The following is a 113,681-nucleotide window of genomic DNA, read 5'->3' as shown; positions in this document are numbered from 1 at the left end:
GAAATTCCCGCTCGTGAACGCGTCGATCGACGGTAACGACATCGTCTATCACGGCTACTTCGATATCGGTATCGCGGTCGGGTCGCCGCGCGGTCTGGTGGTGCCGATCCTGCGCAATGCAGATCAGCTGAGCCTCGCCGAAATCGAGAAGAAGATTGCCGAATTCGGCCAGAAGGCCAAGGACGGCAAGCTGTCGATCGAAGAAATGACCGGCGGTACGTTCTCGATCTCGAACGGCGGCGTGTTCGGCTCGATGCTGTCGACGCCGATCATCAACCCGCCGCAATCCGCCATTCTGGGCGTGCACGCCACCAAGGAACGCGCTGTGGTCGAAAACGGCCAGATCGTGATCCGTCCGATGAACTATCTGGCGCTGTCGTACGACCACCGGATCATCGACGGTCGCGAAGCGGTGCTGTCGCTGGTCGCGATGAAGGACGCGCTGGAAGACCCGGCTCGCCTGCTGCTCGACCTGTAATCGCCGGCTTGTAATCACCACAGTCGTCGCGATATAAGCAACACGCCTCCAGCATTCCGCAGTACTGGAACGACGCGCGCCACGAAGCGTGGCCGCGCGCCGTTCTGCCATCAAAAGGATTGTCATGTCCAAAGAATTTGACGTTGTCGTGATCGGCGCAGGCCCCGGCGGCTATGTCGCCGCAATCCGCGCTGCCCAGCTCGGCAAGTCGGTTGCATGTATCGAAAAATGGAAGAACCCGGCCGGCGCGCTGAAGCTCGGCGGCACGTGTCTGAACGTCGGTTGCATTCCGTCGAAGGCGCTGCTCGCGTCGTCGGAAGAATTTGAAAACGCGCAGCACCACCTCGCCGATCACGGTATCAACGTGTCGGACGTGAATCTCGACATCACGAAGATGCTGTCCCGCAAGGAAGGCATCGTCGAGAAGATGACCAAGGGCATCGAGTTCCTGTTCCGCAAGAACAAGATCACGTGGCTCAAGGGTCATGGCAAGTTCACCGGCAAGACGGACGCCGGTGTGCAGATCGAAGTGAGCGGCGAAGGCGAAACCGAAATCGTCACGGCGAAGAACGTGATCATCGCGACGGGCTCGAAGGCGCGTCACCTGCCGAACGTGCCGGTCGACAACAAGATCGTGTCCGACAACGAAGGCGCACTGAGCTTCGACACCGTGCCGAAGAAGCTCGCCGTGATCGGCGCAGGTGTGATCGGCCTGGAACTCGGCTCGGTGTGGCGCCGTCTGGGCTCGGAAGTGACCGTGCTCGAAGCGCTGCCGGAATTCCTCGGCGCAGCGGATCAGGCGCTGGCTAAGGAAGCCGCCAAGCAGTTCAAGAAGCAAGGTCTGGACATCCACGTCGGCGTGAAGGTCGGCGAAGTGACGACGACCGACAAGAGCGTCACGCTGAACTACACGGACAAGGACGGCAACGCGCAAACGCTCGAAGCCGACCGTCTGATCGTGTCGATCGGCCGCGTGCCGAACACCGACAACCTCGGCCTCGAAGCGATCGGCCTGAAGGCCAACGAGCGCGGCTTCATCGACGTCGACGACCACTGCGCGACGGCCGCGCCGAACGTGTACGCGATCGGCGACGTGGTGCGTGGCCCGATGCTCGCGCACAAGGCTGAAGACGAAGGCGTGCTGGTTGCCGAAATCATCGACGGTCAGAAGCCGCATATCGACTACAACTGCATTCCGTGGGTGATCTACACCGAACCGGAAATCGCGTGGGTCGGCAAGACGGAGCAGCAACTGAAGGACGAAGGCCGCGAAGTCAAGACGGGCCAGTTCCCGTTCATGGCGAACGGCCGCGCGCTGGGGATCAACAAGGCGGATGGTTTCGTCAAGATGATCGCCGACGCGAAGACCGACGAACTGCTCGGCGTGCACATCATCTCGGCGAACGCATCGGACCTGATCGCGGAAGCCGTGGTGGCGATGGAATTCAAGGCAGCGTCGGAAGACATCGGCCGCATTTGCCATCCGCACCCGTCGTTGTCTGAAGTCATGCGCGAAGCGGCTCTCGCCGTCGACAAGCGCGCGCTGAACATGTAACCAGCGCACGCCTGACTGATCGCAGCACTCCAGCATCACCACGAAGGCGGGCGGGTTCACTCCCTCCCGCCTTTCTTTTTGCAGCAACACAATGAACGTCACCGAATACTACGAAAAAGAACTGCAGACGCGGGGTTATCAATCGGACCCGGCGCAACGCGCGGCGGTCGACCGTCTGCAGCGGTGCTATGAAGAGTGGGTCGAATACAAATCGCGCCGCTCGAACGCGTTCAAGAAACTGATCATCCACCCGGATCTGCCTCGCGGCGTGTACATGTGGGGCGGCGTAGGGCGGGGCAAGAGCTTCCTGATGGACAGCTTCTACATGATCGTGCCGGTGCAGCGCAAAACGCGGCTGCACTTCCACGAGTTCATGCGCGAAGTGCATCGCGAACTGGAAGAACTGAAAGGCCAGGCCGATCCGCTCGACGAACTCGCGCGCCGTATCGCGAAGCGCTACCGGCTGATCTGTTTCGACGAATTCCACGTGTCGGATATCGCCGACGCGATGATCCTGTATCGCCTGCTCGACAAGATGTTCGAGAACGGCGTGCAGTTCGTGATGACGTCCAACTACGATCCGGACACGCTGTATCCGGACGGCCTGCATCGCGACCGCATGCTGCCGGCAATCGAACTGATCAAGGCAAAGCTCGACGTGATCAACGTCGATGCCGGCATCGACTACCGGCAGCGCACGCTGGCCCAGGTCGAGGTGTATCACACGCCGCTCGGCGCGGCGGCGGACAAGGCCTTGCGCGACGCGTATTCGCGCCTTGCCGCGGTCCCCGACGAAAGCCCGCTGCTGCACATCGAAAAGCGGGAGCTGAAGGCGTTGCGCCGCGCTGACGGTGTCGTGTGGTTCGATTTCGCGACCCTGTGCGGCGGTCCGCGCTCGCAGAACGACTACCTGGAACTGGCGAGCCGGTTTCACGCGGTGATTCTGTCCGGCGTACCGCAGATGTCGGTGCGCATGGCTTCGGAAGCGCGCCGCTTCACGTGGCTGATCGACGTCTTCTACGACCACAAGGTCAAGCTGCTGATGTCCGCGGCGGTGCCGCCCGAGCAACTGTACGTCGGCGGCCCGATGGCCAACGAGTTCACGCGCACGGTGTCGCGCATCGTCGAAATGCAGTCGAAGGAATATCTCGACGCGCCGCGGCGCATCGTCGATACGTCGCTGACCTGAGGGCTCGCGTCATCCTCGCGGTGGCGGTTTTGCGATAGATCACGGTCCGCTCGCCAAATGGGCGGTGTCCGAAGACGTATTTTCAAGATTCGGATTGGTCTTATATTCCGCCCACGGGCGACTGGATATCTTCTTTGTCGTGGTTCTGACAAAGGAGAAACCATGAATCCGTACCGTGATATCAATGACGAAGAATGGCAACGCGTTGCACTGTTGCTTCCTGAACTGTGTCCGCGCTCCGAACTGCGCGGCCGTCCACTTGCCAATACGCGCTCAGTGCTCAACGGCGTGCTGTGGGTGATGTATAGCGGCGCGACCTGGTCGGCCATGCCGCGCAAATACCCGTCGTATCAAACCTGCCATCGCCGCTTCAAGGCATGGTACGAATCCGGCGTGCTCAAGCGCGTGATGGATCAGCTGTTCGGCGCCGCAAGCGAAGAACTGTGCAGCAGGATGGAAGCACGTATGCGTACGCACGTGAGCACCGAGGAGAAGAGCGTGCAGGCAGATGCGGCTCCGGTTGTGGCACCCGCGGTGTACAACCCTGCGTCCGCCAAGCCGGTACCGGCTTCGCCGTTCGCGTTTACGTCGCCCTTCAAGCACGCTGCATGACGACGTGAACGAATCAGATCAAGCAAAAAAACGGCCGCGCGATGGTGATCGTCGGCCGGTCCTTCTGATGCGGTCCTGACAGCAGTAACGGCATGCTGCCGACCTACCCCAGCACCTCAGGCATTCATACCTGAACTACGCGCGGATTATTGCTGACGAACCCATGTCTGCGAGCGGCCAAGCAGCGATACGCCGATATAGCCGCGCACCACCAGCTTGTTCCCACCGTCTTCCAGGTGCATCTTGCACTTGTAGACCTTGCCGTTTTCCGGGTCGAGAATCTGCCCGTGAACCCAGCCGTCGCCGTCCTTTTTCATATCGTTGATGATCGTCATGCCGAGAATCAATTGATCCTTGCGCGCGTCGGTACATTCCGTGCAGCGGCGATCCGGTTGGTCGTTCGCGGCCAATCCCTTGATCACCTTACCGTTAAGCGAGCCTGTGCTGTCCTGGGTGATCTGAACGAGCGCCTTGGGCTGGCCGGTATGATCGTCGATGGTTTGCCAGGTGCCGACCGCGCTGTCGGCCTGCGCCATCGCGGTGACGGCGCTGGCGAGCAGCACGCCGGCAACGGCGGCATGTTTGGCTGTGCGGAGCACGATTGCGCGAGCGCGTTGAGTGAATTGCGTCATGTCTTCCTCCTTGATAAAAATCCGCACGATCATGGTCGCGCGGCGTTATTGGCATCTCGGGCCCTGCTGGGCCCTGTTGGGCGATAAGCCGCCGTGATGCCTCGTGTTGCCTCTCAGGTCCTGCTTCAGCTGCATCGGTCGAACACCGTCAGCGCAGAATACGTGAAAGTGCGCGTGCCGTTTGATAGTGGAACCTCTAATCAGAACGCGGCGCTTTCCGTCGTCAGTTCAGTTGATACGAGAACGTCGCGTTGATGCGCGGGCTGCGCGACGCGCTTTCCACGGGCGCGTCGCCGACCGGTTTCGCGACCGACAAATCCAGGCTGTAGTACTTCGCATCCGAGATCCGGAAGCCGAACGCAATCGACGACAGCCTCGACGGCGAAGGCGTGCCCGCATGCAGATATACCCGCGCCATGTCGAACGATAGGTACGGGGTGAAAGTGCGCAGGTACGTGAAGCCGGGCGTGAACGCGCGGTTGACTTCGAACATCGCGCCCCAGCCCGAATCCCCCGACGCTTCGCCCGGTTGATAGCCCTGCGCAAAGCGCTGCGCGCCGAACGAGATCTGTTCCGAGGTGGGCAGCGATACGCCGCTGTACTGACCGGTCAGCGAGACGGCGGTGCCGATCTTCAGCGGCCACTCGTTGGTCTGCGAGAAAGTTGCGCCGGTCCGCACGAAGTTGATCGACGCCGGATTGGTGACGGGCCCGCCGGGAACGTTCGAGTCGCCGGATTTCGACGCACCCAGGATATCGAATGCCTTCGCCACATTGAAACTCGCGCGGCGCACCTGGGTCGGCTGCACGCTGGTGTAGTCGGCCTGCAATTGCAGCACGCGAATTTGCGAACGCAAGCCGATCTGCGCGCCGGTGTTATGGTTGTTGTAGCGATCTTCGTCGTGCGATGCGTAGACCGTGGCCGTGCCGATCACGCTTTGCGTGTTGCTCAACAGAATCGGATAGGCGAACGAGCCGCTGACCTTGTCGTTGATGACCGTGCGTTCGATGTAAGAGGGCAGGCCGGGATTGTCGACCGGATTGCCGCGATAGTGCGACGCGTCGATCTTCGCGATCAGCCCGTTGCTGCCGATCGGCACCGCGCCGTGCGCGGCGAGATAGGTCACGTTGTCCCGACCCTTCGGCAGCAACGCGGACACGCTCAATTGTTCGCCGAGCGCGGTCAGGCCGTTCTCGGTCGCGGTCAGCAGGCCTTGCACGCCGGGATGGTTGAAGTCGATGCCGGTGCTGACGTCGAACGGCTTACGATCCACGTTCAGTTCGAGCGTGGTGGCGCCGTCGGTGTTTTGCGGCGGCGGCACGTTGGCCGCGACCTTCACGCCGGGCAGCAGGCCCAGCACATTGATGTAACGCTCGAAGGTGGCGCGCCGCAATGGCCGGTCGGCAGTGATGTGGTCGGCGATCGCGCGGATCTTGTCTTCGACCGCTCCCGCCTTGCCCGTTATCTTGACAGCGGATACGTAACCTTCGACCACCGTCACGCGCACGACGCCGTCTTCGAAAGTTTGCGCCGGGATGAACGCGAACGAGAGCGCGTAGCCTCGGTCCTGATACAGCTTGGTGACGCCGTTAGCCACCTGGATCAGATCGCCGATGGTGGTGTCTTTGCCGACGAGAGGCGTGAAGCGTTGCGCGACTTCATCGAACGGAATGGACTTCACGCCTTCGACCTGCACGCGCGAAGGCGTTATATGACGGGCGAGCAGTTCCTGAAGCTGCGGCGCTTGCGGCGCGACCTGCAGGGTGACGTTCGGCCCTTTATCGGGCGCCTTGATTTGTGGCAGTGAATCCATTGGATTGCCGCCGACTGCGGAACCACCCGGGCGCGACTGCGCTTGCGCCTCCATCTGTAATGCGCTTGCCGCAATGGCTGCGAGCACGAAGGTCCATTTGCTGCCGTACCCGAGTTTCATCGGATTTTCCTCGTATGCCGTTCTTGTCGTGCGAGCGTGCCGCCTGGCCGGGCTGGTCGCGATCGCTTATGGATGGCGCGATGCATACTGCCTTGCTTGCATGGATTACGTCACGTGCTCCGTTGGGCTTGAGCATCGGCTGCGAAACCGCGGAGCACGTGGTGAAGCGGACTGCGTATGCGCGCTGCGTAATGAGACCGGTGATGCGGGAACGGCTTATGCGCGCAACGTAGACAAACGACTTATGCGGACTACTTATGGCTCACCGGCAGTAAGCCGCCGAGCAGCGTCGTGACGCCGTTCGTCGAGCCACTTGAACCGCTTGAGCTGCTCGTCGAACCTGCAGCCGAGCTGAGCGTGCCGGTCAACTGGCCGACTAGCGCGGTCACGGGCGCGAGTAACTGGCCGCCCGCGCCGCTGCCGGACGTACTGCTGGTGACGCCGGAAAGCGCACCCGTCAGCGACGACAACGGACTCGTCGAGCTACCCGTCGTGCCTCCCAACGCTGAGGTCAGCGAACTCAACGGCGTGCCGTTCAGCGCCGACGTCAAGCCCGACAGCGGGGTTGCGCCAAGCAGCGTCGACAGCGAGCCGAGCGGATTGTTGCCGAGCCCGAGACTCGCCAGTGTGCTTTGCATCGGGCCGAGCGGGCTGCTGTTGGCAGGCGGCCCATTGGCGACATTCACTGTCGTGCTGCCGACGAGACTCGTAATCAGGCCGGGAATCGGCATCGCGCCGTTCGGTCCGTTCGGATTGACGAGACCGCCCGCGTTCGTCACGGTGTTGCCGAGCGAACCGACCAGCGTGCCGAGGTCGGCGCCGACCGGGTTCTGCGTCGCAGCGCCGACTTGCGAGCCAGCCGAACTCAACGCGCCGCCGACTTGTGCAAGCACGCCGCCGAGCGGCGCGCCGAGGCCGGTCTGCGTGCCGACGGCTTGCGTCACGAGTCCGGCGGTCGTCACGATCGGCGTGATCGCGGTGCTGATCGGTTGGGTGACCTGTTGCACGGGCGCGGAGCCCAGCACGTTGCCAAGCGTCGCGCCGCCGGCGTTCAAGGCACCCGCGGTGGTCGATAGCGCGCCCGCAAGCGGCGTGGTGAGCGGCGACAGCGGCGCGAGATTGCCGGTGCCCAAACCGCCTACGGCGGTGCTCAGACCTTGCACGACGCCGCTCGTCGAGCTGACCACCGAGCCGAGTCCGGCGACCGTGGAGCCGACCGGGTTGGAGGTGGAGCCGATCTGGCCGACGCCGCTGCTTACCGCGTCGGCCAGCGAGTTCAGCGTGCCGCCGGTGCTCGACACTGCGTTGCCGAGACCTTGCGTGACTTGCGGACTGAGGCCTGGGATGGTCTGCGCGGCGATCGTACTGCCGAGGTCGTTGGTGGTCTGCGCGGCGACGCTGCCGAGGCCGCTGGTGCCCGACGTCGTGGTCGTGGGCGGGGCGCCGCTGGTCGAACCCCCGCCGCCGGCGCTACTGCTGCCGGATGCGCTCGGTGGCGCGGTGACGCCGTCGCCGCCACACGCGGCGAGCAACCCGGCGACCGCAACGGCGATCAACGGCGCGCGCAACGACGATACCGTCGCGCATGCTGCATGGAGAATAAAAAAACGTTGGGTGGACATGTGTGCTCCTCAGTGTCTTCTCGGTGTCGTGTGCGGTTGTCTCCGCGCGCCGGTGCAACGGGTGACTGAGCGGCGCGGTTCAGTCACGCAGAGCCGGGACGCGGCTGGCGGGCCGCACTCCGCCTCGTGCTTGCTACGATCGCTTCGATGGTTTCGCTTACTTCTTCCCGAGGCCGCCGAGCAGTCCGCCGACAAGCGACGTCACCGGTGCCAACAGGTTGCTCGTCGAGCCTTTGCCGGCGCTGGCCGACAGCGACACACCGGCGCCCGAACTGGTCGAGGCGGTGCTCGTGGTGGAGGTGGCCGTCGGTGTTGCAGCCGCCGTGGTGGTCGCGCCGCCGAGCGCGCCGGTGACGGTCGAAACGAGACCGGTGACCGGCGCGAGCGGGCTGCTGCTGCCGCCGGTTGCGCTGCTCAGACCGCTCGTCACGCTCGAGAGCAGGCCGGTGACAGGTGCCAACGGGCTACCGCTGCCGCCCGATGCGCCGCCGACGGCGCCGGTCGCGCTGCCGAGCGCGCCGGTGACGGTCGAAACGAGGCCGGTGACAGGCGCCAACGGACCGCTGCTGGACGTACCGCCGCTCAGACCGCCGAGCGCGCCGGTGAGCGGCGCGAGCGGGCCGCTGCTGGTGCCGCCGGTCAAGCCGCCCAGTGCGGCGGCGAGCGGGGCGAGCGGGTTGCCGCCCGTGCCGCCGGTCAGCAGACCGCCGACCGATGAAACGATCGTGCCCGTATCGGAGACGGTATGGCCGAGCCCGGCCGTGGCCGGGTTGCCGCCCGTTGCGCTCAACAGGGCGCCGGCCTTGCCGAGTCCGCCGCCGACCGTCGTGAGCAGGTTGTTGACCGGCGCGCCGATGCCGGTGACGGTGCCGACGGTCTGCGTGGTCGCCGCCACCATCGACGTGATCGGCGTGATGCCGGTGCTGAGGGTTTGCGTGACTTGCTGGACCGGGCCCGTCGAGAGCGCGGTGGTGAGCGTACTGCCGCCGTTGGTGAGCGCGCCGCCGATCGTGCTGACGACGCCGCCAAGCGGCGTGGTGATCGCTGCGAGCGGCGCGAGCGGGCCGCTGCCGAGACTCGTCACGAGGCCGCCGGCATCCGTCACTGCGCCGCCAACATGACCGACCACGCCGCCCACGCTCGAGACCGTGGTGCCGACCGCATTGCCGCCGGTGCCGAGTTGGCCGAGGCCTTGCGACACGCCGTTGCCGAGCGTCGAGACCGCCGCGCCGACTTCCTGCACGATGCCGCCCGCGGATTGGGTAGTTTGCGTGCTCACGCCCGGGAGAGTTTGCGAGCCGATCACGGTGCCGATGCCCGAGACCGTCGAGCCGACATCGCTGACTACGCCGCTGGTGTTGCCCACAACCGTGCCAAGCGCGTTCGCGACCGCAGTCGAGCCGGTTCCTGTTCCTGTTCCTGTTCCAGTGCCTGAGCCGCTGTCCGAACCGGTGCTGCCGGTGCTGCTGCCGGTGCTGGTGCCGGTGCTGGTGCCGGAGCCGCCCGAGCCCATCGAGCCGCTGCCGCTGGCAGTGGTGGAGAGAGCACCGCCGGCGCCGCTACCGCTACCGTTGCTGCCGGTGCCGGAACTCAGGCTTCCGGAGCCTCCGCAAGCACCAAGAGAAAGCATCGCGGCTACGCTGGCCGCAATCAGGGTTGCGCGTATCGTGTTGTTGCTCGTTTGAATGTTCATGTCGCCCTCGTATCGCATCTGTTGTTGGATACCGCTGCGTGACTACCTCTGCACGAGGCGTGCCATTTCTGCAGATCAATCCACAAGATTTGCTTGCGACAAGGCGTCAAGCCAAATGCAGTATGGCTTTGCGGGTAGTAGATGGAGTTTTTGCCAAACCAGATACGCGCCGCAAAATCGATGCGCGGAGCATAGGCGAGGAGCCGCGTAACGTAACGAGCCGCAGGCGCCGTTACGGTGAGCGGCGTAACGCAAGACAGGCGAAGGGACGAAATGCGCTTGAAACGTTCGGTTCAAACAAATAATTAGTGTATCGAATCTAACCTATGGTTAGTCCTATGTGCTGCAACGCACGAACTGCCGCTAACCTGAGTGACGACGCAAAATGCACATAGTAAGCGCTTCAAGGCAGCGGACAATTGCTTAAATAAGATTGATAAGCTATAAAACCCGGAAGCATCACGGATTGACGAGGGAGGTGCGCAATCGAACAGACAGCCACGAGGTATCCGTTTTATTGAACCGGCTGCGAGGCGAGGGGCTGCTGCGGCGCAACAAGAAGGACCAGAAAATGAGAGACCACTGGTTCGCGACGCTGAGGGCACCGGTTATCCGACGCAGCACGAATACAAGCGAAATAGATGAAGTCCGAGGGTTAAAATGAAAAAGTTCACCAAACGCTTTCTAAGAGATAACAAGGGCGTTACGGCCATCGAGTATGGTCTGATTGCGGGGTTAGTTGTGCTTGTCATCGCAACGTCGGTTACCAGCATCGGTACCAACCTGAATACAGTGCTGGGTGACTTGGCAGCTTTGATAAAGGCGCCTGCAGCAAGCTAGTAAAAAGCATTCTGCAAACGCCACGGAACGGCCGGCGTTCTTCCGTTCGCTCGCTTCGTGGTTTTTAAAGCATTGCCAGAACGATTAATGTGAATTGCACGGCAATTCACATGGCGTTGCTTTGCCTGTCGAGTGCGAAATGAATGTTTCCGTCGGTATTTTGTTATTTATTGCCTGGGCTGCGGTAGTCGCTATATGCGACTGCCGTAGCAGGCGTATTCCTAATTCAGTTGTCGTTGCCGGTCTGGCGGCGGCATTGGGCTGCGCGCTGGTTCAATGCGGCCCGTTCGGTATGTCGTTGGGACAGGCGGCAGGCGGTGCGCTGATCGGCCTCGCCGCGTTGTTGCCGTTCTTCGCACTCGGCGCAATGGGCGCGGCCGACGTCAAGGTATTCGCGGTGCTGGGCGCATGGTGCGGCATGCACGCGCTGCTCGGCCTGTGGATGGCCGCCAGTCTCGCCGCCGGCGTGCATGCGCTCTGGCTGTTGATCGTCACGCGCACGCGGCTTGCGGGCCTCGGCCGTCATGGCGGCCCGACTTTCGAAGTGGCCGGCAAAGCCTCCACGCCGTACGCCGCATGCCTCACGGTAGCGGCAAGCGCATGGCTCGTGCTGCAAGGCTCGGCCGGGGCGCTGCGATGAAATCGCTAACGACGAAACCTGCGCGCTCGCCGCTCAAGCGCGCCTGTGCGCGCCGGTTGCGCACGCAGCGTGGCGCCACGGCCGTTGAATTCGTGCTGGTGTTTCCGCTGTTTTTCACGATTCTGTACGCGATCGTCACCTTCAGTCTGGTCATGGTGGCGCAGCAGAATCTGACGCTTGCGGCTGAAGAAGGCGCGCGCGCCGCGCTGAACTGGCAGAGCAACACCTCGCTGCAAAGCGCGCTCGACAATCGTGCCCAGGCTGCCTGCACGGCGGCGAAAGCGATGGTCGCGTCACTGGTGCAGACCACGCAGTGTGCGTCTTCCTCCACCAACTGCGGCCCGGGCAACGCGATGAAGTGCGTGAACGTCGCGCTGACCTACGACTACAAAACCAATCCGCTGGTGCCGACATTGCCGCTTATGAGCTACACGATTCCGGACACCCTGTCGAGCAGCGCCACCGTACAACTCAACCCGGAAAACATTCAGTGACGCACGCGCCGGCCCTCAGCTTTTCCGTCCATCGACTCGCGCACGAACGCTCGTACGGCACGGCATCGTTCAACCGACGCAGCGAGTCATCATGCCGAATCTGACCAAAATTCTTGCCGGTGTGCTGATCGCCGTCGCGCTACTGCTGGGCCTGTTCGCGTGGACGCTGTCACGCCGCCCGGCGCCGGTGGCCGTCACGCCCGCGATGCACGCGAGCTTCCCGGTCGTGGTCGCGACCCATACGTTGCCGGCAGGCAAGGCGATCACCGCGGATGCGCTGCGCGTGCAGTCGCTGCCGATCAATCCGAACGGCGCGTTCACCGATCCTTCGCAGCTCGTCGGCCGTGTGCCGAACGCGGAGATCGGCGCCGAGTCGCCGGTGCTGGAAGCGCAGCTGTCGTCGGGGCTCGCCGAGCGCGTCGAGCCGGGCGAGCGCGCGCTGGCCGTGCGAGTCGACGAAGGCAACGCGGTCGGCAACCGGTTGCGGCCAGGCAATTTCGTCGACGTGTTCTTCACGCTCAAGCGTGACGGCAGCGCCGCCGGCGGCGGCGCGGAAATCGATCGTACCCAGGCGCGTCTGTTGATGTCGAAAGTGCGCGTGCTCGCATTCGGCAACGCGACTACCGGCGGCGACAGCGCGGGCGATCCGAATGGCATGGTGCGCACCGCGGTACTGGCGGTGCCGGTCGCCGATGTGGACCGGCTGACGCTGGCCGAAAGCGCGGGCCGCCTGATCTTCGCGCTGCGCAATCCAAAGGATCCCGAAGTAGCCGATCAGAGCGTCTTGCCGGTCTACCCGGGCGTGTTGAAGACGGCCGCCCACACCGGTTCGGCTGAGCCGCTTCAGGATTCGACCCGCGCCGCGGCCGGCGTGGCGCTCGACGCCTTGTCGGGCAGCGGCAATCCGGCGAGTGCCGGCGTGCGGCTGCCGCCGTTGCCGCACATGCAGCCTACGCGCGTAGCAGGCAATACGACCAGTACAAAGAGCAGTATCGAAGTGATACGGGGTGGGCGCGCCGAAACGGTCGCCCGATAAGCGGTTTCAGGGAGCGGGCGGCCGGACGCGTCCATAACTACATGACAAAACGGATTCTTGTATTCGGGAAGGCGGTGTGGCTTGGGATGGTTTTGCTGGGCGTATCGGCAGGGACTGACGCCGCCGGTCCATCACAGCGGACGCAGCAAGGGCAGTCGCTTCAAGCGGCCCAGGCGGCCCAGGCGATGCCTTCGCAGACCATCGTACTGACGGTGGGCGCCCAGCAACCGCTGGCGACCGGCCATACGTTGCAGCGTGTCGCGATCGGCGATCCGTCGGTGGCCGACGTGCTGATCGTCAAAGGCGAGAAGCGCGGTGGTGTACTGCTGGTCGGCAAGGCGGCGGGCACCACCAATCTGATGCTGTGGGAGCGCGATCGCGAGGCGCCGCTCACCTACACCGTCAACGTGACTACCGCGGCGGCGGCGTCGCTGCTCGGCGCCGATACGCCGAGCGTCAAGGTGCTCGGCGGCACGGCGGTGGTGTCCGGCTCGACGGCGACGATGGAGTCGCATCAGCGCGCCGTGGTCGCGGCGGAAGGCTCGCTCGGCAAGGACGGCTCGGTGTTCGACACCTCGACGGTGGCAAGCCGCGCGGTGGTGCAAGTCGATGTGCGGGTGGTCGAGTTCAGCCGCTCGGTGCTCAAGGAGGTCGGCTTCAACTTCTTCAAGCAGAACAACGGGTTTACGTTCGGCTCGTTTGCGCCGTCGGCGCTGAGCTCGGTGTCGGCGACCGCGGGTCAGGCGCCGCAAATGACGGGCACCACGCCGATTTCGTCGGCGTTCAATCTGGTGTTCAACTCCGCCACGCATGGGCTGTTCGCGAACCTGAGCTTGTTGGAGAGCAACAACCTCGCGCGTGTGCTGGCCGAACCGACGCTGGTGGCGTTATCCGGCCAGAGCGCCAGCTTCCTCGCGGGTGGCGAGGTGCCGATTCCGGTCCCGCAAGCGCTCGGTTCGACCTCGATCGAATTCAAGCCTTACGGCGTTGGCCTCACGCTGACGCCGACCGTGTTGAGCCCGCAGCGCATTGCATTGAAAGTGGCGCCGGAAGCGAGCCAGCTGGATTTCGCCAATGCCGTGACGATCAGCGGCGTATCGGTGCCCGCGTTCACCACGCGGCGTGCGGACACCACCGTCGAACTCGGCGACGGCGAGAGTTTCGTGATCGGCGGCCTGATCGACCGCGAGACCGCGTCGAATGTCGCGAAGGTGCCGTTGCTCGGCGATCTGCCGATCATCGGCACGTTCTTCAAGCAATTGAACTACCAGCAAAACGAGAAGGAACTGGTGATCATCGTGACGCCGCATCTGGTGTCGCCGCTCGCGAAGGGTGCGACCTTGCCGTCGACGCCGGGCGAGCAGTCCGAACAGCGCAACGGGCCGGTGTGGCGCTCGCTGCTCGGTGGCGTGGCGGCGCGCGATGCGGCGCCGGGGTTTTCGAAATGAAGCCGGCGGGCGTCGGGGCGACGCGCCGGATGAGTGGAGTGAGCCGGAGCGCGTGCGAACCGCGTGCGCGCTCCGGCAAGCAGTACGACGCGGGGGCTTCACAGCCGATGCCGCAAAAGGATGTCCAACATGAACGCGAGAACGCATTCATTGACTGAACGGGCTGTTACCGATTGCTTCGTGTTCGCGTCGCTAGCCGCAGAACATGTGCATTGGCTCGCCGATACCCTGGTAGGCGCCGGTGCGGTCGATGCGGCCACGCTCGATCCTTCGATGCTCACGCAACGCATCGCGACGCTGAACCCGTCGCTGGTGTTCGTCGACTTTTCCGGCGGCCGTGGTGCGGCGGCGAGTGCGGCATCGAGCGCGGTCCGCGCCGCCTACCCGAGCATGCAGATCGTCGCGCTCGGCTCGCTGGCCGAGCCTGAAAGCGCGCTGGCCGCATTGCGCGCCGGCGTGCGCGATTTCATCGATTTGTCGGCGCCCGCCGAAGACGCCTTGCGCATCACGCGTCAGGTGCTCGACAACCTGGTCGAACCGGTCAGCCGCCATGGCCACGTCACCGCGCTGCTGGGCGCGCGCGTCGGCATGGGCGTGAGCACGCTGGCGGCGAATCTGTCGGTGATGCTGCAACGGCGCGACGTCGCGCAAGGGCGGCAAGCGGCATTGCTCGATCTCGGCTTGCCGGCCGGAGACGGCTCGCTCCTGCTGAACACGCGCAGTGAATTTAATTTCGTCGAAGCCGTGCGCAATCTGCGCCGCTTCGATCAGACCTTCGTGCATACGGCGCTGTCGCACCACACCAGCGGCCTCGCGCTCACCACGCTGCCGCCCAATCTCGCCGACATGCGCGAGGTCTCGTATGCGTCGTCGATCGGTTTGCTGAACCGGCTGCGCGCGTTCTTCGATCAGCAGATCGTCGATCTCGGCGGCTTCACCAACAGCGAATTCATCGCCCACGTCGTGCAGGCCGCCGACGAAACCTGGCTGCTGTGCGATCAGGGCGTGGCCTCGATCGTGTCGGCGGTCGGCGTGCTCGACGCGTTGCGCGAAGAGGGCGTGGATACCGGCAATGTGCGGTTGATCGTCAACAAGTTCGACGCCGACCTCGGTCTGGCCGCCGCGCAGATCGCACAGCGTCTGGACATTCAACTGCTGACGACGCTGCCGGAGCGGCGCATCGCGCTCGGCCAGGCCGTCAACCAGGGACATCTGCTGGCCGACGCCGCGACGCGCGATCCCTACGTGCGCGCGCTCGAACCATTGATCGAACGGCTCGGCGGCGGCGCCTGCAAGCCGGCGCAAGCACGCGGCAAGTCCGCGCTCGGCGCGCTCAAGCGCTTCATTCCAACCACTCACAAGCGGTCATAGACGATGGCAAAAGAGATCGAATTTGCCGACGACGCGCCGTCGTTCGCGCATAGCCAGCAGTTCCAGGACATCAAGAACGCGGCGCACGAACATCTGCTCACGCGTATCGAGGAACTTGGCTCCGAGTTCGGCCGCTGGTCGCGTAACGCGATCAACCAGTTCGTCGATCTGGAGATGGACAGCTTTGTGCGGCTGCGCCGGATTCCGATCAACGAAAGCGAAGTGCGCCTGATCGCCGAGGCGCTGACCAAAGAGCTGGCAGGTTTCGGCCCGATCGAGGATCTGCTCGGCGATCCGGCTGTCGAAGACATTCTGATCAACGGCTACAACGACGTGTACGTGTCGCGTCACGGCATCCTGACCAGGATTCAGGTGCGCTTCGCCGACAACGCGCATCTGCTGCGCATCGTGCGGCGGATTCTCGCGCCGATCGGGCGGCGCCTGGACGAATCGAATCCGATGGTCGATGCGCGTCTGCCGAACGGCGGGCGCGTGAACGTGGTGATCGAACCGCTATCGATCGACGGCCCGATTGTGTCGATCCGCAAATTCCGCAAAGATCCGCTGCGTCCTGACGATCTGCTCGGCAACGGCACCTACAGCCCGGAAATCGGCGCGCTGCTCGAAGCGGCGGTCGCCGCGCGCTGCAACGTGCTGGTGTCGGGCGGCACGAGTTCGGGCAAGACTTCGCTGCTGAACGCGCTGGCGTTTCATATCCCCGAGCCGGAGCGGGTCGTGACGATCGAGGACACGGCCGAACTGTCGCTGAACCACCCGCATGTGGTGCGGCTCGAAAGCCGCCCGGGCGGCTTCGACGGCGCGGGTGTCGTGACGATTCGCGATCTGTTGCGTAACACGTTGCGGATGCGCCCGGATCGCATCATCGTCGGCGAAGTGCGCGGCGGCGAGGTGCTCGAAATGCTGCAGGCGATGAACACCGGCCACGACGGCTCGATGGGCACCGTGCACGCCAGCTCGCCGCGCGAATGTCTGTACCGGCTTGAAATGCTCGCGGGCTTCGCGGGCTTTCAGGGCACCGAGTCGAGCCTGCGCCGCCAGATCGCCAATGCGATCGACTTCATCGTGCAGATCGGGCGGCTCTCGAATGGGCGCCGGCGGATTCTGTCGATCACCGAAGTGACGGGGCTGTCGGACAACATCATTGCGACCCAGGAGTTGTACCGCTACGAGCCGGTCGTGACCGCGGAGGGTGACGAACTGGACAACTGGGTGTCGCTCGGCATTCATCCGCACTCGCCGAAACTGGTGCGCTTCCGCCAGGCGCTCGGTGGCGGCGAGCAGGGCAATGGGTTCGGCAATGCCGGCTTTGGTGGGGGTGGATTTGGCGGCGGCAGCGGTGGTGGCTTCGGTGGAGGCTTCAATGTCTAGCGTGGTGCTGGTCTGCGCGGCGCTCGCACTGCTGTGCGCAGCGGGTGCGATGCTGCTATGGCAACGTAGCGCGCACCGCAAAGACCAGGTGAGCGCAGAGCGTTTTATCGATAGCCGCATGGCGTCGGCGATGCCGGGGGCCGCCGGGGCGGGCGGCATCGCGAGCGGTGCCGGCGGGCTCCGCGTCGCGCCGGCGCGCGCGGCTGCCACGCCTGCCGCGATCGCGCCACAAGCGCCGCCGGCCGATGCAGGCTGGCTCACGCACTGGCGCTACCAGGCATCTCGCGCGCGCTTCATGCTGCAACACGCGATGGCTCGCGCGGGCATCGTCAACGCCAAGGGGTCCGCCGCGATCGCCTGTGCAATCGTGTTGCTGCTGTGCGGTTGGGCCGCGAGCGTAGGCGGCGTGCTCGCCGCCGGTGCGACGCTGACTGCGTGCGCCATGTTCCTCTATTTTCTGCTGACGGTACGCATCAACAAACGCCGTCAGCTGATCGTGCGGCAGTTGCCGCTGTTTCTCGACGGCATCGTGCGTTTGATTACGCTCGGCAACAGCGTGCCGGCCGCGTTTCAGGCGGCGTTGCAAACCACCGAGGCACCGCTGCGCGAATGTCTCGATCATGTCTCGCGGATGCTGCGCACAGGCGTCGAAATCGATCGCGCGCTGTATCAGGTCGCGGTGATCTATGGGGCGCGCGAACTCGAACTGGTCGGCGCCGTGCTGCGCCTGTCGGTCAAATACGGCGGCCGTGCCGACGTGATGCTCGACCGGATGTCGTCGTTCATGCGCGATCTCGAACAGGCCGAGCGCGAACTCGAGGCGATGTCGGCGGAAACTCGGCTGTCGTCGTGGGTGCTCGCGATGCTGCCGATCGGCATCGGCGGTTTTCTGATTATTTCGAATCCTAAGTACTTCGCGACGATGTGGTTCGATCCGGCGGGGCGGCAACTCGTGTATCTGGCGTTCGGTTTGCAGGTGCTTGGCGCCTATCTGCTGTACCGCCTCACGAACCTGAGGGAATGACGATGCAAGCCCCTCAACTCGTCGCACTCGCGCTCGCATTGGTGGCGCTCGCGCTGCTGCTGATCGCCGGGCTGGTGTTGGCGCGCATCGCCGCCGTGCGGCGCAGCGAACGCACGCTCAGGCATGCCCTCGACGAACGCGCGCTGCAAAGTGCGGCGCTGGCCGCCGCGGCTGCACGTGGTGCCGATGGCGCTCCGGGTGTGACGAAAGCGCTCGCGCACAACCCGCGGGACAAGGGTTTCAAAGGCCTGCTCGAGCGCTTCGCGCACACGGGGATTCGCTGGCTCGACACGCCGCTCGGGCGCCAGATCGTCGCTGAAGAAGACCGTCGGCTGCTGGAGCAGTGCGGCTTCGTGGACACGCGCACGCGCGGGCTGTTTCTGGTGGCGCGGATATTGGGCGCGCTGGTGCTGCCGGTGCTGGCAGGGACCCTGGCGCGCGAATATGTGGATGGCCTGCACTACGTGATGCTGGTGATTATCGCGATCGCGGTGGGCTTCATGGTGCCGAAGATCGTCCTCAGGCGCCGCGCCGCCAGGCGCCGCCGCGGCGTGGTCGACGAATTGCCGTTGCTGGTCGATCTGCTGCGCTTGCTGCAAGGCGTCGGCTTGTCGCTCGATCAGAGTTTGCAGGTGATGGTCAGCGATTTCCGCAGCGTGTTGCCGGTGCTGTCGAGCGAGCTGGAAATCGCACAGCGCCAGTTCGCTGCGGGCCGCACCCGCGAGCAATCGCTGAACCGTCTGGCGTCGAGTTACGACAACGAGGATTTACGCGCGGTGGTGCGCCTTCTGGTGCAGGTCGACCGGCACGGCGGCGCCGTGCAGGAACCGCTCAAGCAGTTCGGCGACCGCCTGCGCGAAACGCGCCGGGCGATGCTGCGCGAGCGCATCGGCCGTCTCACGGTGAAGATGACCGGCGTGATGATCGTTACGCTGTTGCCCGCACTGATGATCGTCACGGCCGGCCCGGGGGTGCTGGCTGTTTCGCATGCGCTGCGCTCGATGCATCACTAAGGATTCCTGCAATGGCTCGCTCTCTATCGTTCGATTCTCTGGCGCGTACCGCCTATCACGCCGCGCGCTGCGCCGCGGTGCTGGCCGCATTGGCTCTGCTCGGCGCGTGCGCGTCGAAAGACCTCGTGGGCTACGGCGTCGGTCCGCAGGCCGAGCGCGCGGCGCTGGCCCAGCAGGCCAATCGCGATCCCGCGCCGGACACGCCCGGCATGTACCTCGGGCTGATCGACAAGATGCAGTCGGAAGGGCTGTATTTCGCGTCGCTCGCGCATATCGACGCCTACGAAAAGCAGTATGGCGTTAGCCCCGATACGAATCTGCTGCGCGCCGACGCGCTGCGCATGACCGATCAGCCGGCCGCCGCCGCGACCGCGTACAGCCAATTGCTGAAGACACCATTGGCCGCGCGCGGTTACCGCGGGCTCGGTTTGATCGCCGGCGCGGCGGGCGATTTTGCGGGCGCCGCCCAGGAACTGCAACAGGCCGTGCAACTCGCGCCGACCGATGCGGTGAGCTTGTCGGATCTCGGCTATGCGCGGCTGCGCAACGGCGACGTGAACGGCGCGCGGGTGCCGTTGATGAAGGCCGCGGAGCTCGATCAAAACAATCCGAAGATCGTCAGCAACGTTGCGCTCTATCTGCTCGCCAACGGCGACCAGGCGCAGGCGCTGGCGGTGATGAATCAGCAGAAACTGGCACCGGATGTGCGCGCCGCGATTCGCGGCGATGCGGCGAAGGTGGCCGCGGCGGGGCGTGCGCAAGCACACAGTCTGCAAGCGCAACCGCAACAACAGGTCGGGCAGGCAACTGCGGGCGTGGGCACGGTCGCGAGCGCGCAAGGCGTCGAACCGGCCCCGCGCTTGCTGCAACGCTTTGCGCAGTGACCGGTGGCGTAATCAGGGGGACGGATATGAAAAACAGATCAACGAAGCAGGGCTGGATAGTCGCGATGCTGGGCGTCGGCGTGGTGATGGGTGTGGCCACTGGGGCCGCCTTCGCGCAGACTGGCGAGCCGGCTCAGCCCGCTCAGCCGCCGGTGCGGGCAAGCGAGGTGGGGCACTCGACGCGTGCGTGGCTCGACCTGCAAAGCAGCAACGCGCAGGCCGCGCCCGCGCTGCCGATGCTCGGCGCCGAAGCAGGGCTGGCTTACCGGCGCTATATGGAATCGTTCAAGAGCAAGATTCCCGATCTGTATGGCTCGGCGCTGAATAACGGGAGCGGCAGCGGCGGCAATGGCGGGGGCGGCGGCATGCCGGGTGGGCTCGGCGCTGGCGGCGGTGGTGCTTACTGACATGCACAGGCCCGAATCATTCGTTGCCATGGCCGCTCGCTGTCGGCGCCCGCTTTCCGGGCGGCGCAGCAGCGCGGCGATGCTCGCCGCGCGCCGTCAGCATGGCGCGGTCGCGGTGCTGGCGGCGATCTGGCTGAGCATTGCGATTGCGGCGTTAGGCGCACTGGACGTGGGCAATGTGTATTTCGTGCGGCGGCAGTTGCAGCGCACGGCGGATCTGGCGGCGATCGCGGGCGTGCAGGTCATCAGCAGCTCGGGCGGTTGCGCGACGGCGACGACGGCCGTGCAACAGAATGCAGCCGCTAACGGTTTCTCGGCCGACGGCACCACCACGACGCTCAACACGACCTGCGGACGCTGGGACACGAGCTCCAATACCTACTTCGGTACGAGCGGCAACCCGCTCAATGCGGTACAGGTGCAGGTAACGCAGGTCGTGCCTTATTTCTTTCTCGGGCCGAACCGTAATGTGACGGCGACTGCGACCGCGCTGGCGTCCAACATCGACGCGTTCTCCCTTGGTACCGGTATTGCGACGATCAACACGCAGCAGTCGGCGCTGCTGAACGCGATTCTAGGCGGATTGCTGAACACGAACGTGTCGCTCAGTGTGGGCGACACGCAGAGCCTCGCCACGGCGCATATCAAGCTCGAAGATTTGATGGTGGCGCTGGGTGCATCGACGATGCAAGGGCTGCTCGCGACCACGGTGAGTTATCAGACGCTGACGATCGCGATGGCCAACGCATTGCAAACCGGCGGTGACACGATTAACGCGGCGATTTTGAGAACGCTGGCAGTGGCGGTGCCTGGAGGCCAGAACATCACGGTGGGTGACGGCGGAACCTCCGCGCCTGGCCTGCTGGCCCTCGGGTTGGCCAATCCCAATGCCGCTGCGGCCGCAACGATCAACGCATTCGATGCATTGCTGGTCGCCGCGCAGATCGCACAGCGCAGTCCCGACGGCACGGCGAGCAAGGCGCCGGTGATCAATGTGGCGGCCGGATTGAGCGGCGTAGCCAGCATTTCGCTGCAGATCATCAATCCACCGGTGCTGGCGGCGGGTGAGGGCGGCACGTATATGCTCAACGGTGTATCTACACCGCGCACGATGGCGCGCACGGCGGTGATTAACGCAAATGTCGGTCTGTCGCCCTTGCCGTTGTTCAACTCGCTTACCTTGGGCATACCGAATGTGCTTTCAGTGTCGGTCTCTGCGTTGAGTACGCCGCTCGTGGTGTCGTTGGCGGTCGCGCCAGGCACGGCGACGTTAAGCTCGGTCGATTGTGAAAGCACCAAAGCGGCCACCAACGCCACGATTCAGGTTGCGCCGGGAATTGCATCTGCCTGCCTTGGCGCAAACTCGTCCTGTGGCGGATCGATCAATGTCGCATCGATCTCGACGACGATAGCCGGGGCCAACGTGCAGGTGGCCAATGTAGTACTGAACGGCATCGGGCCGTTGCAGCTCGCGCCCGGCACGACGACACCACTGGTTTTCGACGGTTCGTCCGGCAGCTTCGACGCGACCAGGAGCGCCAATTCCAACGCGATCGGCGGCGACGCCTCCGTATTGACCACGCAATTGCTCGCGGCCTTGCCTGGCGCATTGGACGTCTCGCTTCTTAATAAGCTAGTCGATCTGTCCGCTCTCCTTTCACCCATTCTTACCGGCGTAGCGAACGCCTTGACGCCTTTGCTCCAACCCGTCTTCTCCTTGCTCGATACAGTTCTCGTCCCAACGCTCTCGCTGTTGGGCGTGCAGGTCGGCACCGCCACCGTCCACAATATGTCGCTGACATGCGGCGTCTCGCAACTGGTCAACTAGCGTAACCAAGATGAGAACCACCACCAAAATCGAGGAACTCGATATCTACGTCTGGGAAGGCAAGGCCGACATCGTCGACCGGGTTGCGCGCTGCATGGCGAGCTTCGACGTCGAAGTGATCCGCGCGGACGATATCGCGATCTCGCCTGAACGGACCGCCCTGCGGCCGTCGCTGGCCATCATCAGCGTCTCGGTGATCGACAGCGGCGCGCTGATTCTGCGCGACTGGCAGGCCGCACACGGCATCCCGGTGGTGTGGGTCGGCGCCGCGCCGCGCGACCACGATCCGGCGATGTATCCGTCCGAGTATTCGCACATCTTGCCGCTCGACTTCACCTGCGCGGAGTTGCGCGGGATGGTCATGAAGCTGGTGCTGCAATTGCGCGCGCATGGCGCCAAGACGCACGAGTCGGACGCGATGATCGCCAACTCGGAGTGCATGCAGGCATTGCTGCACGAAGTCGACACCTTCGCCGACTGCGACACGAGCGTGCTGGTGCACGGCGAAACCGGCGTCGGCAAGGAGCGCATCGCGCAACTGCTGCACGAAAAACACAGCCGCTACGGTCAGGGCCCGTTCGTCGCGGTGAACTGCGGTGCGATTCCGGACGGCCTGTTCGAATCGCTGTTCTTCGGCCACTCGAAAGGCTCGTTCACCGGCGCGGTGGTCGCGCATAAGGGTTACTTCGAGCAGGCTGACGGCGGCACGCTGTTCCTCGACGAAATCGGCGATCTGCCGCTTTACCAGCAGGTCAAGCTACTGCGCGTGCTGGAAGACAGCGCGGTCACGCGAATCGGCTCGGCCACGCCGGTGAAGCTCGACTTCCGGCTGGTGGCGGCGACCAACAAGCATCTTCCGCAACGGGTCAAGGACGGCGCCTTCCGCGCCGATCTTTACTACCGGCTTGCGGTGATCGAGCTGAAGATCCCGTCGCTGGAAGAGCGGGGCGCGGTCGACAAGATTGCGATCTTCAAGGCGTTCATCGCGCAGATTGTCGGCGCGGAGCGGCTTGCTGCTTTGCCGGACCTGCCGTACTGGCTTGCCGACGCGGTGGCCGACACCTATTTCCCTGGCAATGTGCGTGAGCTGCGCAATCTCGCCGAGCGCATCGGCGTGACCGTGCGGCAGATCGGCGCGTGGGATGCGGCGCGTTTGCAGCGGCTGCTGGCGCTTGCGCGCACCAGCCAGCCGGTGCCGGCCGAGAGCGCCGCGGAGGTGCTGGTGGACCGCAGCAAATGGGACATGGCCGAGCGCAACCGCGTGCTCGCCGCGCTCGACGCAAACGGTTGGCGCCGGCAGGATACGGCGCTCTATCTCGGCATCAGCCGCAAGGTGTTGTGGGAGAAGATGCGCAAGTACCAAATTTTTGACGAAGAGCCCGAAACACGCGAAAGTGAGTAATAATGACACGGTTGTACTAAAACAAAAACTGTTTAAGCAGGAATTACATGGACCGAAAGTCGAAACTACGACAGATTGCCTTGGCCGCATTCGTCGCGTTGGGGGCCGTGCAGGGTGTGAATGCGCAGGCGCTGCCGGATAGCGGCACGAGCGCTGGCGTTGTTTCCCAGCCGGGCGCGACGACGGCGTTGCCGGCTACTTCGCAAGCGCAGGCTGGCGTGCTGACGCCGGACGAAGCGAAGCAATCTGCCGCGGGGAATGTGGCGGAATTGCAGCAGATGATCCACGGGTCGGATCTGAGCGAATTGCGCACGACGTACAACGGCAGCTACGGCGCGAGCTTGCTGTTTTATGGCAAGGAGATGACGTACTACGTCGCGTTGTTCCAGCAAAAGAATTTCTGGCGCGTCATCAAGACGCAGGACGCGACGCGTGCCGACATGATCTACAAGGATTTTGTGCGCCAGACGTTGCAGCTATCCGACGTCGAGATTCGCCGCACGCAACTGGAAGCGCAAAAAGCGTTCACGGAACGGATGATTGCGTTGTCGCAGGACCGCGCGAACCGCCTGCAGGCTGACCTGGATGTGGCGCGTCAACAGCAGAACATTGTCGCGAGCCAGCAGCAGCAAACCCGCGCCGAGGCAACGGCGCTGGCGCAGCAGAAGGTCGCAGCGCAGGACCAGTTGCGCGCGGCACAGCGGCAGGTACGTGAGTTGCAGCGTCAACTGGAAACAGGCTTGCCGTCGCACTGAAGCGTGCAACCGGACAGGAAGGGGCAGGGGCGGGGGACCGCCCGGCCCGCAACAAAGGTGACGCCCTCGCCAGCAGCCTGATCCGCCGATCCCGCGGCACAAAAAATCCCCACTGATTTCCAAGCAGACCCGATCGCAATGCACGGGCGGCCATCAGCCACGCCCGCGGTTTCCCAGATGAACGCAACCGCGCCGCCCGCAGTGCGGGAAGAGGACTGACTCGCGGTCGGTATTAGACGTACCGCCACGGCGCGCGCAGCGCCGCCGGAAGAATGACTGCCTTGTCGCTGGTGCGGAGTGTGCGATAACACTGATTCCAGACGCTCCACTACCGTGACTGCGCGAGGGACCCGCTTAGCATTAGACAGTATGACTCCCGTGAGGCAAGGGCTGGCCTGCCGTGAGGAATCAAACGCGGGTTAGCATTGCTACCAGAGCCGCACGGTGCGGACGGGCCGCACCCGGCGAATTCCGGCACGGAGGCCAGCATGGAACACGATAGCACGCTGTACGTCGGTTGCGACGTTCACAAGGATTCGATCACGGTTGCCTATGCACTCGATGCGGGCGAGGTTGAACTGCTCGGCAAGACCGGTACGAGGCAGGCCGATATCGATCGCCTGTGCAAGCGCCTGCAGTCAAAGGCGCCACGCATCCGGTTCGTCTACGAGGCAGGCCCGTGCGGCTACGGGCTTTACCGTCAACTCGTGAACAAGGGTTTCGACTGCATGGTGTGCGCGCCATCGCTGATTCCCAAAAAACCAGGCGAGCGGGTCAAGACCGATCGGCGTGATGCCGTGAAGCTCGTGCGCTCACTGCGCGCTGGCGACCTGTCAGCCGTGTACGTGCCCGGCGTGGACGACGAAGCGTTCCGCGATCTGGCGCGTACCTGGGTCAGCGCCAAAGATGATCTGAAGCGTGCACGGCAACGGCTGAAGGCTTTCCTGCTCTCGCATGGGGTGCGCTATACAGGCCGTGCCGACTGGGGACCGGCGCACCAGCGCTGGCTGGGCGCGCATGCATTCGACAGTGCATGGCAGCAGCTGGCGTTCGAGGAACATCGGCGCACCATCGAGGACCGCCTCGCTCAATGCGCGCGACTGGAGGCCGCGTTGCGCGAAGCGGTCCCCAACTGGCGCTTCTATCCGGCCGTGCTGGGCCTGCAGACCATGCGCGGCGTGCAGTTCACCACGGCCGTGGGCATGCTCGCGGAGCTGGGTGACCTGTCGCGTTTTGCCCATCCGCGCCAGCTGATGGCCTGGCTGGGCGTGACGCCCTCGGAACACTCGTCAGGCGAGAAGCGCCGGCAGGGCAGTATCACGAAGAACGGCAACAGCTACGCGAGAAAGCTGCTCGTCGAAGCGGCCTGGAGCTACCGGCATACGGCCCGTGTCAGTCCCGACATCCAGCGCCGCCACGAAGGTATCCCCAAGCCGATCGTGGATCGCGCCTGGGACGCACAGGTGCGGCTGTGCCGACGCTATCGCAAGCTCATCGCGCGCGGCAAGCAGAAGAACATCGCGGTGGTCGCGGTTGCCCGCGAACTGGCAGGTTTTATCTGGGACGTCAGCCGGCTCGCGATGTCGCTGGCCGTACCGCACGAGGTGCGCCTGGCATGATGCAACATCCAGCCCCGTTGCCCCAACCTGACACTGGAGGAGTTTCCTGAAGGCGGCGTAGCCCGGCACACGAGTAACCCGCGACACCGCTACGCAACGGATTGCATCCGACTTGCGGCTTTAGATTGCGGCAGGCTCATTGGGCGGACCTCTGTAATGCGGTACCCAACCCGCGGATATCAGCGTGATCCACCGTCGAGATGTACTGCTACGTCGCCCTCAGGAAATTCAGGTAAATATGAATTTGAGAAACCGAAAAACCGATCCCGATTGACACCGGGAGTCATATCAGCGGTGTAAAGCCGCTTTCTTTTGCCTACTTTTCTTTGCGGCAGGCGCCCCGAAGGAAGTCCACTTGGTGGGCAAAGAAAAGTAGGTGCCGCCCCGCACAGGGGCAACGCCAATAAACCAATAATAAATCAAGGAAAGGCCAACGCCGAAAAAGCACAGTCAAACGGCGCCGCATCGGCAAAAAACCATCGCTCTAGTGCCGCTTCTTCCCGCTCTCCGGCGAATGATGTGGATCAGTAAGATCAACAGCAATCGGATCACTAGCAGGAAAACTCTCATCAAGGGCCTCATCGAGGCGACTCTCAGCGGACTGAGCGGGCGGCTTCGCTTCTTTGACCTTGGCTTTGACATCGGCTGCATGCGGCTTCGGCTTAGACATGACGTGCTCCACTTCGAAAGTGTAGAGAAAGTACCGATAGTCCAGCATAGCGCAAAGCCAAACCCACCGACGACTGGCCGAACGGGGAAGAGAACATTTCCTCAACACCGGTAAGCATTTCCTTCAAAAGAAAACACCCAGCCAACGCAGTTAAAGAACGCAACTAAAGAACGCAACTAAAGAACGTAGTTAAAGCGCCCTTAAAACCCCGCAGCCCTACCTCGTCTTCGAGTGTGTCGCCAAACAAAAAAGAAAAAGCAAAAGGCGACGCCAATCAAAATCGCATGCCGCCCAACGGCATCTCCAGAACGGGTAGCGCAAAAAAACAAGGCAGCGCAACAATATGGAACCCAAGACTCCTGCACAGACGCAGCGCGTCAACGCATCACACGTAGTGGAAGCGGAATTGGAACATCTGGATTGGGCAACACGGCAACCGGCGCTGCGCATGCTGGACGCAGGCTACTGGCGGCGCCGCGTGCTGGCGGTCAAATGCAGATTCGAACTGACGCAGCTGCAGATCATGCGGCTGGAGAAGATTCTGCAGCGGCTCGGCTGTCCGTCGGAGTAGCCGGCCGCTGCGTGAGCAGCTTATTCGTTACCGCCGGCGGCGCCACCATTGCCGCCGTTGCCACCATTACCGCCACCATGGTTGCCGCCTTCGCCGCCGCCCGTGCCGAACAGGCGCCGGCGACGCGTCACGACCACCGGTCCGTCCGACGTGCTGCCGCGCTCGGACGATGCCGGGCGGTCCGAAGACGGCTGCGCGCCGTACGACTCGCGCGGTTCACGCGGTTCGCGGGGCTCACGATGATCGCGCGGCTCACGCGAGCCGTGCGGGCCGCGCGTGGTGTGCTCGCCGTGCGAAGGCCGTCCGGCGCGCGGCGCCGGACGCGTGCCGGTGTCGAGCTGGATCGTCGAGATCGCGCGCTTGTAGATGCCTTGCAGGCCGACAGGCGTGCGCAGCATCACCAGATACTGATCGAACGACTCGATGCACCCCGTCAGGCGAATGCCGTTGACAAGGTAGATCTCCACGCGCTTTCGTTCTTTGCGCGCTGCGTTCATGAAGTCGTTTTGCGGATGCGATTCTGCGGAAGCCATGGACAATTCAGGTTAGAAAGACGGTTGTTCGCCGCGATTCTACCCTGTGTGGGGGCGGAACGCGTCGGCGGGCGAACTGGGTCCACTATAACGGCTTGCGCGCACATAAGCATCTGATAACTATTGACTGTAACGTTGAGTTACGAATCTGCGGATGAATGGCGGTTTTCGCGGCGGCGGTGGCGCGTCGCCGCCGCGGATGGCGGAAAAAGATGGCGCTTCGCGCCGAAACGCACGGAATAAACCGGCGTCCGCTTGCGTTAAATCAGCATGGCAGCGCTGCATATCGCACGCGGCCGACCTGGTCCCGGCCCGGACGCGCCAGCCGCCGGATGCGCCGGCCGAAACGTAGTCAGGAGAGACACCATGAAAGCAACCCGCATTCTTTCCACCGTCTTCGTGCTGTTCGCACTGGCGTTGGGCTCGCTCGCGACGAGCGGCTGCACGTCGGCGACCGATAGCAGCGCGTCGAGCCCCAGCGGCAGTGGCGGTGGCGGTGGCGGCGGCGGTTACTGAGCGTTAAGCGCGCCGGGTGAATTTCGAAGCGGAAGTGATTTCGTGGCTCCCGCAGTTGCGCCGCTATGCGCGCGCACTGACGGGCGACCGCGCTTGGGCCGACGATCTGGTACAGGATACGGCGGAGCGCGCGCTTGCGCGCTGGGCGGCGTTCCGGCCGAACAGCAACCTGCGCGCGTGGTTGCTGACGATTCTGCGGCATCTGTACATCGATCAGCTGCGCGGACGCCGCGAGATCGCCGTCGACGACGAAAGCGCGCCGTGGCGCAATCTCGAAGCGCCGCACGGCGAAGTCGACGGTCTGGTGCTGCGCGATCTGCAACGCGCGCTGTATTGTCTGCCGGTCGAGCAACGGGAAGTGCTGCTGCTCGTCTGCGTGGAGGAGTTGACGTACCAGGAGGCGTCGAGCGCGCTTGGCGTGCCGATCGGTACGGTGATGTCGCGGCTGTCGCGCGCGCGTGAACACATGCGCGTGCTGCTTACCGAAGGTCCGGCGCGCAAAAACCCGCCGCTGAAAGTAGTGAGAAATCCGTGATGAGCAACGACGACTACGATTCCGGCTTGCCCGAGGGGCTCGATTTGCGAGCGCTGTCTGCGTTTGTCGACGGCGAGTTGCCGCACGCGCAGCGCGCCGCGATCGAGGCGCAGCTAGAGCAGCATCCGCAGGCCGCCGCACAGGTGGCCGCGTGGCGCGCGCAGAAGACGGCGTTGCAGGCGCTGTGCGGCGCGCCGGCGCGCGAGGAGCCCGCTGTCATCGTGGTGCGCCAGTTCACGCCGTGGTGGCGGCGCGCCGGCCTTGCGGCGTGCTGGCTCGCGGCCGGCGCCGGTCTCGCGCTGGCGTTGGGGCCGCTCGCGCCGCGTCTGACGGACGGTGCGTGGGGTGGGTGGAGTGGTTTCGGCGCTGCTCCGGCCAGCTTCGCCCAACGCGCGGACATCGCCTATGCGGTTTATACGCCCGAGCGGCGTCATCCGGTCGAAGTCGCGGCGAGCGAGGAAGAGCATCTGATCAGTTGGCTGTCCAAACGGCTGAACCGGCCGTTGTCGGTGCCGTCATTGCAGGAATATGGCTATTCGCTGGTGGGAGGTCGTCTGTTGCCGGGTGAAGCGGGACCGGCCGCGCAGTTCATGTACGAAAACCAGAATGGCGCGCGCCTCACGCTGTACGTCACCGGCATTTCGCGCGACGAAACCGCGTTCCGCCTGTTCCGCGACGGTAACCGGCGCACTTTCTACTGGGTCAGCGACCGCATGGGCTATGCGTTGTCCGGGCCGATCTCCGAAGGCAAGCTGCGCTCCATCGCCGTCGAAGTGTGCAGTGCCCTCGGCGGTAAGCCGGAATCGTGGCAGTAACGCCGTCAGTGCGGTAAGCGGTTAGCGATGAACGCCGGCCCGCTTGCTCGCGTTGCAACACTCGGTAACAGAAAAGCCCGCGCGCTCGCGGGCCGGCGGCGGAATAGCGCCGCGCGGCGCTTCGTTTACTCGCTGCAGGACCGTGCCGTCGCGGCGGCGTATAGGTACACGCAGGTACACGCAGGTAAGCGCAGGTAAGCGCAGGTAAGCGCGCACGGCGCGGTCTCGAGCGAGGCAAACCGACGGGGTCTTCACGGTGTCGACACGCCCCCTGGCGAGTCGCAACGCCGGCGCATCGAGGCAACGAAATCATGCTTACTTTCCATCAATTCGGCACGGGGCTATGCTCCGGCATATGTTGCCTGTGTCTGAGTACCGGTTGTGCGGCGCAGTACGATGCGAATGCCCCGTTGAACGACACGCCGCCGTGCCGTATCGTCGCGGGTCAGGCGGAAATCGACGGCGTCATGCAGCAGATTACCGGCCGCGCATGCCTGCAGCCGGACGGCACCTGGCAGATCGTCGAAGGCGACGGCACCGCGCTGGCATCGTACCCGGCGCCGGTCTATTACTACGACCCATGGTATTGGGGGCCGCCGGTGGTGTTCGGAGGCGGCGTGTCGTTCGTCTTTGTCGACCGATTTCACCATCATCATCATATGGATCATGTGCATATGGATGGCCACGGCGACTGGCACGGCGGCCACGGCGGTTGGCACGGCGGCCACGGCGATTGGCACGGCGGCGGACATGGCAGCACCGTGCCGATGCAGGGAGCGGGCGGCATGTCGCACGGCGGCGGTGGGATGCATCGTTAGCTTGCCGCGGCTCACACATCGCGCCGCAAAGGAGACGCTTTGACACGCAGCTTGCCGCCGAAAGTTTCAGCCGCCCAGTTCGATCGCGCGCTCGCCAGCTGGCGCTCGATCGTCGGCGAGGCGCAGGTGGTGAGCTCGGCAGCCGGGCTCGCGGCGTATCTCGATCCGTTCGCGCCCGGCGAGCGCGAAGCGTTCTCCGCGTCCGCCGCGGTACTGCCCGCATCGGTCGACGAGATTCGCGCGGTACTGCGCATTGCCAATCAATATCGTATTCCGTTGTGGACGGTCTCGACCGGCCGCAACTTTGCGTACGGCGGCGCCGCGCCGCGTCTGCCGGGCTCGGTGGTGCTCGATCTGCAACGGATGAACCGGATCATCGAAGTGAACGAGACGCTCGCCTATGCGCTGGTCGAGCCGGGCGTCAGTTACTTCGATCTGTATGCGCATCTGCGCGACAAAGGCTACAAGCTATGGGTCGATCCACCCGCGGCGGGTTGGGGCAGCGTGGTCGGCAATACGCTCGAGCGAGGCTTCGGCTATACCGCGTATGGCGATCACGCGGCGTCCCAATGCGGCATGGAAGTGGTGCTCGCCAATGGCGACGTGCTGCGCACGGGGATGGGCGGCATCGAAATCGGCACGGCGTGGCAGCTGTATCAGCCGGGCTACGGGCCGTCGTTCGACGCGATGTTCATGCAGTCGAACTACGGCATCGTCACCAAGCTGGGCGTCTGGCTGATGCCTGCGCCGCCCGCGTATCTGCTCGGTGAGATCCAGTTTCGTCACGAGCAGGATCTCGAAGCGATCGTGGACATCTTGCGGCCGCTGCGGCTCGATGAAACGATCCGCAACAACGCGGTGATCGAAGGCGGTCTGCGCCGCGCCGCGGGTTTGTCGGCGCGTGCGCAGTGGTACGACGGCACAGGCGCGATGCCCGAGAGCGCGGTGGCGGCGATGCTCGACAAGCTGAACGTCGGCCGCTGGAACCTGCATTTCGCGCTGTACGGCACGCCGGAATTGATCGACGCGCGCTATGCGATCGTGCAGCGCGCGTTCTCCCGCGTCCCGCAGGCAAGACTCTCGGCCGTACGCTATGCAGGCGATGCGCAGCCCACCGCGGGCGGCGACCGCAACCAGGCCGGCATCCCCGCGATGAGCGCGTTCCGCATGCTCGACTGGCGCGGCGGCGCGGGCGCGCACGTGGACTTCGCGCCGGTCTGTCCGGCGACCGGACGCGACGCGCTGCGCCAATACACGATGGTGAAGGCGCGCGCCGCGGAATACGGCTTCGATTACTACGGCGGCTTTACGGCGGGCGTGCGTCATTTGCATCATATCTTCGCGGCGATCTTCGACCGTAACGACGCGAATCAGGTCGAGCAGGCCGGCGAGTTAGTGCGCTCGCTGATGAGCGATGCGCGCGCGGCCGGTTACGGCGAATATCGCGCGCATCTCGCGTATATGGATTTCGCCGCGGCGCAGTACAGTTTCAACGACGGCGCATTGCTGCGGCTCTCGGAAACGATCAAGGACGCGCTCGACCCGAACGGCATTCTTGCGCCGGGCAAGCAGGGCATCTGGCCGGCGGCGTGGCGCGACCGGCGCGGTTATACCTGACACGCGCGATGCGATGGCGTAACGAAGCAATGGACCGACGCACTTTCATGATGGCAGGCGCATGGTTTTCGACCGCGGCGGGCGGCGCGTGGCCGTGGCTTGCGCATGCCGCTGCTCGCCGCAATACGTTGGCGGTGGTCGACTCCACACTCGCGTCCGGCCCTGCGTTCGCGGACTACGTCGCACAATTGAACCTGCCCGCATTCGAAACGGGCGACGATATCGGCTTGCTCTGGTACACGACGCTTGCGCCGCGCCTGTCACGAACCCAGGCCTCGCTGATCGGTCTCACGCGCGCATCCGATTACTTCGTGCTCGAGCAGCTTGCAACCCGCACCGGACGCATGGTTGAGCACAGTCACGAGCAGGGCGCGGGACGCGTTGCGCATGTCGCCTTCGTGCTTGCACCGCGCCTCGCTCGCTAGAACTTGTACCCCTTGTTCTTCGGATCGAAGGTAACGTCGTCGAAAGTCTTCGGCGTGATGGTTTCGAAGACGATTTTCTCGAAGAGCTTGCCGTTGTTATCGTAAGACTCGACCGTGCGGAAATACGGGTGCCGCAGATCGAGCCCGAGCGTTTCCTTCTTCGCATAGAACTGCGGCTGGCCGGTGGGCGATTCGAAGGTGAAGGCAACCACGCGCACACCGTCGATCGTTTTCACGTCCACCTGGTTGGAGCGCGGCAGGCCGGCCTCGATGTATTTCCCGCCTTCGGCGAGGTACTGGCCGGCAATGAACTCGGTGCCGAGGTCGCGCACCTGATGGTTCGATTGCGCACGCGCCAGTATGCCGGTGGTCGACGTCCACAGCGGCATCACGTTCAGCATGCCGCCGAGGTGGCCATACATTTCGTCGCTCCGTTTGGACTCGTCATAGATGATTTCCTGGCCGGCGTGTGCACCGTCGGGCAGCCACTTCGCGTAGATTCGCAGCGGGTCGTGCGCGATGCGCACCAGCATGTGATCGGCCTTGTCGGGCCACTGGCCGTGAATGCGTTCCATACGCGACATCGTGAACTCGTAAGACGGATAGCCGTTCGGTCCTTCCTTGATGTAGCGCGGCAACGCAAGCGGATCGAGCGACTTGAATAGCGCGACCAGTTGCGCGTCGTCGAGCTTTTCCATCGCGCGGCTTTGTTGCGCGGCGCGCAGCCACTTGACCTGCTGGTCCAGCGTGAGTTTGCCGACCTGTGCCGAAGGCGTGGCCGGCGCTTTGATCGCGTTGGCGGTATCGAGCGCGGGTGGCGTGTCGTCGTTCTGCGCGAACGCGGGCATGGCCACGGCGCCCGCCACGAGTGCACTTATCACTGACACACGTAAAGATGCGGCACGTAATGACGCGCCCAGCGAAACCCCCAGCGAAGCATGCGGCACGGTGACGTCCGACGACAAACGGGCGAGGCGCATGAAGGCCGGCGAGCGGCGCGAACAGGCGGACGTGCTGTGCTTCATGAATCTCTCCGAAGGGGTAGCCTGGGGTGGCGCGGGCGCGCCTTGCCCATCAGGCAGGCTTTTGCTTCGCGAGTTCCTCGTCGCGCAGCGCGCGGCGCAGGATTTTGCCGACATTGGTTTGCGGCAGTTCGTCGCGGAACTCGACGAGTTTCGGCACCTTGTAGCCGGTCAGGTTCTTGCGGCAGTGGGCAATCACCTGTTCTTCGGTCAGCGATGCATTGCGCTTGACGATGAACACCTTCACACGTTCGCCGTGCACCGCGTCGGGCACGCCGATTGCGGCGACTTCGCGCACATCGGGATGCATCGCGATCACGTCTTCGATTTCGTTCGGGTAGACGTTGAAGCCCGACACCAGGATCATGTCCTTCTTGCGGTCGATCAGGCGGATGAAGCCGCGCGAATCCATCACGCCGATGTCGCCGGTGGCGAGCCAGCCATCGGCATCGATCGCTTTGGCGGTTTCCTCGGGACGATTCCAGTAGCCTTTCATCACCTGCGGACCCTGCACGCACAGTTCGCCCGCTTCGCCGATGTTCGCCCACGTGCCGTCGTCTTTCCTGAAACGCACTTGCGTGGACGGCGCGGGCAAACCGATCGAGCCTTCGAAATCGCGCAGATTGGTGAGATCCACCGGATTCATCGACACGATCGGCGAGCACTCGGTCAGCCCATAACCTTCGATGATCGGCTTGCCGGTGACCGCCTTGAAGCGATCGGCAACCGACTTCTGCGTGGCCATGCCGCCGGCCATCGCGAGCTTGAGGTTCGAGAAGTCGCGCTTGCAGAATTCTTCGTTTTCGAGGAACGCGTTGTAGAGCGTATTCACCGCCGTCATGCCGGTAAATTTCTCGTGACGGATGATCATCATCACGCGCTTCATGTCGCGCGGATTCGCGATCAGGATGTTGCGCCCGCCGAGTCCCATGAAGATCAGCGCGTTCACGGTCAGCGAATAGATGTGATAGAGCGGCAGCGGCGTGAGCACTGTTTCGATGTCGCCGCTCAATTGCCCTTCGGACCACGCCTTCGCCTGCAACAGGTTGGCAATGATGTTCCTGTGCGTGAGCATCGCGCCTTTGGCGACGCCGGTGGTGCCGCCGGTGTATTGCAGGAACGCGATGTCGTTGTGGGTGGGGCGAACCGGCGTCAACGGCCGCGTGTAGCCGATCGCGAGCGCTTCGAGCAGCGGCACGGCGTTCGGCAGGTTGTACTGCGGCACCATTTTCTTCACATGGCGCAGCATGAAATTGAGGAAACGCCCCTTCAGATTCAGGCCGTCGGCGAGCAGGTCGCCCAGACCCGTGACGATGACGTTCTGCACCCTGGTGCCGGGCAGCGCATCTTCGACGGTCTTCGCGAAGTTCTCGAACACGATGATGGTTTGCGCGCCGCTGTCCTTCAATTGATGCGCGAGTTCGCGCACGGTGTAGAGCGGATTGACGTTGACCACCACGGCGCCGGCTTTCAGCACGCCGAACAGCGACACCGGATACTGAAACGTGTTCGGCAGCATGATCGCGACGCGCTCACCCGGCTTCACGCCGATGCTTTGCAGATACGCGGCGAACGCCGTCGCCTTGCGGCCGAGTTCGCCATACGTCAGATTCGCGCCGACGCTCACGTATGCAACACGTTCGCGGAACTGCGCGATGCATTCGTCGAAGAACTGCACGACCGACTCGTATTTCTGGACGTCGATTTCATGCGGCACGTCCGCCGGATACGACGCGTACCAGATGCCGTCGGTGTTCGGCGAGTGATTCGCCGCACCGGATGAAGCTGCGGGTCCGGCAGCGGACGAGAGCGGGTCGTGCGTGGGTTGGGTCATCGGTCGTCTCCTGAAGCAGTGGCTTCGTATGCTTGTGTGCCGGTCTTGCGGCCGGTCATTGACGCAGTGATCAAAGCGGTCATTGAGTTGCTCATTGAATCGGTCAGTACGACGCTCGTGCGCTTCAACGTTCCAGAATCGCCACCACGCCCTGGCCGCCCGCCGCGCAGATCGAAATCAGCCCGCGCGCGGTGCCGGCCGGTTTGTCGAGTTGCGCGAGCATTTTCGCGAGGCCGGCGACGATCCGCCCGCCGGTTGCCGCAAACGGATGACCGGTGGCGAGCGAACTGCCGTTCACGTTCAACTTTGCCCGATCGATCGCCCCGAGCGGGCCCGGCAAACCGAGTTGCATGCGGCAATACTCGTCATCCTGCCACGCCGCGAGCGTGCACAGCACTTGTGCTGCGAATGCTTCGTGAATTTCGTACAGATCGAAGTCCTGCAAGCTCAGGCCGGCGCGCGCCAGCATGCGCGGCACCGCGTAGGCGGGCGCCATCAGCAGGCCTTCTTGCTTGTCGAAATAGTCGACCGCGGCGGTTTCGGACCAGCTCAAATACGCGAGTACGGGCAGGCCATGTCTGGCCGCCCAGTCTTCGCTCGCGAGCAGCACGGCGGACGCGCCGTCGGTCAGCGGGGTCGAGTTGCCGGCCGTCAGCGTGCCGGCGTCGCGATCGAAGACCGGCTTCAGGCCGGAGAGTTTTTCGAGCGTCAGGTCGGCGCGCAGATTGTTGTCGCGCGCGAGGCCGCGGTACGGCGTCATCAGATCGTTGACGAAGCCGCGCGCGTACGCCTCGGTGAGCCTGCGGTGGCTCTCATAGGCGAGCACGTCCTGCGCTTCGCGCGAGATGTTCCAGCGCTTGGCCATCAGCTCGCAATGTTCGCCCATCGAGAGCCCCGTGCGCGGCTCGCCATTGCGCGGCAGCAGCGGCTTGAAAAACATCGCGGGGCGCAGCTTGGTCAGCGCGCCGACGCGTTGCCCCGTGCTCTTGCCGCGATTCGCTTCGAGCAGGATTTTGCGCATCCGTTCGTTGACGCCGATCGGCGCGTCGGAAGTCGTATCGACGCCGCCCGCGATCCCCACGTCGATCTGCCCGAGCGCGATCTTGTTGGCGACGAGGATCGCCGCCTCGAGACCGGTGCCGCAAGCCTGTTGCACGTCGTAGGCGGGCGTTTCCTTCGCGAGCGTGGTGGACAGCACCGATTCGCGCGTCAGATTGAAGTCGCGCGAATGCTTGATGACGGCGCCGGCGGCCACTTCGCCGAGCCGTTGGCCGTGCAGATCGTAGCGGTCGATCAGGCCTTGCAGCGTGAAAGTCAGCATGTCCTGATTCGACGCGGTCGCGTAGGCGGTGTTCGAGCGGGCAAACGGAATCCGGTTGCCGCCGATGATGGCGACGCGACGCACGGCGGGCAGCGGGTTGGACATGCTCGGCTCCTTTGGGTCGTTCTCTGGTTATTGAACGGTGCGAATGACGACTATTTCGGGTCGGTGTTCGGATCTACCTTCACTACACAACGAATTTCATGCCGCTGTCATTCCATGCTGTTACGAAGCAATGACACGAAACAGCGCGCACCTCATTGCAGCATCCACTGCATGCGGCCGCGCAAATGCGGTTTCTCTCCGGCGATATCGCGCACTTCCAGTTCGCGCTCGATCAGCGAAGGCGACGCGCTCCAGAACGACACCTCGCCAGGCAGCAGCATCGGCACTTTGAATTCCGCGCTGAGCGTGGCTTCGGCAAGCGGTTTCGGCGGTTGCAGCGCGGCGGCGGCGCGGGCCAGCGTCCACATGCCGTGTGCAATGGCGCGTGGAAAACCGAATGCTTTTGCGGACAGTGCGGTCATGTGAATCGGGTTGTAGTCGCCGGACACGCGGGCGTAGTCGCGGCCCAGTTGCGGCGGCAATTGCCAGCGGGACAGACGTCGCAACGCAGCGTGCTCGAGTTCGAGCGCGCCAAGAGGATCGCCGCTTGCCGGCACGCCGCGCTTCAGATAGACGCTGTCGCCGTCCCACACGGCTTCGCCGCGCCGGTACAGACGCGAATGCAGCACGAACGCCTGGCCCTTGTCGTGACGCAGCAGCGCGCCGAACTCGACCTCGACGCGCAGCACGTCGTTATGCGCTATCGGCCGCCGCAGCCGCACATGATTGGCCAGATGCACGAGCCCGAGCGCCGGCCACGGAAACGCCGGGTCGGTCAGCATCAGCAGATGCAGCGGGAAGGCGAGCAGATGCGGAAAAGTGAGCGGCACGCCGTGCTCGGGAATGAAACCGCACACCCGTGCGTAATGCCCGATCGCCGCCGCATCGAGCGGCGCGGCGGGGCGCACCAGGCGCAGCGCCGGCAGATGCGTAGCGCGTGCGCGTTTGACGAGACCGGACAACGCGCGCGCATACAGCTTCGCCGGCGCGGGCAGTTGCTCGATGACGACGGTTTTGGGTCGGACTGCATTCGCTGCGTGACCGCCACTAAACGGCTCGCCCATGGTCACGCTCCAATCAGACTTTGCCCGCACACGCGCACGATCTGGCCGGTCACACCTGCCGATCCTGGATGCGCGAGCCACGCGATGGTCTGCGCGACGTCGACCGGCAGGCCGCCCTGGCTCATCGAATTCATGCGGCGGCCGGCTTCGCGAATCGTCAGCGGAATCTTCGCGGTCATTTGCGTTTCGATGAAGCCCGGCGCAACCGCGTTGATCGTGATGCCGCGCTCGCGCAGATGCGGCGCCATGCTTTGCACGCGGCCGATCACACCGGCTTTCGAGGTCGCGTAATTGGTCTGCCCGAGATTGCCCGCGATGCCGCTGATCGACGACACGCCAACGATGCGTCCGCCGTCGCGCAGGATGCCGGCCGCGAGCAGCGCATCGTCGATACGTTCCTGCGCGGACAGGTTGATGTCGATCACGCTGTGCCACGCGGCGTCGGCCATTTTGGCGATGGTTTTGTCCCTGGTGATGCCGGCGTTGTGCACGACGATATCGACGCCTTGCTCATCGAGCGCCGCGGCGATCTGCGCGGGCGCTTCGGGCGCGGCGATGTCGAAGGCGAGGGCGGTGCCGTTCAGTTGCCGCATCGTCGATTCGAGCGCGTCGCGCGCCGCTGGAATGTCGATGCCGATCACATGCGCGCCTTCGGCGGCCAGCACGCCCGCAATGGCCGCGCCGATGCCGCGCGCCGCACCTGTGACGACCGCGCGGCGGCCGGCGAGCGGCTGCTTCCAGGCGAACGCCGGCACTGCATCGCCGCCGGCGCCGATGCGCACCACCTGGCCCGACACGTACGCCGAACGCGGCGACAAAAAGAACCGCAGCGTCGCTTCAATGCCGTTCTCGGCGCCTTGCTCGACATACACGAGATTCGCGGTAATGCCGCGCCGCGCTTCCTTGCCGAGAGCGCGCGTCAAGCCTTCGAGCGCGCGCTGCGCGGTCCACTGGCGCGGGCTCGCGCAGGCTTCCGGCGGCCGGCCGAGCACCACGATGCGGCCGCACTTGCCGAGCGAGCGCAACGTATCGTGAAAGAACCCGTGCAGCGGGTCGAGCTGGCTGCTGTCTTCGATACCGCTCGCGTCGAACAGCAGTGCGTTGAGCTTGCCGTGCGAGCCGGATTCGGCCGGCTCGAAGCGCCCCGTCATCAGGCCATGGCGATTCGCGAGCGGCACCCACAGTCCCGCGCTTTCGTGGGCGACGCTGGTCATACCGATACTGGCCACGAGGTTGGCGAGCGCGTCGAGCAGATGCGGCTCGTGGCCCGCGCCGATCGCCACCAGGCCGTCGAACTCGGGCTGGTCCGCGCGATAGCGGCGCAGCACTTCGGGCTTCGGCAAGCCGAGCGAGCGCGCGAGGCGCGCGCCGAACGCCGAGTTGACGAAGTTCAGATAAGAGTCGTTCATAGGGTCCGTTGCTCCGCTGGCTTCATCGGATGTGCGTCAGTGTGCATGCGTTGCGCGTAGCCGTGTGTTTTTTCTGGGCGCTCAGACCACAAGCTGCAGCGTTTTTTCGAACGCCTCCTTGCGCTTTTGCAATCCGGCCAGCATGTCGAAGTCGGCTGCGAAATCATCGACCTTCACGACTTCCGCGCCATAGCGCGCGTAGTCATCGAGAACGCGGCGGTCGTCGGCATCGATCAGGCCTTTCTGCTGCGCGGCGCTGGTCCACGCGGCCAGTTGCGGCAGGCTTTGCGGCATCGGCGGAAGCAGGCCCTGGTTGACCGCGTCGCGCAGTTTCTGGTCGATCTCGGTGAAGCGCGGGTTCAACTGGAACACCAGTTCGCCGTAGCCGAGCGCATCGACATCCGGATGCGGCACATACGAGTCCGACACGAGACGATCGCGCGCCGCGCCCGGCGTTTGCATCAACTCGGCAATCCCGGTGCCGAGCTGGTCGGACGGTTCGCGATACGGCAGGCCGAACGGAAATGCGAGCACACGCACGAGGCGCGCGGCGAAGCGGTTCGGATAATTGGCGAGCACGCCGTCGATGGCCTGCTGCGCCTGGTACAGCGAATCTTCGACGCCCCAGCGCACCAGCGGCAGATCTTCGTCCTGACGGCCTTCGTCCTCGAAACGCTTGAGCGTGGCCGAGATCAGATAAAGCTGCGACAGCACGTCGCCAAGACGCCCGGAAATGCGTTCGCGCCGTTTCAGATCGCCGCCGAGCACGAACATCGATACGTCGGCGAGCAAGGCAAAGACCGTCGAGATGCGGGTCGCCGCGCGGTAGTACGGGAGCAGCGGCGCATGCGCCGTGCGCGGCTTGGCGATGCACGCGCCGCCGGTCACGCCGTAGACGAAACTGCGCACCACGTTAGAGAGCGTGAAGCTCGCATGACCGAAGAACGCCGCATCGAAATCGCGCAGTGCTTTGGTGCGATCGGTTTCACGCGTCGCGGCCATTTCCTTGAGCACATACGGATGGCAGCGAATCGCGCCCTGGCCGAAGATGATCAGGCCGCGCGTCAGAATGTTCGCGCCTTCCACCGTGATGGAGATCGGCACCTGCTGATAGGCGCGCGCGAGGAAGTTCGACGGCCCCATGCAGATGCCCTTGCCGGCGGCGATATCCATGCCGTCGTTGATGACCATGCGGGCGCGTTCGGTGATGTGATACTTCGCGATCGCCGAAATCACCGACGGCTTTTCGCCGAGGTCCACCGCATGCGCGGACAATCTGCGTGCGGCATCCATCACATAAAGGTTGCCGCCCATGCGGCCGAGCGCTTCCTGCACGCCTTCGAATTTGCCGACGGCGGTGCGGAACTGGCGGCGTATCGCGGCGTACGCGCCGGTGCCGCGCACGGCGATCTTCGCCATGCCGACATTCGACGACGGCAGCGAAATCGCCCGGCCCGCCGCGAGGCATTCCATCAACATGCGCCAGCCGTTGCCGACTTGCGCGCGGCCGCCGATCACCCAGTCGAGTGGAATGAAGACGTCCTTGCCCGAGTTCGGACCGTTCTGGAACACCGCATTGAGCGGCCAGTGACGGCGGCCGATGTTCACGCCCGGATGGTCGGTCGGAATCAGCGCGCAGGTAATGCCGGGTTCTTCGTTGGCGCCGAGCAGATGATCGGGGTCCAGCGCGCGGAACGCGAGGCCGAGCACGGTCGCGATCGGGCCGAGTGTGATGTAGCGCTTGTCCCACGTGACGCGAAAGCCCAGTGTCTCGCAGCCTTCAAAAGTGCCTTTGCAGACGATGCCGAGGTCCGGAATCGCCGCCGCGTCGGAACCGGCGTAAGGGCTCGTCAACGCGAAGCAGGGGATGTCGTCGCCACACGCGAGGCGCGGCAGATAATGGTTTTTTTGCTCTTCGGTGCCGTAGTGCATCAGCAATTCGGCGGGCCCGAGCGAGTTCGGCACCATCACCGAAACGGCGGCGGCCGAACAGCGTGTCGCGAGCTTCATGATGACCTGCGAATGAGCGTACGCGGAGAACTGTTTGCCGCCGTATTGCTTCGGGATGATCATGCCGAGGAAGCCGTGCTCCTTGACGTACTGCCAGGTTTGCGGCGACAGGTCTTGCCACACCATGGTGGTTTCCCAATCGTTGGCGAGATCGCACAGATGCTGGCATTCCACCTCGAGAAACGATTGTTCTTCGGCGGTGAGGGTGGCCGGCCCGTAGCCGAGCAGCGTGTCCCAGTGCGGGCGGCCCGAAAACAGTTCGGCGTCCCACCAGACCGTGCCGGCTTCGATCGCGTCGCGCTCGGTCGGCGACATCTCCGGCAGGATCTTGCGGAAGATATCGAGCACCGGTTTCGTGAGCCACGTGCGGCGCAGCGGCTTGAGCGCCAGCAGCAGTGCGGGAAGGACGAACAGGACGGCCAGAACCGTTGTCGCCACCGGGCCCGCCGCACTGCTGACATGCGCCGCTGCCACCCACACGATCATCAAGGCAAGCCACCATAAAGCGCGTGCCTGAACATAGACGAGCGCAAGCGCGGCGATGACGAGCACAAGGATGAACCACGGCATGACGTTTCCTCCTGTTTCGATGGTGCGTGCGAACGCATCCACGGGGCGCGGACGGCTCGCGTTCTGTTGTCGATCTTCTACTGGCGGTTTTTGCGTCCGCCGCGTGTCGGGGGCGCTTTCTAGTCGCGTTTGCGTTGTGTCTATTGTTCGACAGCGCGGCGGCGCTTAGGTGCGGGACCTGGAGGCGCTGCTCAGGTAGGCGCCATTCATGATGTTCCGGTGCGTGCTTCGATGCCTGGTTAGACGTGTACCTGGATGTGTATTCGTATTCGAGCGCGGCTGCCGTAGCGTCGGCTCGCTTTGCCGCATAGCGCGAGTTCGTGTCCAGCTTGCGGCCGGGCCGCCCGGTGGCGGCGCTTAAGCCGTGCCATGCAACGCGTGCTGAAATGCGCTCGCGTCGACACTGCCGCCGCGATGTTCGCCGTCCGATGCGGGCGAGGCCGCCGCCGATCCGCTCGAAGCCGGCTGCGTGGCGGTCACCGCCGGGTTGGCGCATTCCGTCTGGCCTTGCTCGCCGCCATCGGTGGCGTCGCCCAGCACGGCGGCGAACGTGGCCAGTTGTGTGCCATCGGGCAGAGGCGCTTTGAGCGCGGCCACCATCAGCGAAGCGAGACGCGCGATCAGTTGCAGATCGTTCATCGACTTGCCCTGTGAGAACTCGGAAATCAGGCTGTCGGTATCGGTGCCGGCCAGTACGCCGGACAGCGCGCCGATTGCGAAGTGCAAACGCCAGCCGAGTTCTTCACGCGGCAGATGCGGCAGCGCGCGCTGGAACGCATCGAAAAAGCGCATGGCCACCGACTCGTAATGCGCGTTCAGAAAGTCGCGAATGAACGATGACGGATCGGTATAAGCGCGCCCGAGCAGCCGCAGGAACGCCTTGCCGCCCACATGCGGATCGCGCGACAGCCGCAGCGCCGGAATGAACATCGCGCCGAGCACGTGCTCGCAGGTCAAACGCGCGCCGAGCATGTCGTCGAAGCGGTCGAGCAATTTGAGCCGTTCCTGATTGAGCTGGTCGAGCCGGCGCGACAGCATCGAGTGAATCAGCGATTCCTTGCTGCCGAAGTGATAGTTGACCGCCGCGAGATTCACTTCGGCACGCGAAGTAATCTGGCGCAGCGACATGGCCTCATAGCCGCATTCGATGAACAGCGTTTCAGCGGCGTCGAGGATGCGGGACTTCGTGTCGCCGGCATGCCGGCCTGTTGTGCGAACTGCCATGTTGCGTCTCCCAGTTGCCGGGCATCCGGCCGCAAACAAGCGATTCAAATGAGTATTTGAAACAGCTGTTTTTTTCAGGATAAGAAGAATAGGGTTGGCGATCAAGGGTTCAGTGTCGATTAACTCCTCTAGAAGACCTGACGAGGGTCGGGCTGCAAACACGCGCGATACGTCGAAGCGCGCGGAAATAAAAAAGGCCGTTCCGATTGAAATCGGAACGGCCTCGTATGGCTTGTTACTTGTGTTTGGCCCTGCGTTTGTTCTGCGTTTGTTTTTTTGCTGCGTGGTGGTTCGAGCCGCCTTTGTGCCTATTGTGCCCGATAACGGGCCGGCGAAATAGCTGTTTAGTTCGAACGCTTAAAGCTACGCTACAACCTCTTTCGCCGATTGCGTCATATCGATGCCGCGGCGTTCGCGGCTGAACGGAATCAGCGCGGCGATCACCACCACCACGATGCCGATCACGACGGCCATCACCAGTGCGTAGTTGTTGCCGTGCGCTTCGGCGGCGCTCGCCTGCAGTGGACCGTTGACGGACGCGATCAGGTTGCCGAGCTGATACACGAGGCCGGGGAAGGTCGCGCGAATTTCATCGGGCGAGATTTCGTTCAGGTGCACCGGAATCACACCCCATGCACCCTGCACCGAAATCTGCATCAGGAAGGCGCCGGCCGCGAGCAGCAAAGGCGTGCTCGAGAATGCCCACAGCGGCAGCACCGGTAGCGCGATCAGCGCGGCGATGAAGATGGCGCGCTTACGGCCGATCTTCTCCGACAGCGAGCCGAAGAACAGACCGCCGCAGATCGCGCCGACGTTCAGCGTGATCGTGATCCACGACACCGTATGCGCATCGAACTGGTGTTGAACGCGCAGGAAGGTCGGATACAGATCCTGCGAGCCGTGCGAGAAGAAGTTGAACGCTGTCATCAGGACGATCGCGTACAGCGACAGTCCGACATGCTGCTTCAACGTGGCGACGAGACCCAGATGCGCTTTCTTTTCGAGCGTTTTGAACGCCGGCGACTCCGGCACGTGCGCACGGATGTACAGCACGAGCAACGCGGGCAGCACGCCGACGAAGAACATGCCGCGCCAGCCGATGTACTGATAGAAGATGCCGAACACGACCGACGCGAGCAGATAGCCGCTCGGATAACCGGCCTGCAACAGACCCGATACGAAACCGCGCGACTTCGGCGGCACGGTTTCCATCGTCAGCGCGCCGCCGACGCCCCATTCGCCACCCATCGCAATGCCGAACAGGGCGCGCAGCACGAGCAGGGTGGTCAGATTCGGCGAAAAGCCGGACAGCAATTCCAGCAACGAGAAGCACGCGATGTTGACCATCAGCGTTGGACGGCGGCCGAATTTGTCGGCGAGCCAGCCGAAAATCAATGCGCCGAGCGGACGCATCATCAGGGTAAGCATAATGCCGAAGGCAACCGCCGGGATATTCGTATTGAACTCCGCCGCGATATCTTTCAATACGAATACCATCAGAAAGAAATCGAATGCGTCGAGTGTCCAGCCCAGATAGGCGGCGATCGTGACGTTTCTCTGTTCCCGAGTCCAGCTCATTGATTGTTCTCCTGAGTCTCCGATAACCCTCGTTTGACTACGGGCGGCTGCGCAGTCCTGTATGCCCCGTAGCTTGGATTTCGAGCGAGTGTACGCCGAGTGTTAAGCGCTTGCATGAATGAACCGGCGTTTATCCGTATTAATACCTGGCGTGAATTGCGTCACGAATCTTGATGCATGCAAGATGTCGGGCGAATGTAATTATTGTATTGATTGCGTTTGTTGAGGTGTTCGCTATTTGTAATATGTATTCCGGATTAGCGCGGAGTAATCCAGTCACTTTGGCGACTAAGTCGCGCGTATGCGATAGAGGTGCCAGTCGTGGGATTCCGGTTGGCGGTGCCTCGCGCAGGCGGATATAACAGCGGCGTTCGCTAAGGTTTTTGCTTCGCGGTCAATACTTCTGACCACTGGCCGCGTGCTTCATGGACGCTCGAGGCGCAACAGCGCATCGGCGAGATCGTCGAGCGACAGCGGCTTGGTGAGATGGCAGTCAAATACGCCAGCGCCCGCCGCGAGGCGACTGGCGCCTTCGGTATAACCGGTCAATGCCACCAGCTTCGTCTGGCAGCACTGCGCGCGCAGGCGAAGCAATTGTGCAAGCTCGAGGCCGTCCATGCCGGGCATTGTGATATCGATCAGGGCAACGTCCGGCGTACATGACTCCACGATCCGAAGCGCGTCGGGTCCGCTTTCTGCCCGTTTCACCTCGTGCCCGTCGAGTTCCAGCAACGTACCCAGCGCCTCCGTCGCGTCCGCGTTGTCATCTACGAGGAGGATGCGCATCGGCGCCATCGTGCGCCTCGGGGTCATGCTGGCCTTGCCCGTGTTTTCGCAGACAATCGGGAGTCGCAGGCTGACTTCCGTCCCTTGGCCTTCACCCGCGCTTGCAATCGTGACGGTGCCGTTGTGTGCCGCCACCAGATGCTTCACGACCGCGAGACCAATGCCGAGTCCACCTTCAGCAAGCCGGCGTGCCGACGCCGACTGGGCAAACATGTCAAAGACGTGCGGCAGGAGCGACGCCGAAATGCCCGCACCATTGTCCTTGACCTTGATGATCGCGGTATCGCGCGACGAATCGTCTATCGGGGCAGTGCCGAGGTCCGGCGCCTCTACCAGCAACGTGATGTCGCCGCCGGGAGGCGTGTATTTCGCCGCATTCGACAGCAGATTCGACACAACCTGCGTGAGACGGGCGGGGTCCGCGTGAACGGTAACCGAATACGGTGGAACAGTGATGTGCAGCCGGTGCCGGTCATTGTTGACGTCGGCCTTCAGCGCCGTCACCGCGTCCGCCACGATGTCCTGGAGCAACCCATACGAGGGACGCACGGAAAGTTTGCCGTGCCTTATCCGGGACGCGTCGAGCAGGTCGCTGACGAGCCGTTTGAGTATCCGCATTTGCCTGTCGGCGATGCCCAACGCGGACAGTACGGCGGGATTGTCCGTCGCGAGCCGTCGCGCGGCCCTCAGCGCGCTGTCGATAGGGGCAATCGGATTGCGCAGTTCATGGCTCAGGGTCGCAATGAAGTCGTCCTTGCGTGCTTCGGCTAGCGCAAGCGCGTTCCTTGCCGCCTCCGCTTCGGCCGCGCGGGCTTCCGCTTCAGCTTTCGCGCGTGTGATGGTGAGCGCCGCGCAGGTGAAGTTCGCGAGGCGGGTCAGGATCCTGAGGTCCTCGGAGTCAAAAAGATGCGCGTTGTCGTGAGACATCACCCACACGGTGCCCCATGGTTCCGGTTCGCCTGGAATCGGGACGTCCAGTTCTTCGATAATTTCGGGGACAACGTGTTCCAGACAGGCATAGTGGCGTTGGGGAAACGAGAACAGTTGCCCCGCAGCCAGTTTGAGCGCAATGCCGCTCGGGCTGTCTTCATTGGGAGTTGTGGTGCCTACGGCGGCAACGCACTGACCCGAAACGGCGACCCATCTGAAAACAGGAGCGCCGCCGGTGCCGGGTTCCAGCAAGCCGATGCCCGCGCTGCCGGCCTCGCATAGATCGAGTGCCATGTCCGAGAGCGTCTGCAGCATGGCGCCATCCGAGGAGGTCAGCGCCTGCGCCAGACGATGCATCGACTCGCTTTCAGCAGCGAAGTCGGGCGGTCGATGCGCTCGCGTGCCAAGCGCTGGGGTGACCAGGGTGCCCGCGCGCCGCGCGCGGTCCGCCGCGGATTGCGCAGACGGTCCGGCCATATGGCCTCCAAGGCGAAATTTGTATTGGGATGCACGCGCAAGGGACGCCGTGCAGACTGAATTGTAGTCCTCGCGACACGAAGAGTTGGCCATGCTGCCACGCGCGATGCCGGAATGCCTGTCGGGTACGCTTATTGCGCCATCGGCTTGCTGCCCTTTTGACTTGAACGCGCGGTACCTGAATTGCCGACGGTACTTCTAGTTGATGACGATCCGAATATTCTGCGCCCCCTGCGACTACTGGTGGAGCGTGAGGGATATCGCGTGCTGACGGCGCAGAATGGCGAGGCGGCACAGGCCGTCGCCGTGATCGAGAACCCCAGTCTGATTGTGACCGACTGGATGATGCCGCACGTCGATGGCGTTGAACTGTGCCGGCGGTTGAAGGGTGACAGTGCGACGGCCGGCATTCCGGTGATCATGCTGTCGGCCGCGCTGCCGCCTCATTCGCAGGAGCCGCTATGGGACGTGCTCCTGTTGAAGCCTGCCCCGATAGCACGACTGATAGGGGCGATTCATAAGCTTCTCGACGGGTCTCTCCCGGACGCACCATGATGCACGCGTGCGTGGTGAACAGTCAGGTATGCGGAACAACAGATCGTTCGCTGTGCCGCGATGGATACCGCCAAAACCGCCGGAACCACCAGATGCAACGTGTTTCGGGACTGTGATTCGGGTCCTGTGCGGTTTCTGCAGAGGAATAGGCGAGGCGGCGTGCGGCGGTCAGATTTCTTGTGGAAGAGGCGACACGCACGCCGCAAATTTTTACACTGCATTGCAATTTGTGCACGGCACGATTCGCCGTCCAGTCAGTTATCCCCCGCGTACATAGTGGTCAGAGACCACGCGTCGTCGATGAATCCAGGCGATCGCCAGTTCGATTGCCTGATCCATCGCCTCCTGAGCCTGTCCGAAATCGCCATCGACCCCGACCGTACGTTCTTCTCCGTCCCGATCGACAATGGTCGCGGCGCCGGCAAATCGTCCACCCTTCGATACGGTCACAACCGGGTGGATGAGGCAACCGCCATATTCAATAGCGTTCCCATGTTGCATCGTGACCTCCTTCCACGGTACGCATTCATTCCCGAACCAGAAGCAGCACGCGCGCCACCCGCGTTTCGACTGGAAAAAGTCCGCGCTTCCAGCAACTCGGCGCGCGCTTCTGATCGTAGCGCTTATCACGTTCAACGACACGCTTTGCCTTGCAGGAGGCGTGCGCTCCGGGACCCCGCGCGCACAAGACCCGAGCGACGCCAGGGTTATACATATCGGCCTACACTGAATAGGAGTCGCCACTGATTCGCGGCACGACCGCCAGCTAAAAACGATAAGAACCTGCGGGGTCGACGGCGGCACTTCCCGTGCGGACGAGAGGCGAAACCGGCATCGGCCGGCCAGTTCGCCATCCGCAATAAGTGCGGGCGTAATCCGGACTGATCGGGTCCTGGTTGTGAAGGAGGGATTCCAGATGCTGCGCATGACCAAACTGGCGGATTACGGCACGGTGATCATGACCGCAATGGCGCGCGATCCCGACGCCGTCCATAGCGCGAGCAGTATCGCGGCGGCGACGGGCATCGCGATGCCCACCGTGTCAAAGGTGCTGAAGGTGTTGACGCGGGGTGGCGTGGTGGTGTCGCTGCGCGGTGTGAACGGCGGTTATCTGCTGCCGCGGCCGCCGCAGCGGATCACGCTGGCCCAGGTGATCGCCGCTGTCGACGGGCCCATCGGCATGACCGAATGCAGCACGCTGCCCGGCCTCTGTATTCAGGAGGCGGCGTGTGCGGCGCGTGCCAACTGGCTGAAGGTCAACCGCCTGATCTACGAGGCGTTGCAGCAGGTCACGATGGCAGATATGGCGGGGCCGACCTTGCGCATCGTGGATATCAGCGCGATTCGCGCGCGCAGCATCCCCAGCCAACGCGCGCGTGCGGCACCCGCGGCGCGCAAGACGATTGATGGAGCGACTAATGGGACGATTGACGGAGGTCACGCATGAGCGCATCCACAAACAGCTTCGACGAACTGATCGGTCGCGAATACCAGCATGGTTTCGTCACCGAACTGATGGCCGACGCGTTGCCGTGCGGATTGAGCGAGGACGTGATCCGGCTCATCTCCACGAAGAAAAACGAGCCGGCGTTCATGCTCGAATGGCGGCTGACAGCCTATCGGCACTGGCTCACCATGACCGAGCCGCGTTGGGCGACGATCCAGCATCCGCCGATCGACTATCAGCGCATCGTTTACTATTCCGCGCCGATGACGCAGAAGAACGGTCCGAAGAGCCTCGATGAGGTCGATCCGGCGCTGCTGCGTACTTACGAGAAACTGGGCGTGCCGCTGGCCGAACGCGAACTTCTGGCGGGCGTGGCGGTGGATGCCGTATTCGACAGCGTCTCGGTGGCCACCACGTTCCGCGAAAAGCTCGCGGAACTCGGCATCGTGTTCTGTTCGTTCTCGGATGCCGTGCAGCATCACCCCGAGCTGGTGCGGAAGTATCTCGGCTCGGTCGTGCCGTACACCGACAATTTCTTCGCCACGCTGAATTCCGCCGTGTTCAGCGACGGCTCGTTCTGCTACATCCCGCCGGGCGTGCGCTGCCCGATGGAACTGTCGACCTACTTCCGCATCAACGCGCAAAACACCGGCCAGTTCGAGCGCACGCTGATCATCGCGGATCAAGGCGCGTACGTGAGCTATCTGGAAGGCTGTACGGCGCCGATGCGCGACGAAAATCAGCTGCATGCGGCTGTCGTCGAGCTGATCGCGCTGGAAGGCGCACAGATTCGCTATTCGACCGTGCAGAACTGGTATCCGGGCGATGCGTCGGGCAAGGGCGGCATCTACAACTTCGTGACCAAGCGTGGCGACTGCCGCGAGGCGAATTCGAAGATTTCCTGGACTCAGGTGGAAACCGGCTCGGCGATCACATGGAAGTACCCGAGTGTGATTCTGCGAGGCGATAACTCGATCGGCGAATTCCACTCGGTCGCGCTGACCAATCACTATCAACAGGCCGACACCGGCACGAAGATGATTCACCTCGGCCGCAATACGCGCAGCACGATCCTGTCGAAGGGCATTTCGGCGGGCCGCGGCAAGAACGCGTATCGCGGGCTCGTGAAGATCGGCCGCGCGGCGGAGGGCGCACGCAATTACACGCAGTGCGATTCGCTGTTGCTCGGTGCGCGGTGCAGCGCCCATACGTTTCCGTATATCGAAGTCAGAAACCCGACCGCGAAAGTCGAGCATGAAGCATCGACATCGCGCATCGGCGAAGACCAGATGTTCTATTGCCGGCAGCGGGGCTTGTCTCCTGAAGATGCGGTGTCGATGATCGTCAACGGCTTCTGCAAGGAAGTTTTCAAGGAACTGCCGATGGAATTCGCAGTCGAGGCGCAGAAGCTGCTTGGCGTCAGTCTGGAAGGCAGTGTGGGCTAATTCTTACCTATTTATCCACGGCGATTCGTGAGGTAGACGAACCATGCTTGAAATCAGCAACCTGCAGGTCGAAGTCAACGGTAAGCAGATTCTGCACGGCATCGATCTGAGCGTGAAGGCCGGCGAGGTGCACGCGATCATGGGGCCGAACGGCTCCGGCAAGAGCACGCTCGCTCACGTGCTGGCGGGGCGCGAGGACCTGGTCGTCACGGGCGGCACGGTCTCGTACCTTGAGCATGATCTGCTGGCGCTCGCTCCCGAAGAACGCGCGCGCGAGGGACTCTTTCTCGCGTTCCAGTATCCCGTCGAGATACCCGGTGTGAGCAACATTTATCTGCTGAAAGCCGCTTTGAACGCGCAGCGCCGGCATCGTGGCGAGCCCGAACTCGACGCGATGGAGTTTCTGCAACTGGTCAAGGCCAGAATGAAACTGATGCAGATGGACGAGACGCTGTTGTATCGCGCGGTCAACGAAGGATTCTCCGGCGGAGAGAAGAAGCGCAACGAGATATTGCAGATGGTGGTGCTGGAACCCCGGCTCGCGATTCTCGACGAAACGGATTCCGGACTCGATATCGACGCCTTGCAGATCGTCGCGCGCGGCGTCAACAGCATGCGCGCGCCCGAACGGGCGATCGTGCTGGTCACGCACTATCAACGGCTGCTGGATTACGTCGTGCCGGACCGCGTGCACGTGCTGGCGAACGGCCGCATCGTGAAGTCGGGCTCGCGTGAACTGGCCGTCGAGTTGGAGCGCAAGGGCTATGGCTGGATCGAGAATGAGACGGTGCATCCGGCCTTTGGAGCAAGTGCGGGGCTTTGATGAAAGACAAGTCGATCGACCCTTTCCACCACGCTTTCAGACACGTCGCCAGAACCTTGCCCGGCGCGGAGTTGCCGTGGCTGCGTGCCGCTCGCCGCGGCGCCTTCGAGCAGTTCGACGTGCTCGGCTTGCCGAGCACACGTCAGGAGGACTGGAAATACACGGACGTGTCGGCGATCGGCAGGCATGACTGGCATTTCGCGCCACAGCGGACCGGCAGCACCGGCCATATCGACGACAGCGAGATGCGTCGTATCGTCGATGAACTCGTGCTGGACCCGGCGGGCCATCGGCTGGTATTCGTCAATGGTCACTACGTGCCGCGGCGGTCGAAACTGAATGGCTTGCCGCATGGCGTATTCGTGGGTTCGCTCGCGCGGGCGTTGCGAGAAATGCCGCAACGGCTTGAAGCGGCGATCGCGTCAAAGACCTATGCCGACGGTTTTGCGGCGTTGAATACGGCGTTCATGGCGGACGGCTTTGCCGTCGTGCTGCCGCCAGGCGAAGTTATCGATCAGCCGTTGCACATGCTGTTCCTGAGCGACGAGCCCGGTCTGGCCGTGCAGCCTTTCAATGTCGTGCTGGCGGGCGCACGCTCGGGCTGCACGATCGTCGAGCACTTCGTCGGATTAGGCGACGACGCGTATTGGACCAATGCGGTCACTCGCATCGTCGAGGACGAACAGGCGGATGTGCAGCACTACCGGTTGCAGCAGGAAGGCCCCAGGGCTTTTCATATCGCGTCGGTCGTCGTCGCCCAGCAACGCGCCAGCTGTTTCGCATCGCATGCGTTCGCGTTCGGCGGCGCGCTGTCGCGCACGGGCATCGGCACCGCTCTGAACGCCGCCAACGCGCAAGCCACGCTGAACGGTCTCTATTTCGTCGGCGGCCGGCAGCACGTCGATCATCACACCCGCATCGACCACGCCGACGTGCACGGCACGAGCCGCGAGTATTACCGCGGCGTGCTCGACGGCGCCGCGCACGGCGTCTTCAACGGGCGCGTCATCGTGCATCCCGATGCGCAGCAAACCGACGCCCATCAGGCGAATCACAACCTGCTGCTGTCGCGCGACGCTGAAATCGACACGAAGCCACAGCTCGAGATCTATGCCGACGACGTGAAATGCACGCACGGCGCGACCGTCGGTCAACTGGACGAAGATCAGTTGTTCTATCTGCGTGCGCGCGGCGTCGACGAGCGCATGGCGCGGGCGCTGCTGACCTATGCATTTGCGCGTGATGTTGTCGAACGTGTGCGCATCGATTCGCTGCGCGGCCGGCTCGAAAACGTGCTGCTCGCGCGTACCCCGGAAGGGGCGCGCATCAGGGAGTTGCTATGAAGCCGATTGAATCCATGCCGACGCCGGATCCCCGCAACGTCGCGCACTGGCGAGCTGATTTTCCGATTCTGGGCGAGCGCGTGCATGGCCGGCCGCTGGTCTATCTCGACAACGGCGCCACGACGCAAAAGCCCGCGGAGGTTATCTACGCGGAAAACGCCTTTTACCGTCATGGCAACGCCAACGTGCACCGCGGCGTGCATCTGCTGTCGCTGCGCGCGACCGATGCATTTGAGGCGGCACGGGCGAAAATTGCACGCTTCATCAATGCAGAGCGCCCGGAGGAGATCGTGTTCGTGCGCGGCGCGACCGAGGCGATCAATCTGGTCGCCCAGAGCTACGCGCGGCCGCGGCTCGAGTCAGGCGACGAAATCCTGATCAGCGCGATGGAACATCATTCGAACATCGTGCCGTGGCAGATCGTCTGCGAGCAAACGGGCGCGGTGCTGAAAGTCGTGCCGATCGACGATACGGGCGCACTCGTTGTCGATGCGTACGAAAGCCTGCTGAGCGAGCGTACGCGGCTGGTCGCGATCACGCATCTGGCCAATGCGCTCGGCAGTATCAATCCGGTCGAGCACATCGTTGCCGCGGCGCACGCGAAGGGCGTGCCGGTGTTGCTGGACGGCGCACAGGCGATCTCGCATCTGCCCGTCGACGTGGGCGCGCTCGACTGCGATTTTTACGCGTTTTCCGGACACAAGGTGTACGGGCCGACGGGAATCGGCGTGCTGTACGCCAAGGCCGCGCTGCTCGAGGCGATGCCGCCATGGCAGGGCGGCGGCGACATGATCCGCTCGGTGACGTTCGAGAAGACGGAATACAACGCGATTCCGTGGAAGTTCGAGGCGGGCACGCCGAACATTGCCGGCGCGATTGCGCTCGGCGCGGCGCTCGATTATGTCGACGGGATCGGTATGGAAGTCATCGCCGCGCACGAGGCCAGCGTGCTCGCTTATGCGACGCACGCACTGCAGGCTATACCGGGCTTGACGCTAATCGGTACCGCGCGCGATAAAGCGAGCATTCTGTCGTTCGTGCTCGACGGCGTGCATGCGCACGATGTCGGCACGATTCTCGATCGTCACGGCGTCGCCGTGCGTGCGGGCCACCACTGCGCGATGCCGGTGATGCAGCGCTTCGGCGTACCGGCGACCGTGCGTGCGTCGTTAGGCCTTTACAACACGCGCGACGATATCGATGCGCTGATCGAGGGACTCGGCCATGTCGGGGAGGTATTCGGACGATGAGCGATCTGAGCGAACTCTACCAGGAGGTCATCTTCGATCACTACCGGCGGCCGCGCAATCACGGCGTGCTGGCCGGCGCGAACCGCAAGGCGGAGGGCTACAACCCGTTGTGCGGCGACAAGGTGACGCTGTATCTGAAGATCGAGGACGGTATCGTCAAGGACGTGAGCTTCGAGGGCTCGGGATGTGCGATTGCCACCGCGTCGGCATCGCTGATGACCGATGCGCTGAAAGGCAAAACGGAAGCTGAGGCGCAAGCGCTGTTCGGGCGCTTTCGCGAGATGGTGACGGCATCCGGTCTGGTACCGGTGGGCGCGCCGGATCTGGGTAAGCTCGCCGCGCTGTCCGGCGTGCGTGAATTTCCCGCGCGGGTGAAATGCGCGACGCTGGCGTGGCATACGCTGCATGCCGCGCTGCAAGGCGAGGATCGCCCCGTGTCAACAGAGTGAGGCAGACGATGAGCACATTCGACTGGCTGAAGCGCGTCGAGGCCGCACAACCCGGCAGTGACGCAACGACAGAACGTATGGAAGAACGCGTGATCGACGCGTTGCGCACGGTGTACGACCCGGAGATTCCGGTCAACATCTTCGACCTGGGCCTGGTCTACGGGCTCGATGTCGACGCTCACGCGGGGCGCGTCGACATCCGCATGACGCTCACCGCGCCCGGCTGCCCGGTCGCGCAGACTTTCCCGGCGACGGTGGAGGAGGCGGTGCTCTATGTGAGCGGCGTGAACGAGGCGCATGTCGAACTGGTGTGGGATCCGCCGTGGTCGCGCGACCGGATGTCCGATGCCGCGCGCCTGCAACTGGGGATGCTCTGACGTGTCGGACTGGGTCGAAGTCGCCGCCATCGAGGATCTGCCGCCCGGTACGCACCGCACGGTCGACGTGGACGGCGCACAGGTTGCCGTGTTCAATCTCGACGGCGTCTGCTATGCGATTGAAGACGTCTGCACGCACGACGGCGGCATCCTTACGGGCGGCGAGGTGAACGGCGACGTGGTCGTCTGTCCGCGTCACGGGGCCAGCTTTTGCATCAGGACGGGGAAGGTTCTGGGGCCGCCGGCCTATGAGGACGTCGCGACGTTTCCGGTTCGCGTCGAGGGCGGGCTCATTCAGGTGCGGGACGCGCGGTGGGATTGATAGTCGATGACGGCTATGCACGATCCCCGCGCGGGTGCACGGCAAACGCCGCATTCACGACGACCACGCAACCACCACGCAACCACCACGGAAAGGAGAACGACATGCATGCAATGGTGTTCGACGGAACCGCTGCAGTACTGCATGACATGCAGGTGTCCGATCCGCAACCGTCGGCCGGTCAACTGCTGATCGACATCCATGCATGCGGGGTGTGCCGCACGGACCTGCATGTGGTCGACCGCGAACTGGCGCATCCGAAACAGCCCCTCATTCCGGGGCACGAAATCGTGGGAACCGTTGCCGCACTGGGCGAGGGCGTGTCCGGCTTCCAGCTCGGCGATCGCGTCGGCGTACCGTGGACAGGCCGCACCTGCGGCCACTGCCGCTATTGCCTCGGCGGCCGCGAGAACCTGTGCGACGAAGCGGGCTTCACGGGCTACACGATCGACGGCGGCTACGCGGAGCGTACCGTCGCCGACAGCCGCTACTGCTTTCATTTGCCCGAGCGCTATTCCGACGTCGAGGCGGCGCCGTTGCTGTGCGCCGGGCTCATCGGCTATCGCACGCTCAGCATGGCGGGCGACGCGCAACGGATCGGCATTTACGGATTCGGCGCGGCCGCGCATATTGTGGCGCAAGTGGCGCGCCACCAAAGGCGCTCGGTCTACGCATTCACGCGCCACGGCGATGCGCGCGCCCAGCAGCTTGCGCTGCGCCTCGGCGCCCGCTGGGCCGGCGGCAGCGACGAGAGCGCACCCGACGAACTCGATGCCGCGCTGATCTTCGCATCCGCCGGCGCGCTCGTGCCGGCGGCGCTGAAGGCGGTGGCCAAGGGCGGCACCGTCGTATGCGGGGGGATCCACATGAGCGATATCCCGTCGTTTCCGTATGATTTTTTGTGGGGTGAACGGCGCATCTGCTCGGTGGCCAACCTCACGCGCGCCGACGGGCACGCTTTCATGCAACTCGCCGGCGAGATTCCGCTCGACATCGAAACCAGCCGCTATGCACTCGCCGACGCGAATCGCGCGCTGAGCGACCTGCGTGACGGAAGAGTCACGGGCGCGGCCGTGCTGTGCATGGGGTGATGGCAGCGGTTGCGCGTTTCATCGCGGAGCGGCGCTCCGTGGACGAGATTGATTACCTGGCAAAGAGACCGAATGAACGAGCCGACCATACGGACTATTGGCTTCTGAAAAAACCTGCACCGTTTATGGGTCACAAGCTCGTCATGATCGATGAAGCGTATGTGCGCCGTTCAAACCCCGCTCGGGTCTTGTGACAATACCGTCATTGGCTCAGTGCTCATCGACGTTGCGGCGCGACCCGGCGGCCAATGCGCAATATGGAAACCGGGTTGCTTTGGAGCGCTGCGCCGTTCCCTAAGTCCAGGCTCCAGGCGTTTCACTCAATGGAGAAACCTTCCTGTAGCAGCACCGAAGTGTTCCGATCCGTGCTCACAAGCGGTGCTCAATGCGAGGAATAGGTCAACCGGATTGGGCGCCCCAGGTTCGCCATTTCTTATGCTGGCGACAATCGCGGCGCGGCAGGTACGCGTTTGGCGCCGGACAGTACGTGATCTTCAAAGGCCCGATGAAAGACAACAAGGGCGGCAACGCGATACCCGCGGGCGCGAGCTACGCGCAGACGGACATTACGCTCGGGAGCATGAACTATCTGGAGGTCGGCCTCAGAAGGGGCCGGAAGTGCGCAAGATCACACTGTCGATGCTTGCTGCCGCGCGCAATGCGAAGCTTCCGTTCGTGAGCTAGCGCGAGTGCTGCGCACCGGCGAGTCCTCGTCAACATCTACTGTGCGCACCGGATTGCGGCGCAAATTGCACCGTTTGCAAGCGTGCGCGCGCCGTAACTGTTCTTTCCGCCATGCCTTCGGGCGCCAGATACAAGCCACCATTCTGTCCGTTTTTGGTGATCCAAACCAAAACGGCCACTAACTGTCGATGTCGAGGCCAAGTATTCCCATAACGCGGCCATCAGGGAAAATGCGGCCCGGAAGTCGCTAAAAGTCATCCGATGACAATCTGCGCTCCGATACGACGGGTGCCAAGGATGACTGCCATGCGACTCAGGAAAATCCCCACGACGGTAGTAACCGGCTTTCTCGGCGCCGGCAAGACAACGCTCGTCAACCACGTCCTCGATTCCACGCGACCGATGCAAATCGGCATCGTCGTGAACGAGTTCGGCGAGGTCGGTATCGACGGCCAGTTGATTGTCGCCGATGAAGAAGCCGTCATCGAGATCAACAACGGCTGTGTTTGCTGCACGGTCCGCACGGATCTTGTCGCGAGCGTGCGCAATCTGCTCGCGCGTTTCGGCGACCGGCTGGAACGATTGATCGTCGAAACGTCAGGGCTCGCCGATCCCGCGCCCGTGTTGCAGACGTTTCTCGCGGACCCTGACGTGCGCGAGCACATCGAGCTCGAGGCGGTCGTAGCCGTCGTCGATGCGTTGCACGCGGACGCTCAATTGGGCGACGACATCGCGCGCGAGCAGGTGGTGTTCGCCGACCGTATCGTCGTCAACAAGACAGACGTCGCTGCGCCCGCAGCGGTGAGCGCGCTGGTCGAACGCATCCGCCAGCTCAATCCGACAGCACAGATCGAGTTCACGCATCACTCGGCCGTCGACGTGAATGCATTGCTCGGCGTGCGCAGTTTCTCGCTCGACAACCTCCTTGCAGTCGAACCCGATCTGCTCGACGAATCGGGCCACGACCATGAACACGACAACACCATCGCTTCATGTGCGTTCGTCGTGCCGGGAGCTATCGACGCGCACCGTTTCAATCAATGGGTCAACCAGCTCGTGCAGGCACATGGGCAGCAACTCCTTCGCATGAAGGGCGTGCTCAACATGCACGACGAAGAGCGGCGACTTCATTTTCACAGCGTGCACATGCTGCTCGACGCGAAGTTCGGAAGGGCATGGACGCGTAACGAGCCGCGCGAGAACCGCTTCGTGATGATCGGCAGAAACATCGATGCCGAGCGGATGCGAGACGGCTTCTTGAGCTGCATGCATTGAATCTTTCATCAACTCTTACCTGAAGGAGCGCGCAAATGAAAAAGCCTGAGGCCTACACACTGAGCATTGGTGTTCTCGCCGTCGCCGACACGTGGCTCACGGGAACGGTGTTTCCCGTTCCCGTGTGGGTGACGTTCATCGCGTGGGCGTCGTTCTTCGTACTGGGCGGCGGACGCGCCGGCTTCGTCAAGAGCATCGCATCGAATCTGACCGGGCTCGTGATCGCGTCGCTGACGCTGCTATGCATTTCAACGACGAGCGGCAGCGCGCTTGCCGTTGCCGTCCTCGTCGGCATTGGCAGCGCGGCGATGGTGCAGGCGTCGAAGATCAAATTGCTCGACGTACTGCCCGCCATCGTCTGGGGCTTTGCATCGACGGTCGGTACGACGGTGGCCACGGGCAAGGCGATTACCACAACCGGCATCGCCAATCCCGCGCTGGTTGCGGCCGCGGCGCTCGTGACGGGCGCGGTCTTCGGCTTCGTGTCGGAAGTGGTCGGCGAAGCGCTCGCGTTCAAGCGCGAGCACCGTCTCGGCTAAATCCAACTTTTCCACTTCGCGGAGCGAATGGTGAAACTACAGCATTATCTTGGCGGCATCGAGAATCTGGGCCCCGTCAGCACCGAGACGCGTGTCTTCGTTGAACCCTGGGAGAAGCGCATCTTCGGCATCCATACCGTGATGATGGCCGAGAGCGCGCATCTCGCGAATGCGCTTCATCGCTATCCTGTCGACGAGCTGCCGAGCGCATTCAAAAACGACTGGACGTGGGCATCGCTGCGCACGGGCGCGGAAGACATGCAGCCGTTCGAGTACGTCAAGTACCGGTACTACGAGAAGTGGCTGGGTGGCATCGCGCAATTCTTTGTCGATCAGGGCTATATCACCGCAGAAGAACTCGCGGACAAGACCACGCATTATCGGTTCAATCCTGACGCCGCGCTGCCTGACAAACCTGGTGCGGAGCTCGCCGCACAGATCGACGCTTACCTGCAAAACGGAGATTCGGCCTATCACGCGCTCGAAGGCGCTGCGCGCTTTGCCAAAGGCGAAACGGTGAGAATCGCAGACCCTGCGGCCGTCGATCACACGCGTTTGCCCGGTTATCTGCGCAACAAGACAGGCGTGGTCGATCTCGTCTATCCGGGCGCGTTCTCGTACTTCGTTTCGACGGGCGAGGACCGCATCGGTCAGCCGATGCCGGTCTACAGGATCGCGTTCGATGCCGCCGACATCTGGGGCGCAGGCAAGAGCGAAGCGAACACGACCATCTACGCCGACCTGTACGAAGCCTACGTGCAGCCGGCCAACTAACCTCAAAACGAGACCAGCATGTCCCAACTTTTCGAATATCCCGACGACCGTGAAGCTTCGAGCGCCGCCAAGGTGCGCGCGCTCGAAGCATTGCTGATCGAAAAGGGCGTCATCGGCAGCGATTCCGTCGATGCCGTACTCAAGCACTTCGAGACGATGGCGGGCCCGTTCAACGGCGCGAAGATCGTTGCGCGCGCATGGGTCGATCCGGAGTACAGGACGCGGCTAGTCGAAGACACGCCGAAAGCGATCGCCGAACTGTCGCTTCCGCTCGGCATGGCCGGCGCGGAAGGAGAACACATGGCGGCCGTCGCGAATGATGCGACCGTCCATAATCTGATCATTTGCACGCTGTGCTCGTGCTATCCGTGGCCCGTGCTCGGACTGCCGCCGTACTGGTACAAGGATCCTGTGTTCCGCGCGCGGGGTGTGCGCGAGCCGCGTGCCGTGCTGGCGGAGTTCGGCGTGACTGTGCCACCGACGAAAGAAGTGAAGGTCTGGGACAGCAGTGCGCAGATCCGCTGGTTCGTCGTGCCTGAGCGGCCTGCGAATACGGAGCACATGAGCGAGGAAGAACTCGCCGCGCTCGTCACACCTGAATCGATGATGGGCGTTGCGCTCGTCGCAGCACCCGCTGCCTGAGGGGAAGGCCATGTTCACGCGCTTCGAGGAATACGCGGCGGCGTCGATGCTCGGTTCCCCCGATTCGCCGCCCCGTCTGGAGGGCAAGCTGTTTTTCACCAACTGCTGGGAGCGCGATGTGTTTGGTCTCGCGCTGTCGCTGTCGAAAGCCGGCTGCTTCGAATGGGAAGAGTTTCGCCGGAGCCTGATTGCGTCGATTGCGCGGTGGGAAGCGATCGACTGCGAGAACCAGCCGCGCTGGGACTACTACGAGCGCTTTCTCGAGGCGCTGTTGAACGTGGTCGAAGCGCACGGCGTCCTGTCGCGCGACGAACTCGCGAAGGTCATCACGGCGCGGCGCGTGACCTCCGATGCCTGAGCCATTCACCGTATAGCTACAACCATTTACGAGGTTTCTCATGAACGAAGCTGTTCTTCAACCTGTCGACACGCTCTCGCCGATTCCTTTGCGCGAGCTTCTGCCGTGGATCGTCTTCGGTGGTGTTCTGATGCTGCTGATCCTGTATTTCGTTGGCGCGGAGGAGGGTGCGACATCCATCGTGCCCGGCATGTACGTGCACGAGTTCGTCCACGATGGCCGGCATCTGCTCGGCTTTCCGTGTCACTGACGAGAACACGATCATGGTCGGCAAGCTGTTGATGCGCGGGATGCTCGCGGGCATCGTTGCGGGGCTGTTCGCGTTCGGGTTCGCCAAGGTGGCCGGCGAACCGCAGGTCGAGCGTGCGATTGCCTTCGAGGAACATGCGCACGCCGCCGCAGGCGAGGCGCCTGAACCGGAACTGGTCAGGCGCGAAACGCAAGCCGGGCTCGGGTTGTTGACGGGTGTGGTCGCCTATGGCGCGGCGTTCGGCGGACTCTTCGCGCTGACCTTCGCGTATGCATGGGGACGTGCGGGCAAGCTCGGCGCACGGCCGCTTGCCGCGTGGCTCGCCGTTGCCGCGTTTGTCACGCTCGTCGTGGTGCCGAATCTCAAGTATCCGGCGAATCCGCCTTCGGTCGGCGATCCGGACACCATTGGCTATCGCACAGGTCTGTTCTTTCTGACGATCGCCATCTCCGTCACCGTGATGGTGTTGTCGCTCAACGCGCGCAACTTCGCGGCAAAGCGCCTCGGCGAATCGAATGGATTGCTCGTTGGTCTGCTTGCGTTCGTCTTTTTGCTGGTCGTCGTGCTTGCGGCGTTGCCTGACATCGACGAGGTGCCTGTGGGTTTTCCAGCTGCGTTGCTCTGGAAATTTCGCGTGGCCGCGATCGGCATGCAGGCGATCCTATGGACGACCATAGGCGCGCTGTTTGGCGTGCTGGCCGAGCGCGGCGAACTGGTGGGCAGGCACATGCGCGGCGCGCCACCGGCCGCGTCTGCGACGACGCGCGCTTTTTGATCTGCCTGTGCGGCGCGTGCATCGGCGTAATAGACTCGGCGTAATAGACTAATCGTTCGGGCGTCGGCAGGGTGCGGGCGCCCGCTTTTCAGCGGATCCGGATGCTCGCGATGAAACGCATCAACGTTGGGATGCTCGTCTTCCCTGGCTTCCAGTTGCTCGACATCGCCGGGCCAAAAGACGCGTTTGCCGAAGTCAAGATACTGAGCAACGGCGAGTGTGAATATGAAATGCTGACCGTGGGAACGACGCGCGGCAACGTGCAATCGTCCAGCGGGCTCAGTACGATACCGGATCGCACGATCTTCGATGTATGCCCCGAGTTCGACACGATCATCGTGCCCGGCGGGCTTGGCATCTTCGACGCGTTCGACGACCCGGCGCTCAGCGGCTGGCTGAAGAACCAGTACAAGCACTGCCGCCGCGTCTGCGCGATCTGCAATGGCGTTTTTGCGCTGGGCTCGGCGGGCCTTCTCGACAACAGGGTCGTGACGACGCACTGGATGGACGTGCCGCGTCTCGCTGCCACCTTTCCGAAGGCGAAGATCGAGGCGGACCATATCTTCGTGCGAGACGGCAACGTCTATACGACGGCGGGCGTCACGGCGGGCATCGATTTGTCGCTGGCGATGATCGAAGACGACTTCGGCCGCCAGATGGCGCTCGATGTCGCAAAGTATCTGATCGTCTATCTACGGCGCGCGGGGGGGCAGTCGCAGTTCAGTCCACTGCTGGAGACGCAGGCCTCACCAGGTTCGCAATCTATCGCGCTGCAGCAATTCATGCTCGACAATCTGCATATCGACCATACCGTGACATCGCTTGCGGAACGGGTCCACATGAGCGCGCGCAACCTGTCGCGTACATTCGCAAAAGAATGCGGCATCACGCCGATGACGTTTCTTATCAACGCTCGAATAGATGCCGCGAGACGCTTTCTTGAATCAACGGACCTGTCGCTGCGCGAGATTGCCACTCGCTGTGGATTTGAAGATACGGAAGGATTTCGCAGAACGTTCAGTCGCCGTCTGCAGATTAACCCGGCAGAGTACCGTGGCCGATTCAAATCGAAGTCGGTCGGTTCAAGCAAGCCCCGGCGATGAAAGCGTTTCGACCGGCAGGTCTGTACCAAACGCCGGTGTGTCCTGGCAACTGGCTCCGGTGCAAATCGGAGGGGCCGGTAGGTTACGCTCGGGTTTTGACGAGCGCGAGCAGGCTATGAGTAAGCTGACAGACATCGACAGGCTGTTCTAAGGCCGCCACTTCGACCGCGAAGTCGTCGTCCTGTGTGTGCGTTGGTATCTGCGTTACAAGCGCAGCCTTCGAGACCTCGTTGAAATAATGGCCGAACTCGAGTGCGCGCGCGCTTGTCGATGCGGGGTTACGTGCGTATCTGCCCGCGGTGGACGCCACGTTTGCTGTGTAAAAATCGTCGCGGCGATCGCGTGCGGCGTACCGCGCCGGCGCTGCATCGGTGCGGCGTTCATACCGCTTATCGGCAGTCGCGCAAGCGGACGGCAGCGTTGGATTGCGGGATCTCAGCGGCCGTCAGGGTCGGCGAAAGGATCGCCGAAAGGATTGCCGACCTCCTTAGGGTCGTCGCCCGACAGGTTGTATTCGGCGCGTACCGCCGTGAGCACGGCCGCGATGTCCCGCTCGTAGCCGATCGCGCCGCCGAAGTGCTTGATGTTCCAGTTGCAGCCCGATGCGTCGGGCTCCTGTTTTTGCGGACGAGGCACGCTTATCTTCACGCCGTCCTCGACGATCTCGTGAATGCGGTGGATGCGCCGGCTGACCTCCTGCTGCAGCCGGGACGCATTGAGTGTCTTGCGTAACATGGCAGCTTCCTGAATAGCGATCGCCCTCGCACGTCACGGCAGAAGCCACGGGCGCGACGCCGTTGCGAGGTTCCGGCCGGGGCCGGCGGAAAGGGACGAGGGTCGACGCGCACTGTTCATCGCCCGTCTGTCGACTGCACCCCGAATTGCGTCGCGGCCAGGATCATCCCGGCCGGTCGATCAGACTAAAGCATATCCGCAGTTTGCGCTGACGTGTACCCGCCAGCCGATCGATGAGAAATGCGTCAAACGAATTGCCATTCGAACGCATCGCCACGCCGTTCGATACCGGTGCGTTGTTCCTCGGCTGCCGCGACGATCTCGTTCATCATGCTCAGCTCGCTCATGCTCGCCGCGGTTTCCTCGAGCGATGCCGCCTGCTCTTCCGTTCGCGACGACAGGTCCATCGTTCCCGTGGCGATCTCGCGCGTCGCCGACGCAATGGCTTCGCAGCTGCCGCGCACCGCCCGCACTGTCGCCGCGAGTTGCGTCTGCATCGTATCGAGGCCGCGCAGCAGACGTCCCATTTCATCGGCGCGACGGATCTCGATGCGCCGGCTCAGATCGCCCGCCGCGATGGCCGAGATATGGCCGAGTGCGTCGCCCAGCGGCGTCATGATCGCGCGGCGCAGCGCGATCCAGCTGAACAGTGCCGCAAGCGTGCCGATCGCGATCATCGTCGTCGAAACGGTGAAGAACACGTGGAAGAACGCTTCGGCTTCGTCGTAACTGCGCTTCGCGTTTGCATACAACGTGCGCTTCACCTGCTCGTTCGCCGCGCTCATGACTGATCATCGCCAACCTGACGCCGGAGAAACGCACAGTGCGGCTGAATCTCGGCGGCGGAAACCTCGTCGGTGAAATGAGTATCGCGACGCTCGACGAATCGTCGGCCGGGAAGGCGCGTACCGGGCATGTGCCGGCGGACCGCATATGCGCTGAGCGCGAAACCTTCGTCCTCAATCCATTTGCCTGCGTCCAGATCGCTTCCGGGCTGACGCCTTTAGGGCGGCATTTCCCGTCATAAGAAGAGCGGCGCCCGTCTTGAGCGGCCGTCGACACCACCGCGAAAACGCGTGGTGACGAAACGGTCAATACCCGTCTTTTTGCTAGTGAAACGTGCTTGGTGAATACCCCAGTGTCTAAACTTTATGCAATATGGTCTACTCATCATACCAGTTCATCATATGAGTGATGTGCAATGAGAGACGGCCTGCCTGGAGGATATGAGATGCAAACCGTACCTGTGGATCCCATCGAACGATCGGCCATACGCAAGGTGTCGATCCGGCTGGTGCCGTTCGTGGCGTTGATGTTCTTCATCAATTTTCTCGACCGCACGGCGATCTCGTTCGCCGGTCCGAACGGCATGACGAAGGATCTCGGCTTGAGCGCCGCACAGTTCGGGCTGGCAGCCGGCGTGTTTTTCATCGGCTACATCGTGCTGGAAATCCCGAGCAATCTCGCTTTGCACAAGTTCGGCGCGCGTCGCTGGCTGGCGCGGATCATGGTGTCGTGGGGCATCGTCGCACTGCTGTTCACGTGGGTCAGCAGCATCCCCGGCCTGTACACGTTGCGTTTCCTGCTCGGCGTCACCGAGGCGGGATTTTTCCCGGGCGCGATCCTGTTCCTCAGCATGTGGGTGCCGTCGCGGTATCGCAGCCATATCCTTGCGCTCTTCTATCTGGCGCAGCCGCTGACGATCGTGATCGGCGCGCCCGTCGCCGCCTTGCTGATCGAAGCGCACGGCGTGTTCGGACTCGCGGGCTGGCGTGTGATGTTCTTCGGTGTCGCTGTGCCGGCCATCGTGATCGGCATCGTGTCGTGGTTCTATCTGGCTGATCGTCCGTCACAGGCGCGTTGGCTGACACTCGCCGAGCAAACCTGGCTGACGGCCGAACTCGACGCGGAGGAACGCACCCGCGCCGACGCTTGCGCACCGCATTCGATGCATGCGCTTGCCGCGCTCAGGAGCGGCCGCGTCTGGATGTTCGCGCTGATGTATTTCGGCCTGATCTACGGCCTCTATGCATTGGCATTTTTCCTTCCGACGATCATCGGCGGCTTCGAAGGCCAGTTCGGCACGCACTTCAACGTGTTCCAGAAGGGCTTGATTACGGCGATTCCGTATCTGCCAGCCGCGCTCGCGCTGTTTCTCTGGAGCCGCAACGCGACGAAGCACGGTGTGCGTGCCTGGCATATCGGCGTGCCGGCGCTGATCGGCGCGGCGAGCATCCCGGTCGCGCTGTACATGCAATCGCCTGCGGCCACCGTCGCCGTCATCACGGTCACGGCTTGCGCGATCTTTTCCGCGCTGCCGAACTTCTGGGCGCTGCCCGCACGTTTCCTCTCCGGCGCCGCTGCCGCTGCCGGCATCGCGCTGATCAACACCATCGGCAATCTCGCCGGCTTCGTCGCGCCGTATCTCACCGGCGCCGTCAAGGACGCCACGGGCTCCTATCATGCGCCCATGTTTGTCGTCGGCGCACTGATGCTGGTCAGTGCGGGACTCGCTTTCGCGTTCTGCAGCAGCGCACGGCTGCCGAAACCCGGCGACGGCGTTGCGCCCGTCGCGCTCGAGCCGCAATCGCATTCGGGCTAGTCGTCACGTATTTCAATGAATCCATGCAAGGAGGTCGCACCATGAAAGAGAAGATCGCACTGTTCGGCGCCGGCGGAAAAATGGGCTTTCGCCTCACCAGCAACCTGTTGAAGTCCGACTACCGGGTCGCCCATGTCGAAGTGAGCGAAGCAGGGCAGAAGCGCCTCAAAGAAGAATTGAACGTCGAGTGTGTATCGACCGACGCGGCGCTCGACGGCGCGCAGGTGGTGATTCTCGCCGTGCCTGACACGCTGATCGGCAAGCTCAGTCATGAGATCGCGCCCAGGCTGCCGGCGGGCACGATGGTGATGACGCTCGACGCCGCCGCGCCGTTTGCGGGTCATCTGCCCAAGCGCGACGACCTGACGTATTTCGTCGCGCACCCGTGTCATCCGCTGATCTTCAACGACGAATCCGATCCCAGGGCGCGCCGCGATTTCTTTGGCGGCGCTTATGCGAAACAGTCGATCACCAGCGCGCTGATGCAAGGTCCGGAAGCAGCGTTCGATCTGGGTGAAGATGTGGCGAAGGTGATCTACGCGCCGATTCTTCGCTCGTATCGTCTGAGCGTCGACCAGATGGCGTTGCTCGAACCCGGGCTGTCGGAAACGATCTGCGCGACGCTTCTGTATGTGATGCGCGAAGCGATGGACGAGACCGTGAAACGAGGTGTGCCCAAAGAAGCGGCGCGCGATTTTCTGCTCGGCCACATGAACATCCTGAGCGCGGTGATCTTCAACGAAATCCCCGGCGCGTTCTCCGATGCATGCAACAAGGCGATCGAATTCGGCAAGCCACGCCTGATGCGCGACGACTGGAAGAATGTGTTCGATCGTGCGGAGATCGCCGAGAGCATTCGCCGGATTACGTGAGCGCCGGAGCACCGCGCTTTCATGCTGATTTCTGAATGGGAACTTATATCGTGAGCGAACGTATCCACGCCACTTACTGGCTCGAAACGGGCGACGATCCACAACGCGCCGCGGACGTGATTGCCGGCGAGCAGTCGAGCGGCACCTTCGTCGCGCTGCCCAACGAGACGCCGGAACTGAAGGCTCGCTCGGGCGCGCGTGTCGAGCGCCTCACCGTGCTGGAGACGGCCGGCGCGCCGAGCCTGCCCGGCGGAATCGCGTCGGACACCTACACGCGCTGCGCGCTCGAACTGTCGTGGCCGATCGAGAACATCGGTCCGTCCTTGCCGAATCTGATGTCCACGATTGCGGGCAATCTGTTCGAGTTGCGACAGGTATCGGGGCTTCGCCTGACCGGGCTCGAATTGCCGCCGTCGTTCGCGGCGGCCTACCCGGGGCCGGCGTTCGGTATCGAAGGCACACGGCGGTTGAGCGGCGTGACCCACGGGCCGTTGATCGGCACGATCATCAAACCGAGTGTCGGCCTGTCGGCCGCGGAGACTGCGCAGCAGGTACGTGAACTCGTCGCGGGTGGCATCGACTTCATCAAGGACGACGAGCTGCAGGCGGATGGTCCGCATTGTCCGTTCGACGAGCGTGTGCGGGCGGTGATGCGCGTGGTCAACCAGGAGGCGGATCGCACTGGCAAGAAGGCCATGGTCGCGTTCAATCTGACGGGCGACCTGGATCAGATGCGTCGTCGCCACGATCTCGTGCTGGCCGAGGGCGGGACGTGCGTGATGGCGGTGCTGAACTCAGTCGGCCTCGTCGGCCTGCACGAATTGCGTCGCCACGCGCAATTGCCGATTCACGCGCATCGCGCCGGCTGGGGGGCTCTGTCGCGCTGCCCGGAGCTCGGCTGGGACTACGCACCGTGGCAAATGATCTGGCGTCTTGCCGGTGCCGACCATCTGCATGTGAACGGGCTGCGCAACAAGTTCAGCGAAGCCGATGACAGCGTGATCGCCGCCGCGCGGGCGGTACTCGCGCCGGTGATGCCCGAAGCGCCGATGCCGGCGATGCCGGTATTCAGTTCGGGGCAGACCGGGTTGCAGGCGGCGCAGACGTATGCGGCGATCGGCTGTGCCGACCTGATTCACACAGCCGGTGGCGGCATTTTCGGTCACCCGGGCGGCGTGGCGGCAGGCGTCGAGGCGTTGCGCGAGGCATGGGTCGCGGCCATCGAAGGTGTGCCGCTGAAGCAGCACGCCGCGCGGCATCCCGCGCTGCGCGCCGCCCTGGAGTTCTGGAAATGAACGCGACGAGCGAGGCAACGTGGCCCGATGGGCTGCTGCTCGCCTATTACGGCGATGACTTCACGGGATCGACGGACGCGATGGAAGCCATGGCGGCCGCCGGCGTACCGACGGTGCTCTGTCTGCAAAAGCCCACGCGCGAGTTGCTGGCGCGTTTTCCAGAGGTTCGATGCGTGGGCATGGCCGGCTCTTCGCGTGGACGTTCGAGCGCCTGGATGGACGACGAACTGCCGGAAGCATTCGCAAGCCTTGCCGCGCTCGGCGCGCCGATCCTGCAATACAAGGTTTGCTCGACTTTCGATTCGTCCCCGGAGGTCGGGTCGATCGGTCGCGCCATCGACATCGGCGTGAAGCATATGCCGGGAAGCTGGTCGCCGATGCTGGTCGGCGCGCCGCGCCTGAAGCGTTATCAGATGTTCGGCAACCTGTTCGCCGCGGTCGATGGTGTCGGCTACAGACTCGACCGGCATCCGACGATGTCACGGCATCCCGTCACGCCGATGAGCGAGGCCGATCTTCGCCTGCATCTCGCGAGGCAGACAGCGCGCCGCATCGAACTGATCGACATGATCCAGCTTCGCGGCAGCGATGTGGACGTTCGGGTCCGTGCACTGAGTGCAACTGAGACGCCGGTTGCGCTAATCGACGTGCTCGACGAAGAGACGCTGGCGGCGGCGGGCCGTCTGGTCTGGGAGCAGCGTGGTGAGGGGGTTTTTACGGCGTCGTCATCGGGCCTGCAATACGCGCTTGCGGCTTACTGGCGGGCGAGCGGCCTGTTACCGCCGGCGCCGTCGCTACCGGTCGCCGGCCCCGTGCAGGCGATTGCTGCAGTAAGCGGCAGTTGTTCGCCGGTGACGGGCGCGCAGATCGGCTGGGCGCGCGCTCACGGTTTTCACACGGAACGCCTGGATTTGCGCAGGGCGTTCGACCCGCGCGACGGCGATGCGGAGATTGAACGCGTCGTGACGGCGGCCGGACAGGCGTTGACTCGCGGGGGCAGCACGATCGTGCATAGCGCCGAAGGGCCGGACGATCCGGCGGTAACCGGCTTCGACGCCGTCGCGTCGTCAGCAGGGCTTACGCGCCACGACGCAGCGCGCAAGGTCGGGCGCGCATTGGCGGAGGTGATGCGGCGGCTGCTCGATCGCTTTGATTTACCGCGCGTAGTGGTCGCGGGTGGCGACAGCTCGGGCGAAGTGGCGAGCACACTCGCTATCGATGCGCTGAGCGTCGTGGCAGGGCTTGCGCCAGGCGCCCCTCTGTGTCGCGCATGGTCCGCCGAGCCGCGGCGCGATGGTCTGCAAGTCGTGCTGAAAGGCGGCCAACTGGGCGATGCGGCATTCTTCGGCGCAGTCAGGGAAGGGCGGGTGTCGGCGGCGTGACGGATGGATGCGGCGTGGATACGCGTCGAAACAGCGAGCGGTTGCGGTGCGGCCAGCGGTCTTGCCGTGTCACGGTCACCGCAAGCCTCGTACGCTTCCATCTGTTGGGTAGTCCGTGGTAAGGTCATTACACCACTTGGTTTTACGCGGACATGTCATGGCTGAGATCATTCAGCGCCGAAAGCTATATCAGGAAGTTGTCGACCGACTCATGGAGCGTATCCGTTCGGGCGAAATTGCGCCTGGCGCCCAGCTTCCATCGGAGCGGGAGTTGATGGAAATTTACGGAGTAGGCAGGCCGGCTATCCGCGAAGCGCTGCAAACGCTGGAGCGCTCCGGCATCGTCGAGATCGTCCATGGTGAGCGGGCGAGGGTCGTCGTTCCTACAGCAGACCGGCTGATCGCGCAGATCGCCGGCGGCGCGATGCATCTGCTGCGCAGTCATCCCGACATGCTGGTCCACCTGAAAGAGGCGCGCGTCTTTCTCGAGATGGGTACTGCGCGTATGGCGGCGGAGCGGGCAACCGAGGAAGACGTCGCCCGGCTGCAACTCAGTGTCGCCCGGCATCGCGCTTCAATGGTCAATCTCGAGGAGTTTATCGAACGGGACATGGCGTTTCATCGCGAGATCGCGCTGATAAGCGGCAATCCAATTTTCCCGTCGATTGTCGAATCGCTGTTTCGCTGGGCGGGAGAGTACTACCGGCCGCTAGTGCGCGCGCCGGGCGCCGAAGAATTAACGTTGTCGGAGCATCAGCGAATCGTCGACGCGATCGCGAAACATGATGGCGACGGCGCGGCTGAAGCGATGCGTGCGCATTTGAATCGCGCAAACGAGTTGTATCGAACTCTCAGCCGCACGTAGCCAAGTCTATCGTTGGCCTGCCTGTTATGAGAGGAAGAGGCCGGCTCAGGAAAGGGGCCTCTGTTCCAGATTACAGCGCCGCGGATAATCGACACTCTTTCCACTTCTGGTTCGACTGTCCGCTAGTGCTCCGCGAGCGGACGATTGTGTGGTCAAGTTCATTGAAGAGCGAGCCCTCAAGAAGATGTGTGTGCGGCCATCACCGGATTGTCCGTCTGTGTGCGCCACGCAAGAAGCAGATCGGCCGTCACCTCGTCGAGACCTACTAACGGTTTGAATACGACATCCGAGAGCCCGACCCGCTCGGCCGATTGCGGCACGAGCCCAACGCCCAGTCCCGCACCGACCAATGCAAGAATTGAATACGTCTGCGTGAGATGCTGCGTGTGCGCGACGGTCACGCCCATTCCATGCGATACCCTGGTGATCAGACCGTAGAAATACACGCCCTCGACGGGCGGATAGGTAATGAAGTTCTCGCCGGTCAGATCCTGCTGCACGAGCGTGTCGCGTGCGACCAGGGGATGCGCGCCGGCACCGCCGCGCATACCGATCGGCGCAACCAGGTCTGAAGTGACGCCGGTACTGGCCTCGCGGGTAATGGGCGACTTGTAGGCATCGATAGCACGAACGAGCGGAGCGATGTCCGCCGGCTTGGTGATCGCCGGTATATGGCCTTTCTTGTGGCGTGGCACCACGCCGCGGAGTGTCAAGGCGGCGCCATCCTCGCGCAGTCCGTTCTGGACGGCGTACGTCACAATGCCGCCGACATACTGCCGTGCTTTGGTCACGAGGTTGGGCGCGTGGGAGGCGATCGCTTCGAGTACGGGCTTGACCTCTGGCGTGGCAAGCGTTGAGATGGGCTTGTTGCGGAGCGCGGGAGTCAGATATTCGCGTACAACGAACTCCGCCTTGCGGTAGGTTTCGTCTGCCCATTCCTTGCGTTTGAAGTCGAGCCAGCGCTGGGCCACGAGATGGAAGGCGCCTTCGGCGGCGCGTTTGCGGGCGATGGACCCAGCCCGGCGATGTTCGACCGGATCGATGCCTTCGCGTACAAGATTGCGCGCGGCAGTGGCCGACCGTCGCGCATCAACGAGCCGTGATATCGGGGTAGGGGCCGAGGCTGAGGAAGTTCTCCTTGCCCGTGCCCGGGCGGCGATAGCGGAAACAGCCAGGTTTTGCTTCCGTCCGGCCAGATGCGCAAGGCCAGCCCATTCCCATCCGCGAGAAGCTGGATCGACGTTACAGTGATGATTGTTTCAGGCTACGGTTCCCCAGCGCCCGGACGTGGCGCGGGAATGTCAGGGGTGTTCAGATTTGGCTGACGTTCATAAAGTATGAACAAGTTAAAAAGTTGAACGTCTCGCGCCGGTCGTTCATAATGCTGCATGTTCACGATTTCTGAACAACTGAAAATTATGAACGACGACGATCCGTACGGCCTTCCGGACTTTGATCGCCCGACCGAAGCCTTGCTTGGTCAGCTCATCAGCGCCGCAACTCGGCGCAGCCGCGTTCCATTGAGTGTTATCGACTTTCGTCCGGCTGGACGAGGCGATGGTTTGGCCGACGAGGGAAAGCTGACGCTCGATGTGAACGGCACGGTCCAGCAATACACGCTTGCAGCCCGAGGCCGGATAAGGTCGCGGGCAGAAGTGGGAGCCCTCGTGGTGAAGAACCGCACCGCGACCTTTCCAGTCCTGTTGGCCACTGCCTATTTGACACTCGCGTTAGCGGACGAGTGCGTCGAGCACGACCTGCAGTTCATCGATATGGCCGGCAATCTGTACGTGCATGCGCCTGGCCAGTACATGCTTGTAACCGGCAGGCCGGCTGATCCCGAGATCAGGCGTCTGGCATCGAGAGCGGGGAAGCCCGCCATCTCCGCGAGCGCCTCTGCGCTCAGGATGACTTTTGTATTGTTATCTGCTCCAGAGTTGCTTAACCGTCCATACCGGGAAATTGCGGTAGCGGCGGGTGTGGCGCTTGGCACCGTTGGCAGTGTGCTGGACGACCTGCGTGAGCGCGGCTTGCTGGCGGGCATAGACGACCGGCGATTGCTCGACCCTGCAGCGCTCAGGGAAGAGTGGGCGATCAACTATCCGCTTCGCCTGCTGCCGAAGCTCAACGTGCAAAGGTTCGCAGTAGGCGATCCATCATGGTGGCAGCATGCCGAGCTTCCCGCAGGGCAGGCGTGGTGGGGCGGCGAGGTCGCTGCTGCAAAGCTGACCGGGCAGCTTCGGCCGGCCGCGCAAACGCTCTATGTCGAACCCACGGCAAGACCGGCTGTGACAATGGCACTCGCGAAGCGTCACCGCTTGCGTGCCGATCCCGCCGGCACGCTGGAAGTCATCGATGCCTTCTGGCATCTCGACGAGGCACGGGCGGAAAGAGCGACGGCGCCACCTTTGCTCGTGTACGCAGATTTGCAGCGTACGAGGGAGCCCCGTAATGCGGAGGCCGCAGTGTTGATTCGCAACCAGATGGAGCAGGCGGATGACGCCAGTCCATCTTAAGACGCCGCTGCCGGAAGGAAAGCAGGTTCTGCTGACCGTCATGGATCGCGTGGCGCGGCTGACGAACCTGCGGTACTTCGTTGTCGGTGCGACGGCGCGCGACATCCTGATGTATCACCTCCACGGATTCCCTCTCAACCGCGCCAGTCCCGACATTGATTTCGCCATGGCCATCGAGGACTGGACAGTGTTTGAGGCGCTCAGGGCAGCGCTTCTTCAGGAGCCGGGTTTCCGGCCGGACGCGAAAGTCTTGCATCGGCTTCACTATGCGCCAGCCGTCGGAGATGGCTTTCCGGTTGATCTGGTTCCGTTCGGCGGCGTCGAGATCTCTCCCGCGCAAGTGGCGTGGCCGCCGGACATGGCAATTGTGATGAACGTGGCGGGCTACGCTGAAGCGCTGGATAGTGCGGTGGCCGTGTGCATCGCGGATCACTGCGAGATCCCCGTTGCCTCGATACCCGGTCTCGTGATGACGAAATTGATCGCGTGGCTGGACCGTGGGCAGTCCAATCCGAAAGACGCGGTGGACTTCCGGTATCTGCTGGAAAACTATGCTGCTGCAGGCAATGTCGACAGGCTGTATGGGGAAGAGTTGCCATTGCTGGCTGCGTGCGAGTATGTGTTCGAGCGCGCCGGTCCGAGATTGCTGGGTTTGGATATTGCGTCTATCGCTTCCGCGGAAAGCAAGCAGCAGATCGTCGGCATTCTGGCTGATCCCGAACTGCATGATCGGCTGGTGATGCATATGCTGCGGGGCGAGTCTCACTACGGCGACGCGGTAGGGGAGATTGAGAACCGGCTTGCTGAATTCAGGATTGGACTGATGGATTGGCCCGGGCCGTAATTTCCTGACTGTACCCGAGGGAGAATCGTTGCAACGGGGTGGAAGCGCTATGTCGCGACGGACGGGCATATGCCAGCCTGCGCTTCGTAGTCTGGTGCCGGGAGTAACTCCACTTAACTGAACTTCGGGCGACCCTGGTTGCCCGCCTGCGTGAGATGCACCATTGAGTTTTGGGTAGGTGGCAGAAGCCGCGAGTAGTGCGCTGTTTTGGTGACGGGTTCAAGCTCATGTGTCCGCGAAGTACAGTTTTCGCACTAGCGCGTGTTTCGACGTGCGGGTGTCGACAGATGGTGCTTTCGCATTGCGACATCTGCAATGTTTCGCCGGCGGTCTCAATTTCGGGAACAATCGAAAAAGTATCGCGACGGAAATTCAATTGTTCGTTTGGCTGAATTTCAAATGCCGGGATTCATGCGTAGCAAACCCGATTTTGATGCTTCTATCATTTCGTTTGTCGAACTAACATCGGACCCCTTTCCACCGATGATATCCAACACGACAAGGGGTAACGATGAAAAGAGTCGCTCTCGCCAGCGCCGCAGGCCTGTTTGCAGTTGCACCGCTCGCCGCTCAGGCACAAAGCACGGTCACGTTGTACGGGCTCGTGGACGCGGGCATTGCCTACACGAACAACCAGAAGGGGGCGAGCAACTTCCAGCAGACGAGCGGCAAGCTCAGCGGCAGCCGATGGGGTCTCAAAGGCAGCGAGGACCTGGGTGACGGATTGAAGGCTGTTTTTACCATTGAGGGCGGTTTCCGTCCCAACGACGGCACGCTGGGCCAGGGCGGCCGCGAGTTCGGGCGGCAGGCGTTCGTCGGCATCCAGAAAACGGGCATCGGCACGCTGACGTTCGGGCGCCAGTACGAGCCGCTCGCCGATCTGGCAGCACAGTACGCTGGTTCCGGTTTCTGGTCGCCGTCTACACATGTTGGCGATAACGACAATCTGAACCAGACTTTCCGCGTGAATAACGCCGTGAAGTTCCGCAGCGATACGATCGCTGGATTTACTGTGGACGGCCTGTACGCGTTCAGCAATCAGGCGAACGGCGGCAGCGGAACAGGGTTCGGTAACAACCGCGCGTGGGGCATATCGGCGAACTACGTGAACGGACCGCTGTCCGTCGGCGGCGGCTACGTCGTGTTGAATCATCCGGATACGACGTCGAACACGAGCGGTGCGGTCGGCGGCGCATCGACGACGTCAGGCGACGACTACAGCGGGGCGTTTTTCTACGGGTTGAACGGCGGCGTGCTGCGTCAGCAGATCGCCGTGGCAGGCACCAATTACGCATTTGGCCGCGCGACGGTCGGTTTCGCGTGGAGCCACACGCAGCTCGACTACAACGACGGTTCGTCGCGCAAGTTCAACAACTACGACCTGAATGCGCGCTACCTGTTCACATCCGCGCTGACGTTGATCGGCGTCTACACTTATACGGACGGCCGCGCGACCAATCTGCCGGGAACCAATAGCGCGAATCTGAAGCCGCGTTGGCATCAGTTCACGCTGGGTGTCGACTATGCACTGTCGAAGCGCACCGATCTGTATCTGTCCGGGGTGTATCAGCTTGCCGCAGGCGATGCGTCGACGCGGGTCGGCTCGGGTTACCGCACGATCGCGGCGATTGCCGATGCCGGCACCGCCTCGTCTACGAATCGTCAGGTGGCGGTGTTTTCAGGCCTGCGCGTGAAGTTCTGATCGGACAGATCGCGGTAGATATCCGGAACAAGAATCTTGCTTAGCCAGACGAGCGGCGTACCCAGCGTATTGATGGAGTGGCGAAATGGCTGGTAGCCACGGCGCTCGTATACGTTCCTCAGCCAGGGATGCTCGACCGCCGTCGCAAGATAGGCGGCGGGCGCCTTGATCTGCGAGCGCAGGAATTCGGTTTCGACGTGATCCAGCAGTGCGCTGCCCACGCCCTGCCGCTTGTAGCGTTCAGAAACGGCAAACCAGTGGATGAAGGGATACGGCGGCGCATGTTTGTCGTGAGACAGCCACGGAAATCGTACCGTCAGTGTGGCGACGATCTCCGTCTCCGCATGGGGCGAATGCGTGCGTTCCAGCACGAATGTCGACTCGCGCAGAATCTTTTCGCGGACCTGTTCGAACGGCGTGCGAGTGATCGTGAAGTGAATACCCTGTTGCGCGAGCGGCGCATGCGACTGTTGAAGCAGACGATAAAGTGCCGGTGCATCGTCGGCGGTGGCTACGCGGACTGAGTCTTTCATCGTTGATTGGCTGGAATCGTTTCAGTCGCGCGTTGCTTCAGCGGCGTACGACGCTTCGCCGCGCAGGAGCCCGCGTGCCAGCAAACGCACTGAGGTGAGACGCTGCGCGGCGTCCGTCACCGGATTGTCGACAATGAATTCGTCGACGCCATGGCGGTGTTGCAGTTCGCCGAGCGCGTCATGGACAGCGTCGGGTGTGCCATGCACGATGTGCGTTTCACGCTCTTCGATGCGATGGGCGCCACCGCCCGCCTGACGAACGAACGCTTCGGCCTGGGCAATGCTGCCCACTGTCACCGGCTGTTGATCCCCGACCTGCACACGAAAGCGCTGGGTGTTCGATGCGAGCCGTGCTGCTTCGGCAGCGGTTTCCGCTGCGATCACGGCGATGGCCAACAATGGCTTGCGCCCGTTCGACGCCACGCGATAGCGCTCGAAAGCGCGCTCGATCTCGTCCGGCGCGCCGTTGATGTGAGCGGCATAGACGAAGTCCCAGCCAAGCCGGGCCGCGAGCGCCGCGCTATCGATGCTTGCTCCGAGCAGGAACGGACGCGCGGGTGACGACGGCAGCGGCGTCGCCCGCAGAACGGAACTGAACTGTTCCTCGTCGTCGACAGCGCCGTGTTCGCGATTCTCGGCGAGATCACGGACGAGATAGCGGTCCAGTTCGAATGCGAGCGACGCGAAATCCGGTTTGTGCGCATGGTCGTGCGTCGATTGCAGCGCGCGCGTCGAAAGCGGCAACCCACCAGGCGCCTTCCCGATGCCGAGATCAACACGCCCGGGTGCAAGCGAGGCCAGAAGATTGAAATTTTCCGCGACCTTGTACGGACTGTAATGCTGCAGCATCACGCCGCCCGAACCGATACGTATGCGACTTGTGCGTGCAAGGATATAAGCGATCAGGATTTCAGGCGAAGGGCAGGCTAGCTGACTCGTGTTGTGGTGCTCAGCCAGCCAATAGCGCCGGTATCCCCACGCTTCGGCGTGACGCGCCAGGTCGACACTGCGCGTCAGTGCCTGGGTCGGTGTCTCGCCCTGTGCGATAGGGCTCTTGTCCAGCAGGCTTAAGGCGTAGGTGGTCATTGGAATTTCTGGAAGTACAACATGTGTCGGGCTCGCGCGGCCTGGTGAGCCGATATCTGATTAGTATGGCGATAGTATTTCTCCGCGAACGGCACGGTCAAACAATCAAGAAGAATAAGTAAAGGCAAAAAGATTTGTTCAACGCGGCCACGCGAACAGATGTTTAGTGGAGCCAACGTCGATACACTCGGGAGCCATACCCGGTAACGCTATTTTTCGTGCGAGTCACGTAAAACGGAAGACTCTTCGACTTTTCGGTTCGGTTATCGGCAACTCCGTTCGTCTTTGGAAAACAATCTCATGCATGATCGAATGAACCCGCCTGTTCGCGGACAGTGCGCGGCAATGAGCGGTACAGGCAACGAGACGTTGCATCCTGGCGTAATGAGGTGCGGCTGATGCGCGCCGTGAAACGAAGGAGACTGAAGACGCTCGTCGGTGCGGGCGGTGTGCTGTTCGCAAACGAAGACACCGACCGGCGGCGCGGGGCGAAACGGGCGGCCGATCTGGCTCGCAAGGCGGAGGCCGCGAAGATTACGGGGCTCTTCACAGCCGATCTTCTCCAGGCTGATCCCGAAGGATTGTCGGGCGGCGCCGGCAGCCAGGAGCCGATCGTGGCGCTGGCGGGCCTGAGTCAGGTGACCGCGGATATCGGGCTCGTTGCGACCATCTCGACGACGTACCACCATCCGTACAATATCGCGCGCATGATCGGAACGCTGGATCATCTGAGTGGCGGGCGTGCCGCATGGAATGCGGTGACGTCGTCCGTCGGCGAGGAGAACTTCGGGGACTCCGCGCTACCCGATCCTGCAAGACGTTATGCGCGCGCCACCGAATTTATCGAAGTCGTGAATGCGCTGTTCGATGCGAACGACACGACGGCGGCCCGGCGCACCGGGAACGGCACGGTCGCCGTCGATCCTCGCAAGCTGAAGCGCATCGACTATCTCGGCGAGCATTTCCAGGTACAAGGGCCGCTCAACGTTCCGCCGCCGCCGCAGCGCCGGCCTGTGCAATTTCAGGCCGGCCAGTCGAAGGAGGGCGTCACGCTCGGTGCGCGCTATGCTGAAGTCGTCTACACCTCGCAACCCACGCTGGCCGACGCGGACGCGTTCGTCACCGGGTTGCGTCGTCAGGCTATCGAACTGGGCCGCGTGGACGGCGGCCCGTTGATCATGAACTCTTTTCACTCGGTGATTGGTGAGTCGGATAGGGACGTCGCGCGCCGTTTGCGCGAGAAGCACGAGCGCATCGATTTCCGCCAGGGGCACCTGAAGCTCTCAGACATGCTCGGAGGTGAACTCGACCTGAGCGATTTGCCTCTCGATGAGCCGCTGCCGGGCCATCTGCTTCCGGACGTCGGGAACGTCAATCGGCGGCGCGGTCGCGTGGAGATTTTTCGCCGATACGCGTTGCAAGGCATGACGCTTCGAGAATTGATCATCCAGGCGCAGGAGACGGGACACTGGTTCGTAGCCGGGACACCCGAGCGCCTCGCGGATGCGATCGAGGAACGTTACCGCGCCGGCCTGCTGGACGTCGTCTCGCTGCACGGACTCGGGCAGCCGGATCAGGAAGATCTGCTTCTGAATGGCCTGCTGCCGGAACTGCGCAAGCGCAATCTGCTCGACACGGATTACGTAGGCGGCGACTTCCGGTCCAACCTCGAGTTGCCCGCACTGCCATAGGATCTGCCCCATGCGCCTGAATCCGATCGTCAGCGAAATCGACTTCGATGCGCCTGGCCGGCACACCGGTTATCTGCGTCTTCCGCACTCAGTGCATCGTTCCGCATACGGCTGGCTGCCACTACCCGTTGTCTCGATACGAAATGGAAGCGGGCCTGTCGTGCTGGTGATGGCAGGCAATCACGGCGACGAATTCGAAGGGCAAATTCTCGCCTCGCAACTCACGCGCGAGATTGATCCCGCCCATGTAACAGGGCAAATCATCGTGCTGCCGGCTGCCAATGCACCCGCAGTGGAACAGGGGTTACGGACGTCTCCGATAGACGATGGCAACCTCAATCGCGCGTTTCCTGGCGACCCGCGAGGGTCGCCCACGCAGATCATCGCGCACTACATCGAGCACGAACTGCTCGCGCGTGCCGACTACCTGATCGATCTGCACTCGGGCGGCAGTTCGCTGCTTTATCACGGCAACAACATGCTTGCGATCGAGCCTCACGATGAAGCCGAGAAGGCGCGGCTGGTCGATTTACTGAATGCATTCGGCTTGCCGAACGCATTCATTCATCGCGAGAATCCTGTACATGCGGCGGCAGCGGCGCGTCGTCAAGGCGCGGTATCCATCACGACTGAACTGGGCGGTGCGGGAACGGTCAACCCCGCGTTGATTCGTGAGGCGCGACAAGGGTTGCTGCATTTTCTCGGCCACGTCGGCGCGCTGCATGGGCCGCTCGTGCCGGCATTGCCACCTGCGAGCACGCGTTTCAGACGAGTCGGTGGCCCGCGCCACTACGTCTATGCCTACGACAGCGGCGTTTATGAGCCGCTTGTCGAACTGGGCGAACGCGTGAGTCATGGACAACCCGCTGCGCGAATTCATTTTCCCGATGCGCCATGGCGCGAACCTGTGATCCGCCATTTCGACAGTGACGGAGAAGTGGTCTGCAAACGCGTTCCCGCGCTGGTCCGAAGAGGCGATTGCCTGTTTCATCTTGCCGAAGATGACGCGGCGTTCGCCGGGGCGCCTGTGCGGTGATGATGTCCCATTGAAGAATACGACGCGCCGATAACGTAAAAAGATGCGCGAGCAGTCGAACAGATAACGAAAAACGTTCGCCACGGCGGCACCATATTCATATACCAATTGCTTGTTTAGTCGCCGAACGATTGCGCGCTATCGTATGTACTCCAGAAGACAAGCCGGTAAGCCGGTCGATCATCATGAGTTTTAGTGTTGTCGATTCCACTCCGCTCGATCCGCTCGCCGGACCTTTGCTGAGCGCATTACAGCGTGAGTACGCCACACGCTATGCATCGTTTCACAAGGATAACGGCGAGTCGGCGGCGCGGGAAATCGCGCGGTACCCGGCACAGGCATTTGCGCCGCCGGAGGGCGCATTCATTCTGCTGATGCGGGACGGCGAGGCGATCGGGGGCGGCGCGTTCAAGCGCTACGACGCACGCACCGCCGAACTCAAGCGTGTCTGGACGCGCGACGATGTGCGCCGGCAGGGTCTCGCACGCCGCGTCGTGCATGAACTCGAACAGCGCGCGCTCGCTCAGGGCTACACCCGCGTTTATCTGACGACAGGCTTCCGGCAACCCGAAGCGTGGGCGTTGTACACGAATGCCGGCTACGCCAGCCTGTTCGACACGTCGTTGCCGCCCGAGGTGCATGTTCATTTGCGCTACGGAAAGGATCTCCTCGATCCGGGCCGGATCGATACCCTCGACGATCTTCGCGCGAAAGAATCCGACCTCGCAACCCGATAACCCCCTGCAATTCCCATAGAGAAAATGACAATGAGACTGCGCGCGCATCTTGCATCGTTTGTATTGGCGAGTGTGACTGGCTTGACGGCCGGCATTGCTCCAGCCCTCGCGGCGGCGCCGGGCTTCGATCTGAGTCCGGCGCAACAGAGCCGGATTCGCGGCACGCAGGACCCGGCGGCCATCAAGGCCATACCTTCGAACTTCGCCTTCGTCGGTAAGAATGCATTGACGGTGGGCATCGTCGTTGCTCACCCGCCGATCAGCACCTACGCGAACGATGCGAAGACGGTAGTCGGATTCGACCCGGATCTCGCGCAACTGATTGCGGACAGTCTTGGCAAGCAACTCGACCTCGTGATTCTCGCGTGGCCGGACTGGCCGCTGGCGCTCGCGTCGGGCAAGGTCGACGTGGTGATTTCCAACGTCACGGTGACGGAAGAGCGCAAGGCGAAGTTCGACTTCTCGACCTACCGGCAGGATCAACTCGGCTTCTATGTGAGAACTGACAGCCCGATCAGGCAAATCACGGAGCCGAAGGACGTTGCGGGTCTGCGGGTCATCACCGACGCCGGAACCAATCAGGAAAAGATCCTGCTGGAGTGGGACCGGCAGAACGTCGCGCATGGACTCAAGCCCGTTTCCGTGCAGTACTACGACGACGATGCGGTGAAGTCCGTCGCGCTGCAGTCGGGACGCGCGGACGCAATTTTCAGCGTCAACGCGGTGCTTGCCTACGATGCAGCGAGGCAAGGCAAGACGCGCCAGGTCGGCACGTTGAGCGGCGGCTGGCCGCGCACGGCGGAGGTTGCAGTGACGTCCCGCAAGGGCAGCGGTCTTGCCGACGCGTTCACCGTCGCGCTGAACGACATCATCCAGAACGGACAGTATCGTTCGGTGCTCGCGCGCTGGCATCTCGAGTCTGAGGCGATCGGGAAGGCGGTGACCAATCCGCCGGGTTTACCGAAGTCGTGACGTACCGAGCGGTTTTCTCGCGAGCGCAAACGCATCACCCGCTTCAATCTTTTTCTTCCTGTCTGACGAACGACATCATGAGCAACAAGCACATCCCATTCGGCATCATGCTGCAAGGTGCCGGCAGCCACATGAATGCCTGGAAGCACCCAGCGGGCCCCGTAAATGCCAGCGTCAATCTGGATTTCATGATCAGGACGGCGCAAAAAGCCGAAGCCAACGGCATTGCGTTTGCATTCGTCGCGGACGGGCTCTACATCAATGAGAAATCGATTCCGCACTTCCTGAACCGCTTCGAGCCTATTTCGATCCTGTCGGCGCTCGCTACCGTTACTTCGAAGATCGGTCTGGCGGGCACGGTTTCAACGTCGTATAGCGACCCGTTCACAGTGGCACGTCAGTTCGCGTCGCTCGATCTGATCAGCGGCGGCCGCGCCGGTTGGAACGTGGTCACGACGCCACTCGAAGGCACCGCGAGGAATTACGGGGGATCGCATCCGGAACACGCGTTGCGTTATGAAATCGCGGACGAGTACCTGAGCGTCACACAAGGGCTGTGGGACAGTTGGGATGACGATGCATTCGTGCGCGACCGCGAGCGTGGGGTGTTTTTCGATCGCGACAAGCTGCATGTGCTGAATCACGAGGGCAAGTTCTTTCAGGTAGCGGGGCCGCTCAACATCCAGCGTTCGCCGCAAGGGCAGCCTGTGATATTCCAGGCCGGTTCGTCGGATGCGGGCATCGAATTGGCGGGTAAATACGCCGATGCGGTGTTCACGCATTCGGTATCGGTCGAAGAGACGCGGGTGTTCGCGCAGCGTGTCAAGGACAGCGCCGAGGCGCATGGGCGCAGCCGCGATGATGTGAAGATCTTCCCCGGTATCGGCCCGATTGTCGGTGCCACGCATGAAGAAGCCGAAGCCAGGTACCGGGTAATTCGCGATCTGCTCAATATCGATGAAGCGCTCGCCTATCTGGGCCGCTTTTTCGATCATCACGACTTTACGCAATACCCGCTCGACGCACCATTTCCCGAACTCGGCGATCTCGGCAGAAACAGCTTTCGCTCGACGACCGACCGCATCAAGGCCAATGCGCGTAACAAAGGGCAAACCTTGCGCGAGGTAGCGCTTGAAGTCGCCACGCCGAAGACGCATTTCCTCGGAACGGCGGAACATGTGGTCGATGAACTCGTTGGCTGGATAGACGCAGGTGCCGCCGACGGATTCATTCTCGGCTTTGCGGTGCAGGCCCAGGGTCTCGATGATTTTGTCCACTACGTGATTCCTGAGCTGCAGCGGCGCGGCCGCTACGAGACAACGCTCGCGGGTGCGACGCTGCGTGACCATCTTGGTTTGCCGCGTAAGGAAAGCCGCCATGCGCTCGCCGAGCCTGCATAAACAGACACGAAACAGACACGGTGCGAACGATGAACGAAACCATTGAAGTCGCCGTACAGGCGTCGGGCTCCGGGCAAGAAGAATTGCGACGGGATCGAAGCCGATGTCGCGTCGTGCCTGCGAAGCATCGCGCGCGCACGGCCGGCGCGGTCGTCGCGGCGATCCTGATCGCGCTCGTGCTCGACTCCGTGCTTGCCAATCCGCGCTGGGGCTGGGGCGTTTTTGCCGAATGGTTTCTGTCGGAACCGGTGCTGTCGGGGCTGGGACGGACACTGCTGCTGACGGCGCTGGGCGCGTCGATTGGTTTCGCGCTCGGTATGCTTATCGCGCTGGCCAGAGTCTCGCGTTCCCCGCTCCTGGCAGGCAGCGCGTGGGTTTTCGTGTGGTTGTTCCGCTCGACTCCGCTCATCGTGTTGCTGCTGATCCTGAACAACCTCGGCTATCTGTACGAAACCATCAGTATCGGCATTCCCTTTACTGGCATCACGTTTGCAAACTGGCCGACCATCGAGGTCATCAGTCCTTTCTGCGCGGCCGTTCTCGGTCTGACGCTCAATCACGCCGCTTTTTCGGCGGAAGTGATTCGAGGCGGCATTCTTTCCGTCGATCAGGGGCAGCTCGAAGCGGCCGCCGCGTTGGGACTGCCGCGGCTTCGCCAGGCGCGGCGCATCGTGCTGCCGCAGGCAATGCGGGCCATCGTGCCGACCGCGTTCAACGATCTCATCACACTGGCGAAGGGTTCCGCAATGGTCTACGTGCTGGCCATGCCCGAACTGTTCTATACGGTGCAGATCATCTATCGGCGCAATCTTGAAGTCATCCCGCTGCTGATGGTGGCGACCGTGTGGTATCTGATCATTCTCACTGTGCTTTCAGCGATCCAGGTCTACGTCGAACGTCATTTCTCGCGTGGGGCAACGCGCAGCACGACGCCGTCCCTATCCGATGATTTCGTCAAAGCGCTGCCAGGGTTCGTGCGACGTCGGCTCTGGCGTCGGGATGAAATCGCATCGTCCGGCGATTCTCGATTCGCCGCCGCGCCGGCCGGGCCGACGGTCGCCAGCGATGCGAATCTGTGGACCGGTCAGCGCAAAGGCGGCGAGGTCGTCATTCAGAACGTGTCGAAGAGTTTCGGCACACTGAAGGTGCTCGAGAACATCTCGCTCACCATGAGCCCCGGCAGTGTGACGGTGATCCTCGGTCAATCCGGCTCCGGCAAGTCGACGTTGTTGCGCACGATCAATCACCTCGAACGGGTCGACGACGGCTTTATCGACATCGACGGTGAGCTGATCGGATACCGCCGCGAAGGCATGACGCTGTACGAGCTGAAGGAGAGGGATGTGCTACGGCGTCGCGTGGATGTCGGCATGGTCTTTCAGAACTTCAATCTCTTCCCGCATCTGAACGTGTTGCAAAACATCGTCGAGGCGCCGGTCGCGCTTGGCCGGTTGCCACGCAAGGAAGCAGAGCAACTCGCGCATGGTCTGCTAGCGCGCGTCGGGTTGGAGAATAAGGCGGATGCGTGGCCGCGGCAATTGTCGGGCGGCCAGCAGCAGCGGGTCGCCATTGCTCGCGCATTGGCGTTGAGGCCGAAAGTGCTGCTGTTCGACGAACCGACATCCGCTCTCGATCCCGAACTAGTGAACGAAGTGCTCGACGTCATCAAGGAGCTTGCGCGCTCCGGCACCACGATGGTGATCGTCACGCACGAGATCGGCTTTGCGCGGGAAGTGGCCGACACCATCGTGTTCATGGATCGTGGCCGGGTGATCGAAGTCGGGCCGCCGGCGAACGTGCTGAACGCGCCACAACATTCCCGCACGCGCGAATTTCTGTCCCGCGTGCTTTGACGACTCCATCTCCGTAACACGATGATCAACAGGCGTACATTCATTATGACCGGCCTCACGGCCGGGCTCGCGACGATCGGTGGTGGCGCTCATGCCGCGCAGACCGGCGTCGATCTCAGTCCGCAGCAGCCCGGGCGTATTCGTACCGGCAAGAACGAGCAGGCGATTGCGGCGATCGTAAATCGCTACCGGTTCGTCAGGGAAGGATTCCTGACGGTCGCTATCGCGCCGCATGGCCCGCCCACCGCAACCTATGCGACGGATGCGCGAACCGTCGTCGGTTCGGATGCGGACTATGCGCAGCTGATTGCCGACGCGTTGGGGCTCAAGCTCGACATCGTACCTATTGCATGGGCCGACTGGCCATTGGGGTTGAGTTCGGGGAAATACGACGCGGTCATCTCGAACGTCGGCGTAACGGAACAGCGCAAGGAGAAGTTCGACTTCACCACGTACCGTCAGGGTTTGCATGGTTTCTATGTGCGAACCGCCAGCCCGATACGCGGCATCGCGGAGCCGAAAGACATTGCGGGCCTGCGCGTGATCACCGGTTCGGGGACGATTCAGGAAAAGATCATCCTCGAATGGAACCGGCAGAACGTCGCGAAAGGTCTTAGACCTGTGGAGATCCAGTATTTCGACGACGACGCGGCAAGCCGCGTTGCGCTGCTCTCCGGTCGAGCGGACGTCGAGTTCAATCCTAACGCGCCGCTTGCCTACGACGCCGCGCGAACCGGTGCGATTCGCCAGGTGGGCACCGTGGATGCGGGCTGGCCCGCAAGAGCTGACGTTGCAGTTGCAACACGCAAAGGCAGCGGACTCGTCGACGGACTGACACTCGCGACCAATGGTGTGATCGCCAACGGCACTTACGCACGCTCGCTCGCGCGCTGGGGGATACAGGCCGAGGCGTTGAGCCGTTCCGAAAGCAATCCGCCGGGATTGCCAAAATTCTGAACCAGTTGCAATGAACTTCCGTTCCGTCCATGCGGCGCCCGCTGGCGCGTTCGTGATCACTAGATCAGCAAGCCCACGTTCTAGCGTCGCGTCAATCCATTATGTCGTCGTGCCGCGCTGAGGGTTCTCGACAGCAACTCGCGAATGTATGACGTTGACCCTTCGCCGAAAAGCTTCTTGCTGATCTGGGCCCATACCTGCCTTGAGCGCGTCGAGGTAGTCGGCGTACCACTGGATCATCGCTCGACGCTGCCTTAAATATTTTGCGTGGTTATAGTCGCCCGCGGTGCCTTCCTCAAGATGGGATAGCTGCGTTTCGACGTGGTCCTTCTGCCAGCCGTGTTCACGAAGGAGGGTGCTTGCAGTGTGACGGGTACCGTGGCCGACCATGCGCCCCTTGTAGCCTATCTTCAAGAAAACGAGATTGATCGTGTTTTCGCTGATGACTTCATGCTTCATGCCGATTCCAGGGAAAAGGTGCCGATGGCGGCCGGTCAGCTTCTCAAGCTCCCGGAGCGCCTTGACCAGTTGCGACGGAAGCGGGGTGACGTGGCTGCGCCTCATCTTGATTTTTTCTGCGGAGATCGTCCACAGCGGGCCGTCGAGATCGACCTCGGTCCATTCGGCGTATCGGACCATGCCCGGATGGCTCGCCGTCCAGATCGTCAGCCAGGCACCGACGTAGGCGATGAGGCGGCTCGTGGATTTGTCGAGCGCGCGCAGGAAATCGGGCAGTTCCGCTTCAAGGAGGTGGGGATATGGCTTGGCCTTGGGCGCCGCGCTTTTCGAAGCGCTCCTGGACGCGGGCGCAGTCTGCGCGCGTGATGTTCGTCAGCCTGCTCGAACCGAGCTCGGGCAGGATGTCCTTGTCCAGATACGTCCGGATCTTGTCCAGCGTCGAGGCTGAACGGCCCGCATCCTGTTTGCCCTTGTGCCAGAGTTCGGCTGCTGCCCGGAACGTGCCGTCGTCGCTGCTTTCAGCCTGTTGCCGGTCAACCCGCCGTTTCACGCGTGGATCGACTCCGTCGGCGACAGGTGCGCGATAAGACGCTGCCTGCAGCCTTGCCTTCTGGAGCGTAACGTCGGGATAGCGTCCCAGCGAGATGCGGGGTTGCTTGCCGTGCAGGCGGTAGCGGAAGTGCCAGAATTTGCCGCCTTTTGGCGTGACCCAAGGACAAGACTGTCGCCGTCGGCGACGCCGTAGGGCTTCGACCGCGGGCGGGCCGCTTCCACTTCACGAACGGTGAAGGGCATGGTGAGTACATTGTTTGATTTCGAACTTTCAATGTACTCAAAAACGTACTCATTCGACGTCGGCTTATCGTGGGACGCGAGCGCCTTTTAGGCGTCCCCAAAAACAAAAAGCCCGCAAAGCGGGCTTTTCATTAACATCAGATCCAGAAGCTGATCTGGATCTATTTTTCTGGTGCCCAGGAGAGGACTCGAACCTCCACGATGTTGCCACCGCTAGGACCTGAACCTAGTGCGTCTACCAATTCCGCCACCTGGGCACGTCTTCAAGCTAGACCGCTATTTTAACGGGATGATGCAGCGTGTCAATCCCCGCTTGCAAACATCGTTTCATCAAACCGCTCAGCCGTCCGTACAGCGAAGCAAACTCGCCAACCACCAACGACCCTCCTGCAAACCCGTGATCCGATCGTTATTAAGCGAACACCATCACAAGCCTTCACACAAAAAGTAAAGCCGCCCGTAGGCGGCTTTACTTTTGAATCTGGTGCCCAAGAGAGGACTCGAACCTCCACAGTGTTGCCACCGCTAGGACCTGAACCTAGTGCGTCTACCAATTTCGCCACCTGGGCAGGTGATGAACAGCAAAGAACGCCATTATAGCGACAGATTCAGGCCTGTCAAGCGTTTCTCGGAACTTGCTTAAACAGCGCGGCGGCCAGGCCGCACGCGCCTCACAGCGACTATTGACGGGCCGCGTGGCGCGCAAGACGGGTGTTAGAATGCCTCGCAGTAGTTCGTTGGCACGGTGCACACGCCCGTCGGACTCAGACTTGAACGAGCCGGACCCGAGCAGTCATTCCAGTGCAATCGCAAGTGCAACTTAAGCGCATCTCAAACGCTTCTTAAGCCGAGCCACATCGCCGACCGACGTCCATGCAACGAGAAAAAATCATCGACAAGCCCTTGAGCAAATTTCCGTATCCGATTCCAAGCCGCGAAGAAATCCTGGGCGTCCTGCGCACGAGTGAAGCGCCGCTTGCCGCGAACGACATCGCCGAAGCCTTGTCGATCAAGCGCCAGGAGCGCGAAGGATTTTTCAAGCGCCTCGGCGCCATGGAGCGCGACGGCCAGATCCGGCTCGATCAGCGCAATCTCTATCAGCTGACCCATCCGTCGAACTTCGTCGCCGGCCGTGTGCAAGGCCATCGCGACGGCTACGGTTTTCTCGTGCGCGATGACGGTCAGGACGATCTGTTCCTGCCGACCGGCGAGATGCAAAAGGTCATGCACAACGATCGCGTGCTTGCGCGCATCGTCGGCTATGACCGCCGCGGGCGTCCGGAAGGGCATATCGTCGAAGTCACCGATCGCGCCAACAAGCGCGTGATCGGGCGGCTGCTCAACGAGAATGGCGCGCTGATCGTCGCGCCCGAAGACAAGCGCATCGGTCACGACATTCTGATCACGCAGAACACCAAGAAGGCCAAGGTCGGCCAGGTGGTGGTGGTCGAGCTCACCGATTTCCCGAGCCGTCATTCGCAGCCGCTCGGCCGCGTGGTGGAAGTGCTGGGCGATATCGACGACCCGGGCATGGAAATCGAAATCGCGGTGCGCAAGTACGGTGTGCCGCACGAATTCAGCCAGGCCGCGCTCGACGAAGCCGCCAAGCTCCCCGACGAAGTCCGCCCTGTCGACGCGCGTCATCGCATCGATCTGCGCGACGTGCCGCTTGTCACGATCGACGGCGAAGACGCGCGCGACTTCGACGACGCCGTCTATTGCGAGCCGGTTCAGGTCGGTCGCGGCGAAGGCTTCCGCCTGATCGTCGCGATTGCCGACGTGTCGCATTACGTGCACCCGAAGAGCGGGCTCGACGCCGACGCGATCGAACGCAGCACCTCGGTGTATTTCCCGCGCCGCGTGATTCCGATGCTGCCGGAGAAACTGTCGAACGGGCTGTGCTCGCTCAATCCGCAAGTCGACCGTTGCGTGCTGGTGTGCGACATGATCATCACCGCGCGCGGCGAGGTGAAGGCGTATCAGTTCTATCCGGGCGTGATGCACTCGGTGGCGCGGCTGACCTACACGGAAGTGGCCGCGGTGTTGAAGAACACCAAGGGCCCTGAAGCCGCGCGCCGCGCGGCGTTGCTGCCGCAGCTGCAGAATCTGTACGGCGTGTACAAGTCGCTGTTCGCCGCGCGCCAGAAGCGCGGGGCGATCGATTTCGATACCACGGAAACGTACATCGTCTGCAATGCGCAGGGCAAGATCGAGCAGATCGTGCCGCGCACCCGCAACGACGCGCACAAGCTGATCGAGGAATGCATGCTGGCCGCGAACGTCTGCGCCGCCGACTTCCTCAAGCGCCACAAGCATCCGGGTCTGTACCGCGTGCATGCCGGGCCGACTGCCGAGAAGCTCGAAAACCTGCGCACTTTCCTGCGCGGCATGGGCCTTTCGCTCGGCGGCGGCGACACGCCGCACGCGAGCGATTACGCCGCGCTGATGGCGCAAATCCGCGAACGGCCCGACGCGCAGATGATGCAGACCATGCTGCTGCGGTCGATGCAGCAAGCCGTCTATAGCCCGGACAACATCGGCCACTTCGGTCTCGCGTACGAGGCGTATGCGCACTTCACGAGCCCGATTCGTCGCTATCCCGACTTGCTGACGCACCGCGCGATCTACGCGATCCTGCAAGGCCGCAAATATCAGCCGGAAGCGCCGCACGGCGTCGATTTGAATACGGCGCTGTCGCCGCGTGCCCGCGCGATGCAGCAGGCCGACGACGAGAAGCGCGGCCGCACGCGATCGAACAACGTTGCGATCTGGGAAGAGCTCGGTCTGCATTGCTCGGCCAACGAGCGGCGCGCGGACGAAGCCTCGCGCGATGTCGAAGCGTGGCTCAAGTGCTATTTCATGCGCGACAAGCTCGGCGAAGAGTATGGCGGCATGGTGAGCGGCGTGACGTCGTTCGGCATTTTCGTGCAGCTCGACGCGCTGTTCATCGAAGGCCTTGTGCACGTCACCGAACTGGGCTCGGACTACTTCCAGTACGACGAGATCAAGAACGAACTGCGCGGCGAGCGCACCGGTATTCGTTATCGCCTGTCGGATCGCGTGCGGGTGCAGGTGAGCCGCGTCGATCTCGATGCGCGCAAGATCGACTTCCGTCTCGTGCGCGACACGCCGATCAAGTCGCCGACGAGTCGTCCGGCGCCGGCCGACAAGGTCTCCGGCGAAAACGGCGGCGCGCGCGTGCGTTCGTTGCCGCCGGTCGAAGCTGGGGCGGGTGGCGCGGCAGGCGCGGGTGGGCGGCGCAAGAAGGCCGCGCCGGCACAAACCGCGGCCGTCAAGGAAGCGCGCGCAGCGCGCGGCGCGGCGAAGAAGCATGGCGCGCCGGCCAAATCGGCGTCGAAGCCGGCACGCAAGAAGCGCTGAAGTCGCATGGTGGTCGAACCGCGCGCATCGGGTACGTCGTCACGTACCGGTTGCGCGCGGTCTGCATTTCGTCTTACCCAGGTCGTACTCAGATCGTATTCAAGTCGCACCCAGGCTCGTATTCATCACAGCAGCGCGCGTTGAAGGCGCGCTCAATCAAAGGTTTTTCAGTCATGTCACGTCTCAAGGTTCTATACGGTTTCCACGCAGTGACCGCGCGTATGCGGCACGACGCGTCGACGGTCGAAGAGGTTTATTACGACGCGACGCGCAAAGACCGTCGCATGACCGAATTCCTGCATGCGGCGAAGGACGCCGGCGTGCGTCTGATCGCCGCCGACGAAACGCGTCTGTGGGGCCTCTCGCATACCGAGCGGCACCAGGGCGTGGTCGCGCGCGCGGGCGACATGCCGCTCGCGCAGAACCTTGCCGAACTGCTCGACGGCATCAACGGTTCGCCGCTGATCCTCGTGCTGGACGGCGTGACCGATCCGCATAATCTCGGCGCCTGCCTGCGCGTCGCCGACGCTGCCGGCGCGCACGCGGTGATCGCGCCGCGCGATCGCGCGGTGGGTTTGAACGCGACGGCTGCCAAGGTGGCGAGCGGCGCAGCCGATACCGTCCCGTACATCACGGTGACGAATCTGGCGCGCGCGTTGCGCGAATTGAAGGATGCGGGCGTCTGGGTGGTCGGCACGGCCGGCGAGGCGACCAGCAGCCTGTATGAGACGGAACTCGACGGTCCGGTCGCGCTGGTGATGGGCGCCGAAGGCGAGGGCATGCGGCGCCTCACGCGCGATACCTGCGACGTCGTCATGCAGATTCCGATGGCCGGTACGGTCGAAAGCCTGAACGTCTCGGTGGCGAGCGGCGTGTGTCTGTTCGAAGCGGTGCGTCAGCGGTCGGTGAAGAAGTAAGCTTAAGGGGCGTCGAACCGGCTTCGGCGCAAAGCCGCAGGCTCGACGTCCCAGCTTCGATCACCGTCCAGCACAAGGCTGCCCAGCCACCTCGCCGCGCGGTGCCTCAAACCCCGTCCGAACAGCGTTCCCCCGCACGATCCGCGCTGGCGCAAACCCCGTCCTTTTAGACTTGTTTCCACGCTCTTTCCCGCGCATCTACCCCATCAATCCGGCGTTCGCATGCGACTCCGGTAAACTTGTCGTTTTCACTGCTCGCCAGCATTTCCTATGACCCAAGACGAACTCAAGCAACTGGTCGGCCAGGCCGCCGCCGACTACGTGAACGCCAACGTGCCCGAAGGCGCGGTGATCGGCGTCGGCACCGGCTCCACCGCGAACTGTTTCATCGACGCGCTGGCTGTCGACAAGGCCCGTTATCGCGGCGCGGTGTCGAGCTCGCTCGCCACCACCGCGCGCCTGCAATCGCACGGCTTCAAGGTGTTCGACCTGAACGAAATCGATTCGCTGCCGGTGTACGTGGACGGTGCCGACGAGATCGATCACAGCGGCGCGATGATCAAGGGCGGCGGCGGGGCGCTGACGCGCGAGAAAATCGTCGCGTCCGTGTCGGACGTGTTCGTCTGCATCGCCGATGCAAGCAAACGCGTCGACGTGCTCGGCAACTTCCCGCTGCCGATCGAAGTCGTGCCGATGGCGCGCACCGCGATCGGCCGCCGCGTCACGGCGCTCGGCGGCGTGCCGGTGGTACGCGTGACGAAAGAAGGCGTGCCGTTCATCACCGACAACGGCAACGAGATCCTCGACGTCAAAGGTCTACGGATCAGCGACCCGCGCACGCTGGAAATGCACATCAATGCATGGCCGGGCGTGGTGACGGTGGGTCTGTTTGCCGGCCGCGGCGCGGATTTGTGCCTGCTCGGCACCGATACCGGCGTCGAGACCATCGAGTACAGCAAGGGCTAACCAGGTCTAAGCCAGGTCTTTTAGCAGCCGCGCGCGAGTTTGTTTCAGCGCGCGGCTTGCGCGATGGCCTGCGTCATCCGTTGCAAATACTGATCCACCGAAAACGCGTTTTGCGCATCGGCGAGCGCCTGCGCCGCGAGGCGCTGCGCGAGTGCCGGCTCGGCGCGCAACGCTTCGATCGCCTCGGCTAACGCGGCCACGTCGCCGGGTTTCACCAGCCAGCCGTTCTGACGATGCCGCACGATCTCGGTCACGCCGCCGGCGGCCGCGGCGATCACCGGCCGCGCCGCCGCCATGCCTTCGACGATCACCCGGCCGAACGGCTCGGGTTCGGTCGAGGTGTGCAAAATGACGTCCATCGCTTTCATCCATGCGGGCACGTCGTCCTGAAAGCCTGCGAAGTGCACGCGATCCGCAATGCCCAATTGTTCGGCCTGCTGATGGAGACGCTGCGCGTACGCGTCCTCGCCGAATAGCGGCGCGCCGACCAGCACCAGATGCACGCCGGGCAGCCGCGCCAGCGCGTCGAGCGCAATGTGCTGACCTTTCCATGGCGCGAGGCGGCCGAATAAACCCGCGACCCATGCATCCTCAGGCAAGCCCAGACGCTCGCGCAGCGCGGCCGTATTCGCGCCGTCGACGCGGCTGAATGCGCCCGCATCGATGCCGTTGTAGATGACAGGCACCGTATCGGGCGCGACGCCCGTCAGCGCCGCCAGCGACTGCGCCGACGCCTTCGAATTCGCCACGACCTGATCGACCGCGACACGCACCAGCCACTTGACGACGCTCAATTGCACACGCCCGAAGTGCTCGCGCGTCAGGATGTCGTGCTGATACCAGATCACCGGTTTGCGATGCAGCGGTTTGCCGAGCGCGCCGAGCACCAGCGCCTTTTGTGTGTTGAGAAACAGCACGTCGAAGTCGCGCGCCCGCGAGGCGATTGCGCGTACCTGGCGCAGGATGCCCGGCACGGCGCGCAGGCAGTTCAAACCGGAGCCTTGCCGCACGATACCCGACACGCGCGCATCGTTCAGCACCTCCACACGCGCGCCGAGCGCTTCGAGCCGCACGCGAAACGGACCGTCGGAGAGCAGCACGACCTGGCTGCGCGAGGTGCAGCTTCCCGCCAGTTGCAACAGCGCGAATTCAGCGCCGCCGAGCTGGCCGCTCTGATCGACGAACAGCACGCTCGGCATCGCGGGCGCGAGCGTTGCGGGTGTCACGGATGTCACGGGTGTCGAAGGTGCAGCGGGCGTATCGATCAAAGCTGGCTGAACCAGCGGCAACGAATGGGCAAGTGGAGAGACGTCGATCGTCGGGCGCATAGGAAGGCGAAGTAATTGAGTGCGCCACTTCGCAGGAGGCGAATGGCGAGTCTTTATTATTCGCGGACTGTCGGGCCCCGAATGTGGGCATGCGCACGCACAGCAAACGAAGCGCCACATACACTCGATCCTATGGCTACGGGCCGTTTTTTGATAGGTAACGAGATTATGAAAGTGGCGATCGTGCACGACTGGCTCGTCGCGCCCGGCGGGGCGGAGAAAGTGCTCGAACAGATCATTGAGTGCTTTCCCGATGCCGATCTTTTCAGCCTCGTTGATTTCCTCGAAGACCGCAGACCCCTCGGCGGCAAGCCCGTCACAACCTCGTTCATCCAGCGCCTGCCGTTTGCGCAGCGCCGCTATCGAGCGTATCTGCCGCTGATGCCGCTTGCAATCGAACAGTTCGATCTATCGACTTACGACCTCATTATCAGCAGCTCCTATGCGGTAGCCAAAGGCGTGCTGGTCGGCCCCGATCAGACGCACGTGAGTTATGTGCATTCACCAATGCGCTACGCGTGGGATCTGCAACATCAGTATCTGCGCGAAGCGAAACTGACGCAGGGGCCGCGCTCGTGGGCAGCGCGCGCGCTGCTGCATTATCTGCGCGGCTGGGATTCGCATTCGGCGAACGGCGTCGATCGGCTGATCGCCAATTCGCAGTTCGTCGCGCGCCGCATGATGAAAACTTACCGGCGCGATGCGGCAGTGATTCCGCCGCCCGTCGACGTGCACAGATTCGAAATGTGCACGCGTAAGGAAGACTTTTATCTGACCGCCTCGCGGATGGTGCCGTATAAGCGCATCGATCTGATCGTCGAAACCTTTACCGTGACGCCGCACCGCAAGCTGATCGTGATCGGCGATGGTCCGCAGATGGCGGCGATTCGCGCCAAGGCCGGTCCGAATGTGACGATTCTCGGCTATCAACCGTTCACGGTCCTCCGAGATCATCTGCAACGCGCGAGAGCTTTCGTATTCGCCGCCGAAGAAGATTTCGGCATCGTCGCGCTAGAAGCGCAGGCATGCGGCACGCCGGTGATCGCGTTCGGCAAGGGCGGGGCGCTCGAAACGGTGGTGCCGGTCGGCAAGGCGCATCCTACCGGCGTATATTTCGCACGCCAAACGGTTGTGTCGATGCTCGATGCGATCGACCGCTTCGAACGCCAGCGTGAACAGATCACGCCGGCTGCGTGCCGTGCGAATGCCGAACGCTTTTCGGCGGCGGTGTTCCGGCGCGCCTTCATGTGCGAAGTAACGCGCACGATCGCGGCGGCGGGCGAGCGTCCACGGGTGGCGATGGAGCGGATCGATCACGAACTCACTGCCGAAGAACTCACCTGGCCGGGCGACGCGGTGCAGGAAAATCTCTGGGGACGCTGACGCAAGACGAGTTCGATCGCGTTCGCCGGCGTGGACTACGTGCCGCCGCTATACACAGTGTTCGATGTGGGTGGCAACCGTTACCGGATCGTCGCGGCGATTCACTACAACAGGCAGTCGTTATTCGTTCGTCACGTATTGACGCATGCGGAATACGACCTTTGGACGAGGAAGAATTTAAAGTCATGAATGCCGATCGCCTCCCGGGAGCTTTTCCCGACATCGCTCAGGCCTGGGCTGCGCTGCAAACCCAGTTGGCCCTCACACCCATTCGCAGCGAGCAGGATTATCAGAAGATGGTCCGGCTGGCCAACGAACTCTCCGACCACCTGAACGGCAACGAGGAAGACCCGCTTGCCGATCTGTTCGCGATCGTCACCGACCTGATCGGGAGTTGGGAAGCAAACAACGTGACGATCCCGAAAGCGGAGCCGCGCGAGGTCCTGCGGCATCTGCTGGAAACGCATGGGCTCAAGCAAAAGGATCTGATCGGAATCGCCTCGCCCACCGTGGTAAGCGATATTCTTGCGGGCCGCCGCGCGATCAGCAAGAAGGTCGCGAAAGCACTGGCCGTGCGTTTTCATACCGACGTCAGCGCGTTTCTGTAAGAGCGGCGCATACCGCCGCGTCGATCTCACATCAACCTCGCTTCGTATCCGCTCGCATAAACCGTGTGCCAGTGCAAAAAGGGGCTGCGCCTTGATCAGGCGCAGCCCCTTTTCGTTAGTACAGTAGCTGTACGATCTATTGTGGCGGTTGCGGAGCCTGAGGATTGAGCGGATCGCCGGCGGAGTAGGTGTACGCATACGCGTAGTCATACGTGCCGTTCCTGTTGCGGCTCTTCAACGGCACCGCATTCATCACGCCGCCAACCACCCGGGCACGCGCGCGCCGCAGTTTCTTCAGCGCATCGGTCACGTTGTGCTCGGAGTGCATGCCGGCACGCATTACCAGCACCGTCGAGCCGGCGATATTGGCGACCACCGCGGCATCGGCAACGGCCAGTAGCGGCGGCGTATCGACGATTACCAGGTCGAACTCCTGCTCGAAGCGCGCAAGGATTTCGCTGAAGCGCGCCGACGTCAGGATCTCGGACGGGTTCGGCGGATAAGCGCCCGCCGCGATGAAGTGCAAGCCGTCGACGCCCGTGGCGCGAGCCGCGACTTCCAGGTCGACCTGGCCGGTCAGCAGTTCGGTCAAGCCGCCGTTGGGCGAGCGGCCGAAATATTGCGCGAGCCGGCCGCGCCGCAGATCGGCGTCGATCAGCAGCACGCGCTTGCCGGACTCGGCGATCAGCGCAGCGAGGTTCGCGCACAGGAAACTCTTGCCGTCCGAAGGCGCCGGGCTCGTGATCGCCACCACCCGGTTGGGCGCATCGACCAGGCCGAATTGCAGCGTGGCGCGCAATCCGCGCAAACCTTCCACGGTCATATCGTACGGATGGGTCTTCACCAGCAGCGAGCGCATCGGCGTCCTGGCCGACGGGATGACGGTTTGCGTGCCGACCGGCACGCGCGCGCCCTTGGCCGCCGCCGTGCGCGGCCGGATCAACCGCTCGATGCCGGATGGCGTCGCGGACAGGGCCTGCACTTCGGTCGGCCGCGAGCTCGGCGCGGGCAGGGCCGCGCCGCGCGCAGCGCTCAACAGCCGGTCGCTGCGCGCCTGTTCCGGGCTGAAGGTGATCGAACCGAAGATCGGCAGCTGGAAGCGGCGTTCGACGAACTCCGGATCGGACACGCCGGTAAAGAACGTGCGGCGGCAGAACGCGAACAGAATGCCGGCGATGATGCCAAGCACCGTGCCCGCCGAAATGATCAGCGCCGCCTTCGGACGCACCGGCTGGGACGGCAGCAAGGCCTGATCGATGATATGCACGTTGCCGATCGTGCCGGCACGCGAAATCGACAGCTCCTGGGTTTTGTTCAGCAGCGCCACGTAGATTTCTTCGGCAACCTTCGCATCGCGCTGCAAGGCGAGGGCGTTGCGCTCGGAACTCGGCAGCGTCGTGAAGTGCTGTTCGAAGCGCGCCTTTTCGCTTGTCATCGCCGCCAGTTGCGCGTCGACCTGCTGCACTTCCGGGCTCTCCGCGGTGAAGCGCTGCAGCAGTTGCGCACGCATGATGCGCAGCGACGCAATCTGCTTTTCGTAGTCCAGACCGCCGGCGAGGTACACCCCGGCTTCCTGGGTCGGCTGGAACGAACCGACCCGCGACTGGTATTCGGACAGCGCGGTCTCCGCCTTTTTCACCTCGGTACGCAGACGCGGCAGTTCGCTGTTCAGGAAGCTCAGCATGCGGCTCGCTTCTTCCTGCGCGCGTTCGGTGCGCTGCTTAAGATACGACGCCGCCACCGCGTTGGTGATCGCGGTGATCGCGTGCGGGTCGGTGCCCATGTACGACAGCTGCACGACGCCGGTTTCACGGCCTTTCTCCGACACCTGCAGACCGGACGAGAGGGTGGATACCGCATCGAGCTGGTTGAAGCGCGTGACGTAGAACTCGGTGCCCGGACGCGCCACCAGTGTCTTGACGAACAACGTGACGTCGTTGCCGCTCGCCTCCTGGCCGGCCGCGCCGGTCAGGATCCGTTCGCCGAACGAGTCGATCAGTTCATAGCGTCCGTAGTCGAGCACGCGCAGTGTCAGCTGCGCGCCTTCGAGCGACTTGGGCACCGTGATCGAGTTGACCTCGAACTGCTCGCCGCCCCACGCATAGGAGCGCATGCCGAACGCCGCGCCGAGCGGACGGCCCGGATGCGTGAAGAGCGCGGAGATCTTGCCGAGCACCGGCATGGTCTTCGGCACCACGCTGAAGTTCAGCTTGAATTGCTCGACCACTGGCTCGACCACCGCGCGGCTCTTGATGATTTCGATTTCCGCCTCGGTGTGCGTCGCGCCGATCGACGGCATGAGCGCAAGCATGGTCTGACTCGGCGTGGCGTTGGCGTTCTGCGCTTCGACCTGAAGCAGTGCGTCGGCGGAATAGATCGGCGTCGCGATCCTGGTGTAAATCACCGCGGCCAGGATGACGCAGCCGGCAATGCCGATCACCCACCCGATCTGATCGACGATGATGCGCAACAAGTCCCGCATGACCGCATCCTCGTCGCTGCCCGGCGCCGGTCCGTGGTCCAGCATGTCGTACGTACTCATATAGATACTCCGTAGCGATCGTTTTACTTGGACAACTGCCATGTGTAGAACAAGGTTTGCAGGGTCGGCGTGATCTGTTCGAGTGCGCGGTTAAAGCGGGCGGCGCTCGAGACTTGCACGTACACCACATCCTTGGGCTGTAGTTCGAACTTGGTCATCAGCATCAACGCGTCAACCTGCGTCATGTCGAGCTGATAGACGTCGGGCGTGAGCGTCTTGTCGGCGCCGCGCACCACGTACACGAAACGCGGGTCGCCGGTTTTGACGTCGAGGCTGCCGGCGCCGGTCAGCGCGTCGGCGAGCGTCAGGCGGCCGCGGTTCATCGGCAGCGAGGTCGGCTTGTTGACCTCGCCGAGCACGAAGACGCGGCTGTTGGAACGGTCCGGCACGTCGATGATGTCGCCGTCTTTCAGCAATACGTTCTGTTGCGGATCGCCGGTTTCGAGCAGCGCGGCGACGTCGACCGTGTAGCGCTTGCCGTCGCGCGTTACGCCGACGTTTTGGAGATCCGCGTCGGCCAGTGCGCCGCCCGCGCGATTGATCGCGTCGAGCACGGTCAGCGGCGTGTCGGTGATCGCTTCCGAAGCGGGCGTGCGCAGGTTGCCGGTCACCTGCACCGACTGACTGTTAAAGCCCGATACGCGCACGTCGAGTTGCGGATTGCGGATCGTCCTGGACAGGCCCTTTGTCAGTTCCTGCTGGACCTGCTGCGCGGTCATGCCGACCACTTTGACGCGGCCCACGCGCGGGAAGAAAATCGTGCCGTTATTGGCGACCCGCACAGTCAGGCCACCTTCGCCGCCGCCCGTCGGTGTCGGCGCGATCGGTGTCGCGCCTTGTGTCTGCGTCGGTCCCGGCGACGGCGCCGTGCCGCTGCTGCCCGCCGGCAGAGGCGGCACACCGGCCGCCGCGCCCGAGCCGCCGCCCGTCAGTTCCGGGTGATCCCAGACGATGATGCTCAGCTGATCGCTGATCCCCAGGCGATAGTCATACGAGCTGCGCGTTTTCGACGTCAGGCACTGCAACGGACAGACCGCCGGTACGGCGGCCGCGCGCTGCTGGCGAAAATAGCCGACATCGATCGCGCGAACCGGAAATTTTTCCGCGGTCTGTTGCGGCGGAGGGGGCGGCTCCAGCCGTTTGGTGTCCAGATAAGGTCCTGGCGCCAATGAGCATGCGCATAGAGATGCGGCCGCGAGCCCTGCGGCAATTGTTTTGATATTCATTTTGTGGTCCCTCGCGTGAAACGATGCGCTGATCGGATCGGTCAGCGTGCCGCCTCCTGCCATGCCCCGCGCATTGCGCGTAAACCGACTCGCCATTTGCGAAGCGCGAGCGCCACGCCGCCGCTCTCGAACGCCAGCGACAATGCGCGCAGGAACCCCGGGTCCGCACGATCGCCGATCAGCGTCGAGTAAGCGACGAACGCCCATCGGCCAGGCGGGCTCAGGTATTCGCACATGATGAGTCGGAGATTGAATGACGCGTTATAGAAAGCCGCGTCGTTGAATGTGTAACGCTGGTCCTCGTCGCTGCGCTGGGCCGGGAAGTGCTCCACCAGCAACGACGGGTCATAGATCAGGGTCCAGCCGCGCCGCTGCACGTCGAGGCTGAAACCCATTTCGCAATGCACCTGCGCGCCGGTGCCGCGCAAGCGCCCGTCGAAACGCAACGTGCCGATCGCCTCGCGGCGAAACGCCATGTTGACGCCCTTGAGCACCTGCACTTCGCGCGCCGCGCCATGGCCGATATGGTGATTGCCGATGGCGCGGCCATACCAGCGCACCAACCCCACGAGCGGCTTCTGCCCCTGCAGAATGCCGTTGCGTTCATGCACGATGTCGCGTCCGCCCAGACCGCCGAGCGACGCATCGCTTTCGAAGGCGAGGGCGATCCGCTCGATCCAGTCGGGATGCGGCGCGGCGTCGTCGTCGGTGAAACAGAGCACGTCGCCGGTGGCGCTTTCGATACCCAGGTTGTATGCGGCGACCACGCCCGGCGTGCGCACCAGCACGATCCACAGGCGCGCGTCCGGCCGGTTCGCTTCGCGAGTGCGCAGCCAGTCGAGCGTCGTGTAATCGTCGTGACGTGCGATCACGATCACTTCGTCGGCGCGGCGCTGCTGTGCGTCGAGTGCCGCGAGGCAACGCGCCAGATCGGCGGTGCGCCGGTAGGTCGGCACGATCACGGAGACTTTCACGAACGGTTCTCGAAGTGGCATGTTCAAAATGCGTTCCGGTTGATAAAGCCTTTGAAGATCGTGATGAACACGATCTTCATGTCGAACCAGAACGACCAGTTGTGGATGTAGAAAAGATCGAACTTGACGCGCGTCTCCATCTTTTCGACCTTGGTGGTGGCGCCGCGATAGCCGTTCACCTGCGCCCAGCCGGTGATGCCCGGCTTGATCCGGTAGCGGTACATGTAGCCGTACACCTGATCCTTGTAGAGATCGTCGTGCTCGAGCGCATGCGGGCGCGGGCCGACCACCGACATCTGGCCGAGCAGTACATTCAGGAATTGCGGCAGTTCGTCGAGGCTGGTGCGGCGCATGAAGCCGCCCAGCTTCGTCACGCGCGTGTCGTTGCGCGCGGCCTGCGTGAGCTGTCCATGCGCTTCGTGATGCACGGTCATCGAGCGGAACTTGTAGATCGCGAACGGCTGGCCGTCGACGCCCTTGCGGGTTTGCCGGAAGAACACTGGTCCCGGCGAAGTCAGCTTGATCGCGATGGCGAGCACGATGAAGACTGGCGCCAACGCCAGCAACGCGAGCGCCGCGAACAGCCGGTCGAAGATCAGCTTGGGCCACATCTGCGGCGGCGAGAATGGCGTGGCGCTCAGATTCAGCGTCGGTAAACCGACGACATCGACCAGCGCGTGGTTGAAAAGCGAGAGGCTGCGCACGTCGGGAATGAATCGCAGATTGACGAAGTCATGCCGGAATGTTCGCGTGAAGCGATAGATCGTATGTTCTTCCGAAAGCGGCAACGCCAGCCACACTTCATTCACGTGCTCGTCGCGCACCTTGGCGGCGAACGCGTTCAGATCGGTCAACACCGGCAAGCGGTTCAGGCGCGCGCCGAAGGTGCCGGACCCTTCGACGCCGGTGTCGAATACGCAGACCGGTTTGAAACCGGCTTGCGGCGCATGTTCGAGATGCGCGAGCAACGTGCGCGAGAAGCCTGGCGCGCCGACGATCGCAACCGTGCGGAAGTTCATGCCGCGCCGCCGCACGCTGCGCAGCGCCACATGCACGAGGCACTTCGTGACAATGATCAGCGCGCCGGAAATCAGCGTCGAGTAGCCGAACCATAAGCGCGACAGCGCGTCCATCCGGTGCAAGGTAAACGCCAGCACGACGGCGGTGGCGACCACGACCAGCCACGCCGCGCCCACGCGTGCCAGCATTGCCGGCAGTGATTTCCCGCGCCACGTTTCATACACGCCGAAGCCGGGAAACAGCAGCAGCACGAGTACGCAGTTGAAGGCGATCAGGAGACGCTCGGTGTCCGTCAACGCGATCGGCGTCGAAAAGCGCATCCAGTGAGCGAGCAGTCCGCCAGCGATCACAAAGAGTGCGTCGAGACATCGGGCAGTATTCCTAAACATGGTGATCTACCGGATAATCAAAAGAATGCAGCGCTTACTCGACGGTTTCAGCCTGACGCAGGCGCGGCAGAAGTCGGTCGAATTCGCGTTTGACGAGGCCATAGCATTCGCAGGCGCGCGCTTCGAGGCCCTTGCGGTCGAGCACCTTGATGTGGCCGCGGCTGTGATGAATCAGGCCTTCGTCGTGCAGCTTGCCGGCCGCTTCGGTGATGCCTTCGCGGCGCACGCCGAGCATGTCGGCGATCAGTTGCTGGGTAACCGTCAGATCGTTCGAAGCGACCCTGTCCACCTCGATCAGCAGCCACCGGCACAGCTGCTTGTTCAGCGCGTGGTGGCGATTGCAGGCAGCCGTTTGCGCGACTTGCGTGAGCAGGGCGTGCATATACAGCAGCATCAGGCGGCGCAGGAAATCGGAGCGGGCGAATTGCTGCTTGAGCGCCTGTGCGCTCATCCGGTACGCGAAACCGGCGCATTGGACCTGCACGCGGTTCGGCATGGTTTCGCCGCCGGTGAGCACCGGCACGCCGGTCATGCCTTCGCGGCCGACCGCGGCGATTTCGACCGAGCTGCCGTCTTCCATCGTCGAGAGCATCGAGATGATCGCCGTGGTCGGGAAGTAGACGTGATGGATGCGCTGGCCGGAGTCGCACAGCAACTGCTCGGTACGCAGATGGACCAGTTCGAGGTGAGGAGCAAGTGCTTGCCATTCGTGGGACGGCAATGCGCCGAGCAAATGGTTGCCATGCAGGTCTGATTGAAGTGTCAACATGATCGGTCCTCGCGTGAAGCCACGCGCCGCGCGACTCCTGTTTTTTGATCCGATGCCTGCATCCATTAAGACAACGAGCTGCCTGGCGAGCAGCGAAGGACGAGCAGGAACGGCCCCGTATTGGCCTGATGCGTCACCGCCGTTCTTGTCGATCTCGTCGCGGCGACGCCGTGTTGCGCTATCTCTTTAGCGAGGAGCGTGCCAGCCGTCGGGAAACCGAGGGCTGATGCGGTGCAGCGAAGCTGGCCTTAGCGGTGCGCGAAGCGAAACGTGCCTTTTTGTTTCAAATATGTACAGCGCATCTCACTCGGCGGAGGGGGCAGTCCGGTATTTTTGTTCGGCTCAAGTCCTTGACCAGATTGGCTTAGCTGCCGCTGCGAGCGTCTTTCCGGGTGGCGTCGCAGGTATGAAACAGCCTTTGCAGGCGTGTTGTAGAGGGGCGTCCCGGATGTGCCGGAATTGATTCAGTTGTGTTCCATACATTGCGTACGGTGCCATACGGATCGCTTTTCTGGCGACGGGAAAGTCGCAAAAAAACCGACAGTGATGCATGAAAACAAACAGGCGAATACGCGCGACGCGAGGCTTCAGGCGTATTGCGAAGGGAGGGCTAGCTCAGAGGTGACAGTCAACCGTAGAACGTGGCGGAAATCGCATTGATCGCACGCACTTCGCCGGCGGGCGCCGCGCATGTTACGTCAGCGTTAAACACCGGGTTCGATGCAGACGCAACGAGTTGAGCCGCGGGGATGAGCGGCACGATCACAGGGCGGTTCGGCGGCAGATGGAACCAGTCGTGCGCGGCCCGGTAATGCGTGTCAACGGTATGAACGAAGCGCGCGAACCGCTTTGCTTCGATGACGAGTTGCCAGCTGTCGCCGGCGCGCTCGGCAGTCACCGTCAAACCCAGCTCGTGGCATTCGCTGACGCGCCGTTCCGGCAGATGAAACGCTTCCGTCAGAATCCGGCCGCTTGCCGGATCGCGCAGTGTCGCAATCGTTACATCATGCGCGCGCGGGCCGAAGCGATACGCGTGCGTGAAGTCGATGAACTGGCCGAGGCACTCCGCCGCGCCGATACGCTCCGCGCTGTGCGGCGCCAGCTCGACCACACGGCTCGCGGACGCTACCTTGACGCAACCGTCGCGCAGGCACACCAGATCCAGTTGCGCTTGCAACGGTTGCGCACGCTCGTTCAGTAAATGGATAGCGAGGCCGTTGAGGCCTTCGTCGGTGATAACCAGCTGCACGGGCTGCAGTGTCTGCGCGAGGCCGTGCCAGACACTTTTGGGCCGTCCTGTGGCGTCGATCAGACCCCAGCCCGCGCCGGGCCGCAGATCCTGAAACTGCCAGACCAGGGCGCCGCCGCATGGCGAGCCGGCGCTGCGCCACTCGGCGAACACGTCGCTCATCAGTTCGGCGACCACCGCGCGCGACAGGTCCAGATAGCGTTGCGGGTCTTCGTAACGCAGCCGCGCCGGTTCGACACCATATAGCGTCTGAAGGTAGTGGTCGCGCACGTCGTCGAAATCCCAACCGGCGCCGGGGTCGCGCGGCACGGCGGCCTTCCAGCGCGGATCGTGCATGTGCATCGTGCCGAGCGCGTCGTGCAAGGTGGCGTCGTCGGGCACGTTGGCGAACGCGAGGCACTCGGCGGCGAAGCGCACCTGTGAGCGGCGCACGTCGTCGAGCGGACGCTGATAGGCGCCGACGCCGTAGTAATGCGTGATGCCGGTATTAGTCGAAAACGGCCAGACGCCGCCTGAGGGCGAGTTGCTGACGTACGGTACGTCCGGCCGCTCGCGTGCCGCGATCGCCGGCAACTGCCCGGTGAACAATGGTTGCGTGCGCATCGAAGCCGGCAGGCCCAACATGACCGCCTGCTGGTCGACTTCGCTGCCGCCGCACAGCACCGCGAGCGACGCGAAACGCCGCGTGCGGGTCAGGAACTGGCTGGCTTCGCGGTCGATCGACGCACTGAAAGCGGCATCGGTCGGGTAGTCAAAATTCGCCAACGCGAAGTCTTGCCAGATGAGGATGCCGTATTCGTCGGCGAGCGCGTAGAACGCATCCGACTCGTACACCATGGTGCCGCCCACGCGCAGCATGTTCATTCCCGCCGCGCGCGCGAGTGCAAAAGCGTGGCGCAATTGCTCAGCGGTGCCGCCCAGGGTAACGAGATCCGCGCTGGTCCAGCAGGCGCCGCGGCAGAACACCGGCGTACCGTTGACGCGCAGCGCGAAGCCCGCACCGTCCGCGCCATGGTCCACTTCGATGCGGCGAAAGCCGACCGATCCCAATACATGGGTTATCGGGCGCTCGTCATCGAGCTGCAACGTCAGAGGATATAAAGTCGGTGTGCCGTGCGTATGCGGCCACCAGCGTTCGACCTGCGGCACGCGCACGCTGCCGGTCAGCGTATAGGCATCGCGCCATTGCAAAGACGAAACAAACCCGCCGCAATTCAGCGAGGCGCAGCTCGCCGCGCTGTCGTGCGGATGAACAAAACGTAGCGTCAGCGTAACAACGCCGTCGTCGCCGGCGAGGCGGCTCACGAGATCGACGGTGTCGAATGCGTCCGGCGCATCGCTGAGCAGTTCGACCGGCCGCCACGGGCCGACCGCTTGCACGGGCGGACACCAACCGGGCATATGGCCGAGCAGGGTGGTGCGCAGGTTGCGCAAGGTCGGCGGCGAAACGAGACGTGGCCGCCAGCGCGCGCGTGAGCGTTTTTTCGCCAACGCCGGCGTGAGAGAGCGAAAGCACAGGGCGAGCGTCGCGCTGCCGTGCAGTTCGATGTCGAGATCGTGCGCGACGAACATCGAATCGGAATCGAGCCGCCTGGTGCCGTCGAGCCAGACCTCGGCGAGCGTCGCGAGCCCGTGCAGACGCAAGCGGCGTTTACCCGTGCCTGTCAGCGTCAGCCGGTACCAGTGATCGTCGAAAGCGAGCGGCGGCGGATGGGCGGCGTCGAAGAGGCCCGCCGCACGGCGCGCGCTCGCCACCGTGCCGGGCACCGGCGCGTCGAGCCAGCCGTCCATGGGTAAGTCGGCGGGCGACGCACACGCGCCCGCCGGCGTGCTGACGCACTGCCAGCCCGTGTCGAGCCGCTCTGGCCAGAGATCCTGTGCCGCTAACTCGACAGCGGTCCCAGTCGGGCCGGCGTCAGGCTCTGCGTCGGTCGTCAGTGCATCCACGGCGAGTTCCTGCAGCTAGGGCGAGTGTGCGTCACGACACCAGGGCGGCGAGTGGCGGCAACGTCTTTTCGTAAGCACTTTCCAGCGTATCGAAGCAGTCTTCGCACAAATCGCGGCGAGCGCGCGTGATCGCCCGCACAAGCCGGAACTGCATCACCATCGACTCCGACGCGATGCTTTGCGCCGCGGCCGGGATCGACGCCGGAATCTTGAAGCCCTGGCTGGTGAGCCACAGCAGATACTTCGACAAAAACTCGAAGTTCGCGCCGAGCTGCCGCATCAGGTTGAACGAGTACGGGTGAAAGAACGCCTCGCCGCGTTCGAGCAGCGTCTCGAGATGGTCGGGAAACGCGACGCGCCACTGCGAGATCGGATTGCTCAACGGCCGCCGGCTTAGATGCGCGCACAACAATTCGGCCGACGCGTCGGCAAGCGCGGTGCCTTCCAGCGCGGGCCGCGCCTGCTTGGCGAATTCGACATAAGGAAACAGCAGATCGGGCTGCCGCGCGAACTGCGGCAGCTTGCGAAACACGCCGTCGTAGTCTTCACCGTCGAGCAGGTGATAGCCGGTGTTGTGGAAATAACCGAGACGGCGCGCGGCCGGATCGATGAAGTCGATGCCCACGGTGGTTTTCGGATGCTCGCGCCGATACGACGTGGCACGCGTATTCGGCAGGTAGTAGCCGTCTACTTCCACGAGCACCGTATGGCCGCGCAAGGTTTGCGCGAGCACGCGGGCTTCGAGCGAGTCGTAGATCGCGAGTTCCTGCACCTGGGTGCCGTACAGCCGCTCGAGGTCTTCGAGCGGGAATTTGAAGAACGTGAACTGATCGCCTTCGAAATCCTGCGTGACGGTGAAGCCGAACGCCGCGCGCGGATCGAGTCCGAAGCCATGCAGCAACTCGATCCACAGGTCGACGTAGCAGTTGGTCTCCTGCCATACGCGATCGCCCTGGTGCAGCGCGTGCGGCGCATGCTGGCGCAGCGACGCCGCGCTCGGGACCGCGGGGCCCTGAGTGCGCGGGTCGAGCCGTGCGAGCGGTGGAAAAGCGGACGGCACGCCCTTCAGTTGGGACGAGGGAGACGACCTCATGCGCTGTCTCCGGCACCCGGTACAGGCGCGGCGGGCAGCGCCCGTGCCTCGTGCGCCTGCGCCATGCCGTACGCGACACGCGCCTGGGTGTCGCCCCACAGCAGCGCGCGCACCTCGTCCGGCCACGCGTTCACGTCGAGCCCATGATGGCGGAATAACGCTAGCGTGATGCGTTCCATGCCGAAGCCGACGCAACCCGTATGCGCGACCGTACCGTCTTCGCAGGCGATCTTCCAGATCGCGCCGAAGTGATCCATGTGATAGTTGAACGACAGGCAGGCGGTCTTGCTGTCGGCGTTCGCCACCGGAATCAGCAGTTCGAACTTGAGCGCCTGGGCACGCTGGCTATCGGCGACGATCTTGCCGCCGCGGCCGAAGAACGGGTCGTTGGCCAGATCCACCTCGACCGGCAGTCGCAGCAGCGTAATCAGCAGCGAGCCGCGTTCGACCCACATCTGCCGGAACGCCATCACCTGTTCAGGCGTGCCGAGGCGCACGTATTCGCGCTGACGGAACATCTGCATCCGGCCCGGATCGAGCGACGGTTCGTGGCGGAAGCAGTACGACAGCACGTCGATGGTGCGGCCGTTGGCCGGCAGCGGACCGCGCCGCGCCATCACCGGATAGATTGGATAGCAGGCGGCCGGCGTCAGCACGACGCGCGTCGGTTTTTGCTGGGCCATCCATGCTTCGCCACGCTCGTCGTCGCGTTCGCTGATGGCGTCGTCGAGCGCGCGCAACAGGCGCTGATGACCCATATCGTTGCCGCAGAACGAGTGGATCGTGCCGGCGAGATTCGGGAAGCTCTTCAGATATTCGCTGTCCTCGAAGTCGGTGCGGCGCATCGCCGGCGGAAAGCGCAGCACTTCCGGCTGCTGGTCCGCGCCCAGATGCGTGATCGCGACATTCAGGCGATCCACCACGTCTTCGAATACCTGGCTGCGGCCGTACAGGCCGTTTTCGCCGGTGTCGATCAGGAGCCCCGCGGCCAGCAGTTCGTCGCGAAAGCTCGGCGTCGCGCCGGTTTCTGGCAGCGCAGCGGCGAGCGCGGCGGTCTCGGTCATCGTGTTCATCTCAGGCTCTCCCCGGTGCGGCAGGACGCTGTGCAAGCAACAGGCTGGCGGTGTTCTGCGCGATACGGTCGTTGTTGATCATCAGCGGCGCGGAGTACAGGTCGCGCAGATGGCGTCCCACGCTGTATTCCGTGCCGTTCTTGTAGCCGGCCATGCCGCAGATCATCAGCACTTCCTGCACGACTTGCAGTGCGGTGGTCGAGATGCTGGTCTTCAGCGTATTCATGTCGGAGGCGAAGCCGAGCATTGCCGAGAGCGGCGCATCGGCCTGGCAGGCGCCGTGTTTCGCGTGATGCGCGGCGCGCGCCGCTTCGAGCGCCACCGACAGGCGCGCCTGCATCATCTGCAGCAGACCGACTGCTTCGGCGAGGCGCAAGCCGGCCGGCGGGATCGAACCGGGCTTCGAGCGTGCCTGCGCGCGGAAGAACGCCTTCGCGCGATTCACCGCATCGCTTGCCACGCCGGTCCATACCGAGGCCCACAGCGTGTGCGACACCGGCAGCATGGTCTGATCGGCGATATCGGCGAAGGGGGTGGGCAGGATCTGTTCGGCCAGCCCCGTGGCGACGAGCCGGAAGCCCTCGCTGCAGGTGCCGCGCATACCCATCGAATCCCAGCCGCCGCGCTTTTCCAGTTGCGTTTGTTCGCGTAACGCGACGATCAGCACCTGGTCGGCCGCGGCCGATTCGGCGGTGCGGCGCGCGGTGACGAGAATGCCGTCGGCGTGCGCGCCGTACGAGATCGTCGGCGCGAGCTTTTCGATGCGAAAGCGCTTGTTGGTGAGCTTGTTGCTGGGCTCGTCGTCGAGCTCATCGTCGATTTCAACCGCGCAGGCGCTGGTGCGCATATTGCCGCCGATGGTTTCTTCGGAGGTCGCCGAAGCCAGCAGCCATTGATGGTCGACCAGTTGTGCGAGCAACTGCCGATGCCATGCCGACTCGCTGCCGTGCGCCTCGATGCAGGCCACCTGGATCTGGTGCATCGCGTACACCATCGCGGTGGACGCGCAGCCCTGCGCGAGCGTCTCGCAGATCGCGCCGACATCCGCGAGCGAAAGACCGGCGCCGCCGAAACGGGTCGACACCATCGCGGACAGCAAACGTTCGCGCCGCAGCGCGTCGAAAGCCTCGCTGGGAAAACGCGCTTCATGGTCTACCGCGTCGGCGAACTGCGCGGCCACCGCCGCGCAGCGCTGCGTCGCGGCGCGCCAGCCGGGTTCGGCTTCCACCGCGCTCAGCACGACCGGTGCGGCGGCGGGTTCCTCCGGCGCGGCTGAGGCGGCCGCGTCCAGCAGCGGGGCGTTCATGCTGCTGCCTTCGCCTGTTGCAGTTCGGTCACCGCGGCGGCCATCGAATCGATGCTGGAGAAGAGCCGGCGCGTCAACATGCGGTCCGGGATTTCAATGTCGAATTCGTCTTCGATGGCCAGCATCAGATGCACCGTCGCCAGCGAGGACAAGCCTGCGGCGTAGAGATCGGCATCGTCTGCCAGCGTGTCCGGCAGGACGTCGAGACGTGCCGATTCGGAAAGGATGCGTCGCAATGCTGCTTTCATGGTGAGGGCCCCTTTGTTGGCCAACTATCTCTCGAAGTGCCGCTTGACTGATAAAACGAACCGGCCCCGTCGTTTTTGCGGTGTTGGTTCGGTGTGTCTCGCTGCGCGTATCCGGCCGCCCCAAGGTTGCATTGAAGACTCGCGGTGCGGCCGTGTCCGGACGTCTCGTATTTAAAGAGTGTCAAAGTCCAGCGTCAGTGCGATGGCGCACGGAACCACGCGTATTGCGGACGTACCGTGTAGCCATGACAACGGGCCGGCGTGTCGAGCCGGCCTATGAGGGCGGGCTCATGAAGTCTGCTTCGCAAAACCTGGAAACCGCTGGGGAACGTGATGAACTGGAAAACGCTGGAATTCGAGCAGCTCTCGGCGCGCGAGCTTTATCTGATTTTGCGGGCGCGTAGCGCGGTCTTTGTGGTCGAGCAATCGCATGTCTGTCTCGACGCCGATGGCCGCGACGAGCGTTCGTTGCATGTGTTCGCGGTCGAGGACATGGCGCGTCCGATGCCGATCCTCGCGTATGCGCGCCTGCAACCCGGTGACGCGGAAGATCCGGAAGTCACCATCGACAAGGTGCTGACGAGTCCGCTGCGGCGCGGCGACGGCACCGCCGAGCTGCTGATCGAACGGGTGCTGCAGGCGATCGCCGAGCATTGGCCGGGACACGCCGCGCGCGTGGCGGCGCCGGTCGGCTTGCGCGATTTCTACGAGCAATTCGGTTTTCGCAAGACGGAAGGGCCGTATCTCGAGCATGGCGTGCCGTTCATCGGACTCACGCGCCAGTTGCGCGGCAGCCAGCCGTTATTCAGCGTACGCCGCCGCGAGCGCGACGGCATGGCGGGCATCAACACCTTCGAGTTGTTGTGATGGCGCGTATGCTGGTGACCCCTTCCAGTGCGAAGGCGGCGCTGCCGCCGCTGTCCTCACCGCCGTCTCCACCATCGTTGCCACACGAAGCGCCGCGTGCACTGCCCGGCGCCGCTGCGTCGTCTGCCGGAGCGGCCGCGGGCGTGCCGCTCCGGCGGACTGCGGGCATGCGTCATCCCACCCGCCTGCCGTTCGTGCTTTTCGCTGTCACGCTCCTCCTGATCGTCCTGCGTCAGGCGAAGCTGGCGGAGATTATCTTTCCGCTCGGTGCGTTCGGCGTCGCGTTGCTGCTGTATCGCCGCTCGCCCGCGCATTATCTCGGCTTCGTTTGCTGGCTGTTTTTTCTGTCGCCGGAAGTGCGTCGTCTCGCGGACTTCGCCAACGGTTTGTTCAACCAGCAAAGTCCGGTGATGGTCGCACCGTTGCTGGCGGTCTCGCTGAGCGGCTTCACGCTGGTCAGGAACTTCCGCATCCTCGGCGAACGCCGTGCCGCGCCGCTGGTGATGATCATGCTGGCGCTGTTCTACTCGTTCGTGATCGGCATGGCGGCGGTCGGGCCGGCCGCCGCGCTGTACACGCTGATCAACTGGATGTTCCCGGTGCTGGTCGCGTTTCATCTCGTCGCGACCTGGCGCGAGTATCCGGTCTATCACCGCGTGCTGCTCAAGACTTTCGTATATGCGGGCTTCGTGATGGGCCTGTACGGCGTGATCGAGTTCATCTCGCCGCCGCCGTGGGACGCCTTCTGGCTGCTGTCCTCGCAGATGACCTCCGAGGGTACGGCGGTGCCGTTCGGCATGCGCGTCGGCAGCACGATGAATTCATCGGGTCCGTTCGCCACGACCATCATGTCCGTCATGCTGCTGTCGCTCGGCGCACGCGGCAAGATGCGCATTGCGATGGGAATCGTCGGCATTCCCGCGCTGATGTTCACGGCGGTGCGCGGGGCGTGGGGCGGTCTGGTGATCGGCTTGATTTACCCGCTTGCGATGCTCGACGGTAAAGGGCGACTGCGGCTGATCGCCGGTCTGCTGGGCTTCGTGATGCTGGGCGCGCCGGCGCTGATAATCGACGAAGTGTCCGAGCCGCTCATGAAGCGCTTCGACACGATTCAGAACATTAGTGAAGACAACAGCTACCAGGTGCGCGCCGAGTTCTACAAGCAGTTCTTCACGGTTGCGCTGAGCGATATCGCGGGGCAGGGGCTCGGCACCACGGGTCTGGGCAGCAAACTTTCCGCCGACGATACGCAGCAATTGAGCGTCGTATTCGATAGCGGCGTGATGGAAGTGCCGTACGTGATGGGCTGGCCGGGCACGCTGCTCTATGTAGGCGGGATCCTGATGCTGATGTGGCGCGCGTTCGCCGCGAGCCGCCTGCGCTCGAAAGACCGGCTGGCGATTTCCGGCGTCGGCGTGTCGCTCGCGATCTTCGCGATGATGGTGTTCGTCAATACCTTGACCGGGCTGCCTGGCTTGTTCTTCTTCGTCGGCGTGATCATGCCGGTGATCAGCTTGCGGCACGCGCGCCATCTGCATGGACCTGCAGCGGCCAAGGCGCCGCAAGCCCGGGGGAGCCAGGTATGACGGGTAAGGCAATGCGGATTCTGATCGTCACACATGTGGTCGCCAAAGGCGACGGACAAGGGCGCGTCAACTACGAGATCGCGCGCGCCGCGCTCGAAGCCGGTCATGACGTCACGCTGCTGGGTTCGAAGGCCGCGCCGGAAATCAGCGGACATGCGCGGGCGCGCTTCGTGAAGATCGCCGAAAGCCGGCTGCCGTCGCGGCTCCTGCAGTACCAGATGTTTGCGTGGCGCACCGCGCTGTGGATTCGCGCGCATCGTCAGGAGTTCGATGTGATTCACGTGAACGGTTTCATCACGTGGGCGCGCGCCGACGTCAACGCCGTGCATTTCGTTCACGACGGCTGGTATCGGTGCGGCTTCTATCCGTTCCGTTTGAAGGACGGCGCCTATGCCGCCTATCAGGTGATCTTCACGCGCGTGAATGCGTGGTGCGAGCGCCTCGCGTTCCGCCGTGCGCGGGTGGTGGTGCCGGTGTCGGCGAAAGTGGGCGCGGAAGTGTGCGCACTCGGCATCGATGCGGCGCGCCTGCACGTGATCCACAACGGCGTCGATATCGAAGAGTTCACGCCGGGCAAGGTGCCGCGCGCGCGCTTCGGCTTGCCGGAAGGACCGTTCATGCTGCTGTTCGCCGGCGACCTGCGGGTGCCGCGCAAGAATCTCGATACCGTGCTGCGCGCATTGGCGGCGACACCCGATGTGCATCTCGCGGTTGCCGGGGGCTTGCGCAACAGTCCGTATCCGGCGCTGGCCGAGTCGTTCGGCGTGAGCGAGCGGGTGCATTTCATCGGCTTCGTCAAGGAGATGCCGGACCTGATGCGCTCGGTCGATGCGTTCGTGTTTCCGTCGCGTTACGAGGCAATGAGTCTGGTGTTGCTCGAAGCGCTGGCCTCGGGTTTGCCGGTGGTCACGGTGCGTACGGCCGGCGGCGCGGAAGTGATCGGCGCGGGCTACGGCACCGTGCTCGACAGCCCTGACGACGAAGCGGGACTGGCGGCGGCGATCGCGCGGCTCGCGCGGGACCATGAGTACACCCAGCGGATGCGGACCGCGGCGCGCATTCTTGCTCGAACACTGACCTGGCAGATCATGGCGAATCGCTATCTGGCGCTCTATGAACGGATTGCCGCCGAGCGTGCCGCTTCGTCGGACGCTTCGTCGAACGTAATGGGGTTAGCGGACGTGACGCCGAACACCGACACTGCCACCGCGGGCACTGCGGCCACTGCAGCAGTCACGGCGGTGAAATCATGAGCGCGCAGATTGATTCGCTGCAAATCGGCATGCACTGGTTCGGCGAGCGGCCGGGTGGGCTCGATCGCATGTTCAAGGCGTTGATCGAATCATTGCCCGCGCAGGGCGTGAGCGTACGCGGCCTGGTTGCGGGAAGTCCGGGCGTGCTGGCGGATTCCGGCGGTGCGGTGCAGTCGTTCGCCAATGCACAGGCGGGCATCGGCACACGGTTATGGGGAGCGCGTTCGCAGTCGCGGCGGCTTGGGCGCTTGCGCAAGCCCGATGTGGTCGCGTCGCACTTCGCGCTGTATGCCGCGTCGACCCTCGGCGTGTTCGGCAGCGTGCCGCGGGTCGTGCATTTTCATGGACCATGGGCCGACGAATCCGGCGTGGAAGGGCGCACCGGTGTGGCGGTCGCGCTGCGCTATTCGCTCGAACGCATGGTGTATCGCGGCGGCACGCGTCATATCGTGCTGTCGCATGCATTCGGTGACATTCTGCGCATCCGTTACCGTGTGCCGGAGGAGCGGATTCGCGTGGTGCCGGGCTGCGTCGACGTGGATCGTTTCGCCACGCCGGTGAGCAAGCGCGAGGCCCGCGAGCGGCTCGGTCTGCCGCAAGACCGGCCGGTGCTGTTTTGCGTGCGGCGGCTGGTGTCGCGTATGGGCCTCGACGATCTGGTCGATGCGATGTTCGTCGTCAAGCAGGCGGTGCCCGACGTGATGCTGGTGATCGCCGGCAAAGGGCCGATGCAGGAACTGCTGCGCGGGCGCATCGTCGCGCGTGGCCTCGAGCAGCAGGTGGGCCTTGCCGGTTTCGTGCCGGACGATGCCTTGCCGCTCTGGTATCGCGCGGCCGACGTGACGGTGGTGCCCACCGTCGCGCTCGAAGGTTTCGGTCTGACGACAATCGAATCGCTCGCGGCCGGCACGCCGGTGCTGGTGACGCCGGTCGGCGGCTTGCCGGAAGCGGTGGCGCCGCTCTCGCCCGATCTGGTGCTGCCCTCGGGCGGCTTTCACGCGATCGGCTGCGGCATTGCGGATGCGTTG

Annotated in this window: 106 protein-coding genes, 2 tRNA genes and 2 pseudogenes (2 of these 110 only partly in view); 73 read left to right on the top strand and 37 right to left on the bottom strand. The window is 63.3% G+C overall.

Translation table 11 applies throughout. The features are described 5' to 3' along the window. The 4 genes from odhB to AC3WOG_RS13260 all read left to right on the top strand — a co-directional run. Positions 1-478, top strand: partial view of a 2-oxoglutarate dehydrogenase complex dihydrolipoyllysine-residue succinyltransferase gene (odhB, locus tag AC3WOG_RS13275; protein ID WP_492578432.1) — the final stretch only. It extends 803 nt beyond the left edge of the window; 478 of the gene's 1,281 nt are visible here — the last part of the coding sequence; its start codon lies off the left edge, out of view; its stop codon occupies positions 476-478. 124 nt (positions 479-602) lie between these two features. Next, positions 603-2,033 carry a dihydrolipoyl dehydrogenase gene (gene lpdA / locus AC3WOG_RS13270; protein WP_492578430.1) on the top strand — a complete coding sequence of 477 codons (1,431 nt, stop codon included), beginning with the start codon at positions 603-605 and terminating at the stop codon, positions 2,031-2,033. A gap of 91 nt (positions 2,034-2,124) precedes the next feature. Next, positions 2,125-3,222: a cell division protein ZapE gene (gene zapE / locus AC3WOG_RS13265; protein WP_492578429.1), complete on the top strand. Its 1,098-nt coding sequence runs from the start codon at positions 2,125-2,127 to the stop codon at positions 3,220-3,222. Between the two features lie 162 nt (positions 3,223-3,384). After that, positions 3,385-3,834: a transposase gene (locus AC3WOG_RS13260; protein WP_492578428.1), complete on the top strand. Its 450-nt coding sequence runs from the start codon at positions 3,385-3,387 to the stop codon at positions 3,832-3,834. Positions 3,835-3,980: 146 nt separating this feature from the next. Here the strand turns inward: AC3WOG_RS13260 and AC3WOG_RS13255 are convergent, their stop codons facing one another. The 4 genes from AC3WOG_RS13255 to AC3WOG_RS13240 all read right to left on the bottom strand — a co-directional run bounded on the left by AC3WOG_RS13255 (position 3,981) and on the right by AC3WOG_RS13240 (position 9,714). Beyond that, entirely contained in the window at positions 3,981-4,466 is a 486-nt protein-coding gene (locus AC3WOG_RS13255; RefSeq protein WP_492578427.1) for a DUF2147 domain-containing protein, read from the bottom strand. Between the two features lie 223 nt (positions 4,467-4,689). Next, a complete protein-coding gene (locus AC3WOG_RS13250; protein WP_492578425.1) occupies positions 4,690-6,399 on the bottom strand; it encodes a ShlB/FhaC/HecB family hemolysin secretion/activation protein in 1,710 nt (569 codons plus the stop codon). 251 nt (positions 6,400-6,650) lie between these two features. Further along, positions 6,651-8,021: a collagen-like triple helix repeat-containing protein gene (locus AC3WOG_RS13245; RefSeq protein ID WP_492578424.1), complete on the bottom strand. Its 1,371-nt coding sequence runs from the start codon at positions 8,019-8,021 to the stop codon at positions 6,651-6,653. A gap of 157 nt (positions 8,022-8,178) precedes the next feature. Next, positions 8,179-9,714 (bottom strand): collagen-like triple helix repeat-containing protein, encoded by a 1,536-nt coding sequence (locus AC3WOG_RS13240; RefSeq protein WP_492578423.1) that lies wholly within the window; start codon positions 9,712-9,714, stop codon positions 8,179-8,181. Between the two features lie 660 nt (positions 9,715-10,374). Here AC3WOG_RS13240 and AC3WOG_RS13235 point away from each other — a divergent pair. From AC3WOG_RS13235 to AC3WOG_RS13165, 15 genes are all read left to right on the top strand, one after another. Continuing rightward, positions 10,375-10,554 (top strand): Flp family type IVb pilin, encoded by a 180-nt coding sequence (locus tag AC3WOG_RS13235; RefSeq protein ID WP_492578422.1) that lies wholly within the window; start codon positions 10,375-10,377, stop codon positions 10,552-10,554. A gap of 139 nt (positions 10,555-10,693) precedes the next feature. After that, positions 10,694-11,194, top strand: a complete 501-nt coding sequence (locus tag AC3WOG_RS13230) for an A24 family peptidase (protein ID WP_492578421.1) — start codon at positions 10,694-10,696, stop codon at positions 11,192-11,194. Further along, positions 11,191-11,688 carry a TadE/TadG family type IV pilus assembly protein gene (locus tag AC3WOG_RS13225; protein ID WP_492578420.1) on the top strand — a complete coding sequence of 166 codons (498 nt, stop codon included), beginning with the start codon at positions 11,191-11,193 and terminating at the stop codon, positions 11,686-11,688. Before AC3WOG_RS13230 ends, AC3WOG_RS13225 begins: the two co-directional genes overlap by 4 nt. 91 nt (positions 11,689-11,779) lie before the next feature. Then, on the top strand, positions 11,780-12,724 hold the full coding sequence (gene cpaB / locus AC3WOG_RS13220) for a Flp pilus assembly protein CpaB (RefSeq protein ID WP_492578419.1): 945 nt from the start codon (positions 11,780-11,782) through the stop codon (positions 12,722-12,724). A 41-nt stretch (positions 12,725-12,765) separates the two neighbouring features. Beyond that, positions 12,766-14,172 (top strand): type II and III secretion system protein family protein, encoded by a 1,407-nt coding sequence (locus tag AC3WOG_RS13215; RefSeq protein ID WP_492578417.1) that lies wholly within the window; start codon positions 12,766-12,768, stop codon positions 14,170-14,172. Positions 14,173-14,301: 129 nt separating this feature from the next. After that, positions 14,302-15,543, top strand: coding sequence for a fimbrial protein (locus AC3WOG_RS13210; RefSeq protein ID WP_492578416.1), 1,242 nt, complete (start codon positions 14,302-14,304; stop codon positions 15,541-15,543). A gap of 3 nt (positions 15,544-15,546) precedes the next feature. After that, the gene (locus tag AC3WOG_RS13205) at positions 15,547-16,932 is read left to right on the top strand and encodes a TadA family conjugal transfer-associated ATPase (protein WP_492578415.1); all 1,386 of its coding nucleotides are present in this window, start codon (positions 15,547-15,549) and stop codon (positions 16,930-16,932) included. Next, the gene (locus AC3WOG_RS13200) at positions 16,925-17,956 is read left to right on the top strand and encodes a type II secretion system F family protein (RefSeq protein WP_492578414.1); all 1,032 of its coding nucleotides are present in this window, start codon (positions 16,925-16,927) and stop codon (positions 17,954-17,956) included. Before AC3WOG_RS13205 ends, AC3WOG_RS13200 begins: the two co-directional genes overlap by 8 nt. 2 nt (positions 17,957-17,958) lie before the next feature. Further along, positions 17,959-18,969: a type II secretion system F family protein gene (locus AC3WOG_RS13195; RefSeq protein ID WP_492578413.1), complete on the top strand. Its 1,011-nt coding sequence runs from the start codon at positions 17,959-17,961 to the stop codon at positions 18,967-18,969. Positions 18,970-18,980: 11 nt separating this feature from the next. Beyond that, entirely contained in the window at positions 18,981-19,853 is an 873-nt protein-coding gene (locus AC3WOG_RS13190; protein ID WP_492578412.1) for a tetratricopeptide repeat protein, read from the top strand. Between the two features lie 26 nt (positions 19,854-19,879). Beyond that, positions 19,880-20,260 (top strand): DUF3613 domain-containing protein, encoded by a 381-nt coding sequence (locus AC3WOG_RS13185; protein WP_492578411.1) that lies wholly within the window; start codon positions 19,880-19,882, stop codon positions 20,258-20,260. Between the two features lie 28 nt (positions 20,261-20,288). Further along, positions 20,289-22,088, top strand: a complete 1,800-nt coding sequence (locus AC3WOG_RS13180; protein WP_492578409.1) for a TadG family pilus assembly protein — start codon at positions 20,289-20,291, stop codon at positions 22,086-22,088. A gap of 10 nt (positions 22,089-22,098) precedes the next feature. Continuing rightward, positions 22,099-23,490: a sigma 54-interacting transcriptional regulator gene (locus AC3WOG_RS13175; protein WP_492578408.1), complete on the top strand. Its 1,392-nt coding sequence runs from the start codon at positions 22,099-22,101 to the stop codon at positions 23,488-23,490. 47 nt (positions 23,491-23,537) lie between these two features. After that, positions 23,538-24,245 carry a DUF2968 domain-containing protein gene (locus AC3WOG_RS13170; protein ID WP_492578407.1) on the top strand — a complete coding sequence of 236 codons (708 nt, stop codon included), beginning with the start codon at positions 23,538-23,540 and terminating at the stop codon, positions 24,243-24,245. A gap of 488 nt (positions 24,246-24,733) precedes the next feature. Beyond that, positions 24,734-25,864, top strand: coding sequence for an IS110 family RNA-guided transposase (locus tag AC3WOG_RS13165; protein ID WP_492578406.1), 1,131 nt, complete (start codon positions 24,734-24,736; stop codon positions 25,862-25,864). 484 nt (positions 25,865-26,348) lie between these two features. Here AC3WOG_RS13165 and AC3WOG_RS13160 read toward each other — a convergent pair whose 3' ends face one another. Beyond that, positions 26,349-26,534: a hypothetical protein gene (locus AC3WOG_RS13160; protein ID WP_492578405.1), complete on the bottom strand. Its 186-nt coding sequence runs from the start codon at positions 26,532-26,534 to the stop codon at positions 26,349-26,351. 343 nt (positions 26,535-26,877) lie between these two features. Here AC3WOG_RS13160 and AC3WOG_RS13155 point away from each other — a divergent pair, with 343 nt between their 5' ends. Then, the gene (locus AC3WOG_RS13155; RefSeq protein WP_492578404.1) at positions 26,878-27,105 is read left to right on the top strand and encodes a hypothetical protein; all 228 of its coding nucleotides are present in this window, start codon (positions 26,878-26,880) and stop codon (positions 27,103-27,105) included. 20 nt (positions 27,106-27,125) lie between these two features. Here the strand turns inward: AC3WOG_RS13155 and hfq are convergent, their stop codons facing one another. Then, positions 27,126-27,638: an RNA chaperone Hfq gene (gene hfq / locus AC3WOG_RS13150; RefSeq protein ID WP_492578403.1), complete on the bottom strand. Its 513-nt coding sequence runs from the start codon at positions 27,636-27,638 to the stop codon at positions 27,126-27,128. Between the two features lie 366 nt (positions 27,639-28,004). Between hfq and AC3WOG_RS13145 the strand changes: the two genes are divergently transcribed. The 6 genes from AC3WOG_RS13145 to AC3WOG_RS13120 all read left to right on the top strand — a co-directional run bounded on the left by AC3WOG_RS13145 (position 28,005) and on the right by AC3WOG_RS13120 (position 32,364). After that, positions 28,005-28,154 carry a hypothetical protein gene (locus tag AC3WOG_RS13145; RefSeq protein WP_492578401.1) on the top strand — a complete coding sequence of 50 codons (150 nt, stop codon included), beginning with the start codon at positions 28,005-28,007 and terminating at the stop codon, positions 28,152-28,154. Between the two features lie 16 nt (positions 28,155-28,170). Continuing rightward, on the top strand, positions 28,171-28,689 hold the full coding sequence (locus AC3WOG_RS13140; protein ID WP_492578400.1) for a sigma-70 family RNA polymerase sigma factor: 519 nt from the start codon (positions 28,171-28,173) through the stop codon (positions 28,687-28,689). After that, positions 28,689-29,504, top strand: coding sequence for an anti-sigma factor family protein (locus tag AC3WOG_RS13135; RefSeq protein ID WP_492578399.1), 816 nt, complete (start codon positions 28,689-28,691; stop codon positions 29,502-29,504). Before AC3WOG_RS13140 ends, AC3WOG_RS13135 begins: the two co-directional genes overlap by 1 nt. Positions 29,505-29,815: 311 nt before the next feature. Next, positions 29,816-30,322 carry a hypothetical protein gene (locus tag AC3WOG_RS13130; RefSeq protein WP_492578398.1) on the top strand — a complete coding sequence of 169 codons (507 nt, stop codon included), beginning with the start codon at positions 29,816-29,818 and terminating at the stop codon, positions 30,320-30,322. A gap of 39 nt (positions 30,323-30,361) precedes the next feature. Next, positions 30,362-31,939 (top strand): FAD-binding oxidoreductase, encoded by a 1,578-nt coding sequence (locus AC3WOG_RS13125; protein WP_492578397.1) that lies wholly within the window; start codon positions 30,362-30,364, stop codon positions 31,937-31,939. A gap of 29 nt (positions 31,940-31,968) precedes the next feature. After that, a complete protein-coding gene (locus AC3WOG_RS13120) occupies positions 31,969-32,364 on the top strand; it encodes a hypothetical protein (RefSeq protein ID WP_492578396.1) in 396 nt (131 codons plus the stop codon). Here the strand turns inward: AC3WOG_RS13120 and AC3WOG_RS13115 are convergent. The 9 genes from AC3WOG_RS13115 to AC3WOG_RS13075 all read right to left on the bottom strand — a co-directional run bounded on the left by AC3WOG_RS13115 (position 32,361) and on the right by AC3WOG_RS13075 (position 46,694). Beyond that, positions 32,361-33,389: a DUF1571 domain-containing protein gene (locus AC3WOG_RS13115; protein WP_492578395.1), complete on the bottom strand. Its 1,029-nt coding sequence runs from the start codon at positions 33,387-33,389 to the stop codon at positions 32,361-32,363. The genes AC3WOG_RS13120 and AC3WOG_RS13115 overlap by 4 nt on opposite strands. Before the next feature lie 49 nt (positions 33,390-33,438). Further along, entirely contained in the window at positions 33,439-35,220 is a 1,782-nt protein-coding gene (locus tag AC3WOG_RS13110; protein ID WP_492578394.1) for an AMP-binding protein, read from the bottom strand. Between the two features lie 124 nt (positions 35,221-35,344). Continuing rightward, positions 35,345-36,646: an acetyl-CoA C-acetyltransferase gene (locus AC3WOG_RS13105; protein ID WP_492578393.1), complete on the bottom strand. Its 1,302-nt coding sequence runs from the start codon at positions 36,644-36,646 to the stop codon at positions 35,345-35,347. Between the two features lie 152 nt (positions 36,647-36,798). Then, positions 36,799-37,710, bottom strand: a complete 912-nt coding sequence (locus AC3WOG_RS13100) for a MaoC/PaaZ C-terminal domain-containing protein (RefSeq protein ID WP_492578392.1) — start codon at positions 37,708-37,710, stop codon at positions 36,799-36,801. A 2-nt stretch (positions 37,711-37,712) separates the two neighbouring features. After that, positions 37,713-39,119, bottom strand: coding sequence for a 3-oxoacyl-ACP reductase (locus tag AC3WOG_RS13095; RefSeq protein ID WP_492578391.1), 1,407 nt, complete (start codon positions 39,117-39,119; stop codon positions 37,713-37,715). A gap of 81 nt (positions 39,120-39,200) precedes the next feature. After that, positions 39,201-41,699, bottom strand: coding sequence for an acyl-CoA dehydrogenase (locus tag AC3WOG_RS13090; protein WP_492578390.1), 2,499 nt, complete (start codon positions 41,697-41,699; stop codon positions 39,201-39,203). Between the two features lie 357 nt (positions 41,700-42,056). After that, positions 42,057-42,923: a TetR/AcrR family transcriptional regulator gene (locus AC3WOG_RS13085; protein ID WP_492578389.1), complete on the bottom strand. Its 867-nt coding sequence runs from the start codon at positions 42,921-42,923 to the stop codon at positions 42,057-42,059. A gap of 363 nt (positions 42,924-43,286) precedes the next feature. Next, a complete protein-coding gene (locus AC3WOG_RS13080; RefSeq protein WP_492578388.1) occupies positions 43,287-44,501 on the bottom strand; it encodes an MFS transporter in 1,215 nt (404 codons plus the stop codon). Positions 44,502-44,924: 423 nt separating this feature from the next. Beyond that, positions 44,925-46,694 carry a hybrid sensor histidine kinase/response regulator gene (locus AC3WOG_RS13075; RefSeq protein WP_492578387.1) on the bottom strand — a complete coding sequence of 590 codons (1,770 nt, stop codon included), beginning with the start codon at positions 46,692-46,694 and terminating at the stop codon, positions 44,925-44,927. A 183-nt stretch (positions 46,695-46,877) separates the two neighbouring features. On the opposite strand from AC3WOG_RS13075, the gene AC3WOG_RS13070 reads away from it, so the two are divergent. Next, positions 46,878-47,249 (top strand): response regulator, encoded by a 372-nt coding sequence (locus AC3WOG_RS13070; RefSeq protein ID WP_492578386.1) that lies wholly within the window; start codon positions 46,878-46,880, stop codon positions 47,247-47,249. A gap of 258 nt (positions 47,250-47,507) precedes the next feature. Here the strand turns inward: AC3WOG_RS13070 and AC3WOG_RS13065 are convergent, their stop codons facing one another. Then, positions 47,508-47,750: a hypothetical protein gene (locus tag AC3WOG_RS13065; protein ID WP_492578385.1), complete on the bottom strand. Its 243-nt coding sequence runs from the start codon at positions 47,748-47,750 to the stop codon at positions 47,508-47,510. 415 nt (positions 47,751-48,165) lie between these two features. On the opposite strand from AC3WOG_RS13065, the gene AC3WOG_RS13060 reads away from it, so the two are divergent. From AC3WOG_RS13060 to AC3WOG_RS12970, 19 genes and pseudogenes are all read left to right on the top strand, one after another. Beyond that, the gene (locus AC3WOG_RS13060) at positions 48,166-48,696 is read left to right on the top strand and encodes an SUF system Fe-S cluster assembly regulator (protein WP_492578384.1); all 531 of its coding nucleotides are present in this window, start codon (positions 48,166-48,168) and stop codon (positions 48,694-48,696) included. After that, positions 48,693-50,141 (top strand): Fe-S cluster assembly protein SufB, encoded by a 1,449-nt coding sequence (gene sufB / locus AC3WOG_RS13055; protein ID WP_492578383.1) that lies wholly within the window; start codon positions 48,693-48,695, stop codon positions 50,139-50,141. Before AC3WOG_RS13060 ends, sufB begins: the two co-directional genes overlap by 4 nt. 43 nt (positions 50,142-50,184) lie before the next feature. After that, positions 50,185-50,964 carry a Fe-S cluster assembly ATPase SufC gene (gene sufC, locus AC3WOG_RS13050; RefSeq protein ID WP_492578382.1) on the top strand — a complete coding sequence of 260 codons (780 nt, stop codon included), beginning with the start codon at positions 50,185-50,187 and terminating at the stop codon, positions 50,962-50,964. Continuing rightward, complete coding sequence (gene sufD / locus AC3WOG_RS13045; protein WP_492578381.1) at positions 50,964-52,307, top strand: Fe-S cluster assembly protein SufD; 1,344 nt, start codon at positions 50,964-50,966, stop codon at positions 52,305-52,307. The genes sufC and sufD overlap by 1 nt, the downstream gene beginning before the upstream one ends. After that, on the top strand, positions 52,304-53,557 hold the full coding sequence (locus AC3WOG_RS13040) for a SufS family cysteine desulfurase (protein ID WP_492578380.1): 1,254 nt from the start codon (positions 52,304-52,306) through the stop codon (positions 53,555-53,557). Before sufD ends, AC3WOG_RS13040 begins: the two co-directional genes overlap by 4 nt. Further along, entirely contained in the window at positions 53,554-54,006 is a 453-nt protein-coding gene (gene sufU / locus AC3WOG_RS13035; RefSeq protein WP_492578379.1) for a Fe-S cluster assembly sulfur transfer protein SufU, read from the top strand. Before AC3WOG_RS13040 ends, sufU begins: the two co-directional genes overlap by 4 nt. An 8-nt stretch (positions 54,007-54,014) precedes the next feature. Then, positions 54,015-54,383: an SUF system Fe-S cluster assembly protein gene (locus AC3WOG_RS13030; RefSeq protein ID WP_492578378.1), complete on the top strand. Its 369-nt coding sequence runs from the start codon at positions 54,015-54,017 to the stop codon at positions 54,381-54,383. Between the two features lies 1 nt (position 54,384). Further along, positions 54,385-54,705 carry a Rieske (2Fe-2S) protein gene (locus AC3WOG_RS13025; RefSeq protein ID WP_492578377.1) on the top strand — a complete coding sequence of 107 codons (321 nt, stop codon included), beginning with the start codon at positions 54,385-54,387 and terminating at the stop codon, positions 54,703-54,705. A gap of 104 nt (positions 54,706-54,809) precedes the next feature. Next, the gene (locus tag AC3WOG_RS13020; protein WP_492578376.1) at positions 54,810-55,796 is read left to right on the top strand and encodes a zinc-dependent alcohol dehydrogenase family protein; all 987 of its coding nucleotides are present in this window, start codon (positions 54,810-54,812) and stop codon (positions 55,794-55,796) included. Between the two features lie 38 nt (positions 55,797-55,834). Then, positions 55,835-55,990 carry a hypothetical protein gene (locus tag AC3WOG_RS13015; protein WP_492578375.1) on the top strand — a complete coding sequence of 52 codons (156 nt, stop codon included), beginning with the start codon at positions 55,835-55,837 and terminating at the stop codon, positions 55,988-55,990. 796 nt (positions 55,991-56,786) lie between these two features. After that, positions 56,787-57,755 (top strand): CobW family GTP-binding protein, encoded by a 969-nt coding sequence (locus tag AC3WOG_RS13010; RefSeq protein ID WP_492578374.1) that lies wholly within the window; start codon positions 56,787-56,789, stop codon positions 57,753-57,755. Between the two features lie 35 nt (positions 57,756-57,790). After that, entirely contained in the window at positions 57,791-58,294 is a 504-nt protein-coding gene (locus AC3WOG_RS13005) for a DUF1097 domain-containing protein (protein WP_492578373.1), read from the top strand. Between the two features lie 27 nt (positions 58,295-58,321). After that, a complete protein-coding gene (gene nthB, locus AC3WOG_RS13000) occupies positions 58,322-59,068 on the top strand; it encodes a nitrile hydratase subunit beta (protein WP_492578372.1) in 747 nt (248 codons plus the stop codon). An 18-nt stretch (positions 59,069-59,086) separates the two neighbouring features. Continuing rightward, positions 59,087-59,710, top strand: a complete 624-nt coding sequence (gene nthA, locus AC3WOG_RS12995) for a nitrile hydratase subunit alpha (RefSeq protein ID WP_492578371.1) — start codon at positions 59,087-59,089, stop codon at positions 59,708-59,710. Positions 59,711-59,720: 10 nt separating this feature from the next. After that, positions 59,721-60,068 carry a nitrile hydratase accessory protein gene (locus tag AC3WOG_RS12990; RefSeq protein WP_492578370.1) on the top strand — a complete coding sequence of 116 codons (348 nt, stop codon included), beginning with the start codon at positions 59,721-59,723 and terminating at the stop codon, positions 60,066-60,068. A gap of 40 nt (positions 60,069-60,108) precedes the next feature. Further along, entirely contained in the window at positions 60,109-60,318 is a 210-nt protein-coding gene (locus AC3WOG_RS12985) for a CbtB domain-containing protein (protein WP_492578369.1), read from the top strand. A 13-nt stretch (positions 60,319-60,331) separates the two neighbouring features. Continuing rightward, entirely contained in the window at positions 60,332-61,093 is a 762-nt protein-coding gene (locus AC3WOG_RS12980) for a CbtA family protein (protein ID WP_492579790.1), read from the top strand. A 110-nt stretch (positions 61,094-61,203) separates the two neighbouring features. Further along, on the top strand, positions 61,204-62,196 hold the full coding sequence (locus AC3WOG_RS12975) for a GlxA family transcriptional regulator (RefSeq protein WP_492578368.1): 993 nt from the start codon (positions 61,204-61,206) through the stop codon (positions 62,194-62,196). A 115-nt stretch (positions 62,197-62,311) separates the two neighbouring features. Further along, positions 62,312-62,443: pseudogene (locus AC3WOG_RS12970) on the top strand (IS6 family transposase); the annotation flags it as partial. 188 nt (positions 62,444-62,631) lie between these two features. On the opposite strand, the gene AC3WOG_RS12965 reads toward AC3WOG_RS12970, so the two are convergent. Continuing rightward, the gene (locus tag AC3WOG_RS12965) at positions 62,632-62,931 is read right to left on the bottom strand and encodes a hypothetical protein (protein WP_492578367.1); all 300 of its coding nucleotides are present in this window, start codon (positions 62,929-62,931) and stop codon (positions 62,632-62,634) included. A 245-nt stretch (positions 62,932-63,176) separates the two neighbouring features. Next, positions 63,177-63,716, bottom strand: a complete 540-nt coding sequence (locus tag AC3WOG_RS12960) for a HAMP domain-containing protein (RefSeq protein ID WP_492578366.1) — start codon at positions 63,714-63,716, stop codon at positions 63,177-63,179. Positions 63,717-63,754: 38 nt separating this feature from the next. On the opposite strand from AC3WOG_RS12960, the gene AC3WOG_RS12955 reads away from it, so the two are divergent. From AC3WOG_RS12955 to AC3WOG_RS12930, 6 genes are all read left to right on the top strand, one after another. Continuing rightward, positions 63,755-63,958: a hypothetical protein gene (locus tag AC3WOG_RS12955; protein WP_492578365.1), complete on the top strand. Its 204-nt coding sequence runs from the start codon at positions 63,755-63,757 to the stop codon at positions 63,956-63,958. A gap of 204 nt (positions 63,959-64,162) precedes the next feature. Then, on the top strand, positions 64,163-65,533 hold the full coding sequence (locus AC3WOG_RS12950) for an MFS transporter (RefSeq protein ID WP_492578364.1): 1,371 nt from the start codon (positions 64,163-64,165) through the stop codon (positions 65,531-65,533). Positions 65,534-65,574: 41 nt separating this feature from the next. Further along, a complete protein-coding gene (locus AC3WOG_RS12945; protein WP_492578363.1) occupies positions 65,575-66,405 on the top strand; it encodes a phosphogluconate dehydrogenase C-terminal domain-containing protein in 831 nt (276 codons plus the stop codon). A 50-nt stretch (positions 66,406-66,455) separates the two neighbouring features. Then, positions 66,456-67,700 carry a ribulose-bisphosphate carboxylase large subunit family protein gene (locus AC3WOG_RS12940; protein ID WP_492578362.1) on the top strand — a complete coding sequence of 415 codons (1,245 nt, stop codon included), beginning with the start codon at positions 66,456-66,458 and terminating at the stop codon, positions 67,698-67,700. Continuing rightward, a complete protein-coding gene (gene oiaK, locus AC3WOG_RS12935) occupies positions 67,697-69,082 on the top strand; it encodes a 3-oxo-isoapionate kinase OiaK (protein WP_492578361.1) in 1,386 nt (461 codons plus the stop codon). The genes AC3WOG_RS12940 and oiaK overlap by 4 nt, the downstream gene beginning before the upstream one ends. A gap of 157 nt (positions 69,083-69,239) precedes the next feature. Then, on the top strand, positions 69,240-69,947 hold the full coding sequence (locus tag AC3WOG_RS12930) for a transcriptional regulator NanR (RefSeq protein ID WP_492578360.1): 708 nt from the start codon (positions 69,240-69,242) through the stop codon (positions 69,945-69,947). Positions 69,948-70,123: 176 nt separating this feature from the next. Here AC3WOG_RS12930 and AC3WOG_RS12925 read toward each other — a convergent pair whose 3' ends face one another. Further along, a complete protein-coding gene (locus tag AC3WOG_RS12925; RefSeq protein ID WP_492578359.1) occupies positions 70,124-70,918 on the bottom strand; it encodes a phage integrase central domain-containing protein in 795 nt (264 codons plus the stop codon). Between the two features lie 3 nt (positions 70,919-70,921). Here AC3WOG_RS12925 and AC3WOG_RS12920 point away from each other — a divergent pair, with 3 nt between their 5' ends. The 4 genes from AC3WOG_RS12920 (at position 70,922) to AC3WOG_RS12905 (ending at position 75,009) form a co-directional block, all read left to right on the top strand. Beyond that, the gene (locus tag AC3WOG_RS12920; RefSeq protein WP_492578358.1) at positions 70,922-71,050 is read left to right on the top strand and encodes a hypothetical protein; all 129 of its coding nucleotides are present in this window, start codon (positions 70,922-70,924) and stop codon (positions 71,048-71,050) included. 285 nt (positions 71,051-71,335) lie between these two features. Beyond that, positions 71,336-72,463, top strand: a complete 1,128-nt coding sequence (locus AC3WOG_RS12915; protein ID WP_492578357.1) for a type IV toxin-antitoxin system AbiEi family antitoxin — start codon at positions 71,336-71,338, stop codon at positions 72,461-72,463. Continuing rightward, positions 72,444-73,307 carry a nucleotidyl transferase AbiEii/AbiGii toxin family protein gene (locus AC3WOG_RS12910; protein WP_492578356.1) on the top strand — a complete coding sequence of 288 codons (864 nt, stop codon included), beginning with the start codon at positions 72,444-72,446 and terminating at the stop codon, positions 73,305-73,307. The genes AC3WOG_RS12915 and AC3WOG_RS12910 overlap by 20 nt, the downstream gene beginning before the upstream one ends. 511 nt (positions 73,308-73,818) lie before the next feature. After that, on the top strand, positions 73,819-75,009 hold the full coding sequence (locus AC3WOG_RS12905) for a porin (protein WP_492578355.1): 1,191 nt from the start codon (positions 73,819-73,821) through the stop codon (positions 75,007-75,009). On the opposite strand, the gene AC3WOG_RS12900 is transcribed toward AC3WOG_RS12905, so the two are convergent. Both AC3WOG_RS12900 and AC3WOG_RS12895 read right to left on the bottom strand, forming a co-directional pair. Continuing rightward, complete coding sequence (locus AC3WOG_RS12900) at positions 74,970-75,542, bottom strand: GNAT family N-acetyltransferase (RefSeq protein WP_492578354.1); 573 nt, start codon at positions 75,540-75,542, stop codon at positions 74,970-74,972. The genes AC3WOG_RS12905 and AC3WOG_RS12900 overlap by 40 nt on opposite strands. 21 nt (positions 75,543-75,563) lie before the next feature. Then, entirely contained in the window at positions 75,564-76,628 is a 1,065-nt protein-coding gene (locus AC3WOG_RS12895; protein WP_492578353.1) for an MsnO8 family LLM class oxidoreductase, read from the bottom strand. A 407-nt stretch (positions 76,629-77,035) separates the two neighbouring features. On the opposite strand from AC3WOG_RS12895, the gene AC3WOG_RS12890 reads away from it, so the two are divergent. The 7 genes from AC3WOG_RS12890 (at position 77,036) to AC3WOG_RS12860 (ending at position 85,274) form a co-directional block, all read left to right on the top strand. After that, the gene (locus tag AC3WOG_RS12890; protein WP_492578352.1) at positions 77,036-78,319 is read left to right on the top strand and encodes an NtaA/DmoA family FMN-dependent monooxygenase; all 1,284 of its coding nucleotides are present in this window, start codon (positions 77,036-77,038) and stop codon (positions 78,317-78,319) included. Positions 78,320-78,329: 10 nt separating this feature from the next. Then, positions 78,330-79,355 (top strand): succinylglutamate desuccinylase/aspartoacylase family protein, encoded by a 1,026-nt coding sequence (locus AC3WOG_RS12885; protein WP_492578351.1) that lies wholly within the window; start codon positions 78,330-78,332, stop codon positions 79,353-79,355. Between the two features lie 185 nt (positions 79,356-79,540). Then, the gene (locus tag AC3WOG_RS12880) at positions 79,541-80,092 is read left to right on the top strand and encodes a GNAT family N-acetyltransferase (RefSeq protein ID WP_492578350.1); all 552 of its coding nucleotides are present in this window, start codon (positions 79,541-79,543) and stop codon (positions 80,090-80,092) included. Positions 80,093-80,122: 30 nt separating this feature from the next. Continuing rightward, the gene (locus AC3WOG_RS12875; protein ID WP_492578349.1) at positions 80,123-81,064 is read left to right on the top strand and encodes an ABC transporter substrate-binding protein; all 942 of its coding nucleotides are present in this window, start codon (positions 80,123-80,125) and stop codon (positions 81,062-81,064) included. A 77-nt stretch (positions 81,065-81,141) separates the two neighbouring features. After that, a complete protein-coding gene (locus AC3WOG_RS12870; protein WP_492578348.1) occupies positions 81,142-82,464 on the top strand; it encodes an LLM class flavin-dependent oxidoreductase in 1,323 nt (440 codons plus the stop codon). Between the two features lie 29 nt (positions 82,465-82,493). Further along, complete coding sequence (locus AC3WOG_RS12865; RefSeq protein WP_492578347.1) at positions 82,494-84,317, top strand: amino acid ABC transporter permease/ATP-binding protein; 1,824 nt, start codon at positions 82,494-82,496, stop codon at positions 84,315-84,317. Positions 84,318-84,338: 21 nt separating this feature from the next. Then, entirely contained in the window at positions 84,339-85,274 is a 936-nt protein-coding gene (locus AC3WOG_RS12860) for an ABC transporter substrate-binding protein (protein ID WP_492578346.1), read from the top strand. 99 nt (positions 85,275-85,373) lie between these two features. Here AC3WOG_RS12860 and AC3WOG_RS12855 read toward each other — a convergent pair whose 3' ends face one another. The 5 genes and pseudogenes from AC3WOG_RS12855 to AC3WOG_RS12835 form a co-directional block, all read right to left on the bottom strand. Next, positions 85,374-85,913, bottom strand: coding sequence for a tyrosine-type recombinase/integrase (locus AC3WOG_RS12855; RefSeq protein WP_492578345.1), 540 nt, complete (start codon positions 85,911-85,913; stop codon positions 85,374-85,376). Between the two features lie 103 nt (positions 85,914-86,016). Further along, the gene (locus tag AC3WOG_RS12850) at positions 86,017-86,283 is read right to left on the bottom strand and encodes a phage integrase central domain-containing protein (RefSeq protein ID WP_492578344.1); all 267 of its coding nucleotides are present in this window, start codon (positions 86,281-86,283) and stop codon (positions 86,017-86,019) included. Between the two features lie 48 nt (positions 86,284-86,331). Continuing rightward, a pseudogene (locus AC3WOG_RS12845) lies at positions 86,332-86,400 on the bottom strand (hypothetical protein); the annotation flags it as partial. Positions 86,401-86,698: 298 nt separating this feature from the next. After that, positions 86,699-86,785: transfer RNA gene (locus tag AC3WOG_RS12840), tRNA-Leu, on the bottom strand. Positions 86,786-87,010: 225 nt separating this feature from the next. Next, positions 87,011-87,097: transfer RNA gene (locus tag AC3WOG_RS12835), tRNA-Leu, on the bottom strand. A 304-nt stretch (positions 87,098-87,401) separates the two neighbouring features. Between AC3WOG_RS12835 and rnr the strand changes: the two genes are divergently transcribed. The 3 genes from rnr to rpiA all read left to right on the top strand — a co-directional run bounded on the left by rnr (position 87,402) and on the right by rpiA (position 91,792). Next, positions 87,402-89,909: a ribonuclease R gene (gene rnr / locus AC3WOG_RS12830; RefSeq protein WP_492578343.1), complete on the top strand. Its 2,508-nt coding sequence runs from the start codon at positions 87,402-87,404 to the stop codon at positions 89,907-89,909. A gap of 173 nt (positions 89,910-90,082) precedes the next feature. Then, on the top strand, positions 90,083-90,826 hold the full coding sequence (gene rlmB / locus AC3WOG_RS12825; RefSeq protein ID WP_492578342.1) for a 23S rRNA (guanosine(2251)-2'-O)-methyltransferase RlmB: 744 nt from the start codon (positions 90,083-90,085) through the stop codon (positions 90,824-90,826). Between the two features lie 270 nt (positions 90,827-91,096). Beyond that, entirely contained in the window at positions 91,097-91,792 is a 696-nt protein-coding gene (gene rpiA / locus AC3WOG_RS12820; RefSeq protein WP_492578341.1) for a ribose-5-phosphate isomerase RpiA, read from the top strand. A gap of 44 nt (positions 91,793-91,836) precedes the next feature. Here rpiA and AC3WOG_RS12815 read toward each other — a convergent pair whose 3' ends face one another. Beyond that, on the bottom strand, positions 91,837-93,120 hold the full coding sequence (locus tag AC3WOG_RS12815; RefSeq protein WP_492578340.1) for a glycosyltransferase: 1,284 nt from the start codon (positions 93,118-93,120) through the stop codon (positions 91,837-91,839). Positions 93,121-93,288: 168 nt separating this feature from the next. Between AC3WOG_RS12815 and AC3WOG_RS12810 the strand changes: the two genes are divergently transcribed. From AC3WOG_RS12810 to AC3WOG_RS12800, 3 genes are read left to right on the top strand one after another with little or no spacing between them, the layout of a single operon-like run. Next, on the top strand, positions 93,289-94,503 hold the full coding sequence (locus tag AC3WOG_RS12810) for a glycosyltransferase family 4 protein (RefSeq protein ID WP_492578339.1): 1,215 nt from the start codon (positions 93,289-93,291) through the stop codon (positions 94,501-94,503). A gap of 30 nt (positions 94,504-94,533) precedes the next feature. Next, positions 94,534-94,692: a type II toxin-antitoxin system HigB family toxin gene (locus tag AC3WOG_RS12805; RefSeq protein WP_492578338.1), complete on the top strand. Its 159-nt coding sequence runs from the start codon at positions 94,534-94,536 to the stop codon at positions 94,690-94,692. Beyond that, the gene (locus tag AC3WOG_RS12800; RefSeq protein ID WP_492579789.1) at positions 94,689-95,111 is read left to right on the top strand and encodes a helix-turn-helix domain-containing protein; all 423 of its coding nucleotides are present in this window, start codon (positions 94,689-94,691) and stop codon (positions 95,109-95,111) included. The genes AC3WOG_RS12805 and AC3WOG_RS12800 overlap by 4 nt, the downstream gene beginning before the upstream one ends. Before the next feature lie 136 nt (positions 95,112-95,247). On the opposite strand, the gene AC3WOG_RS12795 is transcribed toward AC3WOG_RS12800, so the two are convergent. The 10 genes from AC3WOG_RS12795 to AC3WOG_RS12750 all read right to left on the bottom strand — a co-directional run bounded on the left by AC3WOG_RS12795 (position 95,248) and on the right by AC3WOG_RS12750 (position 108,947). After that, a complete protein-coding gene (locus tag AC3WOG_RS12795) occupies positions 95,248-97,653 on the bottom strand; it encodes a polysaccharide biosynthesis tyrosine autokinase (RefSeq protein ID WP_492578337.1) in 2,406 nt (801 codons plus the stop codon). 23 nt (positions 97,654-97,676) lie between these two features. After that, complete coding sequence (locus AC3WOG_RS12790) at positions 97,677-98,879, bottom strand: polysaccharide biosynthesis/export family protein (protein ID WP_492578336.1); 1,203 nt, start codon at positions 98,877-98,879, stop codon at positions 97,677-97,679. Between the two features lie 41 nt (positions 98,880-98,920). Then, the gene (locus AC3WOG_RS12785) at positions 98,921-99,874 is read right to left on the bottom strand and encodes a glycosyltransferase family 2 protein (RefSeq protein ID WP_492578335.1); all 954 of its coding nucleotides are present in this window, start codon (positions 99,872-99,874) and stop codon (positions 98,921-98,923) included. 2 nt (positions 99,875-99,876) lie between these two features. Continuing rightward, positions 99,877-101,262: an undecaprenyl-phosphate glucose phosphotransferase gene (locus tag AC3WOG_RS12780; RefSeq protein WP_492578334.1), complete on the bottom strand. Its 1,386-nt coding sequence runs from the start codon at positions 101,260-101,262 to the stop codon at positions 99,877-99,879. Positions 101,263-101,296: 34 nt separating this feature from the next. Continuing rightward, positions 101,297-102,031: a Crp/Fnr family transcriptional regulator gene (locus AC3WOG_RS12775; protein ID WP_006048767.1), complete on the bottom strand. Its 735-nt coding sequence runs from the start codon at positions 102,029-102,031 to the stop codon at positions 101,297-101,299. 628 nt (positions 102,032-102,659) lie between these two features. Then, entirely contained in the window at positions 102,660-105,227 is a 2,568-nt protein-coding gene (locus tag AC3WOG_RS12770; protein WP_492578333.1) for a glycosyl hydrolase 2 galactose-binding domain-containing protein, read from the bottom strand. Positions 105,228-105,258: 31 nt separating this feature from the next. Next, complete coding sequence (locus AC3WOG_RS12765) at positions 105,259-106,320, bottom strand: DUF1839 family protein (protein WP_492578332.1); 1,062 nt, start codon at positions 106,318-106,320, stop codon at positions 105,259-105,261. Next, complete coding sequence (locus AC3WOG_RS12760) at positions 106,317-107,393, bottom strand: amino acid--[acyl-carrier-protein] ligase (protein ID WP_492578331.1); 1,077 nt, start codon at positions 107,391-107,393, stop codon at positions 106,317-106,319. Before AC3WOG_RS12760 ends, AC3WOG_RS12765 begins: the two co-directional genes overlap by 4 nt. A 1-nt stretch (position 107,394) precedes the next feature. Next, entirely contained in the window at positions 107,395-108,699 is a 1,305-nt protein-coding gene (locus AC3WOG_RS12755; RefSeq protein ID WP_492578330.1) for an acyl-CoA dehydrogenase family protein, read from the bottom strand. After that, positions 108,696-108,947 (bottom strand): acyl carrier protein, encoded by a 252-nt coding sequence (locus AC3WOG_RS12750; RefSeq protein WP_492578329.1) that lies wholly within the window; start codon positions 108,945-108,947, stop codon positions 108,696-108,698. The genes AC3WOG_RS12755 and AC3WOG_RS12750 overlap by 4 nt, the downstream gene beginning before the upstream one ends. A gap of 333 nt (positions 108,948-109,280) precedes the next feature. On the opposite strand from AC3WOG_RS12750, the gene AC3WOG_RS12745 reads away from it, so the two are divergent. The 4 genes from AC3WOG_RS12745 to AC3WOG_RS12730 all read left to right on the top strand — a co-directional run. Then, a complete protein-coding gene (locus AC3WOG_RS12745; RefSeq protein WP_492578328.1) occupies positions 109,281-109,814 on the top strand; it encodes a GNAT family N-acetyltransferase in 534 nt (177 codons plus the stop codon). A gap of 167 nt (positions 109,815-109,981) precedes the next feature. Further along, positions 109,982-111,400, top strand: a complete 1,419-nt coding sequence (locus AC3WOG_RS12740; protein ID WP_492578327.1) for a hypothetical protein — start codon at positions 109,982-109,984, stop codon at positions 111,398-111,400. An 11-nt stretch (positions 111,401-111,411) separates the two neighbouring features. After that, positions 111,412-112,653 (top strand): glycosyltransferase family 4 protein, encoded by a 1,242-nt coding sequence (locus tag AC3WOG_RS12735; RefSeq protein ID WP_492579787.1) that lies wholly within the window; start codon positions 111,412-111,414, stop codon positions 112,651-112,653. Further along, a protein-coding gene (locus AC3WOG_RS12730) for a glycosyltransferase family 4 protein (protein WP_492578326.1) crosses the window boundary here: on the top strand, positions 112,650-113,681 show its 5' portion. The gene runs 123 nt beyond the window's last position; only the first 1,032 of its 1,155 coding nucleotides appear in the window; its start codon is at positions 112,650-112,652; the stop codon falls past the right edge of the window. The genes AC3WOG_RS12735 and AC3WOG_RS12730 overlap by 4 nt, the downstream gene beginning before the upstream one ends.

It is taken from the genome of Paraburkholderia sp. FW306-02-B (assembly GCF_058782725.1).
This window is presented reverse-complemented; position numbering and strand designations above follow the sequence as displayed.

What these genes read in the sequence shown, in the direction of transcription:
- lpdA (WP_492578430.1), top strand. Translation starts at nt 603, where the DNA reads ATGTCCAAAGAATTTGACGTTGTCGTGATCGGCGCAGGCCCCGGCGGC.
- zapE (WP_492578429.1), top strand. Translation starts at nt 2,125, where the DNA reads ATGAACGTCACCGAATACTACGAAAAAGAACTGCAGACGCGGGGTTAT.
- AC3WOG_RS13260 (WP_492578428.1), top strand. Translation starts at nt 3,385, where the DNA reads ATGAATCCGTACCGTGATATCAATGACGAAGAATGGCAACGCGTTGCA.
- AC3WOG_RS13255 (WP_492578427.1), bottom strand. Translation starts at nt 4,466, where the DNA reads ATGACGCAATTCACTCAACGCGCTCGCGCAATCGTGCTCCGCACAGCC.
- AC3WOG_RS13250 (WP_492578425.1), bottom strand. Translation starts at nt 6,399, where the DNA reads ATGAAACTCGGGTACGGCAGCAAATGGACCTTCGTGCTCGCAGCCATT.
- AC3WOG_RS13245 (WP_492578424.1), bottom strand. Translation starts at nt 8,021, where the DNA reads ATGTCCACCCAACGTTTTTTTATTCTCCATGCAGCATGCGCGACGGTA.
- AC3WOG_RS13240 (WP_492578423.1), bottom strand. Translation starts at nt 9,714, where the DNA reads ATGAACATTCAAACGAGCAACAACACGATACGCGCAACCCTGATTGCG.
- AC3WOG_RS13235 (WP_492578422.1), top strand. Translation starts at nt 10,375, where the DNA reads ATGAAAAAGTTCACCAAACGCTTTCTAAGAGATAACAAGGGCGTTACG.
- AC3WOG_RS13230 (WP_492578421.1), top strand. Translation starts at nt 10,694, where the DNA reads ATGAATGTTTCCGTCGGTATTTTGTTATTTATTGCCTGGGCTGCGGTA.
- AC3WOG_RS13225 (WP_492578420.1), top strand. Translation starts at nt 11,191, where the DNA reads ATGAAATCGCTAACGACGAAACCTGCGCGCTCGCCGCTCAAGCGCGCC.
- cpaB (WP_492578419.1), top strand. Translation starts at nt 11,780, where the DNA reads ATGCCGAATCTGACCAAAATTCTTGCCGGTGTGCTGATCGCCGTCGCG.
- AC3WOG_RS13215 (WP_492578417.1), top strand. Translation starts at nt 12,766, where the DNA reads ATGACAAAACGGATTCTTGTATTCGGGAAGGCGGTGTGGCTTGGGATG.
- AC3WOG_RS13210 (WP_492578416.1), top strand. Translation starts at nt 14,302, where the DNA reads ATGAACGCGAGAACGCATTCATTGACTGAACGGGCTGTTACCGATTGC.
- AC3WOG_RS13205 (WP_492578415.1), top strand. Translation starts at nt 15,547, where the DNA reads ATGGCAAAAGAGATCGAATTTGCCGACGACGCGCCGTCGTTCGCGCAT.
- AC3WOG_RS13200 (WP_492578414.1), top strand. Translation starts at nt 16,925, where the DNA reads ATGTCTAGCGTGGTGCTGGTCTGCGCGGCGCTCGCACTGCTGTGCGCA.
- AC3WOG_RS13195 (WP_492578413.1), top strand. Translation starts at nt 17,959, where the DNA reads ATGCAAGCCCCTCAACTCGTCGCACTCGCGCTCGCATTGGTGGCGCTC.
- AC3WOG_RS13190 (WP_492578412.1), top strand. Translation starts at nt 18,981, where the DNA reads ATGGCTCGCTCTCTATCGTTCGATTCTCTGGCGCGTACCGCCTATCAC.
- AC3WOG_RS13185 (WP_492578411.1), top strand. Translation starts at nt 19,880, where the DNA reads ATGAAAAACAGATCAACGAAGCAGGGCTGGATAGTCGCGATGCTGGGC.
- AC3WOG_RS13180 (WP_492578409.1), top strand. Translation starts at nt 20,289, where the DNA reads ATGGCCGCTCGCTGTCGGCGCCCGCTTTCCGGGCGGCGCAGCAGCGCG.
- AC3WOG_RS13175 (WP_492578408.1), top strand. Translation starts at nt 22,099, where the DNA reads ATGAGAACCACCACCAAAATCGAGGAACTCGATATCTACGTCTGGGAA.
- AC3WOG_RS13170 (WP_492578407.1), top strand. Translation starts at nt 23,538, where the DNA reads ATGGACCGAAAGTCGAAACTACGACAGATTGCCTTGGCCGCATTCGTC.
- AC3WOG_RS13165 (WP_492578406.1), top strand. Translation starts at nt 24,734, where the DNA reads ATGGAACACGATAGCACGCTGTACGTCGGTTGCGACGTTCACAAGGAT.
- AC3WOG_RS13160 (WP_492578405.1), bottom strand. Translation starts at nt 26,534, where the DNA reads ATGTCTAAGCCGAAGCCGCATGCAGCCGATGTCAAAGCCAAGGTCAAA.
- AC3WOG_RS13155 (WP_492578404.1), top strand. Translation starts at nt 26,878, where the DNA reads ATGGAACCCAAGACTCCTGCACAGACGCAGCGCGTCAACGCATCACAC.
- hfq (WP_492578403.1), bottom strand. Translation starts at nt 27,638, where the DNA reads ATGGCTTCCGCAGAATCGCATCCGCAAAACGACTTCATGAACGCAGCG.
- AC3WOG_RS13145 (WP_492578401.1), top strand. Translation starts at nt 28,005, where the DNA reads ATGAAAGCAACCCGCATTCTTTCCACCGTCTTCGTGCTGTTCGCACTG.
- AC3WOG_RS13135 (WP_492578399.1), top strand. Translation starts at nt 28,689, where the DNA reads ATGAGCAACGACGACTACGATTCCGGCTTGCCCGAGGGGCTCGATTTG.
- AC3WOG_RS13130 (WP_492578398.1), top strand. Translation starts at nt 29,816, where the DNA reads ATGCTTACTTTCCATCAATTCGGCACGGGGCTATGCTCCGGCATATGT.
- AC3WOG_RS13120 (WP_492578396.1), top strand. Translation starts at nt 31,969, where the DNA reads ATGGACCGACGCACTTTCATGATGGCAGGCGCATGGTTTTCGACCGCG.
- AC3WOG_RS13115 (WP_492578395.1), bottom strand. Translation starts at nt 33,389, where the DNA reads ATGAAGCACAGCACGTCCGCCTGTTCGCGCCGCTCGCCGGCCTTCATG.
- AC3WOG_RS13110 (WP_492578394.1), bottom strand. Translation starts at nt 35,220, where the DNA reads ATGACCCAACCCACGCACGACCCGCTCTCGTCCGCTGCCGGACCCGCA.
- AC3WOG_RS13105 (WP_492578393.1), bottom strand. Translation starts at nt 36,646, where the DNA reads ATGTCCAACCCGCTGCCCGCCGTGCGTCGCGTCGCCATCATCGGCGGC.
- AC3WOG_RS13100 (WP_492578392.1), bottom strand. Translation starts at nt 37,710, where the DNA reads ATGGGCGAGCCGTTTAGTGGCGGTCACGCAGCGAATGCAGTCCGACCC.
- AC3WOG_RS13095 (WP_492578391.1), bottom strand. Translation starts at nt 39,119, where the DNA reads ATGAACGACTCTTATCTGAACTTCGTCAACTCGGCGTTCGGCGCGCGC.
- AC3WOG_RS13090 (WP_492578390.1), bottom strand. Translation starts at nt 41,699, where the DNA reads ATGCCGTGGTTCATCCTTGTGCTCGTCATCGCCGCGCTTGCGCTCGTC.
- AC3WOG_RS13085 (WP_492578389.1), bottom strand. Translation starts at nt 42,923, where the DNA reads ATGGCAGTTCGCACAACAGGCCGGCATGCCGGCGACACGAAGTCCCGC.
- AC3WOG_RS13080 (WP_492578388.1), bottom strand. Translation starts at nt 44,501, where the DNA reads ATGAGCTGGACTCGGGAACAGAGAAACGTCACGATCGCCGCCTATCTG.
- AC3WOG_RS13075 (WP_492578387.1), bottom strand. Translation starts at nt 46,694, where the DNA reads ATGGCCGGACCGTCTGCGCAATCCGCGGCGGACCGCGCGCGGCGCGCG.
- AC3WOG_RS13065 (WP_492578385.1), bottom strand. Translation starts at nt 47,750, where the DNA reads ATGCAACATGGGAACGCTATTGAATATGGCGGTTGCCTCATCCACCCG.
- AC3WOG_RS13060 (WP_492578384.1), top strand. Translation starts at nt 48,166, where the DNA reads ATGCTGCGCATGACCAAACTGGCGGATTACGGCACGGTGATCATGACC.
- sufB (WP_492578383.1), top strand. Translation starts at nt 48,693, where the DNA reads ATGAGCGCATCCACAAACAGCTTCGACGAACTGATCGGTCGCGAATAC.
- sufC (WP_492578382.1), top strand. Translation starts at nt 50,185, where the DNA reads ATGCTTGAAATCAGCAACCTGCAGGTCGAAGTCAACGGTAAGCAGATT.
- sufD (WP_492578381.1), top strand. Translation starts at nt 50,964, where the DNA reads ATGAAAGACAAGTCGATCGACCCTTTCCACCACGCTTTCAGACACGTC.
- AC3WOG_RS13040 (WP_492578380.1), top strand. Translation starts at nt 52,304, where the DNA reads ATGAAGCCGATTGAATCCATGCCGACGCCGGATCCCCGCAACGTCGCG.
- sufU (WP_492578379.1), top strand. Translation starts at nt 53,554, where the DNA reads ATGAGCGATCTGAGCGAACTCTACCAGGAGGTCATCTTCGATCACTAC.
- AC3WOG_RS13030 (WP_492578378.1), top strand. Translation starts at nt 54,015, where the DNA reads ATGAGCACATTCGACTGGCTGAAGCGCGTCGAGGCCGCACAACCCGGC.
- AC3WOG_RS13020 (WP_492578376.1), top strand. Translation starts at nt 54,810, where the DNA reads ATGCATGCAATGGTGTTCGACGGAACCGCTGCAGTACTGCATGACATG.
- AC3WOG_RS13010 (WP_492578374.1), top strand. Translation starts at nt 56,787, where the DNA reads ATGCGACTCAGGAAAATCCCCACGACGGTAGTAACCGGCTTTCTCGGC.
- AC3WOG_RS13005 (WP_492578373.1), top strand. Translation starts at nt 57,791, where the DNA reads ATGAAAAAGCCTGAGGCCTACACACTGAGCATTGGTGTTCTCGCCGTC.
- nthB (WP_492578372.1), top strand. Translation starts at nt 58,322, where the DNA reads ATGGTGAAACTACAGCATTATCTTGGCGGCATCGAGAATCTGGGCCCC.
- nthA (WP_492578371.1), top strand. Translation starts at nt 59,087, where the DNA reads ATGTCCCAACTTTTCGAATATCCCGACGACCGTGAAGCTTCGAGCGCC.
- AC3WOG_RS12990 (WP_492578370.1), top strand. Translation starts at nt 59,721, where the DNA reads ATGTTCACGCGCTTCGAGGAATACGCGGCGGCGTCGATGCTCGGTTCC.
- AC3WOG_RS12985 (WP_492578369.1), top strand. Translation starts at nt 60,109, where the DNA reads ATGAACGAAGCTGTTCTTCAACCTGTCGACACGCTCTCGCCGATTCCT.
- AC3WOG_RS12980 (WP_492579790.1), top strand. Translation starts at nt 60,332, where the DNA reads ATGGTCGGCAAGCTGTTGATGCGCGGGATGCTCGCGGGCATCGTTGCG.
- AC3WOG_RS12975 (WP_492578368.1), top strand. Translation starts at nt 61,204, where the DNA reads ATGAAACGCATCAACGTTGGGATGCTCGTCTTCCCTGGCTTCCAGTTG.
- AC3WOG_RS12965 (WP_492578367.1), bottom strand. Translation starts at nt 62,931, where the DNA reads ATGTTACGCAAGACACTCAATGCGTCCCGGCTGCAGCAGGAGGTCAGC.
- AC3WOG_RS12960 (WP_492578366.1), bottom strand. Translation starts at nt 63,716, where the DNA reads ATGAGCGCGGCGAACGAGCAGGTGAAGCGCACGTTGTATGCAAACGCG.
- AC3WOG_RS12950 (WP_492578364.1), top strand. Translation starts at nt 64,163, where the DNA reads ATGCAAACCGTACCTGTGGATCCCATCGAACGATCGGCCATACGCAAG.
- AC3WOG_RS12945 (WP_492578363.1), top strand. Translation starts at nt 65,575, where the DNA reads ATGAAAGAGAAGATCGCACTGTTCGGCGCCGGCGGAAAAATGGGCTTT.
- oiaK (WP_492578361.1), top strand. Translation starts at nt 67,697, where the DNA reads ATGAACGCGACGAGCGAGGCAACGTGGCCCGATGGGCTGCTGCTCGCC.
- AC3WOG_RS12930 (WP_492578360.1), top strand. Translation starts at nt 69,240, where the DNA reads ATGGCTGAGATCATTCAGCGCCGAAAGCTATATCAGGAAGTTGTCGAC.
- AC3WOG_RS12920 (WP_492578358.1), top strand. Translation starts at nt 70,922, where the DNA reads ATGGAAGGCGCCTTCGGCGGCGCGTTTGCGGGCGATGGACCCAGCCCG.
- AC3WOG_RS12915 (WP_492578357.1), top strand. Translation starts at nt 71,336, where the DNA reads ATGTTCACGATTTCTGAACAACTGAAAATTATGAACGACGACGATCCG.
- AC3WOG_RS12910 (WP_492578356.1), top strand. Translation starts at nt 72,444, where the DNA reads ATGACGCCAGTCCATCTTAAGACGCCGCTGCCGGAAGGAAAGCAGGTT.
- AC3WOG_RS12905 (WP_492578355.1), top strand. Translation starts at nt 73,819, where the DNA reads ATGAAAAGAGTCGCTCTCGCCAGCGCCGCAGGCCTGTTTGCAGTTGCA.
- AC3WOG_RS12900 (WP_492578354.1), bottom strand. Translation starts at nt 75,542, where the DNA reads ATGAAAGACTCAGTCCGCGTAGCCACCGCCGACGATGCACCGGCACTT.
- AC3WOG_RS12895 (WP_492578353.1), bottom strand. Translation starts at nt 76,628, where the DNA reads ATGACCACCTACGCCTTAAGCCTGCTGGACAAGAGCCCTATCGCACAG.
- AC3WOG_RS12885 (WP_492578351.1), top strand. Translation starts at nt 78,330, where the DNA reads ATGCGCCTGAATCCGATCGTCAGCGAAATCGACTTCGATGCGCCTGGC.
- AC3WOG_RS12880 (WP_492578350.1), top strand. Translation starts at nt 79,541, where the DNA reads ATGAGTTTTAGTGTTGTCGATTCCACTCCGCTCGATCCGCTCGCCGGA.
- AC3WOG_RS12875 (WP_492578349.1), top strand. Translation starts at nt 80,123, where the DNA reads ATGAGACTGCGCGCGCATCTTGCATCGTTTGTATTGGCGAGTGTGACT.
- AC3WOG_RS12870 (WP_492578348.1), top strand. Translation starts at nt 81,142, where the DNA reads ATGAGCAACAAGCACATCCCATTCGGCATCATGCTGCAAGGTGCCGGC.
- AC3WOG_RS12865 (WP_492578347.1), top strand. Translation starts at nt 82,494, where the DNA reads ATGAACGAAACCATTGAAGTCGCCGTACAGGCGTCGGGCTCCGGGCAA.
- AC3WOG_RS12860 (WP_492578346.1), top strand. Translation starts at nt 84,339, where the DNA reads ATGATCAACAGGCGTACATTCATTATGACCGGCCTCACGGCCGGGCTC.
- AC3WOG_RS12855 (WP_492578345.1), bottom strand. Translation starts at nt 85,913, where the DNA reads ATGGTCCGATACGCCGAATGGACCGAGGTCGATCTCGACGGCCCGCTG.
- rnr (WP_492578343.1), top strand. Translation starts at nt 87,402, where the DNA reads ATGCAACGAGAAAAAATCATCGACAAGCCCTTGAGCAAATTTCCGTAT.
- rlmB (WP_492578342.1), top strand. Translation starts at nt 90,083, where the DNA reads ATGTCACGTCTCAAGGTTCTATACGGTTTCCACGCAGTGACCGCGCGT.
- rpiA (WP_492578341.1), top strand. Translation starts at nt 91,097, where the DNA reads ATGACCCAAGACGAACTCAAGCAACTGGTCGGCCAGGCCGCCGCCGAC.
- AC3WOG_RS12815 (WP_492578340.1), bottom strand. Translation starts at nt 93,120, where the DNA reads ATGCGCCCGACGATCGACGTCTCTCCACTTGCCCATTCGTTGCCGCTG.
- AC3WOG_RS12810 (WP_492578339.1), top strand. Translation starts at nt 93,289, where the DNA reads ATGAAAGTGGCGATCGTGCACGACTGGCTCGTCGCGCCCGGCGGGGCG.
- AC3WOG_RS12800 (WP_492579789.1), top strand. Translation starts at nt 94,689, where the DNA reads ATGAATGCCGATCGCCTCCCGGGAGCTTTTCCCGACATCGCTCAGGCC.
- AC3WOG_RS12795 (WP_492578337.1), bottom strand. Translation starts at nt 97,653, where the DNA reads ATGAGTACGTACGACATGCTGGACCACGGACCGGCGCCGGGCAGCGAC.
- AC3WOG_RS12790 (WP_492578336.1), bottom strand. Translation starts at nt 98,879, where the DNA reads ATGAATATCAAAACAATTGCCGCAGGGCTCGCGGCCGCATCTCTATGC.
- AC3WOG_RS12785 (WP_492578335.1), bottom strand. Translation starts at nt 99,874, where the DNA reads ATGCCACTTCGAGAACCGTTCGTGAAAGTCTCCGTGATCGTGCCGACC.
- AC3WOG_RS12780 (WP_492578334.1), bottom strand. Translation starts at nt 101,262, where the DNA reads ATGTTTAGGAATACTGCCCGATGTCTCGACGCACTCTTTGTGATCGCT.
- AC3WOG_RS12775 (WP_006048767.1), bottom strand. Translation starts at nt 102,031, where the DNA reads ATGTTGACACTTCAATCAGACCTGCATGGCAACCATTTGCTCGGCGCA.
- AC3WOG_RS12765 (WP_492578332.1), bottom strand. Translation starts at nt 106,320, where the DNA reads ATGAGGTCGTCTCCCTCGTCCCAACTGAAGGGCGTGCCGTCCGCTTTT.
- AC3WOG_RS12760 (WP_492578331.1), bottom strand. Translation starts at nt 107,393, where the DNA reads ATGAACACGATGACCGAGACCGCCGCGCTCGCCGCTGCGCTGCCAGAA.
- AC3WOG_RS12755 (WP_492578330.1), bottom strand. Translation starts at nt 108,699, where the DNA reads ATGAACGCCCCGCTGCTGGACGCGGCCGCCTCAGCCGCGCCGGAGGAA.
- AC3WOG_RS12750 (WP_492578329.1), bottom strand. Translation starts at nt 108,947, where the DNA reads ATGAAAGCAGCATTGCGACGCATCCTTTCCGAATCGGCACGTCTCGAC.
- AC3WOG_RS12745 (WP_492578328.1), top strand. Translation starts at nt 109,281, where the DNA reads ATGAACTGGAAAACGCTGGAATTCGAGCAGCTCTCGGCGCGCGAGCTT.
- AC3WOG_RS12740 (WP_492578327.1), top strand. Translation starts at nt 109,982, where the DNA reads ATGCGTCATCCCACCCGCCTGCCGTTCGTGCTTTTCGCTGTCACGCTC.
- AC3WOG_RS12735 (WP_492579787.1), top strand. Translation starts at nt 111,412, where the DNA reads ATGCGGATTCTGATCGTCACACATGTGGTCGCCAAAGGCGACGGACAA.